Annotated in this window: 108 protein-coding genes and 2 pseudogenes (1 of these 110 only partly in view); 38 read left to right on the forward strand and 72 right to left on the reverse strand. The window is 65.7% G+C overall.

Features of this window, described 5'->3' with window-relative positions:
• The 39 genes and pseudogenes from LKE50_07875 to LKE50_08065 all read right to left on the reverse strand — a co-directional run.
• On the reverse strand, window positions 1-467 hold the 5' portion of the coding sequence (locus LKE50_07875) for a phosphate ABC transporter substrate-binding protein (protein MCH3968508.1). Its footprint begins 427 nt before the window's first position; only the first 467 of its 894 coding nucleotides appear in the window; its start codon is at window positions 465-467; its stop codon lies beyond the left edge, outside the window.
• Window positions 431-1,231 (reverse strand): polyphenol oxidase family protein, encoded by an 801-nt coding sequence (locus LKE50_07880; protein MCH3968509.1) that lies wholly within the window; start codon window positions 1,229-1,231, stop codon window positions 431-433. The genes LKE50_07875 and LKE50_07880 overlap by 37 nt, the downstream gene beginning before the upstream one ends.
• A pseudogene (ftsZ, locus tag LKE50_07885) lies at window positions 1,231-2,398 on the reverse strand (cell division protein FtsZ). Before ftsZ ends, LKE50_07880 begins: the two are co-directional and overlap by 1 nt.
• 318 nt (window positions 2,399-2,716) lie before the next feature.
• The gene (locus LKE50_07890) at window positions 2,717-3,664 is read right to left on the reverse strand and encodes an FtsQ-type POTRA domain-containing protein (protein ID MCH3968510.1); all 948 of its coding nucleotides are present in this window, start codon (window positions 3,662-3,664) and stop codon (window positions 2,717-2,719) included.
• Between the two features lie 121 nt (window positions 3,665-3,785).
• Entirely contained in the window at window positions 3,786-4,697 is a 912-nt protein-coding gene (murB, locus tag LKE50_07895; protein MCH3968511.1) for a UDP-N-acetylmuramate dehydrogenase, read from the reverse strand.
• Window positions 4,698-4,703: 6 nt separating this feature from the next.
• Window positions 4,704-6,137, reverse strand: coding sequence for a UDP-N-acetylmuramate--L-alanine ligase (gene murC, locus LKE50_07900; GenBank protein ID MCH3968512.1), 1,434 nt, complete (start codon window positions 6,135-6,137; stop codon window positions 4,704-4,706).
• Between the two features lie 47 nt (window positions 6,138-6,184).
• Window positions 6,185-7,336 carry a UDP-N-acetylglucosamine--N-acetylmuramyl-(pentapeptide) pyrophosphoryl-undecaprenol N-acetylglucosamine transferase gene (locus LKE50_07905; protein ID MCH3968513.1) on the reverse strand — a complete coding sequence of 384 codons (1,152 nt, stop codon included), beginning with the start codon at window positions 7,334-7,336 and terminating at the stop codon, window positions 6,185-6,187.
• Window position 7,337: 1 nt separating this feature from the next.
• Window positions 7,338-9,047 carry an FtsW/RodA/SpoVE family cell cycle protein gene (locus LKE50_07910; GenBank protein ID MCH3968514.1) on the reverse strand — a complete coding sequence of 570 codons (1,710 nt, stop codon included), beginning with the start codon at window positions 9,045-9,047 and terminating at the stop codon, window positions 7,338-7,340.
• Window positions 9,044-10,474, reverse strand: a complete 1,431-nt coding sequence (gene murD, locus LKE50_07915) for a UDP-N-acetylmuramoyl-L-alanine--D-glutamate ligase (GenBank protein ID MCH3968515.1) — start codon at window positions 10,472-10,474, stop codon at window positions 9,044-9,046. The genes LKE50_07910 and murD overlap by 4 nt, the downstream gene beginning before the upstream one ends.
• Window positions 10,475-10,488: 14 nt before the next feature.
• Window positions 10,489-11,520 carry a phospho-N-acetylmuramoyl-pentapeptide-transferase gene (mraY, locus tag LKE50_07920; protein MCH3968516.1) on the reverse strand — a complete coding sequence of 344 codons (1,032 nt, stop codon included), beginning with the start codon at window positions 11,518-11,520 and terminating at the stop codon, window positions 10,489-10,491.
• Between the two features lie 117 nt (window positions 11,521-11,637).
• The gene (locus tag LKE50_07925; GenBank protein MCH3968517.1) at window positions 11,638-13,413 is read right to left on the reverse strand and encodes a penicillin-binding protein 2; all 1,776 of its coding nucleotides are present in this window, start codon (window positions 13,411-13,413) and stop codon (window positions 11,638-11,640) included.
• Between the two features lie 11 nt (window positions 13,414-13,424).
• A complete protein-coding gene (locus tag LKE50_07930; protein MCH3968518.1) occupies window positions 13,425-13,919 on the reverse strand; it encodes a cell division protein FtsL in 495 nt (164 codons plus the stop codon).
• 164 nt (window positions 13,920-14,083) lie between these two features.
• Window positions 14,084-15,022 carry a 16S rRNA (cytosine(1402)-N(4))-methyltransferase RsmH gene (gene rsmH / locus LKE50_07935; protein ID MCH3968519.1) on the reverse strand — a complete coding sequence of 313 codons (939 nt, stop codon included), beginning with the start codon at window positions 15,020-15,022 and terminating at the stop codon, window positions 14,084-14,086.
• A 39-nt stretch (window positions 15,023-15,061) separates the two neighbouring features.
• Window positions 15,062-15,496 (reverse strand): MraZ family transcriptional regulator, encoded by a 435-nt coding sequence (locus LKE50_07940; protein MCH3968520.1) that lies wholly within the window; start codon window positions 15,494-15,496, stop codon window positions 15,062-15,064.
• Window positions 15,497-15,871: 375 nt separating this feature from the next.
• A complete protein-coding gene (locus LKE50_07945) occupies window positions 15,872-16,861 on the reverse strand; it encodes a tyrosine recombinase XerD (protein ID MCH3968521.1) in 990 nt (329 codons plus the stop codon).
• Between the two features lie 10 nt (window positions 16,862-16,871).
• The gene (locus LKE50_07950) at window positions 16,872-18,533 is read right to left on the reverse strand and encodes a CTP synthase (protein ID MCH3968522.1); all 1,662 of its coding nucleotides are present in this window, start codon (window positions 18,531-18,533) and stop codon (window positions 16,872-16,874) included.
• Window positions 18,534-18,877: 344 nt separating this feature from the next.
• Window positions 18,878-20,503 (reverse strand): DNA repair protein RecN, encoded by a 1,626-nt coding sequence (gene recN, locus LKE50_07955; protein MCH3968523.1) that lies wholly within the window; start codon window positions 20,501-20,503, stop codon window positions 18,878-18,880.
• Window positions 20,500-21,351 (reverse strand): NAD(+)/NADH kinase, encoded by an 852-nt coding sequence (locus LKE50_07960; GenBank protein ID MCH3968524.1) that lies wholly within the window; start codon window positions 21,349-21,351, stop codon window positions 20,500-20,502. The genes recN and LKE50_07960 overlap by 4 nt, the downstream gene beginning before the upstream one ends.
• A gap of 222 nt (window positions 21,352-21,573) precedes the next feature.
• Complete coding sequence (locus LKE50_07965) at window positions 21,574-22,323, reverse strand: TlyA family RNA methyltransferase (protein ID MCH3968525.1); 750 nt, start codon at window positions 22,321-22,323, stop codon at window positions 21,574-21,576.
• A complete protein-coding gene (locus LKE50_07970; GenBank protein ID MCH3968526.1) occupies window positions 22,324-22,680 on the reverse strand; it encodes an exodeoxyribonuclease VII small subunit in 357 nt (118 codons plus the stop codon).
• Window position 22,681: 1 nt separating this feature from the next.
• On the reverse strand, window positions 22,682-23,284 hold the full coding sequence (gene nusB / locus LKE50_07975; protein MCH3968527.1) for a transcription antitermination factor NusB: 603 nt from the start codon (window positions 23,282-23,284) through the stop codon (window positions 22,682-22,684).
• A gap of 5 nt (window positions 23,285-23,289) precedes the next feature.
• The gene (locus tag LKE50_07980) at window positions 23,290-23,649 is read right to left on the reverse strand and encodes an Asp23/Gls24 family envelope stress response protein (GenBank protein MCH3968528.1); all 360 of its coding nucleotides are present in this window, start codon (window positions 23,647-23,649) and stop codon (window positions 23,290-23,292) included.
• A 189-nt stretch (window positions 23,650-23,838) separates the two neighbouring features.
• Complete coding sequence (gene efp / locus LKE50_07985; GenBank protein ID MCH3968529.1) at window positions 23,839-24,402, reverse strand: elongation factor P; 564 nt, start codon at window positions 24,400-24,402, stop codon at window positions 23,839-23,841.
• A 134-nt stretch (window positions 24,403-24,536) separates the two neighbouring features.
• Window positions 24,537-24,980, reverse strand: a complete 444-nt coding sequence (locus LKE50_07990; GenBank protein ID MCH3968530.1) for a DUF956 family protein — start codon at window positions 24,978-24,980, stop codon at window positions 24,537-24,539.
• A gap of 107 nt (window positions 24,981-25,087) precedes the next feature.
• Window positions 25,088-26,092, reverse strand: coding sequence for a PTS system mannose/fructose/sorbose family transporter subunit IID (locus LKE50_07995; GenBank protein MCH3968531.1), 1,005 nt, complete (start codon window positions 26,090-26,092; stop codon window positions 25,088-25,090).
• A gap of 17 nt (window positions 26,093-26,109) precedes the next feature.
• Window positions 26,110-26,913: a PTS mannose/fructose/sorbose transporter subunit IIC gene (locus tag LKE50_08000; GenBank protein MCH3968532.1), complete on the reverse strand. Its 804-nt coding sequence runs from the start codon at window positions 26,911-26,913 to the stop codon at window positions 26,110-26,112.
• Window positions 26,914-26,929: 16 nt separating this feature from the next.
• Complete coding sequence (locus tag LKE50_08005; GenBank protein MCH3968533.1) at window positions 26,930-27,895, reverse strand: PTS sugar transporter subunit IIB; 966 nt, start codon at window positions 27,893-27,895, stop codon at window positions 26,930-26,932.
• 388 nt (window positions 27,896-28,283) lie between these two features.
• Complete coding sequence (locus tag LKE50_08010) at window positions 28,284-29,411, reverse strand: Xaa-Pro peptidase family protein (protein MCH3968534.1); 1,128 nt, start codon at window positions 29,409-29,411, stop codon at window positions 28,284-28,286.
• A gap of 67 nt (window positions 29,412-29,478) precedes the next feature.
• The gene (locus tag LKE50_08015; protein MCH3968535.1) at window positions 29,479-30,621 is read right to left on the reverse strand and encodes a 3-dehydroquinate synthase; all 1,143 of its coding nucleotides are present in this window, start codon (window positions 30,619-30,621) and stop codon (window positions 29,479-29,481) included.
• Entirely contained in the window at window positions 30,618-31,166 is a 549-nt protein-coding gene (locus LKE50_08020; protein ID MCH3968536.1) for a shikimate kinase, read from the reverse strand. Before LKE50_08020 ends, LKE50_08015 begins: the two co-directional genes overlap by 4 nt.
• 60 nt (window positions 31,167-31,226) lie before the next feature.
• Window positions 31,227-31,733, reverse strand: coding sequence for a YqeG family HAD IIIA-type phosphatase (locus tag LKE50_08025; protein ID MCH3968537.1), 507 nt, complete (start codon window positions 31,731-31,733; stop codon window positions 31,227-31,229).
• Window positions 31,730-33,157 (reverse strand): endolytic transglycosylase MltG, encoded by a 1,428-nt coding sequence (gene mltG / locus LKE50_08030; protein MCH3968538.1) that lies wholly within the window; start codon window positions 33,155-33,157, stop codon window positions 31,730-31,732. The genes LKE50_08025 and mltG overlap by 4 nt, the downstream gene beginning before the upstream one ends.
• 13 nt (window positions 33,158-33,170) lie before the next feature.
• Window positions 33,171-33,581: a Holliday junction resolvase RuvX gene (gene ruvX / locus LKE50_08035; protein ID MCH3968539.1), complete on the reverse strand. Its 411-nt coding sequence runs from the start codon at window positions 33,579-33,581 to the stop codon at window positions 33,171-33,173.
• Complete coding sequence (gene alaS, locus LKE50_08040) at window positions 33,578-36,256, reverse strand: alanine--tRNA ligase (GenBank protein ID MCH3968540.1); 2,679 nt, start codon at window positions 36,254-36,256, stop codon at window positions 33,578-33,580. The genes ruvX and alaS overlap by 4 nt, the downstream gene beginning before the upstream one ends.
• A 113-nt stretch (window positions 36,257-36,369) precedes the next feature.
• A complete protein-coding gene (locus LKE50_08045) occupies window positions 36,370-37,896 on the reverse strand; it encodes an AI-2E family transporter (protein MCH3968541.1) in 1,527 nt (508 codons plus the stop codon).
• Window positions 37,897-38,048: 152 nt separating this feature from the next.
• Window positions 38,049-38,837 carry a SigB/SigF/SigG family RNA polymerase sigma factor gene (locus LKE50_08050; GenBank protein ID MCH3968542.1) on the reverse strand — a complete coding sequence of 263 codons (789 nt, stop codon included), beginning with the start codon at window positions 38,835-38,837 and terminating at the stop codon, window positions 38,049-38,051.
• The gene (locus tag LKE50_08055; GenBank protein MCH3968543.1) at window positions 38,830-39,216 is read right to left on the reverse strand and encodes an ATP-binding protein; all 387 of its coding nucleotides are present in this window, start codon (window positions 39,214-39,216) and stop codon (window positions 38,830-38,832) included. Before LKE50_08055 ends, LKE50_08050 begins: the two co-directional genes overlap by 8 nt.
• Before the next feature lie 15 nt (window positions 39,217-39,231).
• Window positions 39,232-39,831, reverse strand: coding sequence for a hypothetical protein (locus LKE50_08060; protein ID MCH3968544.1), 600 nt, complete (start codon window positions 39,829-39,831; stop codon window positions 39,232-39,234).
• Between the two features lie 65 nt (window positions 39,832-39,896).
• Window positions 39,897-41,253, reverse strand: a pseudogene (locus LKE50_08065) (replication-associated recombination protein A).
• 261 nt (window positions 41,254-41,514) lie between these two features.
• Between LKE50_08065 and LKE50_08070 the strand changes: the two are divergent.
• A complete protein-coding gene (locus tag LKE50_08070) occupies window positions 41,515-42,579 on the forward strand; it encodes a DUF2804 domain-containing protein (protein MCH3968545.1) in 1,065 nt (354 codons plus the stop codon).
• A 102-nt stretch (window positions 42,580-42,681) separates the two neighbouring features.
• Here LKE50_08070 and LKE50_08075 read toward each other — a convergent pair whose 3' ends face one another.
• The 3 genes from LKE50_08075 to LKE50_08085 form a co-directional block, all read right to left on the reverse strand.
• A complete protein-coding gene (locus LKE50_08075; GenBank protein MCH3968546.1) occupies window positions 42,682-44,448 on the reverse strand; it encodes an OPT/YSL family transporter in 1,767 nt (588 codons plus the stop codon).
• Window positions 44,449-44,701: 253 nt separating this feature from the next.
• On the reverse strand, window positions 44,702-45,946 hold the full coding sequence (locus LKE50_08080; GenBank protein MCH3968547.1) for an HD domain-containing protein: 1,245 nt from the start codon (window positions 45,944-45,946) through the stop codon (window positions 44,702-44,704).
• Window positions 45,947-46,039: 93 nt separating this feature from the next.
• Window positions 46,040-47,497: a hypothetical protein gene (locus tag LKE50_08085; GenBank protein ID MCH3968548.1), complete on the reverse strand. Its 1,458-nt coding sequence runs from the start codon at window positions 47,495-47,497 to the stop codon at window positions 46,040-46,042.
• A 288-nt stretch (window positions 47,498-47,785) separates the two neighbouring features.
• Here LKE50_08085 and LKE50_08090 point away from each other — a divergent pair, with 288 nt between their 5' ends.
• Window positions 47,786-48,397, forward strand: a complete 612-nt coding sequence (locus tag LKE50_08090; protein MCH3968549.1) for a TetR/AcrR family transcriptional regulator — start codon at window positions 47,786-47,788, stop codon at window positions 48,395-48,397.
• A 132-nt stretch (window positions 48,398-48,529) separates the two neighbouring features.
• Window positions 48,530-50,374, forward strand: a complete 1,845-nt coding sequence (locus LKE50_08095) for an oleate hydratase (GenBank protein MCH3968550.1) — start codon at window positions 48,530-48,532, stop codon at window positions 50,372-50,374.
• Window positions 50,375-50,521: 147 nt separating this feature from the next.
• Here LKE50_08095 and LKE50_08100 read toward each other — a convergent pair whose 3' ends face one another.
• A complete protein-coding gene (locus tag LKE50_08100; GenBank protein MCH3968551.1) occupies window positions 50,522-51,280 on the reverse strand; it encodes a GNAT family N-acetyltransferase in 759 nt (252 codons plus the stop codon).
• 91 nt (window positions 51,281-51,371) lie between these two features.
• A complete protein-coding gene (locus tag LKE50_08105; protein MCH3968552.1) occupies window positions 51,372-52,829 on the reverse strand; it encodes an SGNH/GDSL hydrolase family protein in 1,458 nt (485 codons plus the stop codon).
• Window positions 52,830-53,005: 176 nt separating this feature from the next.
• On the opposite strand from LKE50_08105, the gene LKE50_08110 reads away from it, so the two are divergent.
• Complete coding sequence (locus tag LKE50_08110; protein MCH3968553.1) at window positions 53,006-54,388, forward strand: MATE family efflux transporter; 1,383 nt, start codon at window positions 53,006-53,008, stop codon at window positions 54,386-54,388.
• 150 nt (window positions 54,389-54,538) lie between these two features.
• Window positions 54,539-55,732, forward strand: a complete 1,194-nt coding sequence (locus LKE50_08115; GenBank protein ID MCH3968554.1) for an ATP-binding protein — start codon at window positions 54,539-54,541, stop codon at window positions 55,730-55,732.
• Here the strand turns inward: LKE50_08115 and LKE50_08120 are convergent.
• The 5 genes from LKE50_08120 to LKE50_08140 all read right to left on the reverse strand — a co-directional run bounded on the left by LKE50_08120 (window position 55,729) and on the right by LKE50_08140 (window position 60,314).
• Window positions 55,729-56,310: a uracil-DNA glycosylase family protein gene (locus tag LKE50_08120; protein MCH3968555.1), complete on the reverse strand. Its 582-nt coding sequence runs from the start codon at window positions 56,308-56,310 to the stop codon at window positions 55,729-55,731. The genes LKE50_08115 and LKE50_08120 overlap by 4 nt on opposite strands.
• A 4-nt stretch (window positions 56,311-56,314) precedes the next feature.
• Window positions 56,315-57,490, reverse strand: coding sequence for a glycerate kinase (locus tag LKE50_08125; protein ID MCH3968556.1), 1,176 nt, complete (start codon window positions 57,488-57,490; stop codon window positions 56,315-56,317).
• A gap of 30 nt (window positions 57,491-57,520) precedes the next feature.
• On the reverse strand, window positions 57,521-58,336 hold the full coding sequence (locus LKE50_08130; GenBank protein ID MCH3968557.1) for a serine/threonine protein phosphatase: 816 nt from the start codon (window positions 58,334-58,336) through the stop codon (window positions 57,521-57,523).
• 381 nt (window positions 58,337-58,717) lie between these two features.
• On the reverse strand, window positions 58,718-59,647 hold the full coding sequence (locus tag LKE50_08135) for an aldo/keto reductase (GenBank protein MCH3968558.1): 930 nt from the start codon (window positions 59,645-59,647) through the stop codon (window positions 58,718-58,720).
• Window positions 59,648-59,795: 148 nt separating this feature from the next.
• Window positions 59,796-60,314, reverse strand: coding sequence for a very short patch repair endonuclease (locus tag LKE50_08140; protein ID MCH3968559.1), 519 nt, complete (start codon window positions 60,312-60,314; stop codon window positions 59,796-59,798).
• 225 nt (window positions 60,315-60,539) lie between these two features.
• On the opposite strand from LKE50_08140, the gene LKE50_08145 reads away from it, so the two are divergent.
• Both LKE50_08145 and LKE50_08150 read left to right on the forward strand, forming a co-directional pair.
• A complete protein-coding gene (locus LKE50_08145; GenBank protein MCH3968560.1) occupies window positions 60,540-61,607 on the forward strand; it encodes a GGDEF domain-containing protein in 1,068 nt (355 codons plus the stop codon).
• Between the two features lie 17 nt (window positions 61,608-61,624).
• Window positions 61,625-62,170 (forward strand): hypothetical protein, encoded by a 546-nt coding sequence (locus tag LKE50_08150; GenBank protein ID MCH3968561.1) that lies wholly within the window; start codon window positions 61,625-61,627, stop codon window positions 62,168-62,170.
• Window positions 62,171-62,274: 104 nt separating this feature from the next.
• Here LKE50_08150 and LKE50_08155 read toward each other — a convergent pair whose 3' ends face one another.
• The 3 genes from LKE50_08155 to LKE50_08165 all read right to left on the reverse strand — a co-directional run bounded on the left by LKE50_08155 (window position 62,275) and on the right by LKE50_08165 (window position 66,844).
• Window positions 62,275-64,095, reverse strand: coding sequence for a DUF262 domain-containing HNH endonuclease family protein (locus LKE50_08155; GenBank protein MCH3968562.1), 1,821 nt, complete (start codon window positions 64,093-64,095; stop codon window positions 62,275-62,277).
• A gap of 48 nt (window positions 64,096-64,143) precedes the next feature.
• Window positions 64,144-65,415 (reverse strand): DNA (cytosine-5-)-methyltransferase, encoded by a 1,272-nt coding sequence (gene dcm, locus LKE50_08160; GenBank protein MCH3968563.1) that lies wholly within the window; start codon window positions 65,413-65,415, stop codon window positions 64,144-64,146.
• Between the two features lie 73 nt (window positions 65,416-65,488).
• Window positions 65,489-66,844 (reverse strand): hypothetical protein, encoded by a 1,356-nt coding sequence (locus LKE50_08165; GenBank protein MCH3968564.1) that lies wholly within the window; start codon window positions 66,842-66,844, stop codon window positions 65,489-65,491.
• A gap of 81 nt (window positions 66,845-66,925) precedes the next feature.
• Between LKE50_08165 and LKE50_08170 the strand changes: the two genes are divergently transcribed.
• Both LKE50_08170 and LKE50_08175 read left to right on the forward strand, forming a co-directional pair.
• A complete protein-coding gene (locus LKE50_08170; GenBank protein ID MCH3968565.1) occupies window positions 66,926-67,354 on the forward strand; it encodes a (deoxy)nucleoside triphosphate pyrophosphohydrolase in 429 nt (142 codons plus the stop codon).
• 135 nt (window positions 67,355-67,489) lie between these two features.
• On the forward strand, window positions 67,490-68,683 hold the full coding sequence (locus tag LKE50_08175) for an iron-containing alcohol dehydrogenase family protein (GenBank protein ID MCH3968566.1): 1,194 nt from the start codon (window positions 67,490-67,492) through the stop codon (window positions 68,681-68,683).
• Window positions 68,684-69,018: 335 nt separating this feature from the next.
• Here the strand turns inward: LKE50_08175 and LKE50_08180 are convergent, their stop codons facing one another.
• The 3 genes from LKE50_08180 to LKE50_08190 all read right to left on the reverse strand — a co-directional run bounded on the left by LKE50_08180 (window position 69,019) and on the right by LKE50_08190 (window position 71,186).
• Window positions 69,019-69,429: a nucleoid-associated protein gene (locus tag LKE50_08180; protein MCH3968567.1), complete on the reverse strand. Its 411-nt coding sequence runs from the start codon at window positions 69,427-69,429 to the stop codon at window positions 69,019-69,021.
• A complete protein-coding gene (locus tag LKE50_08185; GenBank protein ID MCH3968568.1) occupies window positions 69,404-70,138 on the reverse strand; it encodes a nucleoid-associated protein in 735 nt (244 codons plus the stop codon). The genes LKE50_08180 and LKE50_08185 overlap by 26 nt, the downstream gene beginning before the upstream one ends.
• Window positions 70,139-70,244: 106 nt before the next feature.
• Window positions 70,245-71,186, reverse strand: a complete 942-nt coding sequence (locus LKE50_08190; GenBank protein ID MCH3968569.1) for a glycyl-radical enzyme activating protein — start codon at window positions 71,184-71,186, stop codon at window positions 70,245-70,247.
• Between the two features lie 218 nt (window positions 71,187-71,404).
• On the opposite strand from LKE50_08190, the gene LKE50_08195 reads away from it, so the two are divergent.
• The 7 genes from LKE50_08195 (at window position 71,405) to LKE50_08225 (ending at window position 78,466) form a co-directional block, all read left to right on the forward strand.
• Window positions 71,405-71,848 (forward strand): NAD-binding protein, encoded by a 444-nt coding sequence (locus LKE50_08195; GenBank protein ID MCH3968570.1) that lies wholly within the window; start codon window positions 71,405-71,407, stop codon window positions 71,846-71,848.
• Entirely contained in the window at window positions 71,845-72,282 is a 438-nt protein-coding gene (locus LKE50_08200) for an NAD-binding protein (protein ID MCH3968571.1), read from the forward strand. Before LKE50_08195 ends, LKE50_08200 begins: the two co-directional genes overlap by 4 nt.
• A 55-nt stretch (window positions 72,283-72,337) precedes the next feature.
• Window positions 72,338-73,882, forward strand: a complete 1,545-nt coding sequence (locus LKE50_08205) for a TrkH family potassium uptake protein (protein MCH3968572.1) — start codon at window positions 72,338-72,340, stop codon at window positions 73,880-73,882.
• Window positions 73,883-74,016: 134 nt separating this feature from the next.
• Window positions 74,017-75,621, forward strand: coding sequence for an FAD-binding oxidoreductase (locus LKE50_08210; protein MCH3968573.1), 1,605 nt, complete (start codon window positions 74,017-74,019; stop codon window positions 75,619-75,621).
• A complete protein-coding gene (locus LKE50_08215; protein ID MCH3968574.1) occupies window positions 75,622-76,419 on the forward strand; it encodes an electron transfer flavoprotein subunit beta/FixA family protein in 798 nt (265 codons plus the stop codon).
• Complete coding sequence (locus LKE50_08220; GenBank protein MCH3968575.1) at window positions 76,416-77,594, forward strand: electron transfer flavoprotein subunit alpha; 1,179 nt, start codon at window positions 76,416-76,418, stop codon at window positions 77,592-77,594. Before LKE50_08215 ends, LKE50_08220 begins: the two co-directional genes overlap by 4 nt.
• A gap of 59 nt (window positions 77,595-77,653) precedes the next feature.
• Window positions 77,654-78,466, forward strand: coding sequence for a type II secretion system GspH family protein (locus tag LKE50_08225; protein ID MCH3968576.1), 813 nt, complete (start codon window positions 77,654-77,656; stop codon window positions 78,464-78,466).
• Here LKE50_08225 and LKE50_08230 read toward each other — a convergent pair.
• A complete protein-coding gene (locus tag LKE50_08230) occupies window positions 78,459-79,307 on the reverse strand; it encodes a hypothetical protein (protein ID MCH3968577.1) in 849 nt (282 codons plus the stop codon). The two genes, LKE50_08225 and LKE50_08230, sit on opposite strands and share 8 nt — an antisense overlap.
• Before the next feature lie 197 nt (window positions 79,308-79,504).
• On the opposite strand from LKE50_08230, the gene LKE50_08235 reads away from it, so the two are divergent.
• A complete protein-coding gene (locus LKE50_08235; GenBank protein MCH3968578.1) occupies window positions 79,505-80,881 on the forward strand; it encodes a sensor domain-containing diguanylate cyclase in 1,377 nt (458 codons plus the stop codon).
• A gap of 29 nt (window positions 80,882-80,910) precedes the next feature.
• A complete protein-coding gene (locus LKE50_08240) occupies window positions 80,911-81,801 on the forward strand; it encodes a GGDEF domain-containing protein (protein MCH3968579.1) in 891 nt (296 codons plus the stop codon).
• Between the two features lie 3 nt (window positions 81,802-81,804).
• Here LKE50_08240 and LKE50_08245 read toward each other — a convergent pair whose 3' ends face one another.
• Window positions 81,805-83,061 (reverse strand): HD domain-containing protein, encoded by a 1,257-nt coding sequence (locus LKE50_08245; GenBank protein MCH3968580.1) that lies wholly within the window; start codon window positions 83,059-83,061, stop codon window positions 81,805-81,807.
• A gap of 189 nt (window positions 83,062-83,250) precedes the next feature.
• Here LKE50_08245 and LKE50_08250 point away from each other — a divergent pair, with 189 nt between their 5' ends.
• Window positions 83,251-86,016, forward strand: coding sequence for an ATP-binding protein (locus LKE50_08250; GenBank protein ID MCH3968581.1), 2,766 nt, complete (start codon window positions 83,251-83,253; stop codon window positions 86,014-86,016).
• Here LKE50_08250 and LKE50_08255 read toward each other — a convergent pair.
• On the reverse strand, window positions 86,013-87,227 hold the full coding sequence (locus tag LKE50_08255) for a multidrug effflux MFS transporter (protein MCH3968582.1): 1,215 nt from the start codon (window positions 87,225-87,227) through the stop codon (window positions 86,013-86,015). The genes LKE50_08250 and LKE50_08255 overlap by 4 nt on opposite strands.
• A gap of 88 nt (window positions 87,228-87,315) precedes the next feature.
• On the opposite strand from LKE50_08255, the gene LKE50_08260 reads away from it, so the two are divergent.
• From LKE50_08260 to LKE50_08275, 4 genes are all read left to right on the forward strand, one after another.
• Window positions 87,316-88,179 carry a helix-turn-helix domain-containing protein gene (locus LKE50_08260; protein MCH3968583.1) on the forward strand — a complete coding sequence of 288 codons (864 nt, stop codon included), beginning with the start codon at window positions 87,316-87,318 and terminating at the stop codon, window positions 88,177-88,179.
• Window positions 88,180-88,358: 179 nt separating this feature from the next.
• Window positions 88,359-88,721, forward strand: coding sequence for a metalloregulator ArsR/SmtB family transcription factor (locus LKE50_08265; GenBank protein MCH3968584.1), 363 nt, complete (start codon window positions 88,359-88,361; stop codon window positions 88,719-88,721).
• Window positions 88,714-89,520 (forward strand): N-acyl homoserine lactonase family protein, encoded by an 807-nt coding sequence (locus tag LKE50_08270; GenBank protein ID MCH3968585.1) that lies wholly within the window; start codon window positions 88,714-88,716, stop codon window positions 89,518-89,520. The genes LKE50_08265 and LKE50_08270 overlap by 8 nt, the downstream gene beginning before the upstream one ends.
• Before the next feature lie 49 nt (window positions 89,521-89,569).
• Window positions 89,570-90,229 carry a nitroreductase gene (locus LKE50_08275; GenBank protein MCH3968586.1) on the forward strand — a complete coding sequence of 220 codons (660 nt, stop codon included), beginning with the start codon at window positions 89,570-89,572 and terminating at the stop codon, window positions 90,227-90,229.
• A 186-nt stretch (window positions 90,230-90,415) separates the two neighbouring features.
• On the opposite strand, the gene deoC is transcribed toward LKE50_08275, so the two are convergent.
• Complete coding sequence (gene deoC, locus LKE50_08280) at window positions 90,416-91,147, reverse strand: deoxyribose-phosphate aldolase (GenBank protein ID MCH3968587.1); 732 nt, start codon at window positions 91,145-91,147, stop codon at window positions 90,416-90,418.
• Between the two features lie 221 nt (window positions 91,148-91,368).
• Here deoC and LKE50_08285 point away from each other — a divergent pair, with 221 nt between their 5' ends.
• Window positions 91,369-92,151, forward strand: a complete 783-nt coding sequence (locus LKE50_08285) for a GntR family transcriptional regulator (GenBank protein MCH3968588.1) — start codon at window positions 91,369-91,371, stop codon at window positions 92,149-92,151.
• A gap of 57 nt (window positions 92,152-92,208) precedes the next feature.
• Here LKE50_08285 and LKE50_08290 read toward each other — a convergent pair whose 3' ends face one another.
• Complete coding sequence (locus tag LKE50_08290) at window positions 92,209-92,970, reverse strand: DeoR/GlpR family DNA-binding transcription regulator (protein MCH3968589.1); 762 nt, start codon at window positions 92,968-92,970, stop codon at window positions 92,209-92,211.
• Window positions 92,971-93,145: 175 nt separating this feature from the next.
• Between LKE50_08290 and LKE50_08295 the strand changes: the two genes are divergently transcribed.
• From LKE50_08295 to LKE50_08315, 5 genes are all read left to right on the forward strand, one after another.
• Window positions 93,146-94,099: a class I mannose-6-phosphate isomerase gene (locus tag LKE50_08295; protein ID MCH3968590.1), complete on the forward strand. Its 954-nt coding sequence runs from the start codon at window positions 93,146-93,148 to the stop codon at window positions 94,097-94,099.
• Between the two features lie 35 nt (window positions 94,100-94,134).
• A complete protein-coding gene (locus tag LKE50_08300; protein MCH3968591.1) occupies window positions 94,135-94,749 on the forward strand; it encodes an orotidine 5'-phosphate decarboxylase in 615 nt (204 codons plus the stop codon).
• Window positions 94,750-95,313, forward strand: coding sequence for an SIS domain-containing protein (locus LKE50_08305; GenBank protein MCH3968592.1), 564 nt, complete (start codon window positions 94,750-94,752; stop codon window positions 95,311-95,313). It abuts the gene before it with no gap.
• Window positions 95,314-95,385: 72 nt separating this feature from the next.
• A complete protein-coding gene (locus LKE50_08310; GenBank protein MCH3968593.1) occupies window positions 95,386-95,571 on the forward strand; it encodes a hypothetical protein in 186 nt (61 codons plus the stop codon).
• Between the two features lie 79 nt (window positions 95,572-95,650).
• Complete coding sequence (locus LKE50_08315) at window positions 95,651-96,325, forward strand: class I mannose-6-phosphate isomerase (GenBank protein ID MCH3968594.1); 675 nt, start codon at window positions 95,651-95,653, stop codon at window positions 96,323-96,325.
• Between the two features lie 172 nt (window positions 96,326-96,497).
• Here the strand turns inward: LKE50_08315 and LKE50_08320 are convergent, their stop codons facing one another.
• Entirely contained in the window at window positions 96,498-97,064 is a 567-nt protein-coding gene (locus tag LKE50_08320; protein ID MCH3968595.1) for a TetR/AcrR family transcriptional regulator, read from the reverse strand.
• A 100-nt stretch (window positions 97,065-97,164) separates the two neighbouring features.
• Here LKE50_08320 and LKE50_08325 point away from each other — a divergent pair, with 100 nt between their 5' ends.
• The 5 genes from LKE50_08325 to LKE50_08345 all read left to right on the forward strand — a co-directional run bounded on the left by LKE50_08325 (window position 97,165) and on the right by LKE50_08345 (window position 101,436).
• A complete protein-coding gene (locus LKE50_08325) occupies window positions 97,165-98,190 on the forward strand; it encodes a zinc-binding dehydrogenase (protein MCH3968596.1) in 1,026 nt (341 codons plus the stop codon).
• Window positions 98,187-98,684, forward strand: a complete 498-nt coding sequence (locus tag LKE50_08330; protein ID MCH3968597.1) for a hypothetical protein — start codon at window positions 98,187-98,189, stop codon at window positions 98,682-98,684. Before LKE50_08325 ends, LKE50_08330 begins: the two co-directional genes overlap by 4 nt.
• A gap of 62 nt (window positions 98,685-98,746) precedes the next feature.
• Window positions 98,747-99,118 (forward strand): hypothetical protein, encoded by a 372-nt coding sequence (locus LKE50_08335; protein MCH3968598.1) that lies wholly within the window; start codon window positions 98,747-98,749, stop codon window positions 99,116-99,118.
• 92 nt (window positions 99,119-99,210) lie between these two features.
• The gene (locus LKE50_08340; protein ID MCH3968599.1) at window positions 99,211-100,332 is read left to right on the forward strand and encodes a class A beta-lactamase-related serine hydrolase; all 1,122 of its coding nucleotides are present in this window, start codon (window positions 99,211-99,213) and stop codon (window positions 100,330-100,332) included.
• An 84-nt stretch (window positions 100,333-100,416) separates the two neighbouring features.
• Window positions 100,417-101,436 (forward strand): LacI family transcriptional regulator, encoded by a 1,020-nt coding sequence (locus LKE50_08345; GenBank protein ID MCH3968600.1) that lies wholly within the window; start codon window positions 100,417-100,419, stop codon window positions 101,434-101,436.
• Window positions 101,437-101,456: 20 nt separating this feature from the next.
• Here the strand turns inward: LKE50_08345 and LKE50_08350 are convergent, their stop codons facing one another.
• The 9 genes from LKE50_08350 to LKE50_08390 all read right to left on the reverse strand — a co-directional run bounded on the left by LKE50_08350 (window position 101,457) and on the right by LKE50_08390 (window position 109,338).
• Complete coding sequence (locus LKE50_08350) at window positions 101,457-101,774, reverse strand: PTS lactose/cellobiose transporter subunit IIA (GenBank protein MCH3968601.1); 318 nt, start codon at window positions 101,772-101,774, stop codon at window positions 101,457-101,459.
• 85 nt (window positions 101,775-101,859) lie between these two features.
• Complete coding sequence (locus LKE50_08355; GenBank protein MCH3968602.1) at window positions 101,860-102,357, reverse strand: DUF3284 domain-containing protein; 498 nt, start codon at window positions 102,355-102,357, stop codon at window positions 101,860-101,862.
• Window positions 102,354-102,533: a hypothetical protein gene (locus LKE50_08360; GenBank protein MCH3968603.1), complete on the reverse strand. Its 180-nt coding sequence runs from the start codon at window positions 102,531-102,533 to the stop codon at window positions 102,354-102,356. The genes LKE50_08355 and LKE50_08360 overlap by 4 nt, the downstream gene beginning before the upstream one ends.
• Before the next feature lie 99 nt (window positions 102,534-102,632).
• Window positions 102,633-104,123, reverse strand: coding sequence for a PTS transporter subunit EIIC (locus LKE50_08365; protein ID MCH3968604.1), 1,491 nt, complete (start codon window positions 104,121-104,123; stop codon window positions 102,633-102,635).
• A gap of 46 nt (window positions 104,124-104,169) precedes the next feature.
• Window positions 104,170-104,475: a PTS sugar transporter subunit IIB gene (locus LKE50_08370; protein MCH3968605.1), complete on the reverse strand. Its 306-nt coding sequence runs from the start codon at window positions 104,473-104,475 to the stop codon at window positions 104,170-104,172.
• An 81-nt stretch (window positions 104,476-104,556) separates the two neighbouring features.
• Window positions 104,557-105,921: a 6-phospho-beta-glucosidase gene (locus tag LKE50_08375; GenBank protein MCH3968606.1), complete on the reverse strand. Its 1,365-nt coding sequence runs from the start codon at window positions 105,919-105,921 to the stop codon at window positions 104,557-104,559.
• Window positions 105,922-106,042: 121 nt separating this feature from the next.
• Window positions 106,043-106,339: a DUF871 domain-containing protein gene (locus LKE50_08380; GenBank protein MCH3968607.1), complete on the reverse strand. Its 297-nt coding sequence runs from the start codon at window positions 106,337-106,339 to the stop codon at window positions 106,043-106,045.
• On the reverse strand, window positions 106,227-107,129 hold the full coding sequence (locus tag LKE50_08385) for a MupG family TIM beta-alpha barrel fold protein (protein ID MCH3968608.1): 903 nt from the start codon (window positions 107,127-107,129) through the stop codon (window positions 106,227-106,229). The genes LKE50_08380 and LKE50_08385 overlap by 113 nt, the downstream gene beginning before the upstream one ends.
• A gap of 364 nt (window positions 107,130-107,493) precedes the next feature.
• Window positions 107,494-109,338 carry a choice-of-anchor A family protein gene (locus tag LKE50_08390; protein MCH3968609.1) on the reverse strand — a complete coding sequence of 615 codons (1,845 nt, stop codon included), beginning with the start codon at window positions 109,336-109,338 and terminating at the stop codon, window positions 107,494-107,496.
• A gap of 811 nt (window positions 109,339-110,149) precedes the next feature.
• Here LKE50_08390 and LKE50_08395 point away from each other — a divergent pair.
• A complete protein-coding gene (locus LKE50_08395; GenBank protein ID MCH3968610.1) occupies window positions 110,150-110,800 on the forward strand; it encodes a putative ABC transporter permease in 651 nt (216 codons plus the stop codon).
• 79 nt (window positions 110,801-110,879) lie between these two features.
• Here the strand turns inward: LKE50_08395 and LKE50_08400 are convergent, their stop codons facing one another.
• Window positions 110,880-111,506, reverse strand: a complete 627-nt coding sequence (locus LKE50_08400; protein MCH3968611.1) for an alpha/beta hydrolase — start codon at window positions 111,504-111,506, stop codon at window positions 110,880-110,882.
• 715 nt (window positions 111,507-112,221) lie between these two features.
• Here LKE50_08400 and LKE50_08405 point away from each other — a divergent pair.
• Window positions 112,222-112,743 carry a GNAT family N-acetyltransferase gene (locus LKE50_08405; GenBank protein MCH3968612.1) on the forward strand — a complete coding sequence of 174 codons (522 nt, stop codon included), beginning with the start codon at window positions 112,222-112,224 and terminating at the stop codon, window positions 112,741-112,743.
• 90 nt (window positions 112,744-112,833) lie between these two features.
• On the opposite strand, the gene LKE50_08410 is transcribed toward LKE50_08405, so the two are convergent.
• Window positions 112,834-113,382, reverse strand: a complete 549-nt coding sequence (locus LKE50_08410) for a methylated-DNA--[protein]-cysteine S-methyltransferase (GenBank protein ID MCH3968613.1) — start codon at window positions 113,380-113,382, stop codon at window positions 112,834-112,836.
• A gap of 203 nt (window positions 113,383-113,585) precedes the next feature.
• Here LKE50_08410 and mscL point away from each other — a divergent pair, with 203 nt between their 5' ends.
• Window positions 113,586-114,077 carry a large conductance mechanosensitive channel protein MscL gene (gene mscL, locus LKE50_08415; GenBank protein ID MCH3968614.1) on the forward strand — a complete coding sequence of 164 codons (492 nt, stop codon included), beginning with the start codon at window positions 113,586-113,588 and terminating at the stop codon, window positions 114,075-114,077.
• Window positions 114,078-114,195: 118 nt separating this feature from the next.
• Window positions 114,196-115,326, forward strand: a complete 1,131-nt coding sequence (locus LKE50_08420; protein ID MCH3968615.1) for a diguanylate cyclase — start codon at window positions 114,196-114,198, stop codon at window positions 115,324-115,326.
• The last annotated feature ends 17 nt before the right edge of the window (window positions 115,327-115,343 follow it).

Consider the following 115,343-nt stretch of genomic DNA (forward strand, 5'->3'; position numbering starts at 1 on the left):
ACCTGGATGGCCAGGTCCTCCCCGCCGACTTCCTTCCAGTTGGTGATCTGCCCCGAGTAGATGGCACGGAGCTGGTCCATGGTGAGACCCGCAACGCCATTGGACTCGTTCACGATGACGGCGATGCCGTCATGGGCGATGACCGTCGAGACGAGGTCATGCGAGCGCTCGTCGTCGGTGAGGTCACGGCTCGAGCTGGCGATGTCGGCCGTGCCGTTGATGACCGCCTCGATGCCGGCGGAGGACCCGAGCCCACTCACCAGCACATGGCAGCCGGTCTTGGTCTCGAACGACTCGGCCGCCTGCTCGGCGATGGGAAGGACCGTGGTGGATCCGGCGACGGTGAGTTGACCGGAGGTATCGCCCGAGCTCGAACCCGACGAGCATCCCGCGAGGGGCAGCAAGGCGAGGACGGCGAGAAGGACGAGCGCTACGGCAGATATGCTATGGCGCCGTGACGACCGCATGTCCCTCCCTCAGCCCGGTACGAATAGAAGCGGTCCGTGTTGGAGGCCGTCGACAGCTCCGGGTCCACGATCGACCCGGCAGGGACCCCCTCGTCCTCCAAGGTGCGGCGGATGGCATACGACAGGTCGAGCATCCGCGAGCGCCGGACAACCATGTTACCAAACTCGCTGGAGAACGTGGCCGCAAGCTCCGGCGAGACCTCATAGTCGCCGACCGTGATGTGAGGCCCAACGTAGGCGGTCACGTCCCGGGCAGCGCACCCCGCAGCGGAGGCGAGCGCGGCGGTCGCCTTGCCGCAGATGCGTGCGAGCGTGCCCCGCCAGCCCGAATGGACGACGGCGAAAGCGGACGGTGCCACGAGGACCACGGGCACGCAGTCAGCGAACTGCAGCATGACCGGGACATGCGGGACGGTGCACACGATGGCATCGGCACCGGCCGAGGCGGCGGAACACGCCTGGGCGACCTGCTCTGGTGCCTGGTCGTCCACCGTCACGATGACGTCCCCGTGCACCTGGTGCGGCATCACGAGAGCGTCCGCGTCGTCCCGGGCGCCGATCGCACCAAGCACACGCCTGCGGTTCTCGCTGACACATGGGAGGTCGTCCCCGCAGGAGGCACCTATGTTGAGACTCGCAAAGGGACCCTGCGAGACGCCACCGGTACGCTCGGTGAAGCCGAACGTGACCCCGCCAGGACGACCCGTGTCGCCCAGCAGGGTCACGCCTGAAGAGACATACCGGACAAGGGCCGGCCGCGCCATTAGATGCGGCTGTTCTTGAGGAAGTCGGGGATATCGAAGTCCTTGGAGGCCGAACGGGGTGCCGGCGCGGGAGCGGTGGCCTGCGACGGGGCCTGCTGACGGGCGGGAAGCTGCGAGCGCGACGGTGCCTGCGGGCGCTCGGCAGCCACGTGAGCATGGGGTGCTGACGCTGCAGGGGCGCCGAACGAAGGGAGCGGCGTCTGCACGTTCGCGTCGTCGAAGCCCGTGGCGATGACCGTCACGCGGACCTGGTCGCCCAGCGACTCGTCGACGACGGTGCCGAAGATGATGTTGGCCTCAGGGTCGACGTTGGATGCCACGAGGTCTGCGGCATCGTTGATCTCCTGGATGCCGAGGTCCTTGTTGCCGGCGATGGAGAGGAGCACACGCGTGGCACCATCGATGGAGCTCTCGAGCAGACGGCTCGAGATGGCCTCCTGCGCGGCATCTGCCGCACGGTTGTCCCCAGATGCGACGCCAATGCCCATCATGGCCGTACCTGCGCCCTTCATGATGGTGCACACGTCCGCGAAGTCGAGGTTGATGAGACCTGGGACGGTGATGAGGTCGGTGATGCCCTGGGTGCCCTGGCACAGCACGTCGTCGGCCATGCGGAAGGCCTCGAGCATCGTCGTCTTCTTCTCGGACAGGTCGAGCAGGCGGTCGTTAGGGATGACGATGAGCGTGTCGACGTTGTCGGAGAGGTTCTGGACGCCCTCTGCGGCGCTCGTGGAGCGCTTGCGGCCCTCGAAGGTGAAAGGGCTTCGTGACGACGGCGACCGTCAGGGCCTTGATGTCGTTCTTGGCGATGTCGGCCACGATGGGGGCAGCGCCCGTACCGGTGCCACCGCCCTCGCCTGCGGTGATGAAGACCATGTCGGCACCAGCGATGGCAGCCTTGATCTCGTCGCGGCTCTCCTCCGCGGCCTCGGCACCGACCTCAGGGTTGGCACCCGCGCCGAGCCCCTTGGTGATGTCGGTTCCGATATGAACCTTGATGTCTGCGTCAGAGATGGCAAGAGCCTGCGCGTCGGTGTTGATGGCCACGAACTCGACACCACGGATGCCCTCCTCGATCATGCGGTTGACGGCATTGGTACCGCCACCGCCCACACCGATGACCTTGATGACGGCGAGGTAGTTGCTCGGGATGTCGATGTCCTTCATGGTTCCTCCTAGCGTGCGGCTCCACGCGTGGGCGTGGACGTTTAGGGCCCTCGGGGGGCGTTTGTGATGCACGTGCGTCTGCTGCGATCTTATGTTGCGATACTTGAAAACCCTAACCCTCAGGTAAACCCTAATGTCTGAGGCAAAGCGCGTAATAATTGCACAAACACGGACCCTTCGTCAATAGCTATGTAGACTCCGTGGATTCTGCTGGTAATTTGACGTATGACCCACATCACAAAAGGCTCGACCTCAACACGATACTAAAGGTTTTCACCCATATGAAATGACCCTCAAGTTCGCTTCCGGAAGCCTCAGTCAGTCAGTGCCGTCGGCATCCGTCGTGGTGGCTGCCACGGCCGCACTCGTGGTGGCCGCCGTCGTGGAGGGGTCCGTAGTTGCGGCCTCACCCGTCGTGGCAGACGACACGACTCCCGAACCCTGCTGGACCGAGTCGCTCGAGACCTTGCGATAGCTCGGCTGCGAAGGCACGCGGACGTTGATGTAGGTGACCTGCCCGTCATAGTCAGAGAGGATCTTGGAAGCGACGGACTCCTTGGTCGAGATGTTCGTCGGGGCGCCAAGCGATATCTCGACACCCGAGTCGAGGATGCAAGAAATCGCCTGGGTGCTCGCCGCCGAATAGGAACAGACCTGGCTCGAGAACGATGAGGAGAAGGTCTTCTGGTACGAGAGGACGGCCTCTATCTCATCGTCGGTGGCCTGCGACCCTGCGGCGGGGGCCACGCTCGCCGGCACATCCTTGATGAGCAGGCAGCCCAGCTCCATCGCCTTGGCGAGCGCCACATCGGTACTGGATGACGAGTCGGTCGAGCTGATGCTGAGGGGCTCGATCCAGGTGCCGTCATCGGAGAGGTACCATGCGACGTCCCCCGAGGCCATGACGACGATGGCCTCGACGTCATGCTCGTTGACCTCGAGCTTTAAGGAATCGGGAAACTCCCTGGTCACGCTCACCGACTTGACCCAGGGATTCTTCTTTACGTTGGACTCTATGGCATCGGTGTCCACCCCGAGCAGGGTGGTCCCCTCGCCGACGTTGGCCAGCTTGGCGATCGCCTCGGCACTCAGGTGCTCCGTGGAGTCCGTGTCGATATGGCTGATCGTGAATGCCGGGGTGAGCGAGAGGACGAACACGACGACGAGGGCAACGAGTGCTGCGGCACCGACGGCCCCCAACACGACCAGCGTGCGTCGTGGGGCCGTGCGCGCGCCCGGACGGGAGCTCTCGCCGAGCTGGGGCACACCGTCACCAGCAGACTTGGGACGCCAGGTCCCGGCCTGATGGCTCGACTGCCTTGTCTGAGACGACCTGCCATCCGTCCGGGTACGTCCCCGCGAGGATGAGGGCTCCCGAGACGTGGGTCTACGAGAGTCCGAGGGTCTTGACCTCTGGTTGGAGGTCGACATCATATGCGTCCCTTACCTTGTCGTGCATGGCCTTCATGAGCGAACGGACATCGTCTGCGGTCGCTCCACCATTGTTGACGATGAAGTTGGGGTACGCAGGGGAGACCTGTGCCGCCCCCACAGAATACCCCGCAACACCACATTCCTCGAGCATCTTCGAAGCCGAGCCATCCCCCGGGTCACGGAAGGTCTCGCCCGCACAGGGCCTGCCCATGGGCTGGGTACGGCCCCTCCTGTGGAGCATGCGGTTGGCCTCGGCGGCTATTCCCTCCTTGTCCCCATGGCGGAGGGACAAGGTGACCTCGAGCAGGACCTCGCTCGAGGGGAGCGAGGTCTGACGATAGCCCCATTCGATGTCGCTCCCCTTGTATCGGTGCATGCCCTCCCCCGGTCTCAGCACGACCGCATCATGCACCAGCGCTCCGATCCAATGGTGCCGCGTGCCCGCATCGGTGCTGACGGCCCCGCCAAGCGTGCCGGGTATGCCTGCCAGGATCTCGAGCCCGGAGAGCTCGTGCGACAACGAGAAGGTCAGGGTCTTCGAGACCATCGCGGCGGTACCGACCGTCAGGAAGACGTCATCCGAGACGCCCATGCGCCTGAACTCCCTGCCAAGCACGATGACGCACCCAGGGTAGCCACGATCCGAGGCGAGGATGTCGGTCCCCTTGCCGAGGACGACCCAGTCGACGTCCTCGCTCGCGAGCACGTCCACACAACGGGAGAGCGCCCCATACGTATGACACACGCAGGTGAGGGCGGCCGGACCACCTATACGCAGCGATGTGCGCCTCGAGAGGGCCTCGTCGAGCGAGAGGTCGGCATCGATGGTCCCCGACAGCGCGAGGTATGCGTTATAGACGCTCAAGGACGCCTACTCCGCGCTGTCCGAGCCAGCGGCCTCGTCTGCCTCGTGCCTGGCCTCGATGAAATCGGGGCCCATGACCGTCACGTCACCAGCGCCCATGGTGACGAGAAGGTCACCGGGACGGAGGTCTGAGACGAGCCTCTGGATGAGCTTATGCCTGTTGGGGGCATAGCTCACCTGCGGCCCCTGGTCAGAGGTCTCCACCTCGTTCGCGACCGTCTTGCCCGAGATGCCGGGGATGGGCATCTCCCCCGCCGAGAACACGTCCATGACATAGAGCACGTCAGCGTCATCGAAGGCATGCGCGAAGAGCGGTGCCAGCGACTGCGTGCGGCTGTAGCGATGCGGCTGGAAGACCACGACGATACGATCGAACTCGAGCGAGTGTGCCGCCGCCAAGGTGGCGGCCACCTCGGTGGGATGATGTCCATAGTCATCCACGACCGTGATGCCGTCTATGTCGCCCACGTGCGTGAAGCGGCGGCGGACACCGGAGAACGACGAGAGGGCCGTGGCTGCCTTGGACGTGTCGAGGCCGAGGACGTCGGCCACGGCAAGCGCCGCCGTGGCATTGAGCATGTTGTGGATGCCAGGGTTCGCATGGATCGTGACCTGCTCCTCGACGCCGCTCGGCAGGCGCACGGCGAGATGGCTCTCGAGGGCGTGATGGGTGTCCGCAGGCCTGCAGACGTAGTCGCAGCCCTCGTCGATCCCATATGTCACGACATGACGGCCACAGGAGCGGGCAAGCTCTGCCACGTGCGGGTTCTGGGCACATACGACGACCGTGCCATCCTCCCCGACCGATGCCATGAACTCGCAGAAGGTCTTCTCGAGGTTCTCGAGCGTACCGTAGTGGTCTAGATGGTCGGCCTCGATGTTGGTCACGACGACGATGTCGGGGTCGAGGAACAGGAAGGACCCGTCGGACTCGTCGGCCTCGGCCACGAACAGGTCACCCGAGCCGTTCCTGCCATTGGTGCCATAGCCCTCCACGATGCCACCGATGAGGAACGACGGGTCGAGCCCCAACGAGTCGAGCATCGTGGCGACCATGGACGAGGTCGTCGTCTTGCCATGCGTGCCGGCGACCGCCACCGTGGTGCGCCCGACCGAGAGCGCCGAGAGCATCTTGGCCCGAGGCCAGACGTCGATGCCCAGATCACGAGCGCGGATCAGCTCGGGGTTGGTGTCGGGGATGGCCGTGGACGTCACCACCACGTCAGGCGAGACCTCATCGATCGTGGAAGGCTCCTGGCCCACGTGCACCTCGATGCCGGCGTCCTCGAGCTCCCTGACATAGCGGGAGGTCTTGAGGTCGCTCCCGGTCACCGTGCAGCCGCGCTCATGGAGCACGAGCGCGATCCCGCTCATCCCGGCTCCCCCGATGCCGATGAAGTGGGCACGCGAGAAGGGCAGGTCGTTCGTACGGTCAGGCATAGGAAGGCTCCTCAAGGTATGCGTGTCATGCACGCTCATGGTCGGTACTACTTTACCTCAGGTCCGTGGCACGCGCGTGCGCGCGCGACCGCCTCCGTCTGGTCTGCAAGGGACGAGGCGGCCTTGTCCTGGGCGAGGCCATGGGCATCGAGGCGCATGCGGGCGCGACGGTCCGGGTCGTCCAGGAGGGAGAGGAGCTGCTCCGAGAAGGCCTTGGAATCGAGGTCCTTGTCGGGCACGAGCTCGGCGGCACCGGCGTCGACGAGCAGATGCGCGTTCGTCGTCTGGTGGTCGGCGGTTGCGGCAGGATAGGGTACGAGGACGCTCGGCACGGTGGAGGCCGCGATCTCGGCGACCGAGCTCGCACCGGCGCGCGAGAGGACGAGGTCGGCAGCTGCCAGCATGTCCCCCATGTCATCGATGTAAGGCATGACATGGTAGCGGGATGTCTCGTCATCATTCAGGTCGAGGTCGGCGACCACGGAGTCGTACTCCCCCTTGCCCGTGGAATGGACCACGACGACACCGGGGCGGCTCAGCAGCTCATGGCTCAGGGAGCATACCGCCTGGTTGAGATGGCGGGCACCGAGGCTGCCGCCGAACACCAGCAGCACCGTGGCATCGTCAGAGACCCCGAGGGCCTCGCGCCCGCGCCCACGGCTCCCCTCGATGACGCTGCGCCGGACTGGGTTGCCCGTGACGACGACCTCGGCCTCGGGTCGCTTGACCTGGTCGAACACGGCAGCGGCGGCAGGGAACGCCACGCAGACACGGTCGACCTCTCGGCCGAGCGTCTTGTTGGCGAGACCCGGGACGGAGTTCTGCTCGTGGATGAGGGTCGGCACCCCCTTGGCATGGCACCACCGGAGCAGGGGAAGCTCGACATAGGCACCGAAGCCGATGGCGACGTCGGGCATGGGACCGCCGGAGAACCTCCTGCCCAGCTCGCCCTCGGCAGAGCGCATGCGCACGAGCGCCGAGACGAGCGTCCAGGGGCGCGACCGGTCGAATCCCGAGACGTCGAGCGCCACGAAGTCGAAGCCGGCCTGGGGCACGAGCGTCGCCTCGAGCCGGTCGGGCTCGCCATAGAAGGTGACATGATGCCCGCGGGCGGAGAGCTCGTCGGCAAGGGCGAGGGCGGGATTGATGTGACCCGCCGTCCCTCCGGCCGCTATGGCGACGTCAAGTGCCTCTGGCATGTCAGTCTCTCCAATCCTTGCGCGTGCGACCGTCCTGGCCGCGGTCGCGCTTCCTTGGCGTGGAGGCCGGCCGCAGACGGTCTGCGGCAGAGTCCCCGAGGTTGATCCGCTCCCGGCTTCCCGAGGGGCCCGAACGCTCCGGTGGGCCCTGGACGCCGGAGGAGGGACGAGGCGAGGCGGGGCGCCTCGTGGCCGGTTCCCGTGAGGCACCGCCCTCCACGAGCGTGAGACGTGCATGGGACGTCGTGCTCGGCCGCGGCGGCATCGGACGGGCCGCGTGCCCCAGAGGCGAGGGCGCCGATGGCTCAGGGGTCCTCATGGCCTCGGAGCGGGTCATGACGGGGCCGACGTTGCCTGAGGATGGTTCCTCTCGCCATGGGCGGACATCACGGGAGCCACGGGCACGCTCACCAGTACGCCCGTCATCGGCCACGCCGAGGGACCCCCGCCTCCTGTCGTGGACGGTCTCGGGCAGGGAGCTGCCCTTCGAGACCGACACCATGAGTCCCACAAGCATGACGCAGGCCATGAGCGACGAGCCGCCATACGAGAGGAACGGCAGGGTCTTGCCAGAGAGGGGGAACATCCCGAGGACGCCCAGGATGTTGAGGAGCGCCTGGATGGCGATGAGCGAGGTGCAGCCGGCAGCGATGAGCCGCCCCGTGAGGTCAGGGGCACGGCGGCAGATGCTGACACCCGCCCAGATGAAGACGATGAACCCCGCGATGACGCCCAAGGTCCCCACCAGGCCGCACTCCTCGCCGATGATGGCGAAGATGAAGTCATTGTGCGCCTCGGGCAGATAGGAGTACTTCTGCCTGCTCATGCCGATGCCGACCCCCAAAAGCCCACCGCTCCCGAACGCATAGAAGCCTTGGAGCAGCTGGTACCCATCGCCATATGGGTCCGCCCAGGGGTCGAACATGGTGAGGAAGCGGGCGCGGGAGTAGTCGTCCTTGAGCGAGTAGGCAAGGAAGCCGACGGCAGCGATGGCGATGACCGCGAGCAGGATGCGCGGTGGAAAGCCCGAGAGGTACAGCATCACGAAGATGGTGAGCGCGACCACCATGGTCGTGCCCTTGTCAGGTTGGGCGAGGATGAGCACGAGAGGTGCCCCGACACCGACGGCGAGCAGACCCAGGAACCTCTTGAAGCTGATGTCACGCCTCTCGAAGAAGCGAGAGCATATGTTCGCGGCCGTGAGGACCACGGTGAACTTGGCAAGCTCCGAGGGCTGGATGCTCACGGGGCCGATGTCGATCCAACGCGTGGCACCATGCGAGGCCATGCCCATGGCCGCCGTGGCAAGCAGCATGAGCGTCGTCGCGACCCAGATGGGCACGAGCCAGCCCCCTGCGAGCTTGTGATAGTCGATGCACGCCACCAGCACGCCCAGGGCCAGCGCCGCCGCAAGGGACACGAGCTGGCGCTTCACATAGTAGGCAGCGTCCCCGGTCGCGTTGAGCGCCGTCACGGACGAGGCCGAGTAAATCATGAGCAGGCCGAACGCGATCAGCGCGAAGGTGACCGTGAGGAGGATGAGGCGTGGCGCCATGAACCTCGCAGGAACGCCGAGCAGGCGCCGGTCGAGCCAGCCCTGGCCTGCCTCGTGCGAGGTCCCCTGCCGTGCACGGCCACCCGGCTCGGAGGCCCGGGTGGCCCGGGTGGCCCGAGGCCCCCTCGGCATGGTCCCCGAGGCGGAATACGTCATCGGACGTCGTCCTTGCGGGAAGCGATCCTCGCGGCGCAAAGCTCCTTGAAGGCGCGGCCGCGCTCCTCGAACCCGGAGAACTCGTCGAACGACGAGCACGCCGGGGACAGCAGGACCACGTCGCCCGGACGAGCGAGCACGAGGCCTTCGTCGAGCGCCTCGGCCAGATGGGCGGCACGGACGACCTCGCAGGGACTCGCGACCTCGCGAGCAGCCGCAGCGAGCGCCGCGGCGAAGCGGTCGGCGGCCTCGCCGAAGCACACGACGCACCGTGCCGAGGCCACGACGCTCCTCGAGAAGCCCGCAAGGTCCGTCCCCTTGTCATGGCCCCCCACGAGAAGGACGACGCGACCCGGTTCGAAGGCCGTGAGGGCCTTCTCGACCGCGTCGGTGTTGGTGGCCTTCGAGTCGTTCACGAGACGCACTCCGTCGAGCTCGCCGACCGGCTCGATGCGATGCTCGAGCGGTTCGAAGGCGGCAAGTCCCACCGACACGTCGGCATCGCTGACGCCGACCTCGATGACGCTTGCGGCGGCCGCAAGGGCGTTCTCGAGGTTGTGGGTGCCCTTGACCCTGAGGTCGGCCTGGGGCAGCAGCACGTGCTCGTCCCCGTCAAGGCGGACGCAGAGGCGTCCGTCACGAAGGTAGGCGGCGCAGGGCTGCGACGGCACGCCCTCGCACGAGAGATGGCAGACGCGAAGGCCCCGGGCCTCGAGACGGCGCGCAAGGTCACGGCAGTGCGCGTCGTCGTCAGACAGGACCGCGAGGTCACCCGACGTGAGGTTGGCGAAGAGCCGGTCCTTTGCGGCGGCATAGGCCTCGAGGGTGCCATGCCAGGCAACGTGGTCGGGCGTGACGTTGAGGAGCACCGCCACGCGGGGATGGAGCAGCCGCGTCGTGGCAAGCTGGAAGCTCGAGAGCTCAGCCGAGAACCACCCGTCCTCCGGGCGTCCAGCCACCTTCGAGATGCAGTTCACGCCTATGTTCCCTACCGCCTCGGCGTAGCGGCCGCCTGCTCGCAGGAGGTCCCGCACGAGGGTGGTCGTGGTGGTCTTCCCGTTGGTGCCCGTGATGCCGATCCAGTCGTGGGGGCTCTCGCGCCAGGCGAGCTCCGGCTCGCCGATGACCTCGGTGGCGTGGGCGACCGCCGAGGCGAAGAAGGCCGAGCCCACGGGGATGCCGGGACTCGCGACCGCCAGGTCGTAACGACCAGCGACCTCGTCGGATCCGAGATGGACATCACAGCCCGCGCTGGCGAGGCCACGGCTGACCTCACCTTCCTTGGAATCCTTCCCACCCCACACCGTGACCGACGAGACGCGCCCGGCGCTCACCAATGGCAGCAGGTAGCGGGCCACCGCCTCGCCCGTCTTGCCGAGGCCGAGCACGAGGACGTCACCAAGGCGCGTCGATGGGTGTTCTGACATGTGAGACCGGCCCCCTAGCCGAGTTGGAAGTAGAGCGCGAAACCGAGCGCTGCGAAGGCAGCGGAGACGATCCAGAAGCGGATGACGACCTTCGTCTCGCTCCAGCCCTTCTTCTCGAAGTGGTGGTGGAGCGGTGCCATGAGGAACACCCGCTTGCCGGTGAGCTTGAAGCTCACGACCTGGATGATGACCGAGAGCGCCTCCACGATGAAGAGGCCACCCATGATGAGGGAGGTCACCTCGTTGTTCGTGAGTATGCAGAGCCCCGCGAAGGCGGCACCCAAGGCCAGCGACCCGGTGTCGCCCATGAAGATGGAGGCAGGATAGGTGTTGTACCAGAGGAAGCCGATGCAGGCGCCCGCGATCGCCGCCGCGAAGACCGAGAGCCCCAGCGAGCCGAAGATGTAGGACGCAAGCGTGAGGAAGAGCATGACCACGAGCACGGTGCCTGCGGCCAGGCCATCAAGCCCGTCGGTGAGGTTGACCGCGTTCGACATGCCGGCCAACAGCAGGAAGACGAAGAGGGCATAGAGCCAGGGAATCGAGACGCTCGTGCCGGCGACGTCAATGACCGTGGTGGGCCAGTCGAGCGAGATCGTGAAGCCGCCGGGGAAGACGAGCGCGGTGTCGGCGCCGCCCCAGTTGACCGCCGCGATGCAGAAGACGAACGAGATGATGCCGAGCCCGATCATCTTCTGGCTTGCGGTGAGCCCCAGGGAACGGCCATGGCTCACGCTCTCGATGTCGTCGAGCAGGCCGAGCAGGGCACAGGCAAAGGTGACCACGATCACGCAGACGAGGTCGGGGCGCCACACGCCGAACAGGATGCACGAGAGGAGCACGCCGGCCAGGAGGATGACGCCGCCCATGGTGGGCGTCCCCTGCTTGACGAGGTGCGTCTGGGGACCGTCGGCACGGACCTGCTGCCCGATGCCATCCTTACGGAGGAACCGGGTGAAGGGCGGCATGGCCACGATGACGAACAGCGCCGCCGTGAGCAGGGCCAGAAGGACGGTGTAGCTCGGGTATACGGGATCGCCTAGCATCGCTGCCCGGCCCCCTTCCCCGCAGAGGTACCCATCTGGGACGGGCGTAGGCCCTTCTCGAGGACGATGCCTGTCATTTCCGTCTCGATCATGCACGTCCTCCTGCGTTGGTTCCCATCATTGCGTGCTCAGGCTCAGGTCTTGCGAGGCCTCACTCATGATAGCCGAGAAGGTCGGCGCTGCCGACTCGCTTGCAAGGTAGGGGGTGTCATTGAGGCCGACATAGATGAGCACGGAGGCGTCATCGGCAGGCGCGAAGCCCACGAACGAGGCGAGGAAGCTCCCCGACTTGTAGCCACCGTTCTCGTCGGCCTGCTCGCCCGTACCCGTCTTGCCAGCGATCTCGAGACCATTGACCTGCGCATTGGTGCCTGTGCCTTCCGAGACGACCGTCTTCATCATGTCGACGACCTGGCTTGCGGTCGAGGCGGAGCAGGCCTGCGAGCCACTGGGCCACTCGACGCGCTCCTCCCCCTTGGCAAGCAGGAAGTGGGGCGTAGTGAGCACGCCCTTGTTGGCAAGGGCGCCTATGGCACGCACGATCTGGTCCATGGGGATCGCGAGGCCCTGGCCGAACGACATGGACCCGAGCGTGGCACCCGTATAGTCGGAGCGCTGCGTGACGATGCCCGAGACCTCCCCGGGATAGTCGATGCCGGTGGCCTGACCGATGCCGAACGCCGAGATGCCCTGCGAGAAGACGTCGGCCCCGATGGAGGTGCCCACGATGACGGCGCCCGTGTTGGAGGACCGGCGCATGATCTCGCGACAGCTCATGCTCATGGTGTAGTCACGGCCGTCATCGTCGGTGACGTTGTCGGTGCCGACCTGGACGCTCGACGGGACGCTGAAGGTCGTGTCGGCGCTTATGAGGCCGTTCTCGATGCCGATGGCCATCGTGAGGCACTTGAACATCGAGCCAGGCTCATACGAGTCGGACACAGGCTTGAGCTGGAGCTGCTCGTCCGTGACGCTCGAGGTGTCCGAGGGGTCGAGCAGAGGCGTCGAGCAGCAGGCGAGGACCTCCCCCGTCGAAGGGTCGGTCGCCATGACGGTCCCCGAGGAGGCCGAGTAGGTCTTGACAGCCTTCTCGATCTCGTCCTCGGCGGTCTGCTGGATGTTCACGTCGATGGAGATGACGATGTCCGTGCCGTTCTTGGCTGCGGTGACCTCGGAGTTCCCGCCTGCGATGGGTGTGCCGTCCGCACCGGTCTCGAGCACCATCTCGCCATCCGTCCCCGAGAGGACATCGTCGTACTCGAGCTCGAGGCCCGTCAGGCCATGACCGTCCGAGCCCACGAGCCCGAGCACCTGACCGGCGCACTTGCCATACGGATAGATGCGCTTGGTGTCCGCGAGCTCATAGACGCCATTGATGCCGGCATCCGAGAGGTCGCTCGTGAGCTGCGTGGCCACCGAGGTGTCGACCTTCTTCTTGAGGTAGACGAAGGTGGTGTCCTTCGAGAGGAGCTTCTCGTAGTCGGAGGCGTCGCCCCCGAGGTCGGCCGCGAGCAGCTGGGCCGTGACCGAGACGTCGGTGACCTCATGCGGGTTGCAGTAGATGGTCTCGCAGTCGACGCTCGTCGCGAGGACGTTGCCGTTGCGGTCGTAGATGGTGCCTCGCTTGGACGAGAGGGTGATGGTGTTTGTGGAGTTGCTCTTTGCGGCGGCCGCGAGCTCGGGGGCCTGGACCACCTGGAGCCATATGAGGCGCACGACCGCGACCGCGAAGACCGCACAGAAGATGATGAGGACCGTACGGGGGCCGTTGCTCGGGGCGGCACCCGACCCATCACGAGATGCACCCCGTCGCGTGGTGCGAGGTGCCTCGTCATAGGAGGAGCCGCGACCCGTTGTATGCGATCGCCGCGATTGTCTGCCTTGTGTGCTCACGTCTGTACAGTCTACGACTCGTCAGACGAGGAATCGGCGACGGCGGAGGCCTGCGCCACATCCCCATCGCTTGCGCTGGCCGTCGCCTGCGACGTGTCACCGAGGGAGATCTCGTCCGTCGAGGCGGCAAGCGTCATCCCGTAGTTCTGCGTGGCGATCCGCACGATGCGCGAGCTCGCGGACAGGACCGAACGGTTGATCTTGAGCTCGCTCTCGGTCGCCTGGCTGGTCTCGATCGTCGACTGGAGGGCACGGTTGTCCTGGAGGACCGAGACGGTCGCCGACGAGAGGGCGACCCGGCATACCCCGAGACATACGACGAGGCTCACGAGGGCGACGGCGAGCTTGATGCGGCTCATGAAGCGAGGTGAGACCCCCTGGCGCACCCGGGCGTCGAGACCGGCACCTTCGACGACCTCGAAGGAAGGACGACGCTCAGGCTGTGCCTCAGGCGCCCTCCTCTCGAGCGCGTCAAGGTCCACGGCCGCTGATCCCCAGTACTCCATAAGGCTCCCCCAAGGTATGTGGTGCGGCCGAAGCCACACCGTGCTGCGTGTGTTCTGCGATGGTGCTGCGTTTGATCTGCGTCTCTGGTGCGTGGGTGCATTGGTGCTGCTGCGTTTGAGGTGCTCTATGTACACGCCCCTCTCGGGACGGAGGTACCAGGTTCCTAGGATGCCTGCGTGACGTCAAGCTTGACCGCCACGCGCATCTTCGCGCTCCTCGCCCGTGGGTTCCGGGCGAGTTCCTCCTCGCCAGCCACGAGCGGCTTGCGAGTCCTGACCTCGACTATCGGCACATGCCCACATACGCACACCGGAAGGTCCGGTGGACAGATGCAACCTTGGCTCATCTCCGAGAAGATGTGCTTCGTGATGCGGTCCTCGAGCGACTGGTAGCTGATGACGCAGATGCGTCCACCGGTGTTGGTCCACCGGACGGCTGCCTCGAGTCCCCTCTCGAGGACGTCGAGCTCGTGGTTGACCTCGATGCGCAGGGCCTGGAAGGTCTTGCGTGCGGGGTGTCCCCCATGGCGCCTGGCGGCGGCCGGGATGCCCGCCTTCACGGCGTCCACGAGCTGGAAGGTCGTCTCGATGGGCGCCTTCTCGCGCCTGCGGCAGATCTCTGCGGCGATGCGCGAGGCGTACTTCTCGTCGCCGTAGAGACGAAGGATCCGGGTGAGGTCGGCTGCGGTGTAGTTCTGTATGACCTCTGCTGCGGTTAGGGTGTTTGTCCCCGGATCCATTCTCATGTCGAGGGGAGCGTCCTCGTGGTACGAGAATCCCCTCATCGGTATGTCAAGCTGTGGTGACGAGACGCCGAGGTCGAACAGGAAGCAGTCCACGCCAGGGACCTCCGCCCCGACGAGAAGGTCGTCGAGGTCTCCGAAGTTCCCCTTGAGGAAGCGATGGCGTCCGTCGGGTACCTCGCGCTCGAAGCGCTCGGTCGCGGCGGCGAGGGCCATGTCGTCCTGGTCGATGCCCAACGAGAGGCCGTCAGGTGCGACCCTCTTCGCGAGCTCGACCGTGTGGCCGGCCCCTCCGAGCGTGCAGTCGCAGACGACGTCTCCGGGCCTGGGGTCCAGCTCTCGCAGGACCTCATCCAGCATCACGGGTACGTGCCGATATTCGTCTGTCAAACGATTCACCTACTCGTCCTCGAACATGAGTGAGTCGAGCTCCTCGGAGAAGTCCTTCTCGACGCTCTCCCACCGTGCGGAGTCCCAGACCTCGAAGTGGTCATCGTTGCCGACGACCATGACGGAGCGCTCGAGCCCGAGGCGCTCGCGCACCTCAGGCCTCACCTTGCCGACACAGACACGGCCGGCCGAGTCGATCTCGACCGTGACTGTGCTGCTCGTGAGAGCACGACGCAGCTTCACGTCGTCCTTCTTGCGCGGGTTGAAGCCATTGGGAAAGAAGCTGCTCACCCAGGCCTTGTGGGCATCTGGGGTGAATCCGTAGAGCGCATCGTTCACGGGGACGAGGCAGACCTGCTCGCCCATCTCACGGCGATAGTCGGCAGGAAGGGTGAGACGGCCCTTGGCGTCGAGGTTGAATTGCTTCGCGCCGGTGAGGTACATCTCAGCTCCCTTCGTCATCTGTCGAGGGCCTGCTCCCCTCGATGCGTGAACATACTATAGGCCAAAATCGACACCATTCAACACTTCGCCCCACTTTTTCCCACCTGGAGATAAAAACCCGCCACTCGGCACCCTACCAGGGAAAAGAGCGCCCCCATATCTAGCGGGAACGGGTGTTCGATACACAACGACGGACGACCCCGCCACTATTGGGAGGGCATGATCCGGACGCCGCCGAGAGGGGCGGCATGGCTCGAGGCGTCGATCGCCACGCGCGGTCGCCGGTCGCTCTCGACAGGCAACGTCGGAGGCCATCCGTGTTGCCTGCCCAAGGTGACCCCGGGACGGGGGCGGCACACGAGGCCGGCAGCGGGGCTACGAGCGATGGGCGCGGGGATGCGCCCCGAGGTAGGCCATGCGCACATGTGTCCGGTCGACGTGGGTATAGAGCTGGGTCGTCGAGATGTCAGCGTGTCCCAGCAGCTCCTGCACGATGCGCAGGTCGGCGCCGCCCTCGAGCATGTGGGTGGCGAACGAGTGGCGCAGGGTGTGGGGATGGAGTCCCTCGATGCCAACCATGCGGCCCGCGCGCTCGCAGACCTTGAAGACGGTCTGCCTCGAGAGGCGCCCGCCACGCTGGTTCAGGAACACGGCCCCGGTCGGCGTGGACGGACGCACGAGCTGGGGACGGGCCTCATCCAGATACCTGGCGAGCACCGAGGCCGCAGACCCCATGATGGGCACGACACGCTCCTTGGAACCCTTCCCCACCACGCGAAGCAGGCCCTCGCATGAGCGAGGGCGACCCGAGACGTACGTCGGGAACTCGGCGTCCTCGGAATGGACCGTGCCGGCAGGGTCGACGGCCGGTTCCTCGTCGGGGACGATGTCACCCACATCGAGGCCGCAGAGCTCGGATACGCGCAGACCGCAGCCGTAGAGGGCCTCGAGCATGCAATGGTCGCGCAGGCCAGCCGCAGTATCAGGCCAGGATTGGTCGAGGAGCGCCCCCACCTGCTCGATCGAGAGGACGTCAGGCAGGCGCTCGGCCCGCTTGGGGATGAGGATGTTCGCCGAGGGGTGAGCGACACAGATCTGCTCGACCACCATGAAGCGATGGAAGCCCTTGATGGCCGAGACGGCCCGGCGCACGGAAGCGGGCGCCAGGCCGATCTCGACCAATGCGGATATATGGGACTCGATGTCCGAGCGCTCGACGGCCTCGGGGTCCGTGATGCCACGGTGCGCGAGCCATCCCACATAGCGCTCGAGGTCGCGTCCATAGGCCTCGACCGTGTTGGGGGAACTCCCCCGTTCCACGGCCAGGTAGGCCAGGTACTCCTCGAGTGCGTGGGAGAGGTCCACGGGGATGCGCCTACTCGGCCGCAGGCGCGCCCTGCTCCACGGCGTGACGGTCGCAACCCTCATGGTTGGCGATCGACGCACGCATGAACTCACGGAAGAGGGGCTGGGGCTTGGTGGGACGGCTCTTGAACTCGGGGTGGAACTGGCTGGCCACGAACCACGGATGGACGTCCTCGGGCAGCTCGATCATCTCGACGAGACGCTCGTCGGGGCTGATGCCCGAGAAGATGAGGCCGGCCTCGGCCAGACGGTCGCGATAGGCGTTGTTGACCTCGAAGCGATGACGATGGCGCTCATAGACGAGCTCCTCGCCATAGGCCTCGGCGGCAAGCGTGTCAGGCTTGACCTTGCAGGGATAGGCACCCAGTCGCATGGTGCCGCCCTTCTCGGTGACGTCCTCCTGGTCGGGCATGAGGTCGATCACGGGATAGGCGCACTCGGGGGCGAACTCGGTCGAGTTGGCACCAGGCATGCCGGCGACGTTGCGGGCGAACTCGCTCGTCGCGACCTGGAGGCCGAGGCAGATGCCGAGGTACGGGACCTTCTCGGTGCGGGCGCGATGCGCCGCGAGGATCTTGCCCTCGACGCCGCGCACGCCGAATCCTCCAGGGACGAGGATGCCGTCCGCGTTGCCGAGGACCTCCTCGACGTCGTCCTCGGTGAGGTTCTCGCCGTCGATGAGGTTGATCTTGACGTGGCGGCCGAAGAAGATGGCCGAGTGGTGCAGGGCCTCGATGATCGAGAGGTAGGCGTCGGGGAGCTGCGTGTACTTGCCGACCACGGCGATGGTGACCTCGTCGGACTTGGCATTGGCCGTGTGCATGGCATCGGTGAAGGCCGTCCAGCTGCTCATGTCGCTGGTGCGGGGGTCGAGCTCGAGGCGCTCGCAGACCTTCTCGTCGAAGCCCTGCTCGGCCAGGTGCTCGGGGACGTCATAGATGGAGGGGCAGTCGGAGTTCTCGAAGACGCAATCGGGGTCGACATCGCAGAACATGGCGATCTTGGCACGGATGGACTCGTCGACCTCATGGTCGCTGCGGCAGACGATGAAGGCGGGCTGGATGCCCATGGAACGCAGCTCCTTGACGGAGTGCTGCGTCGGCTTGGTCTTGACCTCGTGGGCGGCGGCGATGTAGGGGACCAGGGAGACGTGGATCACGCAGGCGTTCTTGGGGCCCTTCTCCTTGCAGAACTGGCGCATGGCCTCGACGAAGGGCTGGCCCTCGATGTCACCGATGGTGCCGCCGAGCTCGGTGATGACGACGTCGGCCTGGGTCTGCTCCTCGATGCGGCGGAAGCGGTCCTTGATGGCATTGGTGACGTGCGGGATGACCTGCACGGTACCGCCGAGGAAGTCCCCGGCACGCTCGCGCGCGATGAGCGACTGGTAGATGGAGCCCGTGGTGAAGTTCGAGTTGCGGGTGAGGTTCTCATCGATGAAGCGCTCGTAGTGACCGAGGTCGAGGTCGGTCTCCTTGCCGTCCTCGGTCACGAAGACCTCACCGTGCTGGAACGGGCTCATCGTGCCAGGGTCGACGTTGAGGTACGGGTCTGCCTTCTGCATCATGACCTTGTAGCCACGGGACTTGAGCAGCCGTCCGAGGCTGGCCGCGGTGATGCCCTTGCCAAGGGATGAGACGACGCCGCCGGTTACGAAGATGTGCTTGGTCATGTGTTGAAACCTTCCCGTGGGATGCGTGTGGTTGCTTTCCTACGGGTCTACATTCTACCGCACGAAGCGCCGCGCCACGGTTACTTCTCAGAGTCTGTCGAGAAGAACCTCGCGCCTGCACGACGAGGCGGCAACGTGAGCAGGAGCGGCCTGCGGTCACCATGGGCAGGCAACGTAGGTCTGGCCGCACGTTGCTTGCCCAAAGTGACCCCGGGCGTGACGCGGCAGGGGCTTCTCGGTCACTCTCGCCAAGCAATGCAGGATTGACCGCACGTTGCATGGCGAAAGCAACTCTAGAAGGACGGCAGACCTGAGAGCTTGCCACTCGCAAGCGACAGCACGCCTCAGGAGGCCGATGCCTCGAGCATCTCAGCCGCATGCGCGAGCGCCGCCTCGGAGGCATCGCCTGAGAGCATGCGCGCCACCTCCGCGACCCGCTCGTCCCCGGTGACCTCCGAGATGGTGGTCTCGGGGACGTCACCGGCAGACTTCGCCACCACGTAATGGCGGTCGGCCCGAACGGCGACCTGTGCCAGATGGGTCACCACGATGACCTGGTGGGTCCGGGCAAGGTCTGCCAGGACGTCGGCCAAGGCAACGGCCGTGGCCCCGCCCACACCAGCGTCGACCTCGTCGAAGACGAGCGTCTCGGCCGCATCGGCCTCGCCCGCCACGACCTTGCATGCCAGCATCACGCGGCTCACCTCGCCTCCCGAGGCGATCTTCTTGAGTGGGCGCGGCGTGAGACCGGAACCCGGCTGGTAGAGAAGCTCCACATGGGAGGGACCGGCAGGCCCCCACTGCGAGCGCGGCAGCCGTTCGACGGAGACCTCGAGTGCGGCGGTTCCCATCTCGAGACGGGCCATCTGCACACCGACCGCCTCGGCAAGGCGCGGCGCGGCCTCGTGCCGACAGGCATCGACGGCCTCCGCCGCATGCGCGAGCTCGGCCTCGCTGCGCTCGACCGCCTTGGCCGCTGCACGCTCGCGCTCACCGGAGTCCCCTGCCGCGTCGATGAGGTCGGCCGCAGCCGCTCGCCGTGCGAACACATCGTCCATGCTGGGGCCATAGGTCCTCATGAGCCCCTGGAGACGGGCCTGGCGCGTCTGCATGGCCTCGAGCTCGGCCGGATCCAGCTCGATGGCATCGCGATAGGAACGCAGCCCCTCGGCCACGTCCTGCGCGTCGATGAGGGCGCTCTCGAGGGCATCGGCACGCTCGGCAAGCGTGTGGTCATAGGGGGCCGCGGCGCGCAGGGCCGAGACGGCCGACGAGAGCCGGTCGGCAGCCCCTTCGTCGCCCGAGACGGCCTCGTGGGCAGTCTCGGCCGCACGGATGAGGGCCTCGGAGTGCTCGGCCACCGGAAGGGTCTCCTCGAGGTGCTCGAGCTCCCCTTCCTGGGGTGCGACCTCATCGATGCGCGAGAGGACGAAGCTCGCCTCATCGAGCCGGTCGGCCGAGGCGGCACCCGCCTCACGGACGCGCGCGAGCTCGGCCGCGGCAGCGATGGCGGCAGCGAGGGCCTCACGGTAGCGGGTCAGGGCCTCCGCGTCCCTCTCGCCCGCGAAGGCATCAAGGAGGGACGCGTGTGTGGATGAGGAGAGGAGCCGCTGGTGCTCGTGCTGCCCGCAGAGGTCGATACTCGTGCCGACCTGCTCGGCGAGCTCGCGCACGGAGGCCATGTGGCCATCGAGCTCCACACGCCCGCGGCCGCTCGCCTCGACGCTGCGACGCACCACATGGCCGTCGGGGTCGTCCCTCGTGAAGACGCGGCCCTCGACCACCAGGGCGGAGGCGCCCTCACGGACGGCGCCGGCATCGGCACGCTCGCCAGCGAGGAGCTTGCAGGCCTGGAGCAGCGCGGTCTTTCCCGCGCCGGTCTCGCCGGTGAGCACCGTGAGGCCGTCGGCAGGCTCTATGGTCGCGTCGCGGATGAGGGCGACATCAGTGACATGCAGCTCGTCGATCATCGACGGACGCTCCCGTAGAAGACGCGCGAGACGGACGAGTAGAAGCTCTGGGGGCCCGCATCCAGCAGGATCACGTCGCCAGGGCCACGGCGCACCGCACAATGCCGCGCCACACAGTCAGCACCGAAGATCTGACCGTCGACGAAGACCGAGCGCTCCACCGGCCGCTCGGGCGAGAGGTCGAGCTCGACCACGTCGGACGGGCTCGTGAGGAAGGCACGGGCAAGGATGGTGTGGGGCGCGATCGGCACGCAGACCATCCCGTCGAACTCGGGGGTCACGATGGGGCCGCCGCTCGAGAGGGCATAGCCGGTCGACCCCGTTGCCGTGGAGACCACGAAGCCGTCCCCCCTGAGCTTGTCGATGTGGTTGCCCGAGACGGACACCTCGAACTCCACCATGTCACCGAGGGCGCCACGCGTGAGGGCCAGCTCGTTCAGGGCGAAGCGACGCTCGTGGAAGGGCGTGCCGTCCATGCGGTCGAAGTCGACGTCGACCTCGAGCGTGGCCCGGCGGGAGGCGTGCATCTCGCCCGCGAGGGCGGAGGCCACCGTGGCCACGATGTCATCGGAGCCGGCACCCGTGAGGAAGCCGAGGTGCCCGAAGGAGAGGCCGAGGATCGGGATCTCGCGGTAGCCCACGATCTGGGCCGCCCGCAGGAGCGTGCCGTCGCCGCCGAACGAGATGACGAGCGCGGCGCCGGAGGGGTCGCAGACCCGGTCGGGCTCGCGCTTCTTGTCGTGCGCCCACATGACGTCGACGCCCTCGCGGCTCAGCCAGCCCTCGATGGTCGACGCGGCCTCGACCGCGTCAGGGCGGGAGTAGTTGGGGACGAGCAGGACCTCCATGGATGACTCCCCCTCGACTCGAACACCTGTGTCCAAGGAAGAAGTGTAACACCCGACATGGGCCACGCCCGGACCATGTCAGCGGACGGCAACCAGCCTGCACGGCAGGCCGACGACGACGCGGGCACACGCGCTGCGACGCATGTGGGGGCTATCGGGAAAACCCGACCTCCCACTGCCTTCGGAAGACGCTCCAGGTACCGGCGGGGGGAGCCTGAGGCACTAACGCCCGGCGGGCATGCGTCGGCCGAGCAACAGGTACTCATGGTTGCCCTTGTGCCCGGTGATGGGGCTCTCGACTGGTTCGGGACAGGCGAGCCCCGCCGCCTCGAAGGCCTCCACAACCCGCCTGACGCAGGCGAGACGGACCTTCTCGTCACGGACCACACCGCCCTCCCCCACCTCTCCGCGCGCCGCCTCGAACTGCGGCTTCACGAGGGTGAGGAAGGACCCGTCCGGCCCCAGCAGGGCGAGGACCGCAGGGAGCACGGTCGTGACCGAGGTGAAGGAGACGTCGCAGACGGCGAGGTCCACCGAGCCGTCACGGCCGGTGCCGGGCAGGTCGCAGATGTTGGTGCGCTCGAGGAGGGTCACCCGCGAGTCGTTCCTGAGCGACCAGTCGAACTGGGCGTAGCCCACGTCGACGGACACGACGCTCGACGCGCCATGCTTGAGAAGGCAGTCGGTGAAGCCGCCCGTGGAGCAGCCCACGTCGAGGCAGGCAAGCCCGCGCGGGTCGATCCCGAAGGCCGTGAGGCCGCGTTCGAGCTTGAGGCCGCCACGGCTCACATAGGGGATGGAACCACGCACATGGAGCTCGATCCCTGGGACCACCTGCTCACCCGGGGCATCAAGCCTGCGATCGCTGGTCGAGACGTCACCAGCCAGGACGGAACGGAGCGCGTCCGCCGACGTGGAGAAGAACCCCTGCTCCACGAGCTCGGCATCGAGACGCCTGCGGGGATGGGACATCTAGCCCTCTGTGGGGGTCTTGCCAGACGCGTCGTCAGGCGCGGCCTCAGGGGTAGCCTCCGCATCGGGAGCGGCAGGCTCCGAGGCAGTCACCGGACCTTCGGCATCGTCGGCGCCGGCATCCGAATCCGGGGTCTCCCCCTTCGCATCGCTCATGCGCGCGAGCTCCTCAGGCGAGAAGTCGACCTTGTCGACGAGGTCGACGGCACGCGAGCCGAGCTTGATGGCCTCATCGAACAGGTCAAGCGAGCGCTCGAGCGAGGTGTCCTTGTCGCGGACGGTCGTCACGATCTGGTCGAGACGACCCGTGACCTCCTCGAAGCTCTGGTAGGCGGTGACCTTCTGCTCGCCCGACATACTACTCACCCTCCGGGGTTGGTGCGGACTCAGGCTCAGGCTCGACCGTCTCGGTGGAATCGGTCCCGGCATCGGGGGACTCGACGGGCCTGGAGGGCTCAGGGTCTCCGGCCTCCTGATCGTGCGGCGCATCCACGACAGCGGAGGTCTGCCCCTGTTGCTCGCGGGCGACGGCGATGACGTCGATGCCCGCATCCATGTCACGAGAGATGCGACCGAGGATGCCGTTCACGAAGCGCGAGGACTCGTCGGTGCCATAGGCCCGGGCGAGACGCACGTACTCGTTGCAGGTGACGGCCACGGCGACGTCGTCCATGGCGACGAGCTCGTAGGTGGCAAGCCGCAGGAGGTTCCGGTCGACCGCAGGCATGCGCGAGAGCGACCAGTTCTTCGAGACCGACTCGATGACGGGGTCAAGGGCATCGAGCATGCCGGAGCACCCGCGCGCGAGCTCCTCGCCGAAGGGGTCGAGCGGCCCCTCGGAGAGGGCATAGTCACCCGACAGGATGTCATCGACCGTGCGCCCACTCGCCTCAGCCTGGAACAGGAGCTGCAGGGCCTGGCTTCGGGCGAGCGTACGCCCGGCGATATGCTCTTTCGACACGGTTGCTACTCCTTGGGGAACACGATGGAGTCGATGGTCACGTCGACGGACGAGACCTCGACGCCGATCTGCTCGTGGACAGCCGCGGCGACGGCCGTGCGCACGTCCTCTGCGAGCTTCATGAACGGGTAACCGAAGAAGACGGCCACGCGCACCGTCACATGGAGCTTGTCATCGATGACCTCGGAGTCGACCGAGGCAGGGCTCGTCTGCGGCTTCGTCGTGAAGATCGAGATGAGGCCCGACGCGAGGCTCTGCCCGTCGACCGAGGCCACGCCCTCGACCCGCTGCGCGGCCTGGCTCACGATGGCCGCGACGACATCCTTAGAGATGGCAATGCCGGCAATATGAAGCTCGTTGTCCATGGGACGGTCCTTTCGAGGTCCGACCGGCATCCCGGGATGCCGGCACGGGGAGGAAAAACTTCATTGAGGCCAGTATAGACGTTGGCGCTCACAAACTCCGGATGCACGCACCGGCATCCAAGGCCTCACATGGATGGTCGCGCCACACCCGAGGATGCGGCGCGACCATGAGGCATCTGGGAGGCGCGTCTAGACGCGGCCCACGAACTTGCCGTCACGCGTGTCGATCTTGATGACGTCGCCCTCGTTGAGGTACATGGGCACCTGGACGGTGGCACCGGTCTCGATGGTGGCAGGCTTGGTACCGCCCTGGACGGTGTCGCCCTTGAAGCCCGGGTCGGTCTTGGTGACCTCGACCTCGATGAACATGGGCGGGTTGATGCCGAGGAGCTCGGTATCCGCATAGAGGAGCGTACAGGTGTCGTTCTCCTTGAGCCACTGCGAGTTGTCGCCGATGAAGTCGACGGGCACGGGGATCTGCTCGTAGGTGTCATTGTCCATGAAGTAGTAGCTGGCACCGTCGTTGTAGAGGTACTGCATCTCCTTGGTGATGAGCTGGACGCTCTCGAACTTGGAGCCTGCGTTGCAGGTCTGGTCGATGACGCGACCGCTCTTGAGGTCACGGATCTTGTAGCGCACGAACGCGCCACCCTTGCCGGGCTTCACATGCTGAAACTCGACGATGGTGTAGTACTTGTCCTTGATCTGGAGACCCATGCCGTTCTTGAAGTCTGCGGTGCTGATGCTTGCCACGTGAAGCTCCGTCCTGTTACGTAGATAAGGGTACGGACGTGGACACGCCCGTACCCTCGTTGGTCATGCATTGAGTCAGTATAGCCGAGATGGCAGCTCCTGGAAACGACGGGCACGGTCGCGACACAACCACGCTAGCGAGCGTGCTTCGGGCCCCCGTCGTCTGACGAGGCGCCCGCGACCGAGGCCTCGTCCTTCTCGGCAGCCTTGCCCTTCTTGTGGAAGAGCTTGGGGAGGTTGTGGTCGACGCCCTGCATCTTGTCCCGACCGATATGGTCACGGATGGAACGGAGCAAGGCGGGGCCGTCGGTCACCGTGAACGAGAGGGGCACCGACGTGTCGGTATGGACCTCGATGCCGCGGACGTGCTTGCCATAGACGTCCGCACGGACGAGGTTGATGTTGCTCCATGGCATCTGGATGTAGCCGGCACCGCTCTCGGTACGGAACTCGAGGCCTTTCTCGCCCGAGATGAGGGTGCCCGGCTTGGCCGTGATGGCGCTCGCGAAGGAGTTGGCCTTGACGACGATGTCGATCGTCTCGTTGAGGAAGTCCGGGGGTGGTTCGTGGTTGAACATGGATGAGCTCCTTGTCTGTCAGACGCGAAGAACGAGACGGGGACGCGAACCAAGTCGCGTCCCCGTCTGTTGTACCCCAGAATCAGGTGCGGTCCGAGACCGGAATCCTAGAACAGACCCGCGAGGGCGCCAAGGATGCCGACGGCGAAGAGGCCGAAGATGATGGTGATGGGGTTGACCTTCTTGCGGAGCAGCCAGATGCAGAGAAGGGTGAGCACGAGGGGCATGAGGCCAGGAAGGAGCTGGTCGAACATGCTCTGGAGGGTGACGGTGTTGAAGAAGTGCGAGACGCCGTCGACCATCTGGATGCTGTAACCCTTGCCAGCGATCGTGGTGTAGGCCGAGAGCCCGGACTGGAGCGTGTCAGCGGAGACGTTGCCGCCGTTGAGGAGCTCGACGAGCTGGTCAACCGCAGGCCACTTGTCCGAGACGGCACCCATGTCGGCGCTGGAGAAGACGATCTTCGAGAGGTCGATGCTCGTCCAGCGAGGAATCAGGACGCCCATGATGAACATACCAAGGATGGAAGCACCCGTGGTGATCTTCTGCATGAGGCCACCGGAGAGGTCCTTGGTGATGTTGGAGCCCTGCTGATAGCCCAGCTCCTGCGTGTACCACAGGAAGGCCATACGGATGACGTTCCAGATCACGAAGAACAGGATGGGGCCGAGGTAGTTGCCGGCCAGTGCGAGCGATGCCGCGAAGGCACCGAGCACAGGACGGAGCGTGCCCCAGAAGACGGGGTCGCCGACGCCGGCGAGCGGGCCCATCATGCCGATCTTGACGCCCTGGATGGCCGCGTCGTCGATGTCGGCGCCGTTGGCCTTCTCCTCCTCGAGCGCGAGCTCCACGCCGAAGACGGGGGCGGCGACGTACGGGTGCGTGTTGAAGAACTCGAGGTGACGCTTGAGGAATGCCTTCTGGTCCTCAGGGTCGCTGTAGAGCTTCTTCATGGCCGGGATCATCGCGTAGCACCAGCCGAGGTTCTGCATACGCTCGTAGTTCCAGTTGCCCTGGAGGAACTGGGTCCTCCACCAGACGTGGATGCGGTCCTGCTTGGTGAGGTGTAGCTTCCCGTCGTCAGGAATAACTTCAGTGTCAGTCTTTGCCATGTGTATCACTCCCCTGCTTACTCGTAGTCGTTAAGGATGTCGTCCAGCGGATCGCCTGCGGAGCCAGACGATATGGCCCCTGCTCCGCCACCATTGAACTCAGGTGCGAGCTGGAGATAGACGAGGGCGATGCCCACGCCGATCATGCCCATGGCGATGAGGTTCAGCTCGGAGACGGCAGCCAGTGCGAAGCCGATGACGAAGAACGGCCAGAGCTTCGGGGTCGCCATCATGTTGATGACCATGGCGTAGCCGACGACGACGATGAATCCGCCAGCAGCCGACAGGCCACCCGTGAGCCAGCTAGGAATGGCTGCGAGGGCGCCGGAGACGGCCTCGGTGGGGACGGCCAGGACGAGCGCGGCCGGGATGGCGCAGCGCAGGCCCTGGAGGCAGATGGACGCGACGTGGTACATCTCGACGCCACGGACGTTGCCTGCGGAGGCAGCGGCGTCAGCGCCGTGGACGAGGCCCACGGTCAGCGTACGGACGAAGATGGTGAGCGCGAGGCCTGCGACGGCGAGGGCCATGGCCGAAGCCGTGCCGGTGCCGAGGTCGACGCCCTTGCAGCAGACCAGGATGGCGGATGCGGTGGAGCACAGTGCCGCATCGGGGGCCATTGCTGCGCCGATGTTCATCCAGCCGAGGGCGACGAGCTGGAGCGTGCCACCCAGGGCGAGACCGAGGGCAGGCTGACCGGCGACGAGGCCGATGAGCGTGCACGCGATGATCGGCTGGTGGAACTGGAACTCATCGAGGACCGACTCCATGCCGGCCAGGAACGCGATCAGGATAATCAGGACGATCTGTAGAACGTTCATATCTCTCCTCCTTCAGTTACTTGTCCATACCAGCCTTGGCGATAAGACCCCACAGATCCTCCGACTTGTCGGAGGGGACCTTCTGGATCGTGAACGTGGTGCCCGTGTCACGAAGCTTCTTGAAGGCGTCGATGTCGGTCTGGTTGGCAGAGACGGCACCGTTCAACATGGTCTTGCCCTCGGAGTGCGCCATCGAGCCGATGTTGATCTGCGGGAAGGCGACACCGAGCTCCTGTGCACGCACGACGTCCTCGGGGTTCTCGAAGAGGAGCATCGCGGAGCAGTTGCCGAAGCGAGGGTCCTTGTAGATGTCCGCAAGCTTGGCGACGGGAATCACGTTGGCCTTGACTCCTGGAGGGGCGGCCTGGGTGATCAGGGTCTTGCGCAGGTCGTCGTGGGCGACGTTGTCGGAGACGACGATGATGCGGTTGATCTTGAGCTGCTTCGCCCACGTCGTGGCCACCTGGCCATGGAGCAGACGGGAGTCGATGCGCGTGTGGACGATGTTGATCTTGCCGTCGCCCACGACCGTCCCCTCGGGGATGGCTGCCGCAGCAGCCGACGCACCGCCCTTCCTCTTGGGGGCAAGGGACTCGGGCTGGACCCGGACTCCCTTGCGACCCTCGACGAAGATGTGGGTGGCGATCTCGGCTGCAGTGTTCATCGAGAGACGGGCCGTATAGGCCTCGATGAGCATCGGCAGGTTCATGCCAGTCACGACTGCCCACTTCTCGTGGGAGCTGAGCTGGGCACTCACCTGGTTGAACGGGGTGCCTCCCCACAGGTCAACGAGGAACAGCACCTCATCCTGGTCATCGAACGTTGCAATTGCATCAAGCAGCTTCTTCTTGAAGTCATCGGGACCCATGCTGGGCTGCAGGGTGACCGACGCGACGTTCTCCTGATCTCCGAAGACCATCGAACCGCTCATCTTGATGCCGTCTGCAAAGTCACCATGACTTGCTAGGACAATGCCTACCATCACATAACCTCCTTGTTTTTCTCCTCGAAATTCACGGACCGAACACATTCGTCAGTTTAGACACTCATTCAAACAAACCACCCAGAAATCTCCCAAATTTCCGCGAGCGTTTTGCGAACGATTCTCGCTTGCAATTCCTGGATGCATAGTGCCTATTCTTAAATGTATATTCTTAGCACGAAAGTGCATTAACCGCAGAATGGTTTATCGTTTTAGCGTCATTCTTATCAGACACTTCAATGTTTGGTTGTATCGTCATATCGATACCAGTTGCATACTGACTGCCCGTGCCATGGGCCAGCCTGAGGGCTTTCTCTAAACCGTTTACCGATACGTTTTGACCGTTAGTGACGCCCATTGAAGGCAGACGGCACATACACGGCCGACGTTACTTGGCCACGACCGTCAGGGCATGAGGGGAGGCCGTGAACGGCTCGAAGCCGTCAGACGTCACGACGCCGAAGTCCTCGAGGCGCACCCCGAAGCGTCCTGGCAGGTAGATACCGGGCTCGACCGTCACCACAGCACCCTCGGGAATCACCTTGTCATAGGTCCGTCCGAGGTTGGGGCGCTCATGGATCTCGAGTCCCACGCCATGGCCCAGGCCATGCTTGTAGTAGTCGCCATAGCCCGCCTCCGCGATGAGACGGCAGGAGAGCTCCTGGATCTCGCTCCCTATCACGCCGGCATGGATGGCCGCGGCACAGGTCTCGTGCACCTGCCTGACGACGTCGTAGACGTGGGTCTCCTCCTCCGAGGGCGCACCCACGCACACGGTACGCGTCATGTCCGAGTGGTAGTCGTGGTAGCAGGCCCCGTAGTCCATCACGATCATGTCCCCTCGCTCGACCTTGCGGTCGGACGGCTGCGCATGGGGGTTCGCGCCGTTGGGTCCGGAGGCGATGATGGATGAGAAGGACAGCGCAGCAGCGCCGTTTGCCAGCATGTAATGCTCAAGCTCGGCCCTGATCTGCTGCTCGGTGAGACCCGGCTCTATATATGTGCAGATGTGCGTGAAGGCGGCGTCGGTGATGGCTTGGGCACGGCGCATGAGGTCGAGCTCGTCAGGCTCCTTGACGGCACGGAGGTCCAGGAGCTCGTCGTGGGTCCGAGGCATGAGGCAGGCACAGCCGGCATCCTCGAGGGCTCGCACGACCTCCTCGTAGAAGGCGAGCGTGAGCGACCCCTCGATCGCAAGCGTGCGGACCCTCTGGGCTGACACGACGCCCGCCAGCCACTGTGCATGGCCGACCTGCTCCATGTCGACGTTCCAGGCGGTGCCGGTGCCGAGGCGATCGAGGAGCGTGCCGTAGTAGCGCGAGTCGGTATGGAGCCAGAGCCCCTCCCGCGTGATGAGGGCCGTGTGCGCCGTCTCGGCGTCGAACGTCGCGTCAGCTCCGGTGAGCCAGCGAAGGTCCGGGTTGTTGCGGATGACGAGGGCATCATAGCCTCGCTCTGCCATGAGCGAGCGGACGTGGGCGATGCGTGCGTCGCACGCCTCGGTGGTCTGAGCCATATGGATGGATCCTCCAAAGCACGATGTGGACATATCTCCGCCCGCGGGGCGGATGGTGACGATGGCCCTAGGACGGGTCGGCTTCAGGATGGGGTGCCACCTTACGGGCGCGTGAGGAGCACCAAGCCGAAAGATGGCGGCCGAGCAGGCCCTCGTCGGGATCCAGGAGCCTCACCCTCCCGGTAGCCTGAGGGCAGGCGAGCAGGAACCGGTTGGACCTCCTCAGGACCGAGGACCTGAGCGTCGACAGGAGCAGGTCGGGGTCCACCTGGCAGACGACCTCGGGCACCCCAAGGGATGCGAGCAGGTCGTCCTGATCGGACACGAGCTCCACCGGGGCGATTCCCTGGCCACAGGAGATGCGGGCCGAGAACCTCATACCCTCCCCGAGAAGCCTCGACCAGGGCACACCCGCAAGCTGTGGGAGGTCGTGCAGGGCGCACGCGAGCTCCGTCCCATACGAGATCCCCTGCCGGACCGCGACGGAGGTCGAGTTGAGCATGAAGGCACGCGACCGCTCGCAGAGGGTGACCTGCTTGCGCAGGGCGTTGACGTCGCCCGAGACTATGTCGGTGGCCGCAAGGCCGAGCAGGGAGAACGAGCTCTCGGAGTCGCACATGGCCGCCGCCGCGAAGGTGGCCCGCGCCAATGCCGGGGCCTCGCCCTCCACGAGCTCCATGCGGTCGAGGTCGCAGATCACGAGGCGCGGATGGCGGGAGGCCCCCACCATCTTGTGGCCACCGCCGACGGAGAGGTCCCCCGGCGTGGTCGCGCACAGCGAGGCACATCCGAGGTCAGAGGCGACCTCCACGAGCGTGGTACCCCCGCACCAGACATCGGCCACGAGGGAGCAGGCCGGGAACAGGTCCATGCCGCCCACGGCGACAAGGGCGTCATCAGCGGTGATGCCGATGCGGTCCAGCTCGGAGCAGAGGTCGGGCAGGCATGACACGTCGGACGACACCCTTGAGGGAGGCACCTTGACCGGCTCGACCCTGAACCCCGCATCGGTGAGCGACCTCCGGACGTCCTCGACGAGGGCCGCATCGACATCAGGCGAGCTGGCGAGTGCTGCGATGCGTGGACGGCCGACGATGCCACGGAGCTCGCGGCCCACGAGGTCGAGGGCCCCAGGGCCCACCCTGAGGTTGCAGGACCCGTCGGGCAGGCTCAGCGACTGCCGCATCACGTCGATGGATTGGTTGCTCATAGCAGGCCCTTCTCCCAGAGCAGGGACGCGGTGGCGTCGGCGACCTCCGAGAACGTGCGTCCCGTGATGCTGACCGTGAGGTCACAGCACCCGACATAGAGAGGCTGACGCCGCGAGAAGACGAGCGCCGCATGGGAGCGGTCCCCAAGGTCCGGGCGCTTCTCGGGATGACGGATCTGCCTGAGCGAGTCATCCAGGTCGCCCTTGAGATAGACGATGGTGCCCATCCGGTGCATGAGCACCGCGTTCTCTGGGCGCTCGACGATGCCGCCGCCGCAGCTCACAAGCAGGGAGGACTCGGACTCGAGGCGCCTCAGGGCCTGCGTCTCGGCGTCGCGGAAGGCCGGCTCGCCCTGCTCGGCGAAGATGCGGGCGACCGTCGAGTGCAGGTCCCTCTCGACGAGGGTGTCGGTGTCCACGTAGGGACGATGAAAGAGGCGACCGAGGTTGCGCGCGAGCGTCGACTTCCCGGCGCCCAAGAAGCCGATGAAGAAGACGTGGTCGCATCCCTCGTGACTCACATAGCCCTGTGTGCCGTCCTGCACCTTCCGACCTCCCCTGCCCTGGTGTCTGCCTTCGAAGAGTATAGAGCAGGAGCGCACGCGTCACTCCCCCTCGAAGCGCACCCCCGAGAGCGCGAGACGCTCGCCTACGCGAAAGGCCTGCGTGTACCACAGGTCACAGGTCGACTGGGGCCGTACGAGGATCGTGGCAAGGCCGGCGAGGTTGCCGGCGAGCACGTCGGTGAACACCTGGTCGCCGATCAGGACGGCCTGCTCGGCAGGGACGCCCACCTTGGCGAGCGCCACCCACACGGCGAAGGGAGCCGGCTTCATCGCGTGGTCGACGACCTGGCACCCGAGGTCGCACGCGTCCGCGGCGACCGCCTCGCCATGGAAGTTGTTCGAGAGCAGGCAGCAGGCCATGCCCAGCCCTCGGGCATGCGCGAGCCAGGCACGGACCTCAGGGGGTGCGACGTGCGTGTCGCGCGGGATGCAGGTGTTGTCCCGGTCGAGCAGGAGGGCACGCACGCCCTTGGCGGCAAGCGCGTCGAGGTCGATGAGGTCGACCGAGGACACGTAGCGCGATGCCTCGACGAGGGAGCGCGTCACGACTGGGCCTGGGCGGTCTGGGCAGCCGCGATGGCGGCCTGATGCTCCTCGTAGGTCTCGGAGAACGTGTGGTTGGAGTAGGTCCCGTTCTCGATAATGAGGAAGTAGAGGTAGTTGGTGCTCGACGGGTTGAGGGCCGCGTTGATGGAGGCCACCGAGGGCGTGCAGATGGGAGTCGGGGGCAAGCCCTTGTTGAGGTAGGTGTTGTAGGGACTCGCCGTCTTGAGGTCGTCGGCCGTCACGTCGCCGCCGGTCACATAGCCCATGGTGGCGTCGCTCTGGAGGGCCATCCCCTGCTTGAGGCGGTTGTAGAAGACAGACGAGACGAGCGGTCGGTCGTCATCGGTCACGGCCTCCTTCTCGATGATCGAGGCGAGCGTCACGACGTCGTAGTCACTCATCGTGACACCATAGGTGCTCTTGATGGCGGCCTCGCCACTGGCGAAGTCGATGCCGGAGGTCTCGGTGGAGTACTGGTCGAGCATGGCCCTGATGACCGAGTCGGCGGTGATCTCCTTGCCGGCGAACTCATAGGTCTTGGGACAGAGGTACCCCTCGAGGGAGTCGTTCTGCGCATCCGCGAGGAAGGGATAGTCGGCCTGGTAGTTGGAGGCCTTCGCCTGCGCCGTGAAGTCATCGGCCGAGATGCCGAGGGTGCTCTCGACCAGGGCTGCCGTCTTGGTGACGGTGTAGCCCTCGGGGAGGGTGAGCTTGGTCGAGCTCGACGCGGGGCCGGCAACGAGCTGCTGGACGACCTCGGAGACGGTGGCGCCGGTCATCAAGGAGTACGTTCCGGGTTGGAGGCTCTGGTCGGCCTTCTGGTTGGAGACCTCCTTCATGAACTCGTCGGTGGTCGAGATCACGCCGGCGTCCTTGAGGATCTTGGCGACGGAGGATGCCCCCGAGCCGTCAGGGATGGCCACCTGGACCATCTGGCCCGCGGCCACCGTCGAGGCGGTCTCGGTCGTGGAGGACGAGGTCAGCCGTGGCATGACCACGAGGACGAGCACGAGGATGACGACGGCCGCCACGGCACCGCCCACGATGAAGGGAAGCTTGCTCGCGTGCGAGTCGGCACCTCGGGCATAGCGCTCACGCTGTGCCCGCGTACGGGGAGTGGCAGCCTGCGTGGTACGGGCCGTCCGCGCGGAGACGCCCGTCGAACCAAGGGCGTTGTGCTGGGAGGCGCGGCGGGTGGGCTGCGACGGACGCATGCGCGTGGCGGATGGGGTTCCCTGTGCGGATGGACGGCCCGCAGGTCGGGCCGCGCCGGCACGCCCCGCCTGGGACCTCGAGGGCCTAGGTACGGCGGAGGCACCCTGGGGGGCACCATGACGCGAGGCCCCCGAGACACGCTCGTGGGAACCAGTCGAGGTGGTGCCACCGAAGTGGGAACCAGCCTGCCGCTTGCTGTTCTGATCCATGAGAACCCTTCGTCTATCGCTGTGCGTCGAGCCAGACCTGGAGGAAGAGCGAGGCCGCGACCATATCCACCTTGCCACGCATCTCGCGCTCGCTCAGACCTTCCTCACGAAGTATGCGCTTGGCCTCAGCTGAAGATAACCTCTCGTCGACAAACTCCAGGGGAAGAGCGCATGCACGAGCCACGGCCTTGGCCTGGCCCATGATGAGCTCGGCCTGGGGCCCCTGGTCGCCTGCCATGGTGAGAGGGCGGCCGGCGACGAGGACGTCAGGCTCATAGTCCTGGATGATCCGTCTGAAGGAGCTTGCGCATGACAGGACCTCGGCCGCCGGGAGGACCTTCACGGGACTCGCGACCCTTCCGGAGACGTCGCTTGCGGCGATGCCGATCCTCGTCTGTCCGATGTCGAGCGCGAGCGCCCTCACAGCTCAGTGACGCTGCCCGAGGCGACCGAGGCGCGGGCAGCGGCGAGCACGTCGTCGATGCCCGAGGGGTCCTTGCCGCCGGCCTGTGCCATGTTGGGCCTTCCGCCACCACGCCCGCCGACCTTCTCGGCCAGCTGACGCACGAGGTCGCCCGCGCCGAAGCCATGCGCGACCGCGTCGTCGGTACCCGCAGCGAGCAGGGCCACCTTGCCGTCAGGCGTCGTGGTGGCGAGCACGCAGGCGCAGGCCTTCCCACCGTTGCGGTCGCGGATGGTGTCCCAGACGTCACGAAGCTGCTTGGCCTCCATGCCATCGAGGCGTGCGATGACGCAGCGATAGCCATCGACGTCGATGGCAGCGGCCATGGCATCGGCGACCTTGTTGGCACCAGAGCCCGTGAGGGCGTCTCGGAGGCGATGCTCGCCTTCCTTGAGCTGGCCTTGCAGTGACGTGATGCGCGCAGGCACCTCATCGGCACGGCACTTGAGCTCTGCGGCGGCCTCGTCGAGGGCAGCGAGACGACGTCCGACGAAGTCGAGGGCACCCTGGGAGGTCACGGCCTCGATGCGTCGGGCGTTGGAGCCGACGCTCGACTCGGAGACGATCTTGAACAGGCCGAGCTGCGCGGTGTTGGTGGCATGCATGCCACCGCAGAGCTCGCGCGAGAAGGGCAGCTCCTCCGCGCCGACGGAGACCACGCGCACGACGTCGCCGTACTTCTCGCCGAACAGCGCCACGGCGCCCGAGGCCTTGGCCTCGTCGATCGGCATCTCGCGGGTGACCACCGGCTTGGCGGCGATGATCTGCTCGTTCACGATGCGCTCGACGGATGCGAGCTCGTCGGCCGTGACCGCCTCGAAGTGCGTGAAGTCGAAGCGCAGGCCGTGCTCGTCCACATGCGACCCCGCCTGGTTCACGTGGTCGCCCAGCACGCGCTTCAGGGCCGCGTCGAGCAGGTGGGTGGCCGTGTGGTTGCGACGGATGAGGGCACGTCGGGCCACGTCGACCGAGCCGGAGGCGATGTCGCCCACCGAGAGGGTACCTCCCGTGACATGGCACACGTGGCTCACGAGGCCACCGGCACGGGTCTGCGTGTCATGCACGGCGACGCCGAACCCGATGCCCTCGAGCTCGCCGGAGTCACCGACCTCCCCGCCCATCTCGGCGTAGAAGGGAGTCCTCGAGAGGACGACCTCGACGTCGTCGCCCTTCACGACCTGTTGGACGCTTGCGCCGTCCTTGACGAGGGCCAGGACCTCGCAGCCCCCGATGCGGTCGTAGTCGTAGCCGATGTAGGTGGTGGGGGCGATGGTGTCTGAGAGCGAGACCCATACGTCCGAGAAGGTCCCCCAGACCTCGTCGGTCACCTGCGCGCGGGCACGAGAGCGCTGCTGCTCCATGAGCCGGCCGAAGCCATCCATGTCGACGGCGTGCCCGGCACGCTCGCAGATCTCACGCGTGAGGTCAACGGGGAAGCCATAGGTGTCGTGGAGGGCGAAGGCGATGTCGCCAGGCAGCACCGCTCCGGCCTCGAGCGATGCCATGGCATCGTCAAGGTAGGTGCGGCCCGTCTCGAGCGTGGTCGAGAAGCGCTCCTCCTCGGCCGCGATGATGCCGTCGATCAGAGCCTTGTTGGCCGTGATCTCGGGGTAGACCCCGCCCAGGAGGCGCTCGACCTCATGGGCGTAGGTGGCCAGGAAGGCCTCGTGGACCCCGAGGATGCGTCCATGGTAGATGGCCCTGCGGAGGAGGCGGCGGAGCACGTAGCCACGCCCCTCGTTCGAGGGCAGGATGCCGTCGGCGATCATGAAGGTCACGGCACGGGAGTGGTCGGCCATGATGCGCAGGCTCGTGTCGGTGGCATCGGAGGTGCCATACGTCGTATGGGTGAGGCGCTCCCCCACGCCGATGAGGCTCTGGAGGATGTCGCCGTCATAGTTGGTCGACTTGTGCTGCATGATGGCACTGATGCGCTCGAGGCCCATGCCCGTGTCGACGTTGCTGTGCGGCAGGTCGCAGAGGGTCCCGTCCTCCTGACGGTCGAACTGCGTGAAGACCAGGTTCCAGAACTCGAGGAAGCGGTCGCACTCGCAGCCCGGGGCGCAGTCCGGGCTCCCGCAGCCGACGTCGGCGCCCTGGTCGAAGTAGATCTCGGAGCAGGGGCCGCAGGGACCGGTGGGGCCGGCGGCCCAGAAGTTGTCCTCCTCGCCCAGGCGGGAGATGTGGTCCTCGTCGACGCCGAGCGAGCGCCAGATGTCGTGGCAGTCATCGTCATCGGTGAAGATGGTGAAGTAGAGGCGGTCCTTGGGAAGGCCGAGGTTCCTCGTGATGAAGTCGTAGGCCCACTCGCAGGCCTGACGCTTGGAGTAGCCTCCGAACGAGAAGTTGCCGAGCATCTCGAAGAACGAGAGGTGCCTGCCGTCGAGGCCGATGGCATCGATGTCATTGGTGCGCAGGCACTTCTGGCACGAGCAGGCACCGATCTGGTCCATGGTCTTCGTGCCGAGGAAGTACTGCTTGAACTGGTTCATGCCGGCGTTGGCCAGGAGCAGCGACGGGTCGTCAGGCACGAGCGAGGAGGACGGGAAGAGCTTGCAGCCCTTGTCCTCGAAGAACGAGAGGAAAGAGTCGCGAATCTGGGCAGTGGTCATGGTGGGGTAGTCGGTCTCGCTCATGGTTCTCCTTGCTGGGTTTGATGGTCATAGCATCGTGCGCATGCGGTCGTTCGCATCAGGCGCGTGGGAAGGGACGTGACCCGGCCCGCGCCTGGCGAGGCAGTGTGATGGCGTCAGGTCTGGTCGTGCCCCTCGTCGGAGGGGGCGGTCTTGCCATCGGCATCCGTGGCAGGCCCCGTCGCGGGCCCCGGCTTGACGTCCTTATGGGCATCCGCAGGCTTGGGGATGTCAGATGGAGGCGGGGTCGCCGCGCCCACCGAGGCCGCCATGGTGTCACCACGCCTGGTCCTGGCCGTGCGCTCCTCGTCAGCCGCATGCTCCTCCACACGGTCGTGCAGGAGCTCGGCAAGCGTGGGCTTCACACCCTTAGGCCGCTCGGTACGCGCGATCGTGGGACGCTCGGTCTGCTGCGCCAGGCGCGAGGACTCGAAGAAGTGCGGGTCGTCCAAGGCGTCGAGCGTGGGCGACGGCGCACCGTCAGGATGGTGGTAGGGCGTGGACTTGAAGAGGGCGCCGTCGTAGCTCACGAGCTGACGACCCGTGCTGCGCTCGAAGTAGTACACGAACACGCCCTTGATGGCAGCCGAGAGGGGTACCGCCACGGCCATGCCCAGGGCCCCTCCCAGGCTCGCGCCGATGGTGATCGCCACGAGCGTCATGACGGGATGGACCTTCACGGCCGACTGCATGACCAGCGGCGAGATGACGTTGTCGGTCACGTTCTGGGCCACGACGGCGACGACGAGCGTCCAGAAGGCGAGCGCCGGGTTGACGAACAGGGCGATGACCACCGCAAGCGCCGCGGAGACCCACGGACCGATGACGGGGATGAAGTGCATGATCCCCGTGAGGACGCCCATGAGGCCGGCATAGGGATGGCCGATGAGGGCGAACCCGACGAAGGAAAGCAGCCCGTTGATGAGCGACGTGATGAGGATGGAGCGCATGTAGCCGCCCATGGACCTGCTCATGACCGCGAAGAGCAAGGTGAGGTCGTGCTCCTTGTCGGGGCCGGCTATGACGGCGAACTCACGGATGATCGTGGGATAGTCCTTGGCGAGCCAGTAGGCCACCACGAGGCCGAGGAAGCCCATGACGAGGGTGTTCACGGCGTTCATCACGTTGGGGATGAGACCGCTCGTGATCTGCGAGGCGAAGTCCTGCGCCACCTTGGTGGTGGCCGAGGAGAGCGTCGAGACTACGTCGGCCACGTTGGACTGGAGCCCCGCGGTAGAGGCGTCACCATAGTTCGCCCAGAGGTCCGACAGGGCCTGCTGGATCTGCGTGAAGTACCCGGGTATGTGCTCGATGAGGTTGAGGAGCTGCTCGGTGAAGGCGGGCACGAGCACCACGAGCACGCCGACGGCGATGCCCACCACGACGAGAAGGGCTATGAGGGCCCCACCTGCCCGACCGACGTGATGGTCTTCCAGCCAGTTGGTGATGGGACTGCACATGAAGCCCACGATGATGCCCACCAGCAGGCATTCCACCGCAGCCCCCACCATCCCCAGCGCCCCGAGGACGAGGACGAACACGAGGACACCACCGATGAAGGACCAGATACGGACCGCCGTCGCCTTCGAGTCGCGATAGCGGCGCTCCTCCCCCACGCAGGTGTCAGACTCTTTCTGGATCATCAGACCTCCAGCCGTTGGCCGCCTGGCCCACGGCATCACCGACATGCGATTAGCCCTGTGATTGTACCAGCTTGGGCAGGAGAGGCACGCCGGCGGGCCCGATGGCGGCATGTCACCTCGTCGACCGCGGAACGACGGCCCGAGATGCATGCCTAGTCGATGATCCCCTCGGGGTCGATCTTCTCCTGGACCTTCTTGAGGGTACGCCGCAGCAGGCGGGAGACCTGCACCTGCGAGATCCCCAGACGGCTCGCGATCTCGACCTGGGTGAGGCCCTCGGCGAAGCGCATGCGGATGACCTCCTGCTCGCGCGGGGAGAACTCCTTCACGGCCTGCTCGATGATCATGCGGTCGTCGGAGGTGGCGAGCGCCTCGTCCTCGGTGGCATAGCGGTCGATGACCGAGGAGGCCTCGTCGTCTCCCGAGCCGCCGCCCTCGAGGGGTACCGACGTATAGGCGCTCGACGACTCCATGGCCTCGAGCACGTCGTCGACCGAGACGTCGAGAGCCTCGGCGATCTCCTCGACGGAGGGGCTGCGCTGCAGCTCCTTGGTGAGCGAGTCGGTGGTCTGGTTGACCTTGGCCGAGAGCTCCTGGAGGCGCCGCGGCACACGCACCGACCAGCCCTTGTCGCGGAAGTGGCGCTTGATCTCACCGAGGATGGTGGGCGTGGCATAGGTGGTGAACTCGAGCCCGCGAGAGGGGTCGAAGCGGTCGATGGCCTTGATGAGGCCGATCGTGCCGACCTGTATGAGGTCGTCGAGCGACTCCCCGCGGTTCTTGAACTTGCTGGCGAGGAAGCGCACGAGGTTGAGGTGGCTCACGATGAGCTCCTCGCGGGCGTCCTCGTCGCCCTCCTCCTTGTACCGGCGGAACTGCTCGCGGGTACGCTCCTTGTCCCAGGCCAGCTTTCCCTTCTTCTGGGAGGTACGACTAGGCATCAGCGGCAACCCCCGCGCTCTTGACGAGGGCGAGCTGTGAGCCGTCATCGGTGAGATGGAAGTCGTCGCAGACGGCCGAGAGGATGAGCGTCGCGTACTCGAAGGCGTCGACGTCCTCGTCGGCGGCAGCCTCCGCCGAGCGGGCGCCCAGCGAGAAGTCCATGCCCATCATGCCCTCACCCACCGTGAACTCGACGTCGCAGGAGGGGGGCTCGGTCGCACAGGCGTAGACGAAGCCCTCCTCCGCGGCCATGCGCACGTCCTCGACGTCATCGACGGTCATCCCCGCCACGACGGCGAGGTTCGAGGCCATCATGCGGACCGAGCGTGCATAGGCGGGCTCGGCGGGGACGCTGAGCCGGACAGTCTGGGATTGCATTCGATGTGCTCCTTGCTAGTGCTTGTCTTGGGCAGATGCGTCGTCGGTCGAGGGGTCGGTGGCGGGGACGGCCTGGCCCTGCTCGTCGGAAGCAGGCGCCTTGGGGGCACCTGCCGGATAGGTGAAGTAGCCCTCGTCTCCCTCGACCTGGCTGGCCGGCAGGGACTCGTCGACGGGCTCCTCGGCACCCTCGAGCTTGGCCTGCTGCTTGGGCTCCTGACCCGAGAGCTTGGAGACCACGCCGTTCGCGGCGGTGGCCACGTGCCCGGCGACGTTGCTCACGGCATCGGCCACGTTGGCGCCCGTGCCGGTGACCGTCGAGACGTCGGCCAGGATCTCGTCGACCTGCATGAGGTCGAGCGAGGCGGCATCGATCGTGGTCTGGGCCTTCTTGAGCAGGGGCTCGAGCTCCTTGGACGCGGGGCCGAGCTCGTCCATGACGCCGTCGAGCTTGGTGATGGAGGGCTGGAGGTTGTCCATGGCCTCGGTGGCCTGCTTGGAGAGGTCGTCGACGGCCTTCCTGGTCTTACGCAGGGTGAGTGCGATCTCAACGACTGCCCAGACGCCCGCGATGACGAGCACGATGAGTGCGATGTCGAGCGGTCCCAGTTCCATGGTGTCTCCTTATGGTGTCCCGCAGCCCACGCCGAGGCGGGAGCGCATACCTTGTCTGCGTCATTCTACCCGTTCGCAGGAGAACCATCCTGCTCGGATGTGGGAGCCGGCGTGCCATCGGCACCCATGGCCTCGGCACGGTCACGCGCCGTGGCCTCGACGCGCCAGGCCTCCCAGCCTCGAGGCCCAGGCTGGTAGAACGCACCCCGCTCGAGGCCGTCGGGAAGGTACTGCTGCGGCACCCAGCCAGACGGGTAGTTGTGCGGGTAGAGGTACGGACCATAGTCGTCGGAGCCGGGACGGTGACGGTCACGCAGGTGGTTGGGTACCTCGCGGCGCGGACCGCTCCGCACCTCGGCGAGCGCGGCGTCGATACCGGACTCCGCGGCGTTCGACTTGGGCGCGAGCGCCAGGTAGACCACGGCCTGGGCCAGGTTGATGCGGCACTCGGGATAGCCGATGACCTCGGTCGCCTTGAAGGCGGCCTCTGCCACGAGGAGGGCCTGGGGGTCGGCGTTGCCGATGTCCTCCGAGGCACAGATGAAGATGCGCCTCGCGATGAACTTGGGATCCTCGCCGGCGTCGATCATGCGCGCCAACCAATAGAGGGCGGCATCCGGGTCGCTGCCCCGCATGGACTTGATGAAGGCCGAGATGATGTCGTAGTGCATGTCGCCGGACTTGTCGTACGCCAGCCCGTGGCGGGGGTTCGCCTCGGTGACGAGTGCGGACGTGATGTGCCTGTCGTCCGCGAGCTGGCTCGCGAGCTCGAGGGTGGTGAGGGCCGCACGGCCGTCGCCACCGGCCAGGGTGACGATCTCTGACAGGGCGTCGTCGTCCAGGGTGTAGGTGCCAGCCAGCCCGTGCTCGCTCGTGAGCGCGTTGGTCACGAGGGTGGCGAGGTCGTCATCGCCCAGGGCCGTGAGCTCGACCACGCGGGAGCGCGAGAGCAGGGCGGAGTTGACCTCGAAGTAGGGGTTCTCGGTGGTGGCACCCACCAGGACCACGATACGGTCCTCTACGGCATGGAGGCAGCGCGTCCTGCTGGCTGCGGTTGAAGCGGTGGATCTCGTCGACGAACAGGATGGTGCGCCGCCCTCCCACGAGGAGGCGCTGCTCGGCAGCATCGACCTCGCGGCGGAGGTCCTTGACGGTGCCGGTGACGGCCGAGACCTCCACGAACTCGGCATGGGTGGTGTTGGCGATGATGCGCGCCAGGGTGGTCTTGCCGGTGCCGGCCGGCCCGTAGAGGATGACCGACGAGAGCACGTCGTGCTCGATGGCGTTGCGCAGCCACGAGCCCTCGCCCACCGCCGCCTCCTGCCCCACGAAGCCCTCGAGGGTCTGGGGACGCATGCGCACCGCGAGCGGGGCGTTGGCGTTGCGCTTGTAGCGCTCGATGTCAGAGAAGAGTGTGTCCATGTGCCCGATTGTAACGCGAGGCGCGATGCCACGGACGGCGCAGCGGCCGCAGTCGGATCCGTCGTGCGACGCGTGCGCCGCGCCGCGTTGCCAGCGCCTATCGGCCCGAGGCGGCAGGCACGGGTCTGGGTCCCGGCTGCCCTCCCCTGCCGTCCGACCACGATTCCCTGCTCCCCACCGAGAAGAACGTCCCGCACGGGCCTCTTGGGGGAATGAGCATGGCAGGCACCCACGCCAGGGCGCCACGACCGAGGAGGTCCCATGGTTACCGACGCGCCACATGGCTCGAAGCAGCATCTCCTGAGGAAGTCAGGTCCCCTGCTCGACTCGCTGGGCCACCTCCGCGAGGCAGGCTATGCCCTGCGACCGCCCTTCACCTACAGCCACGCCCGCATCACCGCCGCACCATGGCGCATCAAGGACTGGGACTACTACCTCGTGAACGACGATGACTATGCCGTCGCCCTGACCTTCTCGGACATGGGCTACGTGGGACTCGTCTCGGCCTCGGTCATCGACTTCGCCGCCGGCACCTCTCGTACGACGAGCGACATGGTGCCCCTGCCCATGGGGCGCATGGGCGTACCCGCGAGCTCGGACGAGGGCGACATCGAATGGTCCAGCAGGCGCAGCCGCGTGAGCTGGCGGCACACCCCGGCAGGACGGCGCCTCTCGTTCTTCATGGCGGACTTCGACGATGGCGAGGACCTCGAGGTAGAGGTGCTTCTCGACCAGGAGCCTCGCGACTCCATGGTGATCTGCACCCCCTGGGATGACGACGCGGCCGCCTTCTATTACAACCGCAAGGTCATCGGCATGCGGGCGCGCGGCGGCTTCAGGCGCGGGGCCCTCTTCCACGAGTTCGCGGACCCCGGCTCGTTCGGGCTGCTCGACTGGGGCCGTGGGGTGTGGACCTATGACAACACCTGGTACTGGGCTGCCGCACAGGGTCTGCAGGCCGGTCACGTGGTGGGCCTCAACCTCGGCTACGGGTTCGGTGACACCTCGGCGGCCAGCGAGAACATGGCCTTCGTCGATGGCATCGCCCACAAGCTGGGCCGGGTCGACCTCGGCATCCCCCGTCAGGCGGACGGGACCTATGACTACCTCGCCCCCTGGCACATGACCGACGACGAGGGACGGCTCGACCTGACCTTCTCGCCGGCCATAGACCGGACCGACCTCATCGACGTGGCCAACGCCATCGTGAGCGACCAGCACCAGGTCTTTGGCACGCTCGACGGCCAGGTGGTGCTTGACGACGGGAGCACGCTCGACATCGTGGGCCTCCGTGGCTCGGCCGAGCACATCCACAACAAGTACTAGCGGACGCACGCAGCACTCAGCACGCAGCACGGTGGAATCGTAAAGAGGGGCCCCGCCGAGAAGCACATCCCGGCGGGGCCCCTTGGTCGACCAGACGAAGCCCTACCCCGCCAGGAGGCCAGCCAGTGCCACGAAGGCGGAGATCACGCCGACGAGGCTCTCGCCGCCGAGGAGGCCGGCGGCGATGGCCTGCCCCTTGGACTCGTCCGCGGTGGTCTTCTCGGCATCCTTGCCCTTGTGCATGCGGTCGAAGACGAAGCGCACGAGCGCGCCCACCGCGGCACCCGCGGAGAGATAGAACGGGAGGTAGACCCCGAGGCCGAGCGTCATGACGGGAAGGCCCACGGCGGCCATCACGCAGCCGGCCACGATGCCGACCACGAAGGCCGGCACGTTGGGGATGCCGCCCGCCATGGAGGCGACGACACTTGCCTGGGCGGCGACGAAGGTCTTGTCGGCACCGAAGGCGTCAGGCCCATAGACCATGCCCATCGCATAGAGCAGGAGCGCAGCCACGACGGCACCCACGAGGCCGCCCACGACCATGCCCGAGAACTGCTCGGCGGGAGGCGTGGCGAGCTCGTCGCCGGCCTTGAGGTCGTTCATGACGTCGCCGCAGATGCCGCAGGCCACAGCCACGACGGCACTGGCCAGGAACAGGCTCTCTATCGAGAGGTCATGGAAGAGCACCTGGAGCAGGAGAAGCACCAGCACGCCGAAGATCTCCATGGGGTTCACGCCCGTGGTGCCCGTGAGCCAGCCGGAGAGGTACACGCAGAACCAGGCACCGACGACCATGACGATGCTGGGAAGGAGCCCCAGGCCGAGCGCGAAGGCGGCAACGCAGGCCACGATGGCGACCACGATGGCCACGACGGAGCGCGGCGTCACGAGACGGCGGGCACGCTCGGCAGCCGTGAGCTCGCCCTCGCCCACGCCGCCGACGACGGTGGTCGCGGCATCGCCGAGTGCGGCGCCCGCGGACTCCGCGCGACGGGCGGAGATGGCCCGACGGGCGGCGGGGATGACGTTGCGCAGGATGACGCCACCGCCCACGCCGAGCATGAGGCCGAGGCCGAGGCTGGTGCGGATGTCGCCGGCACTCGCGACGTCACAGATGCCGAGGGCAGGGAACGCCACGCCCACGCCGAAGTTGCCGATGAGGGCACCCAGGAACCACACGCCCGCGGGGACCACGCCCACGATGAAGCCCATGGCCATCATCATCGGCGAGTTGTAGATGCCCAGCGACACACCCGGCAGCGCAGTGCTCGCGAACAGGCGCGAGGGAAGCAGGCCCAGGTTGTCGCGCAGGAACGCATAGAGCGCCGAGACGCCCATGCCTCCGAACAGGGCACGACCGTTGGTGCTCTTGGCGTCGGCCGTCGCCTTCAGGGTCTCGGCCGCGCTGGCGCCGATGGGATAGGCGAGCTTGCGCTGACGGATGAAGTAGGGCTGCAGGCACGCGCAGGCGACGAGGCCCAGGGCCGTGCCGGAGAGCGTCGCCACCAGCAGCTCGGGAAGGCTGACCTGCGCGCCCGTGCCCAGGATCCAGAGGCCCGGGATGGTGAAGGCCAGGCCGCCGGCCACCATGGAGCCCGCGCTCATGGCCGCATGGCACACGTTGGCCTCGTGCAGGTCGCTCGAGCCGAAGAGCCTGAGGGCCAGGACGGAGACGAGCGCAGCGAAGACGATGGGCCAGGGAAGCGCGCCCATCTTGAGTGCGATGTAGAGGGAGCTGGCCGTGAGGACGGCCGAGCCTATGGCCCCGATGATGAGGGCACGCGGGGTCGCCGCGCGGCGGGGCCTCTCGCCTGCGCCCTCGCCTGGGATGGACTGGGAGGTGGCAGGGCTCTTCTGTGACGGCATGGGTTCCTCTCGGAAGGCGAGGCGTCAAGTCTCGCGTAGGCGGCACAAACGCGTGCAGTCTAGCACGAACTGGCAGATATTTCAGGGTGGATATACACCTGTCTATCCAATGCAGGCGGCAAGGCGTCACGAGGCGGGCCTGACGCAGGGGGCTCACGGGTCGAATCCGACATGCAACGTCACCCGCATGGCACATCGTCCGACGTCCTCGACCCGAAGCCGCCGAACGCTCACCCGCTCGCAGGTCGCGTCCCTACTGCACGAAGTAGCCGCTCCTCGGGAAGCTGCCAGCCACGTCCGGGAAGGCATCCTCGGCATAGGCCACGAAGTAGTCGTCCGTCATCGACGAGATGAAGTCGACCGCCGCGAGGTCATGGTCGGACTGCCAGTCGTAGGTCTGCCCGTAATGCGAGAGGTACGCGTCGAGCCGCGCGATGTGGTGCCGGAAGACCGGCGCCGACTCGTCGCCCGCCTCGAGGTCGGCGAGCACACGCTCGTACATGCGTGCGAACAGGTCCCGGAGCTCGCCGGAGCAGGCGTCGTTGACCTCGCTCGCGTTGTAGATCCTCTCGTAGTTCTCGCGCTTGGCACGTCGAAGCTCGCCAAAGCCCTCCTCGCTCATCTGGATGCGGCCCGTCCCCAGGCTGTGCTCCACGATGTCGCAGACGAAGGCCGAGAGCGCCCAGGCGTTGTAGCCACCGCCGAGGCCGTCGGCGAAGTCGTCCTCGCCCACCAGCCCGGCATGGATCGCGTCCTGACGGTCCTTGCCCACATAGGCGATGATGTCGGCGAGACGGACGACGCACCCCTCGAGGGTCATGGGCCGGAGGTGCGAGATGGCCTCGGCGCCGGTGGCCCAGCAACGCTCCACGACCGCGTCGAAGCCGTCGGCGCCGTCGAAGCCCGCAAGGTCGGAGGTGGAAAGGACCTGCTGCTCGAACTCCCCGTTATGGCAGATGGCGCCATCGAGGGTCTGGAGCGTGAGGTTGCGACCGTACAGCACGTCGAGCACACGGACGCTCTGCACGTTATGGAAGAACCAGCGGCCGGTGCGCCCATGGTAGGCGTCGTTCAGGAAGTGCTCGCCGGCGTGGCCGAAGGGCGTGTGGCCGATGTCATGGGCGAGCGCGATGGAATCGATGAGGTCGAGGTTGAGGCCGAGGGCCCGACCGATGTCCCGCGCCACGCGGCTCACGAGCTGCACGTGCAGGCCACGGCGGGTGATGTCGTCGTTCACACGGAACGAGAAGACCTGGGTCTTGCCGGAGAGCCGGTTGTACGCAGGGGTGTGCATGATCTTCTCGGCATCACGGACGAAGGGTGGGCGCAGAGGCGAGTCCTCGTCACGCCGCGCATCGTCGCGACGGATGGCCGCGGTGTCGGGTGTGGCGGCCGTGCTCAGGAGGTCCCGCGCACGCGTGCGGGAGACCTGGGATGCGACGGACGGCGAGAGCTCGAGCGCGAGGCCCGGGGCCTTTCTGTTGATGCAGCGTGACATGGGGGAATCCTTTCGACTCCCTCCACTGTAGCCCAAGCGCAGGACCTGTGAGGGGAACCCTCACAGAAGTGCCGCGCCGCTCCCCGTCGGGCCCTACTCGGCGCCGACCACGAGGCAACCGACGTTGAAGCGGCTCGTGAACTCGCCGATGGTGTTGGTGTAGCCGCAACGTGTGAAGACGCCCGCGAACCTGCCGCCGAACAGGTAGAGGCCCTCCATGTTGTTGGCGGGGGCGAAGTTGGTGGGGTCGGCCCAGTCGGGCACGCCGCCACCTGCGATCGTGGGCGTGGCGTACTGGTGCGCATAGGCCTGGACGACGCCACCGTCGGCGGCCGTGGCAGCGAGCACGCGAGACCACTCGTCGGCATCGACATCGAGCCCGGCCACCACGCCGGAGCCGTTGTAGCCACCGGCAGGCTTTGCGATCCAACGGTCCTTCTCGGCGTAGGGGGCAAGGTCCGCTCCAGGGGCAAGGCTCACCGTGTATGGCACGTGGGCATGGACGAACTCGAGCTCGTCGCCAGAGAGGATGTCTGCGGCGAGGTCCGACCAGAGCACCGAGAAGACCGTCTTGGTCGCCACGGGCCAGGTGCGGAAGCCGCCGACCACGCAGACGAGGCCCGCCTCCTGCGCCTCGACGAGCGCCTCGGCGCCGTCGCAGGGCTTCTCGGCGACCTCGCTCGGGACGGCCCTGCGCCACACGAGGTCGATGGGGCCCTCGTCGTCACGGAGCACGCGGCAGGTCCTCGGACCGTTGGCCCCGGGACGCTGGAACTCCACCATGCGCAGGTCATGGATGTCAGTGAAGCGGGCTGAGACGCCACGGTCGCGGAACTGGTCCACGAAGTCGGCGACCTCGTCTGCCGAGACGGACTCCGCGTAGTCGACGATGGCGAGCGACGGATGGTCGGGCTTCCTGCCGGTGCAGGAGATGTTGGCCCAGGTGGCATAGACGTCGAGGAGCTCGTCGACACAGGCGCCGGTGACGTCGAACAGCGAGACGGGCAGGTCTGGGTGACGGGACTCGAACTCGCGGTAGGTCTGGGAGAGCTGGACGGCATGGCTGACCTCGTCAGAGACCGTCATGCCAGCCGAACCGTCGGTGTTGAGCTCGCAGAACTGGTAGTCCCCCGTGTCCTCGTCGAAGAAGACGTCCACGCGGGCCAGGGGGATGAGGCGGTCGTAGCCCGTGGGGACGAGGGCATAGCGCTCGAGGGGGTCCGGGAGCGCGAAGGTCGCGCGGAGGGTGGCTCCTTCCGGGGTGTCCTCGAGGTAGCGGGCCGTGACCTTGTCCATGATGCGGCCCATGGTCTCGGCAGCGTCACGCAGGATCGAGACGGCGGCCTGGTCGAAGATCTTGGGGCTCATGGCCCAGGCGACGGCCTCGCCGTGGGAGCGCGCATGCGTGCTGGCCAGATAGGTCGAACCAGACTCACGGCCGTGGACGTCACCGCCGAGCTCACGGGCGATGGAGCAGAACTCATCCTCGAGCGCACGGCCGGAAAGCACAGGCCGATCCGAGGCGGATACGGCTACCTGGGCATCTGACATGGACGTACTCCTTAGGACAAGGACCGGTGGGGTGAGCCAGATATATCCAATTGCACAACGAGACATAGTATCAGGCGGGAGCGATTCCGCATAGGGTGCTCGCGAAGCCTGCATAACCTGGATACCCCCATGACATCAGGCATTCACAGACCGCCACCAGGTCTGGCAGGAGGCGCATCGAGGATCGATGCGGTGACGCCGCGCGCGAGGAGGGATGATGCGATGTTGGGAACAATTCATACGTACGCAGACATGACATCGGGACGCACGGAGGCGAGGGAGGCAACCATGGAGAAGAGCCGTATGCGCAGTGGGCGCTCGCCCGACACGGAAGGTGCGGACGAGGCATGCCCCACCAAGCTGCTCATCGCTCGGGAGTTGAAGGACCTTCTCGCCCACCGCTCGCTCGACGACATCACGGTGAGCGAGCTCTCGGCCGCCTGCTCCATCACACGCCAGACCTTCTACTACCACTTCGACGACATGCTCGACCTGGTGTGCTGGATCTACTCGAGCGAGGCCGACGCCGCCCTGGGGTCCGAGCGGACCCACGACACCTGGCAGCAGGGGCTCCTTGCCATCCTCGAGTACCTGCGGCGCAACCGCGCCTTCGTCCAGGCGACCTTCCATGCCGTCGACCCGGCGTTCACGCAGCGCTACCTCCGTGAGCAGACCAACCTGCTGCTGGCGGGAGTGGTCAGGGAGGAGGCGGCAGGTCTGCCCCTGTCTGCCGCCGACGCAGCCTTCATCGCGAGCTTCTACTCGTACGGCTTCATCGGATGCGTGGTCGAGTGGATCGAGGGTGGCATGCGCGAGGAGCCCGAGCACCTGGTCCAGCGCGTGGCCCAGGTGACCCAGGGCACCATCGACGGGGCCGTCCGCCGCCTGGCCGCGCGGTAGGCGGCGGACGTACGGGCCGGACGTTCCCCTCGTCTGCCTCCACCTCTTTTACACCTTCGCGTCATTGACAGGCTTGAAGTGTCCAGAATGGGGCATCAACCTCGGAAGAGACAATCCGTCAAGGAGGATGCCATGTATTACAGCTCTGGCAACTACGAGGCCTTCGCACGTCCGCGCAAGCCCGAGGGCGTCGACGGCAAGCATGCCTACATCGTCGGCACCGGCCTTGCCGCCCTCTCGGCCGCGGCATACCTGGTGCGCGACGCCCAGATGCCTGGCGACCACGTCCACATGCTCGAGGCCCGCCCGCTGGCTGGTGGCGCCTGCGACGGCTGGCACTACGACGACCGCGGCTTCACCATGCGTGGCGGCCGCGAGATGGACAACCACTTCGAGTGCATGTGGGACCTCTTCAAGACGGTCCCGTCGCTCGAGCACGAGGGTCAGACCGTCCTCGACGAGTACTACTGGCTCAACAAGGACGACCCCAACTACTCCCTCTGCCGCGCCACCGAGCACGAGGGTGCCGACGCGCACACCGACAAGAGGTTCGGCCTGTCCGAGAAGGGCGCCAAGGAGATCGCACAGCTCTTCCTCACGCCCAACGAGCAGCTCTATGACAAGCGGATCGACCAGATCTTCGACGACGAGGTCTTCGACAGCAACTTCTGGCTCTACTGGCGTACGATGTTCGCCTTCGAGAACTGGCACTCCGCCCTCGAGATGAAGCTCTACATCCAGCGCTACGTCCACCACATCGGGGGCCTTCCCGACTTCACGGCCCTACGCTTCACCAAGTACAACCAGTATGAGTCGATGGTCCTGCCGCTCATCAAGTACCTCGAGGGCTTCGGCGTCGACATCCGCTACGGCGTGCGCGTGACCAACGTGGACTTCGACATCGTGCCGGCCACCGAGCACGCCCCGGCCAAGAAGGTCGCGCGCCGCATCACCGCACTCGAGGTACCCGAGGGCTGCGAGATGGACGACTCGGGTCGTCCCGCCGACCCGTCTGCCGCCACGACGACCCACATCGACCTCACCGAGGACGACCTCGTCTTCATCACCAACGGCGGCTGCGTCGAGAACTCCACCTTCGGCGGCCAGCACACGGCGGCCCCGATGAGGCCCGAGCTCCAGGAGGGCGGCGGCTGGGACCTCTGGAAGAGGATCGCCGCACAGGACCCCTCGTTCGGTCACCCCGAGAAGTTCTGCTCGGCCCCCGAGCGGTCCAACTGGATGAGTGCCACCGTGGAGACCTTGGACGAGGAGATCCTCCCCTACATCCAGCGGATCTGCCACCGCGACCCGCTGTCGGGGCGCGTGGTGACGGGCGGCATCGTGACCGCCCGCGACTCGAGCTGGCTCCTCTCGTGGACCATCAACCGCCAGCCGCAGTTCGCCGACCAGCCCAAGGACCACTGCCTCGTATGGGTCTACAGCCTGTTCACGGACAAGCCGGGTGACTTCGTGAAGAAGCCCATGCGCGATTGCACCGGCGCCGAGGTCTGCGAGGAGTGGCTCTACCACATCGGCGTGCCCGAGGACAGGATCGTGGAGCTGGCCGAGAGGCATGCCAACACGACGACCTGCATGATGCCCTACATCACCGCGTTCTTCATGCCGCGCGCCGCCGGCGACCGCCCCGACGTGGTGCCCGAGGGCGCCGTGAACTTCGCCTTCCTGGGCCAGTTCGCCGAGACCCCGCGCGACACGATCTTCACCACCGAGTACTCCATCCGCACCGGCATGGAGGCGGTCTACACCCTGCTCGACGTCGACCGTGGCGTGCCCGAGGTGTGGGGCAGCGTCTATGACGTCCGCTGCCTGCTCGACGCCACCACCAAGCTGCAGGACGGCAAGAAGCTCGGCGACCTCAAGCTCAACATGGTGGAGCGTACGGTGCTCGACGGCGTGGTCAAGAAGGTCGACGGCACCGACATCGGCAAGCTCCTGCGAGAGTACGGCCTGATCTAGGCGGCGCGACCCACCCGTCCTTCTCGGCAGTCACGTTGACGTAGCGCATCCGGCACCTTCTGACCCCCAGAAAGGTGCCGGATGCGCTATCTCGATGCAGGGGCGGGTGCAGGGGCGGAAGCGGATGCAGGAGCGGGACGGCAGGCGTCAGTTGATCGAGAGGAAGCACTGCTCGTCGGCAGGGGTGAGCGAGAGGCCCAGCTTGTGCTGCAGGTTGATCGAGGCGACGTTGTCCGCGAAGATCTGGGCCCACGGGGTCCACCCATGGGAGAGGTGCTCGTCGATCTTGGCCGACTCCAGCGCGGTGGCGTAGCCCTGATGGCGGTGTCCCTCGAAGACCTCGAGCATCCCCATGGACCCCTCGGCGTGGCTCCCGATGTAGCCCACGAGCTCGCCGTCCTCGAACCCGCCCGTGATCGTGCCCGCAGCGCAGCGACGCCGGATCTCCTCTATGGGGAAGAACTCCGGATGGGTGTAGTGGTCGCGGACCGTCTCGGCCCACTCCACGCCCAGCGTGCGTATCTCGAGGGCGGACGAGACCGGCAGGGGCGTCCCGGCCGTGTACGCGGCCACCGAGAAGAACTCGATACGGCCCTCGGGAAGTCCCCAGACCTTGCAGACCTCCTGCCCCAGGCCGGGACCCGCCAGCATCACGAACTCCCAAGCGGGATGTTCCTCGAGCACACGCCTGACCTCGGATGACGAGTCGGCCCAGATCTGGATGTCCCCGTTGTCGAGCGCGAGGCACACGCTGGCAGGCGTCGCCGCAAGCACATGGCCGATCCCACGCCGCAGCACCTCGGCCATGGGAAGGCACCAGCGAGGGCCCGCCTCGAGGGTCGCGAGGCCCTGCCTGTCGAGCTCGGACCGGTCGGCCGCGACAGGGCCGTGCGTGACATCTGACATGAGGTTCCTCCAAGGACGGCGCAGTGGTCTGCGCACTGATGAGCTGCTGGTAGACCCTACTACAAGTGGGGCTCGCACAACAGGGGCCGCATCACACCAGCCGGAGCTGCTCGCCGGGCTGGCCGGTCATGGCGTCGGGCCCGCCGGGCTCATGACGGCCGCCCGCAGGCCGAGGCGAGCGACCCCTCTGGGCGGTCGCGGCCCCCGACGCACCTGGGACGTCATCTTGGCGAGAAGCACGGGCCGTGGCGGCACATGGGGTCACGTCGGCCTTTCCGCTCATGCCCGTCCCATGCCCCTTCCCACGCCTGCCGGCCACGGCCGCACCCGCGTCACGAACGCGCGCCCTGTGCCCCAGCGCGGCAAGCACGCGGTCGGCGACCTGCTCGGCACCGCGCGCGTCGGGATGGTCGAAGCCGTCTGCCAGAAGGAGCCGGTTCGCGTCCATGACGCCGCGCCCGTCCAGCAGGTACAGGTTGGCGTGGCGCGCGACCTCGTGCGTGATGATGCCGGGGACGTCCTCCCAGCAGCTGCCGGGGTGGCTCGGCCAGGCACGCTCGGCATGCCAGAGCGGCGTGACCACCAGGCAGGGCACCTCGGGCCAGGCCCGGGCCACATGGCGCAGATAGGCCGCGACGTCACCGACGACCAGGCTGGCACCGCAGCGCTCGAAGCGGTAGTTGGCGCCCAGGGCCACGACGACATACGAGGGGGTGCCCACCGAGGCGAGCCCGGCCAGGGAGGTCTCCTGGAAGACCTGGCCGCCGATCCCCTGGTTCACGAGGTCACAACCGAGCCCGCTCGCCACGAGCGCAGGCCATGACCGCGCCGGGTCATCGGTCACGAACCCCTGCGCGATGGAGTCGCCCAGCACGAGCAGCGAGCCCGCCAGGCCCTGCGCGGACGCCACGGGCCTGATGAAGCTCCCGTTGCAGGCCACGTCGCGCACCTCGCACCCGCGCAGCGCGGGGAGCCAGACACGGACGGAACGGCCGGGCACGAGGCCAGGCAGCGCCGAGCCGTGCCGTGGCGTTGCCGCAGGTGTAGGCATGCCGTCGCCCTCGCCGGCGCAGGCGAGCTCGAAGCGCACGAGCCCCTCTCCCTGGGAGGGCATGCGGCAGGCGAGGTGCGTGCCGTCGACGTCGCAGCTCAGCCCATCATGCGGGACGGCGACGTCGCGCTCGGCCGCACGGGCCCGCTCGACCGAGGCCACATGGGTGCCGTCGACCATCGCATCGACGAAGGCGAGCTGGGCCGTGGTGCCCTGCGGCTCGGGGTCGACCCGGACCTCGAGGGCGACCTGCGTGGCATCGGTCTCGAACGAGAGGGTCACACCCGAGGTGCACTGCGCCATCTGCGAGAAGAGTCCCGGATGCCAGGCCATGCAGCTCGAGAGCGCACGCCTCTGGCTGGGAAGGAGCCGCCACGGGCGCATCCAACCGTCCGCCAGCTCGTCCACGACCAGGGCACCATGGAGGAGGTCGCGCGACGAGCTCCGGACAGGCATGCCGTCCGGGACCTTGTGCGCGTCGCTGTTGTCGAGTGCCATCGCTCCCCGTCCGTCGAGAGGTGCGCGCGGCGCACCGGGTTCCCCTCCATTCTTGCACGACCCCGCTCCCCGCGCCCCCATCGCGCCGTGCCATTCTCGTGCCGAAGCGCGGCCTTCGTGACACCTGTCGGCGGCACGTGTCACGATGGGGTCCCAAGACGACCAGAGAGGACCACGTGCCACACCGCATCGCCCCGGCCACGGCAGACGAGAAGTACCAGCAGATGACTTGCGCCCCCGTGGCACCCCTCATCGTGAGCCTGGCCATTCCGACCATCGTCTCGAACCTGGTCTCCACCATCTACAACCTCGCCGACGCCTTCTTCATCGGCCAGATCTCGACCTCGGCCTCCGGGGCCATCGGCGTGGCCTATGCCACCATGACGGCCATCCAGGCCGTGGGGTTCTTCTTCGGCCAGGGCGCGGGCAACGCCATCTCGCGCGAGCTCGGCCGCCAGGAGGTCGCCAAGACCGGACAGATCGCCTCGGTGGCCGTGGCGAGCTCGTTCCTGGGCGGCATCGTGATCGCCGTGCTGGGGCTTCTCCTGCTCGAGCCGATCTGCACCGTCTGCGGGGCCACCGAGACCATCATGCCCTACGCCACGACCTACATCGGCATCATCCTGATCGGCGCCCCCTGGATGTGCACGAGCCTCGTCCTCAACAACCTGCTGCGCTTCGAGGGCAGCGCGACCTTCGCCATGGTCGGGCTCGTCTCGGGGGCCGTCCTCAACTTCGCCCTCGCGCCGGCCCTCATCTTCTGGGCGGGCCTGGGCATCGCCGGGGCGGGACTTGCCACCATCATCTGCCAGCTGGTCTCGTTCGTGATCCTGGCCGCAGGCCTCAGCCGGGGCGGAGCCATACGCCTGTCGTTCCATGACGCGCGCCCCTCCGTCGGCCTCTACCGCACCATCGCGAGCTCGGGCATCCCGAGCCTCGCCCGTCAGGTGGTCCTGGGCGTCGCCACCATCTGCATGAACACCGCCGCACGTCCCTTCGGCGACGCCGCCATCGCGGCCATCGCCGTGGTGAACCGCGTCACGGGCATCGGCAACTGCGTGCAGATCGGCATCGGCCAGGGGTTCCAGCCCGTCTGCGGCTACAACTACGGGGCACGTCTCTACAAGCGGGTCCGTGCCGGGTACTTCTTCTCGGTGAAGGCATCGCTCGTGATACTCGCGGCATTCTGCGCGGTCGTCTTCGTGGTGGCACCGCAGATCGTGGGCATCCTGCGCAACGACCCCGAGGTGATTGCCATCGGCACGGCCACCCTGCGCTTCCAGTGCGTGAGCCTGCCGCTCACGGGGCTCGCCATGATCACCAACTTCATGCTCCAGACCACGGGCAAGACCTGGCGTGCGAGCTTCCTGGGCATGGCACGCCTCGGCATCATCCTGGCGCCGACGGTCATGGTCATGTCTGCCTTGCTGGGCCTCCTGGGCGTCGAGCTCGCCCAGTCCGTCTCCGACCTGATCACGTTGGGGATCTCGATCCCCATGGCCGCCTCGCTGCTGCGCGAGCTGGCTCGTCGCGAGACACAGGCCAAGGCCGAGTCGTAGCCCCCTCCCCGATGCCGTCTAGCACGCCCGACGCCGCCCAGGCGTAACAAAACCGTTACGACATTCACAATATTCGGCCCTGCCGGCAATGCTAGAGTTTTCTATGAACAAGTTCATACAACCTTGTCGCATGAGAGGACGTGGGATCTCGTGCACGTCGCTCGGCATCATTACCTCGATGAGCTCCTGCGCGTGCGAGACCTCGACCTCGTCAAGGTGCTCGTCGGCATGCGTGGTTGCGGCAAGACCACCCTCCTCCGTGACGTCATCGCGAGCCTCAAGGCTGACGGCGTCTCCTCAGACAACATCATCTACCTCGACTTCGAGGCACCTGGCCAGGACTGGCTCAGGGCCCCGCAAGCCTTGGTGCGCCACATCGCCAAGACCATGCCGCCAGAGGGCCGCGCCTACGTCTTCCTCGACGAGATCCAGCACATGCCCGACGTGCGCCTGGCCGTCCAGTACCTGCGCTCATCGCCGCGATGCGACGTGTTCGTGGCGTCCTCCTCCATGGAGCTCTTCCGTGGCGGCTCGTCCGTACGCGCAGACCCGGGAAGCGAGATCATCGAGGTCATGCCCCTCTCGTTCGCGGCCTATGCCGAGGCGGCTGGCACCCCCTCCACCCAGGCCGAGAAGAACGACGCGCTGCTGCGCTACCTGCGCTACGGGGGCTACCCCGGCCTCGCCGTCCTCTCGGACGAGGAAGTCATGCTCGCTGAGCTGAGGAAGGCCTACGAGAAGGTCCTCCTGCTCGACGTCGTCGGCGACGACCCCCTCATTGGAGGCATGGTCAGCGTCCTCATGGAGGAGGTGGACCGCCCCATGTCGCTCAACCGCACCCGTCACCTGCTGCAGGGCCGTGGCCTCGCGGCCCCGGCAGAGCGGGTCTCGTCCATGGCCGCCGACCTCTGCGGCGCCTTCGCCTTCCATTACATCCGCCGCTATGACATGGTCCGCCGACAGTACCTCCCCACCCACGAGCGCTTCTATGTGGGTGCCCCCGGCATGCGCACGGCATGGCTGGGATTCCGCCCCGATGACATCGACCGCCTGATAGACAACGCGGTCTGTCTCGAGCTCCTCCGCCGGAACCGGTGGGTGAGCCGTGGACGCCGCTACGACAGCGAGGTCAGCTTCGTGACGAAGGACCCCGAGGGCACCCCCGTCTGCTGCCAGGTCTCGGTGGGGGTCCCCGACCGCAAGGTCCTCTCGCCGCTCCTGGCCATGGACAGCAAGACCACGCGCCGCACGGTCATCACCTTCGATGCCCCGCACGACATCGACCTGGGACGAGGCATCGAGCAGGTCGACGTGGTCGATTGGCTGCTCCAGGAGCGTGCCTAGGCATCGGCTGCGTCGCGCACCGGCCCGTAGGCACACACCAGGTCGCAGAGCCGCATCCGCGCGTTTGCCGGGCTCGTGGAGGGAAGTCCCACGCAGGGCATGCCAAGCCCGGGCTCCACCAGCCGACGGTACAGCCGCGTGGCGGTCGCCCCCGTGCAGAAGACGCTCGTGATGGGTGCGCGTGCGAGAAGCCCTGCCAGGTCGTTGGGGACGGCATCGGCGATCGAGGCGTCGGACGCCCCGGTGATGGTGCAGCTCCGGAGCACGTCCCAGAGCGCCACGTGATGGGCCAGGCACAGGTCCCTGCGCTCGCCGTTGACCTCGCCCACCAGGTTGGGATCCATCGCGGCGCGGGAGAGTGCGACCCCATGGGCCCGGGCCACGTCCTCGCCAGGCACGGGTTCGCCCCAGAGCCCGGCGAGCACGGGCCAGAAGCGGTTCTGCGGGTTTCCGTAGTAGAACCCGACCTCGCGCGAGCGGGGGCTCGGCATGGTGCCCAGCACGAGCACGCGGCAGCGCGCGTCCATGACAGGCGCGATGGTATGGGTCACCCGTCGGGGGTCCACAGAATCGGGCATGGGCCTAGAAGTCGCCCTCGATGGCGGCTGCCATGCGCCCGGCGTTGTAGCCCAGCATGAAGACCTGGAAGAACGAGCGCACGGTCTGACGGTACGCCGTGGCCGCGCCCTCCTTCATCTCGGTCTCGGTCTGCGGGGAGGGCGAGCAGGACACGACCACCTGGAGATGGAGCGCATCGAGCACGTCGAGCGATACGTCATCGGCGGCACCCACGACGGCCACGCACGAGACGCCGTGCTCGAAGGCACGCCTGGCCACGCTCGAGACCACCTTGCCCTCGGCCGTCTGCGCGTCGAGGTGACCCTCGCCGGTGACCACGAGGTCGACGTCGCGCAGGAGCTTGTCGAAGCCGAGAAGGTCGAGCACGTAGTCACCGCCCCGCTCATAGACGGCGTCAAGCAGCACCTGGCAGGCCACGCCCATGCCGCCGGCGGCACCGCCCCCGGGAAGGTGCGTGATGTCGCGGCCAGCCACCTGCGAGAGCACCTGGGCATACGAGCGCATGCCCGCCTCGAGCTCCTCGACGGCCTTCTCGTCGGCTCCCTTCTGGGGACCGAAGATGGTGGTGGCACCCTTGGGTCCGATGAGCGGGCTTGCCACGTCGCAAAGCACATGGAAGGTCGCGGCCTTCGCCTTGGGATCGAGGCCGGAGGCATCGATGGAGTGCACGCGCACGAGGTCAGCCCCGCAGCCTTCGAGCTCGACGTCATTCTCGTCCAGGAACCGCACGCCCAGCGCGCGCATCGCGCCCATGCCCCCGTCGTTGGTCGCCGTGCCGCCCACGCAGATGAGCACGTCGTCCGCTCCGGCCTCGAGCGCCGCGCGGATGAGCTCGCCCGTGCCATAGCTGGTGGCGGCGTATGGGTCGAGCTCCGAGCGCTTGAGCAGCGAGAGCCCCGAGGCAGCGGCCATCTCGATCACGGCCCGACCGTCTGCCAGGCGGGCGTACGAGGTCTTGAGGGGACGCCCGAGGGGGTCATGGACGTCGACGCCCATGAAGTCGCCGCCGACGCCGTCGACCAGCGCTGCCGCCGTTCCCTCGCCGCCGTCACCCACGGCGAGGGCCGTGCAGGTCGAGCGCGGGGAGACCTCGGCGAGCTCCTCCGTGAGGATCCGGGCCGTCTCCTGGGACGAGAGGGTCCCCTTGAACGAATCAGACGCGAACAACAGCTTTGTCATCAGACGCCCTTCCTCGCAGTTGACCTAGTACTATTCCCCCTCGGCTATCGGCGCGTAGGTGATCTTGCGCGTCTCGAGGCAGATGATGCCGATCTGGCCGAGGCCGGCTCCTGCCGCCGCCGCACAGTCCGTGGCGATGCGGTCGGGCTCATATCCCGTGTCGTCGCAGGCACCGACGTTGAGCATGAGGGCATGGCCCTCGTCATCCACATAGGGCTTCTCCACGCGATCGGCCAGGGGCACCACGTAGGGGGTGGGCGTATGGCCGGCCACCACCACGGGGCCGCTTCCGTTGGCATTGACCATGCCAGTGGGACGGCCCCAGAACTCCTCGCGGATCCAGAGGAGGTCCTCGGGGTCCTGCTTGCCCATCATGTCCTCGAGCGCGTGGGGGTCCCAGGCCGCGTTGCCGCCATCGGCGGCCAGGCGCGGGCGCGGGGCTCGGATGCCAGCGTGGCAGAGGACATAGTCCCTCTCGCCGGCGGTGACGACCTCATAGAGGGGAAGGCCGCGGACCCAGCCGACGATGGACTCGAAGGTCTCGGGCGGGAGCGACTCGAGGCCCTCGGCGGTGGTCGCGGCCCCGTTCATGGACCAGTTGAGCCAGGCGACCTCGTCCTTGGAGTCGGCGAGGGCGGTGAGCATGAGGTCCTCGTGGTTGCCCTTGAGGACATGGCAGTTGGGAAGCGAGCGGATGAGGCGGATGACGCCCAGGGGGTCAGGGCCACGGTCCACCATGTCACCCAGGACGTAGAGCTCGTCCGTCTGAGCCATCGAGACCTTCGAGAGGGCCGCGTCGAGCGCGGCGACATGGCCGTGGACGTCCGAGAGCACGTAGGTTGACACGGCCACCTCCCCTGTCTGGTCGGTCGGCAGGACCGCCCGACGAGTACGTTCGTTGGTCACACGATACCGCATGGATGTGGCAACGACGTCGACAAGGTCAGGCGGTCGAGAGGGACGCGAGGGCCCCGCGGGTCACCCCGGGCAGGCAACCTCAGCGCACCTCGCCGGTCACCCCGGGCAGGCAATGGTAGCAAGAACCCACGTTGCATGGCGAGAGTGACCCTGGGCCCCAGCAGCGCGGCCCTCGCGGGTCACCTAGGGCAGGCAACACAGGCGCCGGCCCACGTTGCCTGCGCATCTCGACCGAGAAGGACCGCAGGGCAGCCAGCGCCTGCGGTCCTTCTCGTCAAGCCAGTCGCGGTACAAGCAGCGGGCCCGCCCCTACGGCAGCGGATGCCCTGCCGCACGGTAGAGCGCGTACCAGTCCTCGCGCGTGAGCCTCTCGGCCACGTCCACGCCGGCCACGACCTCGGCCAAGCGGTCGCGCTTGGTGGTGCCGCTGATGAGCTGCATGTGCGCGGGATGCCTCAGCACCCAGGCGGCGGCCAGGGTGGTCGGCGTGCAGCCATACTTCTCGCCCAGGGTCACCAGCTGCTCGTTCAGGGGCCCGAACTCCTCGGTGTCGCCCACGAAGGGCCCACGCCAGCTGGGGCGCTGGAAGGGGGACCACGCCTGGATGGTCACGTCGTTGATGCGGCACCAGTCGAGCGTGGACTCGTCGCGGTCCGTCGCGCCCGGCCCCTCGGTGTTGACCTCGATGCCGTTGGCGACCATCTCGGCCACCGCGAGCGAGAACTGCATCTGGTCGGCCAGCAACGGCTGCTTCACGCAGGTGCGGAGCAGCTCGATCTGCGACGGCTTGTGGTTGGAGACGCCGAAGTGGCGCACCTTGCCGGCTGCCTCGAGCTCGTCGAAGGCGGCCGCGACCTCCTCGGGCTCCACCAGGGCGTCGGACCTGTGGATGAGGAGCATGTCGAGGTAGTCGGTACGCAGCCGCTTGAGGCTGTTGTCGACCGAGCTCACGATCCAGTCATGGCTCATGTCATAGAAGCCGGGGCGGATGCAGCACTTGGACTGTATGAAGAGGTCCTCGCGATGGATGGACGAGTCCGCGCCGAGCACGCGGCCGAACTTGCGCTCGCACTCCCCCTTGCCGTAGATGTCGGCGTGGTCGAAGAACGTGCAACCGTACTCCAGCGCCTGATGGATGAGGAGGTCGAGCTCCTCGTTGGTGGCCTCCTCGAGGTTCATGCAGCCGATGACGACCGCCGGGACCTCGATGCCGGAGCTTCCGAGCAGAACCTGTCTCATTGCGACTCCCTCCCTGTGGGTGCGCGGCCACGCATGCGGCACACGCGTTGTCGCATATCTCATGCCCGAGCCGTCGCCACCTATGCTGCGGCGTCGGCAAGCAGAGAATCTACATGGCCGGCGGTCGCGGGCGAGAAGGACCGCGCCGCTACCCGCGACGCCGTCGTGCACGCCGCCGCAGCCGCCAGCGACGCCAGGCGGGCATGGAGCCGACCTCGACCACATGCCCTGGGAGCGGGTGGTTCCTCTCGCCAGGGTTGCCTGCCGAGACGACCACGTCGACCACCTGCCGCATGGTGGCGTCGACGTGGGCAGGCTTGAGCATGCACTCCCACACCACCACGACCGTCCAGCCGCCGAGGACGAGCGCCTCCTGGTCACGGTGGTCACGCGCCTGGTTGCGCGCGAACTTGGCCTCCCAGAACTCCGTGTTGGTCTTGGGGAGCGGCAGGTCACAGTGAGGGCAGCGATGCCAGAAGCAGCCGTTGACGAAGATGGCCACATGCCGGCCGGGATAGCACACGTCGGGGCGCCCGGCGGCCTTCCCCCAGTGGAGCCGGTAGCCGCCGAGGCCTGCCGCACGCAGACGTCTGCGCACCAGGAGCTCGGGCTTGGTGTCTGTGCCCTTGTTCGCCTGCATCACATGGCGCGTGGCCTCGCTGGTCATCGAATCCGCGCTCCCCCATCCCGGGGCACCGCCAAGGCGGGCGGAGCCCAAAAGCGTGCAATACCGATAGTCGACTATCAGGGTTGCACGGTTCTCGCATGCCGACAACCGCCTCGCGCGACTCGCCGACCCGTCCCGCGCCTGGTGTTTCCAGGCGTCCGCCCGTGGGTATGTTGCAATCAACAGTCATACGGCACGGCCGACGTCCCAGACGCGAGGTGAGCGATGAGCATTCAAGAGATCCTGACCAGCAACTTCGTCACCTTGTCGCTCATCGTGGGTCTCGGCGCCATCACCATCTCGAACCGGACGTTCGACAAGAGCACCACCAGGCACTTCATCTGGTTCATCGTCATCGTCCTGGTGCTGGACGTGTCCGACATGGCCGACTGCGCCCTCTCCTACCTCCCCGCCCCCACGGGATGGCGCTACCTCACCTCCGCCATCGGCTACACGCTGCGCCCGGCCAGCGTGGCCATCGTCATCAGCATCTTCCTGCGCAGGAGGCGCCTCGGGCTCGCACTCTGGATCCCGGTCATCATGGTCGGCATCATAGCCTTCTCCAGCTACTCCACGCACCTCATGTACTGGTTCGACGACCACAACGCCTTCGAGCAAGGCTACCTGTGGGCCCTGCCCTACGTCGTGAGTTCCGCATATATGGCCCTGCTCATATACCTGAGCGTGAGGCTCCACTCAGCGGTCGGCTCCGCCGAGGTCTTCATCGTGGTCTACGTCACCTTCATCTGCTTCCTGGCGACCATCCTCGAGCGGCAGACCAGTGCGCGCTTCCTCCTGGACGGCGCGATCATCGTCTCGTGCGCCCTGTACTACCTCTTCCTCTATGTGCAGATCTACCAGCGCGACATCCTGACGGGCCTGCCCAACCGCCGGAGCTTCTACATCGACGCGGGTAAGACCGCAGGCGAGCGCAAGGTCATCATCTCGTCTGACCTGAACGGCCTCAAGCTCATCAACGACACGAAGGGCCACCAGGCCGGTGACGAGGCGCTCAAGGCCCTCGCCCGGTCGATCACGTCCCAACAGGGCAAGGCCTACACCACCTACCGCACCGGCGGCGACGAGTTCATGACCATAGGTAGGGGCAAGACCGTCGAGGAGGCTGACGCCCTCGTCGACCAGATTCGCGCGACACTCACGGACGAGGGCATCATGGCCTCGTTCGGGTGTGCCCCCTACTCCCCCGGCGACTCGCTGGATGACGTCTGCAACGAGGCCGACGGCCATATGTACGAGGACAAGCGCCATTACCGCGGCACGACGCGTGGCTAGGACGCGGAGCGCGAGCTATGCCAGCTCTCTCGACCGGCACGCTCGAGCTTCTCGCGCTAGGTGGGCCCGGCCTCGTGCTGGTGCTCATCGCCCTAGCCATCTTCGGGCGGGAGCGCTCCCGCCGTCGTCGCTGCACGGCGACCGCCGAGGGGTCACTCTGCAAATACGACTTCCTCCACGAACCGCCGGCGCCCGTCTTCGAGTACGAGGTGGCCGGTGCGAGCTACACCAGGCTGCGGCCCTGGAGGTCGTCAGTCATCAAGGAATGGACGACCCACGGCGACGGCCCCTATGACCTCGACTTCGAGATATGGGCAGATGACAACGACTGCTGCCACCTGGACCATGGTCCCAGCTACGTCATGACCAACGAGAACGTGTCAAAGGCGCTCTGGGCCCTCGGCACGAGGATGGGCGTCCATTACGACCCGGCCGACCCATCGGTCTCATACGTGGAGACGAAGTCGACGAAGCCCTCCGTCAATGGCCTCATCGTCCTCTATATGGGGCTGGGCCTTGTGGCGCTCGGCGTGGTGCTCTTCTTTGTCTTCGGCGGTGCATAAGGACCAGGCGAGAAGAACGCGAGGCTTTGACCTCACCGACCACAAGCTCCTCGTCGGAACTAACTAGCTATGCCTTAAGGCCATACCGTGCCATTCACATGCCCCTACCATATTTCAGCAGCCAGCGTCGCCATTACGTCAGCTCTATCTTTAACCTGATCATGCTGAAATTGGTTGGGGTAGCGACCCAATAGATGGTCCATCATTACAAAGGTCTTTACCGGACTCCCTATTTCACTGTTATTTGACCCATGCTCATACACGTGCTTCTTCTCTGCATATGTATGATTCTTGGCAGCCGAATTATCATCGTCATATAGCAGTGCAAGATTGCCAATCGACCGTATCACCACATCGTTGTACTGATTCAACAGCTCTTCTGGTATGGCATCATATGAGCTCCCGTACCAATCCTGCAACGCATCAAGATCCTGCGGAATAATGTGCTCAACAGTCAAGCGATGCAATCCCCCAGCGTCTTTTTGGACCACATCCCTTCGGCCGTCTCTCTCTCGAAGATGGTTTTCAATCATTCGGAGATAGTACTCAGCCACCCTCGGCTTAGCAGGAGCAAGCTCCGCAAACGCTGCCTTGAACTGAGTATCGTCAGCCATTTCATGCGTCTTTTGTGACACCAAATCAGATACAACCTTCAGAGACTCATACTCCTTAATTCTCTTTATGCAATCAGCAAAAATAGTATCGAGCCTATTAGTCGATTTCTCACAAACTTGCATACGCACGAGCAGCTTTGTAAGTTCTTCTGCGAATTCAACAAGTTCCCGATCGAACCCCTTTCCTCTGTACTCGAAAAGGGCAGCAAACAGAGGAACGTACACTTGGTCTTGGTTAATTGCCGCAAGATCAGGAAGCAGCCGCTTATCCAAATCGCCTACACCGGTCTTATAATTCTTGAGGCAAGCAAAGACCTCCGCGGCTTCCTTTTGTTGATGATAAAAGAAGTTAAAATCGCTCTTCGCAGTCTCATGAAACAGATTCTTATATACGTCTGGAAGCTTGCGTTTTGGAACGCGGCTTCCGTTCTTGTAGTACAGGTAGCACGAATAAAATTGGACAAGGTTATCCGACCCAACTTCATTCGAAACGCTATTCCACTTATTCAGGGCATCGCTTCCGGTTCTACACCAGCTGAGAAAGATATTCTTTATCCTATCCGCCGCAGTAAGATCGAGCCCCTTTCCGTTGAGAGAATCAAACACCTGAAATGCGCTCATCGCATCTTCGCACTCAATAACAACAAGCTTCAGCTGCTTCGTGATTACGGTCAAGAGAAGGCGGTAGAACGAATAGACGCTTCGGTCCGCACCTAGATTTAGCCAATCATTTTTCAGGATTTCTATTTCCTTCGTAAAGAGTTCGTACGCCTTTTTTAGGCGCCTAGCTCCCGCATAGGCACCTGATCCAATATCAGATCCCGCAATACCGAGATAGTTCATATACCTTCGACCGGTATCGCCGTTTAGAATCAAACGAGGAGCAGGCATTGACGCATCATCAGATAAATCGGTTCCCTGTAGACAGCTTGTGACAACACCCAGCAGTCCGCGCAGGTTCTTCTGGTCGTCTTCACTTGCGACGTCCCGACTGACAGAATCCGCGATAGCCTTCATCAAGAGAGACAACGATGTAAGTCGTTGCTGCCCATCTACGACGAGCCTAACGTCAGAGCTATCAATCCCATAGTCAGTTAACTTAATACAAGCAGCCGTATATGAGTCTCGATCAAAAGTAGTCGTGACAATAGCACCAAGAAAGTGCACTTCACCACTATCCGAATAGACCAAATCTTTTATATCGTCGAAAAGCGCTCCTGTTTCAGCATTAGTCCACGAATAGTCTCGCTGATAATCTGGAATGGCCAGATAGTGTTCCGTGAAAACACCAATGACTCTCTTGAACTCCATTACTCGCTCCTTCTGCTGCTCGGCAGAGCATTCAACGCAACACGGCCTTTACTCTAATTCCCTGATTGCTTTAGCAATAACATGTGGCATACCCACCACGAGGGCATTCCCCATGCAGAAGGCGCGATTGCCATCAGACATCCCGGTGTCCGTCCAACCCTTCGGAAACCCCTGCAGTTGGTCGAGCTCATCAGGGATAAGCCTCCTGTAGCGGCCATCAACCTCGACCACATGCTTAAACCGAGAGGGGCTCGTTCCTCCCTCGCCCGTCAGGATGGTCCTCGAGGGATTCGTAAGGAGATCAGGCCAAGCCATAGACCCTTCTGAGTAGTAATACTCGAAACCTGTCCGCTTGTTCTTGCGCTTCTCCCTCTTGCCGCCCTTGAGGTATTCCCATCGGGGAAGCTGCTCCTCAGGGACATAGAAAGACTCGGGCACCTCGTCCTCGGAGACCAGCACGTCCCCAAGTGTATGAAGCTTGCCCTTATATGCCTCTTCAATCTTGCAAGTGACGACCGTATTCCCGACCATGACGCCAGCCTCGGCAAAGGGAGTCAACTTGTGTCCCTTGTTGAAGTCCTCGCTGGCCGCATAGGGATCAGCGGGTATCGTCACCTTGACGTGCGGGGAGACCTCGCGCATCGGAAGCGCCCGAGCCATCACGCCAGTCTCAAGCCTGGTCTCCAGGTCCCAATTCCCATTGCGCTCGGCGAAGATATAGACACGCTTCCTACGCTGGGACGAACCGTATTCTGCGCTATTGATCACACGCCACTCGACGCAATAACCTAACGAAGCAAGGCAGCTCAGAATGATTGCAAAGTCACGCCCACGCTGAGCGACGGGACTCTTCAGCAGTCGATCGACATTCTCGAAGAGACAGTACCTCGCATTGCCCTCACTCTTGGCCAATTGAATCTGCAGGAACCGATAGATGTCCCACCACAGGACACCCTTCTTGCCCTCGATACCCTTTGCCTGGTCAAGCGAGCGTGCCACCGAATAGTCCTGGCAGGGGAAGCCACCGACGACCATATCGACGTCGGGAATCTCCCTCGTCCCCGCCTCATACTCATCGAGTACCTTATTGATGTCCTCGTTGACGACAGACCCATCACCGAAGCGGGACTCATAGCACTCAGCCGCAAACTGCCGGCCCTTGGTTCCAGGTGGCTCCCACTGATTCGCCCAGACGGTCTTGTACGGGCCGGCCTTCGGCAGCTTCCACTCGGGATGCTCCTTGCTGTGGTAGCCCTCAAGGCCAAGCCTGAACCCGCCGACCCCCGCAAAGAGCTCGGCTACCTTTATCTCATCGGACACGTTTCTCCAATCGCTGCTGTGTCCACGAACATGTGAGATCAATAGTAGCCGATCAACGGGACAGGATCAAGCGCTAGCCTGGAAGGCTTGCCGCCCTTGCAATCTCCCCAGCAAGATAGTCCTGGTTCAACCAGAAGCACTTCTTACTCACAGGATTGCCGTGCGGCTGAGGGCTCGTGTCGGCAGCGTTCCTCCCGTGGGGCCTCACGTGACAACAACGGTTCTCGGATGACTTCACGGATACCTCGGCATGACCCTCTCGCACGTTCTCGCGCATCTGGTCATAGCACCGCTTCGCCTCATCAAGGTCCACATCGGGCATTTGCCACAAGGTGACATCATGCAAGCGATAAACGCCTGATCCTTTAGATGTCTCTATGTAAACGACAAATAGAAAGGGATTCTGAAGGCGCCTGTTGAACTCTGAGTCTTTAAAGGGAATCTCTTCTATCTCAGAGTAATCGAGCGTCGAATAGAGCGGGACACTCTCCGTTGGTCGTCCGTTCGCATGAAGCCTCATCGTTCTTGGCTTGATGCCAGCCTTCTCGAACTCCTCGACCTTCGCATCCTGCGAGACTCCCAGGATGTGCTTCGTGATAAGTGCGCACGCGTTCTTGGGTTTGCGTCCACCGGCATGACCAATCCCATACTTGGTGCAGAGCTCGTCCTCGGTCATGCCGATGTAGGGCAGGAACCTCTCTTGGACAAGAGAGAGTAGGTCGAGGCTCTTCTCGTTCTGGCTTCGCTCGATGCGCTCCCTCTTCTCGAGAAGCCCGTTCTCCATCGCTGTCATGTACGAGGCCTTGAGGGCCCACGCACGCGGTTTTGCAAGCACATCGGAGTAAGGTTGGCTCCTACGCACCGAAGAGTCCGCAGCCTTTGTACAAGCCTCGAGATAGAGGGTGTCAGAACCAGAAATATCCTCGGCATGCCCTGCACGGACCTTCGCGACCACCGTCTCCCAGTCAGCCTTTACCTGTGGGATGTCTTCCTCTGGAATCTTCCAGACCTCAGCGAGAACGACTTGGTAATCGACAGGATTGGCGTCCTTCTCCCAAAGGTATGAGACGAGAAGAATCGAGGCTGCCTTGTTCATGAAGTGGCTTGTCTCGAACGTCTCGTTCACGACGTCGTCGTAGTTCACCATGGTAATGACGAGGCGTTCCTTGGCAATGAGCTCATTCTTGGCATTGTGCTTCAGTGGCGTCGACTTGAGCTCGAGTCCGACCTTGTAGAAGTCCGGCCGGCCATCGCTGTTAATCCTATAGCCGAAGTAGTATTCCTCGAGCGCATTGCCGAAGGAGCCCCTCCTTCGCTTGGGGTCAGCCAGGCCATTCGAGGACGTCATCTCGCGGAGGCTGTGCCCCACGAGCTTCTGAGCATACTCGACAATCGAGGTGATGCTCGTGTCGTCGTACTTCTCGTCCATCCCGACCCCTCCGCTCGCGCCGTGTTTCCGTCTATAGTAGCTACGAACACGCACGTCTCGCCTATCTTTCGAGGAGTGGCAATGGCAACCGATCTTCCCGTCACGCACGTCGCCGCCGCGATCATCGCCCACGAGGGGCGCGTCCTCGCCTGCCAGCGCTCCTATGGCGACATGAAGGACGGCTGGGAGTTCCCCGGCGGCAAGGTCGAGGCCGGCGAGACGTCCGCCGACGCCTGCCGCCGCGAGATCCGCGAGGAGCTGGGCTGCGAGCTCTCGGGCTGCTGGCTGTTCACCACCGTCGAGTACGACTATCCCGACTTCCACCTCTCCATGGACTGCTTCTGCTGCGGCCTTCCCGAGGACACGGAGCCCCACATGCTCGAGCACGAGAACATGCGCTGGCTCACGCTGGGCGAGCTCACCGACGTCGACTGGCTCCCCGCAGACCACGACCTCATGAGCCAGGTCGGCATGTTCTGGGACTCGCTCTTCTCGGAGATGCACCTGTAGGCCTTCGCCGAAGCGCCCCATGCCGCATCGTGCCGGGACCGATACGTGAGCGGTGGGACCCTCCCCCGACATGACGGCTATCCTTGTCCCCACGTGCGCCATTGGGCGACGTGCGCAAGACGAGGGGAAGCACGTATGACATCGAACAGCACCTATACCATGAACCTTCCCAGCTACACCGTGGGTGCGGATGCCTATTCGTCCGTCGCGCGGGTCACGCAGCGCTTCGGGACGAGCGCGGCACTCATCGGCGGGCACCACGCCATGGCAGCCGCCGAGGGACGCCTCCGCGAGGCGATCAAGGGCACGCCGCTGACGCTCACCTGCTCAGAGAACTACGGCGAGCAGGCCACGCACGCACACGCCGCGCACCTTGCCGCTCTCGACCAGGTCAAGGCAGCCGACATGATCTTCGGCATGGGAGGGGGCCGCGCCATCGACACCTGCAAGGAGGTCGCCGCCATCCTCGACAAGCCGCTCTTCTCGTTCCCCACGGTCGCCTCGAACTGCGCCCCCGTCACCGCCATCGCCGTCTTCTACAAGGACGACGGCTCCCCCGACAAGTACTTCATCCCGCCCATGCCACCGGTGCACTCCTTCATCGACACGGACGTCATCTCGCAGAGCCCTGACGACTACTTCTGGGCGGGAATCGGTGACGCGTTCTCGAAGGAGCCCGAGGTGGAGCTCTCGAGCCGGGACCTCACGCTTCCCAACACGCCCCTCATGGGCAGGGCCCTCTCGCACGCCTGCGGCCGCCCCCTGTTCGACCATTCCGTCGAGGCCCTCGCCGACAAGCGCGCCGGCAGGAACTCCTACGAGCTCTCGCAGGTGGTCCTCGACATCATCGTGAGCACGGGCCTCGTCTCCAACATGACGACCAACATGGACGGCCCCGACCCGTACTACTTCAACTCCACCACGGCCCATGCGTTCTACAACGCCTACAGCGGCATGGGGGACAGGGCCGCCAGGCACCTCCACGGCGAGGTGGTCTCGTTCGGTGTCATGGTGCTCCGTGCCTTCGACGCCCGCCCGGACGAGCTTCGCGCCCAGGCCGAGAAGAACCACGAGCTGGGGCTCCCCGTCACCCTTTCCGCCCTCGACTGCTCCGAGGCCGACCTCGACGGCATCGTCGAGCGCGCGCAGACGACCAACGAGTGGGGCCGCGCCCCGTACGGCTACACCCCGGAGAGGTTCCGCCAGGCCATCCTGGATGCCGATGCCTTCGGCCGCGCCCTCGAGTCAGGCGACGACGACGCACAGGCGGCCGCGCTCGAGGCCGTGACGGCGCACAAGGCCACGGAGAAGGCCCCGCGCAAGCTGTAGCGCAGCCCGGCCTCCCGATTCATCAGGCGTGCCCGAGGTGGGCTGCTCCCCCTCGGGTACGCCTGCACTCGTATGTCTGTCGCCTCGTCGGCACCCCCGCCGCACACGTTCGTTCGATTCCGCGCCGCAAAGCCAAGAAACCGGCGCGGAATCGAACGAACGTGCAGAGGCAAGACTCGAGCATGATTTCATAGGCGCAGGTATACGGCTTGTTCTTCTCGAGAAGGGCGATTCCATAGCCGAAAGGTCGGCGCGGAATCGCACTCATGTGCACGGGCCCCGTCTCCCCGACTGGCACGAGACGAGAAGGCCGCGGTCACATGCCCTGCAGCGCCCTAGCGGTTCTCGATCTTGCCGATACCCTTGAGCTCGATGGAGACCGTCCCGTCGGGCTGGCTCACGAACTCGATGTACTCGGGGCTCGCGGCATACTCGCTCGGGAAGATGACCTCGATGCCGGTGTCGGTGCGGATGCGGTGGCTCTTGGCGATGCGCCGGGCCACGGCAGGCCTCACCGGCACCTCATGGGGCAGGTCCTCCGAGGCCACGGCACGCTCGTAGTGCTCGGCGAGCTCAGGGGCGTCCTCGAAGACCTCGCGGCCCACGTCCTCGGGCTTGAACGACTCGTCCGCCTCGACGTGCCTGGTCACGTAGGCCTTGGCGCGGGAGACTGCCGCCGCGCTCGAGGCCACGGTCACCGGTGCCTCGTCGGCCACCTGCTCAACGATCTTCTCGACCGTGTCCATGACCTCCTTGGTGCTGGCCGCGCTCGAGCACTGGAGAAGCCCGTCCGGCACGACGAAGGCCTTCTGGGCCTGCGATGGTGCGCTCGACGTCATGGAACTCGATGGAGAGGTCGGCGGCATCGATCAGCGCATAGGTGTCGACCTTCTGGGTCGGACTGGGCAGGATCGAGTCCTGGCGCACGATCTCGCAGACGGGACCCGCCTCGCCGCCGCGCATGTCGTCGCTGAAGAGCTGGCGGCGCGGGAGCAGGACGATCCCGATGCGCCGGCGCGGCTTGGCCGTGTAGGCGGCGTCGAGGTCGACGGCCGCGGGAGCCGCCGGGGCATCCTCAGCGAACGGGACCTCGGAGGCATCGGCGGCAGCGGCCTTGGGCTTGCTGGGCACGTCGGTGAAGTCGGCCACGAGCAGGTCGAGCGGGGTGTCGTCGTCGCCCTTGCGCAGCTCGTCGTAGAACCAGCTCGCCACCTGCACGGAGAGGTCGCCGAAGTCGCGCTGCCCCAGGAGGTAGGCCTTGACCTCACCGGCGAAGGCGCTCGCGTCCGTGAACTCGCCATGACGGTTCTCGGAGCTGGCGCAGAGCTTGCGAAGGTGGCGCTGCACGTAGGAGCGGCACGCGCGCTCGTCGAGGTCGAGCTCGGACTGCGACAGGTAGCACTCGCCGCTCTCGAGGTCGAGGACGTGCAGGATGGCATGGTTGATCTTGAGCATGGACACCGTCTTTGTTCGCGTCGGTCGGATAGCCCACACAGGATAGCGCACGGCCGGGACGGACGGGTCGCCACGTCGGCCAGAGAGGGCCGCGGCCCCGAGGCGCTCAGTTGCTGACGCTCGCGTCGACCCCCAGCGACTCGGCATGGCGCTTGAGGCTGGTGAGGACCGATGACGACATGGCGGCATGCGGTATGGCCGGGATGCTGCTCGCAGGCCTGGAGCAGTTGACGTCAAGCAGGCCGGGCGCCAGCAGCTCGAGGTGCCGCACGCCCTCACCGACGAGCCAGTCGACGGTCACGCGCAGCTCGGAGGGGTCGTCGTTGAAGCCGTCTATGACGGGGATCCGCACCATGGCCTTCTGCGGGCACCGCACGAGCAGCCATTGCAGGTTGGCACGGACGATCCTGAGGTCGACGCCGGCCACCTGGGCAAGCCGGTTGCCGCCGATCGACATGAAGTTATAGAAGAAGGTCGAGACGAACGGCTCGACCTGGCGCACCGTGGCAGGATACACGTTGCCGCAGGTCTCGACGGCCACGTCCAGGCCGGCCTCGGTCAGGGCCTTGGCTAGGGGCAGGCACCATTCGGCATGCATGAGGGGCTCGCCGCCCGAGAGCGTGATCCCCTCCCAGTCGCTTCCGTACCTGTCGCGGTCGGCACAGGCCCGCTCGACGACCTGGGACACGGTGAGGCGCGTCTCGGGGATCGACAGGGCCCCGCTGGTGCAGGCATCCACGCAGGCATGGCAGTCGTGGCTCACGGTGGCCCTCGCGCAGTTCTCAGGCTCGAAGGTGAAGCTCCCGTTCGCCATGTGCACGGCCCCCGTGGGACAGGCGAGGGCGCAGCGCCCGCACGAGGTGCACCGCCCGGCATCGAGGAGCACGACCGGCTCGGACGTGCTGGCCTCGGGACGATCGCACCACGGGCAGCGGAGGGGACATCCCTTGAGGCGGATGACCGTGCGCACCGAGGCGCCGCCGTGCGCGGTCAGGTATTCCATGCCCGCCAGGCTGATGATGCCATCGTCGAGAGCGCTGTCGGTCATGTGGCACCTCCTCGACCTGTGATGACGACGTCTGCATGCAGCGGGTCGGCCACATGTGCTAGGTCGCATCATAGCAGGTAGGCAAGCATAAGCCCACCCCGACGCCAAAAGGGGCGTCAAACACGCCCGCTCGTACGACCGACCCTTGCCAGCCTCGCGCGCTCGGCTATGGTAGGGGCATGGCATCGAGCCTGCAGCCAGCCGTCGGGAGGAGCCCCATGGGTCTCAAGTTGCCTCGCCAGTCGCGCGCCATCGTGGTGGGATGCGGCATGTTGGGCGCCTCGCTCGCAGGCGGACTCTCCTCCTGGGGCTATGACGTCTGCGTCATCGACCAGGATGCCCGCTCGTTCCATCGCCTCTCGGACAGCTTCCAGGGTTTCACCGACATCGGCGACGGCACCAGCGCCGATGTCCTCGAGCGCAACGGCATCGAGGGTGCGGCCATGGTCCTGGCGCTCTCGTCGCGCGACGACACCAACATCCTCACGGCCGAGCTCGCGAGCCGCATCTATGGCGTCCCCGAGGTCTTCGCCCGCCTGTTCGACGAGCACAAGGAGGTCGTCCTCGACGGCTTCGGCGTGAAGGTCCTCTGCCCGCGACGTCTGTGCGAGGATCGGTTCGCCGAGCTGTCGGGCATCCCCATCAGGGAGGTGCTGCAATGAGGTTCGTCGTCACGGGTCACAACGACCAGGCCTACTACCTCATCGGGGCCCTCGTCGACGCCGGCCACGACGTCACCGCCATCTGCGCGGACCACCGGCGCGCCGAGCGCTTCTCGGAGGACTACCCCATCGAGGTCATCCAGGGCAACCCCACCAAGGACTACGTCCTCGACGACGTGGACTTCGACGACGTCGAGGCCGTCATCGCCGCCATGGACGACGATGCCGACGGGCTCGTGGTCTGTCAGAGCGCGTCGCGCCTGCACCACGTCGAGAAGACCGTCTGCATCGTGGAGAACCCCCGGAACGTGCTGCTCTTCAAGCGCCTCGGCGTGCACGAGGTCGTCAGCGGCACCTATTGGCTCGCCCGCGCCATCGAGCGTGGCATGCAGGCCTCCGAGGTCCCAGGGATGATCGGTGTCGATGGAGACTGACCGGCTATCAGGTGGGTCATGGCCCGCGGCACGGGGCGGCGTCGAGGGGTCCCTCATGGACGCCTTCGACCCCACGCCGGGACCTTCCTCCTCGCCCAAGGGGGACGACCCCTCCGGCCCCAGGCCCGTGGTGGGGCACGACCTCACCATGGGCTACCTCGGCGTCATGTCCATCCTGGTGGGCATCATCATCCTGCTGCCCCTGCTCCTGCTGCCGTTCTATCCCGAGGAGCTCTCGGTCGCCCGTTGCTTCCTGCTGCCTGGCCTCGGGGCCATCGGCGTCGGTGCCCTTCTCGCCCGGCGCATCAAGGGGCGTCCGCACGGTCGCATGTACAAGGGGCAGGACGCGACCGTCATCGTGCTGACCTGGCTCGTGGCCATGAACGTGGGCGCGCTGCCCTTCGTGCTCACGGGGGACTACGACTTCTCGCAGGCCGTCTTCGAGACGATGAGCGGGCTGTCGACCACCACGCTCACCGTGACCGACGTGGCGGCGGCCCCACACCTCATCCTCATGTACCGGAGCGTCCTGCTCTTCTTCGGCGGCATAGGGCTCGTCCTCGTGGTGGTGTCCGCCGTCTCGGACACCCACGGCATGCGGATCTATGGCGAGGAGGGCCACACCGACCGGCTCCTCCCCAACCTCGCGCGCTCGGCCCGGCTCATCATGGGCATCTACTGCCTCTACATCGGCGTGGGCACCATCGCCCTCACGTGTGCCGGCATGTCGGTCTTCGACGCGCTGAACCATGCCATGGGTGCCGTCGCCACAGGCGGGTTCTCGACCAAGGCCGACAACGTCGCCGCCTATGACAGCCCGCTCATCGAGGTCATCCTCATGGTCCTCATGATGCTCGGCGCGACCAACTTCATGCTCCATATGCGCCTGCTCAAGCGCCGCTTCGGGACCTTCTTCCGCGACATCGAGACGCGCACCTTCCTGGTCGCCACAGCCGTGGCCGTGGCGCTGGTCACGGCGATCCTGTATGCCACCGGCACCTGCCCCACGCTCGCGAGCGCCCTCAGGGTCGGTGCCTTCCAGGCGGTCTCGGCCGTCACGACCACCGGCTTCCAGACCGTGCCCTCGCTTGCCGGCTGGCCCTCGGCCGCCATGCTCGTCCTCGTGGTGGTGATGGTCGCCGGCGCCGAGACCAACTCCACGGGCGGCGGCATCAAGCAGTGGCGCGCGGCCCTGCTCGTGCGCATGCTCGTGTGGGACATCCGTGACCACGTCACGCACCGTCGCTGCGTGCACTCCAACATGGTCGAGCGCTACGACCGTCGTGTGCCCATAGGTGCCGAGGAGCGCCAGGAGGTCCTCGTCTTCGTCCTGCTCTATGTGGTCGTGCTCCTGGCAGGGACCTTCGTCTACACCTGCTTCGGCTACTCGTTGGAGGACTCCCTGTTCCAGTTCGCCTCGGCACTGGGCACGGTGGGCCTCTCGATAGGCATCCCGCTCGAGACCGCGAGCCCATGGCTGCTCTGGGCCACGACCATAGGCATGTTCCTCGGACGTCTCGAGATCTACCCCGTGCTCGTGGTTGCCACCCACGTGGCCCAGCGCGGCAACAAGATGCTCCGCCACCACGCGAGGCACTAGGGGCGCGAGGCCAGCGGCCGCTCCCCCTTGGTTTCGTCCTTGCAAACAGAACGCGACTGTCACGGCCTCGTGACGCATCTGATGGCAGAGTGTTACCCAGACGAAACGAACGACGCAGGCGATAGGAGCAGCCCATGGTGGAGATTCGGCCCTTCTCGTCGGACTTCGAGGAGTACGTGCGCGACGAGTCACGCTCGAGCGGCAAGGCGACGAGCATCTCGTTCCCCACGGATGCCGACGAGGTCCGCGAGGTCGTGAGGCAGATGACGGCCTCGGGAACGCCCATCACGGTCCAGGGTGACCGCACCGGCCTGGCAGCCGGCGCGGTGCCTCTGGGCGGCCATGTGATGAGCCTCACCAAGATGGACCGCTTCCTCGGCCTCCGCAAGGACGAGGACGGCACCTATCACCTCACCGTCGAGCCAGGCGTGGTCCTCTCGGCGCTGCGCAAGCACCTGGCCGACAAGACCATCCCCACCACTGGCTGGGACGAGGCCTCGCTTGCGGCCCTCGACGAGCTCTATCAGGGCCCCGAGCAGTTCTTCCCCACCGACCCCACCGAGACCTCCGCCTGCCTGGGCGGCATGGTGGCATGCAACGCCAGCGGCGCCCGGTCGTATCGCTACGGCCCGGTCCGCCCGCACGTGAGCGGCCTCACCGTGGTGCTCGCGAGCGGCGAGACCGTCGAGGTCGCACGGGGCGGCGCGTGTGCCCATGGCCGCACGCTCGAGCTCGACACGCGCGAGGGGACCCACCTCACGCTCGACCTCCCCACCTACCAGATGCCGCATGCCAAGAACGCCTCGGGCTACTACGCGGCCGACGACATGGACGCCATCGACCTGTTCATCGGCTCCGACGGCACCTTGGGCACCATCGTGGCGATCGAGCTCTCGCTCATGGAGAAACCCGCCGTGGTCTGGGGCGTGAGCTGCTTCCTCGAGCACGAGGAGCAGGCCCTCGACCTCGTGGACGTGGCACGGCCCGGGCTGGGCCACGCCGCGGCCCTCGAGTACCTCGACGCCGGTGCCCTCTCGATCCTTCGCGAGCAGCGCGCCTCGAGCGCGGCCTTCGCGACCCTCCCCGAGATGCCGGCCAACGCCGCCGTCTGCGTCTACGTCGAGCTCGACTGCGCCGACGAGGACGAGGCGTACGACCAGCTCTGGAAGCTCGGCGAGCTCATCGGGAAGGTGGGCGGCAGCGAGGACGACACCTGGGTCGCCCGCACGGAGACCGACCGCGAGGCCCAGCTCTTCTTCCGGCACGCCGTCCCCGAGAGCGTGAACATGCTCATCGACGAGCGCCGTCGCACCGACCCGACCATCACCAAGCTGGGAAGCGACATGTCGGTGCCCGACGAGCGTCTGCACGACGTCGTGGCGATGTACCGCTCCACGCTCGCCGAGGCCGGCCTCGAGTCCGCCGCCTGGGGCCATATCGGCAACAATCACCTGCACGTGAACGTGCTTCCCCGCGACGCCGCAGACTTCCGGCGTGGCCACGACCTCTTCGAGCGCTGGGCCTCCGAGGTCACCGCCATGGGCGGGGCCGTCTCGGCCGAGCATGGCGTGGGCAAGATCAAGCGCGACTTCCTCCTGGCCATGTACGGCGAGAGGCACATACGAGAGATGGCGACGCTCAAGCTCGAGCTCGACCCGGCGGGGCTCCTCGGACGCGGGAACCTCTTCCCGCCCGAGCTGCTCCCGGCAGTCGCCCCATCAACGAGCGAGGAGGACTAGATGCATATCGTCGTCTGCGCCAAGGCCGTGCCCTCGAGCACCGAGGTGCGCATGGACCCCGTGACCAACACCATCGTGCGCGACGGGCGCCAGTCGGTCCTGAACCCGTTCGACGCCGCCGGCCTCGAGCTGGCACTCCATCTCAAGGACCGCTTCGGCGCCCACGTGACGGTGCTCTCCATGGGCATCCCCGACACCTGCCGGATCCTGCGCGACTGCTGCGCGAGGGGGGCCGACGATGCCCTGCTCCTCTCGGACCGGGCCTTCGCCGGGGCCGACACGCTCGCCACCTCGTACGCCCTCTCGTGCGCCCTCGGGCGCGTGGACGACCTCGACCTCGTCATCTGCGGCAAGATGGCCGTCGACGGGGACACCGCCCAGATCGGCCCCGAGCTCGCGGGGGCGCTCGACCTGCCTTGCGTGACCGACGTGCGCGCGTGGACGGATGACGGCGACGCAGACCCCGCCCATGGCCGCATCGTGGTGCGCCACGGCACGGACGCCGGCGAGGAGGTCGTCTCGTGCGACCTGCCGGCCGTCATCACGGTCTCGAAGGACCTCGCCCCCCTGCGGATGCCGAGCATCGCCGGCATCCGCAGGGCCGAGGGCTGCCCGGTCGACGTGGCAGGTGCCGCGGACATGCAGGCTGACCCCGCGCGCATCGGGCTCGACGGCTCGCCCACCCAGGTGGTGCGCTCCTTCGTGCCCGAACGGACCCAGAAGGCCACCGTGGTCGAGGGGACGCCTGCCGAGCAGGCACGCGCCCTGGCCGACCTGTTTGAGGGGAGCGTCCGATGAGCGGACTCGTCGTCGACCAAGAGAAGTGCGTGGGCTGTGGGCTGTGCGTCCGGACCTGCACCTCGGGAGGAATCGAGGTCACCGACCGGCTCGCCCGCGTGACGGACGGCTGCGTCTCGTGCGGCATGTGCGTCGACGGCTGCCCCACCGGCGCCCTCTCGATCCAGAAGGAGGCCGCAGGCACCGACCTCGCCAGCTACACGGACGTCTGGGTCTTCGCCCAGCAGGAGGCCGGCACCATCGTGCCGGTGGCCTTCGAGCTGCTCGCCAAGGGCCGCGAGGTCGCCGAGGCCCGCGGCTGCCGCCTGGTGGCCGTGCTCGGCGAGGGCACGGACGCGCCCGACGACAACGACGCGCTGCTGGTCGCGGCCGGTGCCGACCTCGTCATCCGCTGCAGGGACGCACGCCTGGCAGACAATGACGCCGAGGTCTATGCGCGTTGGATCGAGGACCTCGTTAAGGAGCGCCGCCCCGAGGTCATCCTCTATGGGGCCACGCCGTTCGGCCGCGAGCTCGCCCCCAACGTGGCGGTGCGCCTGCGGACCGGCCTCACGGCCGACTGCACCGTGCTCGACGTCGACCGCGAGCGGGGACTCCTCCAGCAGACCCGCCCCGCCTTCGGCGGCAACCTCATGGCCACCATCGTCTGCCCGGACCACCGTCCCCAGATGTCCACGGTGCGCCCCGGGGTCTTCTCGGCCGCCGACCCCGACCCCACGCACGAGGGCACCACGGTCGACGTAGCCCTCGACGCGGACGTCACCTCTCGCATACGCGTGCTCGAGCGCATCCCGGCCGGCAGCGACGCCTCCATCACCGATGCCGACACCCTCGTGGTGGTCGGTCGCGGCATCGGGTCCAAGAAGGCGCTCCCCCTCATGCGCGAGCTCGCCGACCTGCTGGGCGGCAAGCTCGGCTGCACGCGGCCCCTCGTGGAGGCCGGGTGGCTTGACGCATCCTGCCAGGTGGGCCAGACGGGTGTCTCGGTGGCCCCGAAGCTCCTCGTGAGCGTGGGCGTGTCGGGCGCCATCCAGCACCTGGCCGGCATCGGCGGGGCCGAGCGCATCGTCGCCATCAACACGGACCCCTCCGCCGCCATCTTCGGCATGGCCCAGTACGCCGTCGTGGGCGACGCGAACCAGGTGGTAGGCGAGCTGGTGAAGCGCCTCAGGTAAGGCAGGCGCATGGGCTGGGTACGATATCCTCGACATCAGCGAGAGGAACAGGTGGCCCGATGGCGTCCTCTGCCCAGCACATGACCTCCCTTGCACGGACGTCCGACCCGTCGGACGCCCGCTCTCGCATGCGGCGGGGGTTCACCCTGGCCGAGGTCCTCATCGTCGTCGCCATCATCAGCGTCCTCGTGGCCATAGCGCTGCCCACCTTCTCGACGCAGATCCAGGCCTCTCGCACCACCACCGACGACGACTACTGCAAGAGCGCCCAGGCCCTGTGCAAGGTGGGATGCGAGACGCTCTACGACGGCGACTACTCGCAGAAGACGGCCGCCGACTGGGTGGCCTATGCCGTCGCCCGCGGCATCCCCGAGACCGGCACGGCAGACTCCTCCACCAAGCTCACCGCGACGGTAGGTGCGGACTCGGTCACCTTCACCTACGGTGCCGGCAGCTCGAACCCCTTCGACCCCGACGCCGACGTGCCCACGCTCGGGTCTGACATCGCGAAGGCCCTCAGCACCCTCATCGGGACGGGAGCCGAGCTCAAGAGCCCCTCAAGCGACACGGATCCCAGCACTGGCACCGTCTACCCCTATGTCGACATGGACTTCAACTACAACTACATGCAGATCGCGGGACAGAACGTCAAGAGCTACCTCAAGTCCGTCGGCCTCACCGACACCCAGATCGCAGAGGCCAAGGCCGGCAAGCTCACCGTCGTGTTCACCGGGAGCACGTCCAAGCTCACCGGCGTGAGCGGCTACTTCTATTCCAACGACGATGGGACCGTCACCGTGGTGAGCGCGAGCGGCAGCAGCCAGACGGTCCCAGGCGGTAACAAGACCAGGTACTACGCCTCGCTCATGTAGCAGCAGGCCCCCGCACGCTCGCATAGGCCGCGTCGGCACGCCGCACCGCATCAGGCCGTGCCTCCAGCAGACGCCCGAAGGCCTCCCCCACCTCGGCAGGCACGTCCACGTGAGCCAGGTAGCCCTTCCCGTTGGGGCCATAGCCTCCGGCATCGTCCGTGAGGCGTGGCACCTCTCCCATGAGGAGCTCCAGGTAGCGATCGACGTCCCACATGCCGAGCGGTGGGTCAGCGACGGCAAGGCCACCCTCCCCCACCACCACGCTGACCTCGTAGGTGGCAAAGCTCACCGGCGTCACGTCAGGGGCGAACCTGCGTAGGGTCGCATCCATGCGCCTCTGCATCGTGGCGTCCTGCGCCATGATGATGCTGCTGCAGGGCACGTCCCTCTCGCGAAGCAGGTCGAGGAGGCAGGTGACGTTGTTGCCGCAGTTGGTCGAGGAGCGCTCGAGCAGGTCGGGCTCGAGGCCATGGCGCGCCTCAAGATAGGCGGCGAAGACGTCGGCCTCGGGCGCGTCGTCGGCAAAGGTGACGTCGGGCGCGAGCTCGCGCACCCGGGAACGGAAGGTCTGGGTGGTGTGGCCGGCGCCCCCCGCGATGACATAGGTCCGTGCCACGTCGTCACGCATGGCCTGGGCCAGCACATCGCCCCCGGCAAGGATGCTCCCGCCGAAGAGGACCATCACGTCCGCCTGCCCGTGACCGAGGAGGCGGTCGAGGGCAGTCCGCGTGAGCTCGGGGACGTCACGCATCCCGAGGAAGCGTGCGAGCACGTTCATGTCATGTGCGGCAGAGGCGCGCCTCGAGGGCGTCATGGCCTCGCGCAAGGCCGAGGATGGCATCAAGCCCCTTTCTCCGTAAGCGACGTCCCCATCATACGCGACCCCCGCACGGCCGCCCGACACTACCGTTTACCTGCCATCATGATGCCATCACCCGGCAGCTCGGCCGTAGCGTCCCGCACGCGTCGTATAGTCGCATAAAGAGGGTGGCGCATTCGTGTCTCGTACCCGCAGGACCCAGCCCGAGGGGAGGCAGCATGCTCAAGAAGGTCTTCACGGCCATCCACAGGCATGTCTCCTTCGCCGCCATGGCCATCGTGATCTGCGCAGGCGCGCTCGGGCTCGTCACCTACTACTACACCTCCTATGCCAGCGCCCACAAGATGAGCCAGATCATCCTCAACAACGAGGCCCAGAGCCTCCAGCGCAGCACCGCACGCACCCTCGACCAGGTCTACTGGCTCGAGGGGCTCGTGATAGGCGCAGACGGCGACGACGTCGACCTCGAGGCGTCAGCCGCCCAGCTCCTCCACGGGACCCAGGTGGAGTACGTGCTCCTTGCCCCAGGAGGCATCGTGTCCGACGTCTACCCCTCCGACACCTACCAGAACCTCCTCGGCCTCAACCTCTACGCGAAGGACCAGGACACCTCTGACGCCCAGAACACGCGTGATGCCATCACCACCGGACCCTACGGGCTCTCGAACGGCGACAAGGTCATCTCGAGCACGCTATCGGTGTGGATTCCCAACAGCAGCGGCGTGAGCAAGCTCTGGGGGCTCGTCTCGGTCACCATCAACTACCCCAAGACCATCGAGGCCGCGCTCTCGTCCACCATCGGCGAGGAGGGCTACGCCTACGAGATCTACCCGGCGAAGACCTCCTCCGACGACGTCGACATCACCGTGTCCAACGGCTACGAGGACGGCAACGACGAGGAGACGACCCAGTTCTTCCTGAACCATGCCGAGTTCGTCCTCAAGGCCTATCCCAAGTCGGGATGGGTCAACCTCGACGTCATCGAGTACGCCGCCATCGCCGTCCTGATCGCCTCGGTCGTGGTCGGCCTCATCGCCCGGCACGTCCAGAACCACCTCGCGACGCTCCGCAAGGACGCGCAGTTCGACGAGCTGACGGGGTTGCTCAACCGACGTGCCGCGATGGAGGACGTCGAGTCGATGCTCAAGAGCAACTCGTTCGAGACGGGCGCGTTCATGATGCTCGACCTCGACCACTTCAAGGACATCAACGACACCCTGGGCCACCAGGCGGGCGACACGGCCCTGAAGCACGCCGCCATCGTGCTCAAGACCTGCTGCCGAAGCTCGGACATCACGGGACGCATCGGTGGTGACGAGTTCATCGCGTTCCTCTCGTGCGCCGACACCACCACCTTCGTCGAGGACCGCGCGCGGACGATCTGCGACACGATGCGCATCATGATGCCCGCCAAGGACGGGACCTCCGTGCCGCTCTCGTGCTCCATCGGCATCGCACGGATCCCCGAGGATGGCACCACGCTCACCGAGCTCTACGAGCATGCCGATGCGGCACTCTATGCATGCAAGAAGGCCGGACGCGACTCGTTCTCCTTCTACGACGAGGACGTGGCGGACGACCGGGAATCACGCTAGACAGGGTCATCGCAAGGAGGGGGTCACCTATGGATGCCGTAGGATCTCTCGCGTACTTCAAGGAGCTGCTCGACGAGCAGCACATCACCTATGACTACGCGCGCCTCGTCGACCCGGTCACGCTGACCGTGCTCGAGCACGACGAGACCGGCATCGACTACCCCAAGGGAGACAAGCTGGCGCGGTACTGGTCCGAGGACACCGTGAGCGACACGTCGATGGCGCTCTATGCCTGGCGCAAGGGGAACACGATCTCACGCGTGGACGAGATCGCGGACGGCAAGCGCATCGTCGTCATCGCGCTCCCCACGAGCGTGAGGGGACATGCCTATGTGGTGGAGCTCATCCGCAAGCTCGAGGGGCTGGCCTTCGGCAAGGGGATCCCGTTCCTCGAGGGCAAGGTCCTCATCGAGCAGCTCTCGCAGCTCGAGCACGCTGCCGTCCTCGACGACCTCACCGGGCTGTTCAACCGCGCCTACCTCTATCGCACCTTCCGTCAGGAGGTCGCATCGGCACGCGAGAAGGATAGGCCCCTCTCGGTGGTGTTCATAGACATCGACCACTTCAAGCAGGTCAATGACACCTACGGCCACCTGACAGGCGACAAGGTCATCGCCACGACGGCGCATCGCATCCAGGACGAGGTCAGGGTCGGGTCGGACTGGGTCGCACGCTATGGCGGCGACGAGTTCTTCATATGCCTGAGGGGTGCCGACGGAGCGGCCGCCAAGGCCTGCGCCAAGCGGATCTGCGATGCCTTCAGGGACAACCCCATCCAGGTGGGCGAGCGCGCGCTCGACGTGACGGTCTCTTGCGGCGTGGCCACCCTCACCGACGACGACATGACCGGCGACGCACTCATCGAGTTCGCGGACGAGCGCATGTACCAGCAGAAGGAGGCAGGGCGCACCAGCGCGTGAGGCTCAGATGAGGTCGCGGGACCCCACGAGCGTGCGGGCCGCGCCGAAGCGGTCGTCGATGTCCTCGACGATCCTGCCGTCGATCTTGCCCTGGTCGACCATGCCCCTCATGATCTCGAGGGTCCTCGCATGCGTGAGGCCTGGCTTGTAGGGGCGCTCCTCGGTGAGGGCCTGGTAGATGTCGATGCAGGCCATGAGGCGCTCGAGGCCGTTGAGCTCGTAGCCGTGCTTGCCGAAGGGATAGCCCGAGCCGTCGAGCTTCTCGTGGTGGAAGGACGCCCAGCGGGAGAGGTCCTCGAAGCCACGTACCTGCGAGAGGATCTGCCACGAGTACCAGGCATGGTTCTGGATGTAGACGTACTCCTCGCTGGTGAGCTTGGCGGGCTTCTCGAGCACGTCGCGGTCGATGACGAGCTTGCCGATGTCATGGAGGGCGCCCGCCAGGTAGTACTCCGACTCGATGCGGGCACCCAGGCGATAATAGTGGGCCATGTCCCGGGCCTTCTCGGCGATGCCCATGCTATGGCTCGAGGTGAAGCGCGACTTGTAGTCGGTGATGCGTGCGAAGATGACGGCCAGCCCCGTGAGCTCCTTGCCCGTGTACTCGCGCATGACATCGGGAATCGACGAGCGGAGCAGGTCGGGGATCCTGTCGTTGCGCAGGGTCGAGAGCGAGAGGTAGTCCATCCTCGCCGTGAAGGCATCCACGACCTTGGGCGTGAAGAACCTCCCCCGCTGCTGCGAGAGCATCTGGGTGAGCCTCTCGTACTTCTTGGGGGTCATGGACGAGAGGTCGCAGGTGACGTCCAGGACGTCCGTCAGATGGATGATCTGGGCATAGAGCGGGGTCTGCTCGGCCGGGACCTTGAAGGGACCCGTGCCGTCGGCGTTCTCGTGGTGATAGAGGATGACGTCCTCGATCCGCGAGTAGAACGGCATCTCGGACACGTTCCGCTCGCCGAAGCTGCAGTGGGGCCGGAGGTCGATGACGGCCGTGCCCGAAGGACCCCGCGAGCCGAGGATGTCGTTGCCAGCCTGGTACTCCGAGGTGATGTACTCGGTGAGGGCGTTGTCATGCAGGGCGGCCGCACACGCGAGGTCGACGAGCTGGATGCCGTCAAGCCCAAGGCCCCGCCCCACCTGGACGGACAGGTAGGCGACGCGACGCGAATGGTAGGGCGTGGCACCCACCAGCTCGCCCTCGACCGCATCGAGGGCATATGAGAGCGCAAAGAGCAGGTCCGGCATGCTGATCTTCATGGACGCCCTCCCCTTCTGAAACGGCAGTTATATGGTACCCACTAATTCCCTCATCGCCTGTGGCGACTCGTGGGGCGACGTTTGCCGAACGCTTGCCACCTCCCCCCCAGCCGCTCGTGGTGCAAAAGGCATTCTGGGGATACGATGGGTGCGAGCTTCCGCGTCTGCCACCGAGGGAGGTCGACACGCATGAGGACGCCTAGGACCCTTGCCATGGTCGTGCTTGCCTTCCTTGCGGCCTGCCTCTCGCTCGTCTGCGGTCCCGCGACATGCGCGCAGGCGGCCGAGGCCACGTCATCCACGGACATGCCTCGCGTGCTCTACCTCAGCTCCTATGCCTATGAGTGGGAGAGCGTCCCTACGAAGCTCGATGCCGCACGAGAGACGCTGGGCGACGACGCCCTCATCAACTACGTGTTCATGGACACCAAGCGCCGCACCTACGACGAGGCCGTCGGCGAGACCTACGCCAACGTCAAGGACCGCGAGGACGAGGCCGGGCCCTATGACTACGTGATGGCCGCGGACGACGATGCCCTCACGTTCGTCCTCCAGTACCGCGACGAGCTGTTTGCCGACGTGCCGGTGGTCTTCGAGGGGATCAACGACATGCATCTGGCAAACGAGGCCGCCACGGACCCGCTCATCACCGGCATCCGCGAGACCTTCCCCCTGGTCGACACCATCAAGCTTGCCACGAGCCTCTACCCTGACGCGACCCACGTGCTCGGCATCACGGACGAGTCCGTCTCGGGCATCGGCTCGACCGAGCAGTTCGATGCCGCCTCGAACTCCTTCCCGGGGCTCACCTTCGAGACCCTCGACTGCTCGACGATGACCCAGGACCAGATCGCCGCCGAGCTCGAGAGCCGGGGCAAGGAGACAATACCGGTCCTGCTCATGATGACGACCGACGCCGACGGTAACCACTTCACCAGCACGGAGGCCGTGAGGTTCCTCTCGTCACACGTGAGCGTCCCCATCTTCAAGGGCGACGAGCTCGGCATCGGCGAGGGGATACTCGGCGGCATGGTCGTCTCGTACTCGACCATGTCGACCCAGGCCTCGCAGATCGTGCTCGACCTCATCAACGGCACCGACATCAGCACCATCCCCGTACGCGACGCGACCGTGTCGTGCATCCTCGACAAGGACGTCATGGACGCCTATGGCATCTCGAAGACCCAGGTCGAGGCTGTCGAGGGGACCTCGGTCACCTACGTCAACGACGAACCGAGCATCCTCGACCGCTACGGCACCGTCCTCATACCCATGGGCATCGTCATCCTCGTCCTGGCGGCGAGTCTCGTCATCGCCCACCTGTCGGCGCTGAGGCGCAAGCACTACATGGCCGAGATCGACGAGCGCGACCTCATGCTCAACAGCCTCCTCGACAACCTGCCGGGAGGGGTGGTCGTCTACCGCAGCGACGCTCACGGCATCACGCCCACCTACTACAGCGAGGGCATGGTCAAGCTGACCGGCCTCACGAAGGAGAGCTACGCAGAGACGATCGCCGAGGAGGGGGAAGGTACCTCCGACACGAGCAAGGACCTCGCATTCCTCACCGAGAGGCTCCGGGATTCCGCGATGAGGGACGAGTCGCTGAACCTCAGGTGGCGCCTCCGCAGGAAGGACGGCATCACCGTCTGGTCGCTCCTCTCGGCCGTCTTCATGCGCATGGAAGGCGACGCCACCGTCTACTACGCCGTCTTCGTCGACATCTCCGCCTCCGTGCTCGCCCACGACCGGGAGCTCGAGGCCCAGAGGTCCGACGCCGCGAACGAGGCCAAGACGCAGTTCCTCTCGACTGTGAGCCACGACATGCGCACACCGCTCAACGGCATGCTAGGCCTCTGCGAGCTCATGCTCGAGCGGGATGTGGACGAGGCCACCCGCCAGGACCTCGTGCAGCTCGACAGCGCCGGGCACTACCTGCTCGACCTCATCAACGACACCCTCGACATGAGCAAGATCGAGAGCGGTCGGCTCGAGCTGCATCCCAACGTGTGCAGCGGGAAGGAGGTGCTCGAGGGCGCCCTCAAGCTCCTCGCCCCCAGCATCACCAAGAAGGCGCTCCGCGTCGCCGTGCACACCGAGGGCGTCCCGTGGGACACGCTCTATGTCGACTCCAGCCGCATCCAGCAGCTCATCGTCAACATCGTCGGCAACGCGATCAAGTTCACGCCCGCGGGAGGGTCGATCGACCTCACGGTCGATCACCTCAGCTCCGCCGATGGCGTCCTCCATGACCGATTCACCGTGACCGACACCGGCATCGGCATGAGCGAGGAGTTCCTCCCCCACCTGTTCGACCCGTTCGCCCAGGAGAGCCAGGGCGGCAACACCTCCAACAACGGCACGGGCCTGGGGATGCCGATCTCAAAGCAGATCGTGACCCTCATGGGCGGTACGATATCGGCCACGAGCAGGCTGGGACACGGCACATGCGTGACCGCGACCCTCGACCTCCCCCTGGCGACACCCGAGCAGATCGCCGCCAAGGAGAAGGAGCGAGGCGGCACGGACGGCACAGGTCCCAGCCTCGCCGGGAGGCGGATCCTCGTGGTGGAGGACAATGCGCTGAACGCCAAGATCGCCAAGAAGCTGCTCGAGAACCAGGGCGCCGCCGTCGAGCTGGCCGCAAACGGCCAGCTCGGCCTCGATGCGTTCACAACCTCCGAGCCAGGCCACTTTGACGCCATCCTCATGGACTACCGCATGCCCATCATGGACGGGCTCGAGGCGACGAGGCGCATCCGCTCGTCGGACCACGCACAGGCGGCCACCATCCCCATCGTGGCGATGACGGCAGACGCCTTCGGCCAGGAGGACGACGTGACCAAGGAGGCAGGCTTCGACGCCTTCCTCACCAAGCCCATCGACATCCGCGAGCTCGTCTCCACGATCAACGAGCTCGTCGAAGGCACCGGGAGCCGCCCGCGGCAGCCCTAGAGGCCCTTCACCTTGATGCCGGACCTCAGCAGCCAGACCCAGCCCGCCAGGGCCGCTCCCATGGACACGACGATGATGATGCCCAGGCCCGTGATGTAGTCCGGCCAGGGCAGCTGCGAGAGCAGCATGCCGACGCATCCCACGGCGGTGCATACGAAGTTGATGGTCGACGATGCCGTCCCTGCACCATCGTCTGCCTGCGAGAGCAGGATGTTGACCGAGAGGGGCCTCACGGCCGCCTCGCATACGGCAAAGACGAGGAACGGGATGCAGAAGGCAAGCGGCGCGATGTGGCCGAAGGCCAGCATGGCAACCCCCGCCACCACGGACGCCCCCATCAGGCCGCCCAGGAACTGCCGCGGTCGCATCACCCGAGACGCGACCTCCCAGCTGAACGGTCCCAGCGCCGTGAAGAGCGCCACGACCGAGAAGTACAGGCTGTAGCCCATCTCGGAAAGGCCGAAGTAGGTGATGTAGATGTAGCTCGCGACCGAGATGTAGGCCATGAACCCCACGTTGTAGAGGCTCATGACGAGCAGGAAGGAGGTGAACCCCCTGTCCGAGAGGGTCTGCCTGAACAAGGCGACCGTGCCAGCACCAGACCCGGTCGCTCGCGACCCCTCAGGCAGCGTCTCATCGAAGAGCAGCGAGAAGACGCAGCAGGCCGCCCCTATGCAGGTGAGGGCCCAGAAGGTCATGTGCCAGCTGAAGGCCGAGACGATGAAGGCACCCAGGATGGGGGCCACCACCGGCCCCACGATGAACATGAGCTGGATGAACGAGAGCGCGAGCTGGCGCCTCTGGGGGACGATGGCATCCTTGGCGATGCTGTTGGTCATGGAGTCGGCGGCCCCCGCCCCCAGAGCCTGGATGATGCGCGCCAGGATGAGGACCTCGATGGTGGGCGACAGCGCACAGAGCGCGGCACCGAGCGTGTAGGCGATGAGGCCGCCCACGAGCACCGGCTTGCGCCCACGCCGGTCGGAGAGCGGCCCGAAGACGAGGAGCCCGATCGCGAAGAAGAGGTAATAGCCGACCAGGGTGAGGTTGACCATCCCCTCCGTGGTATCGAGGTGCTCGGCCATGTGCGGGATCGCCGGCGTGTACATGTCGAGCGAGAGCGGCATCACGAGCGAGGTGCAGACCAGCAGGGCCAAGAGCCCCCTGTGTCCAAGCCTGTGCTGTGGCTCGAGCAGCCATGTGTCCTGCATGATGCGATTCCCTCCGGTCGTCGGTACGGTCAGCGGCCATAAGGCTAGACTATCCCCTAAGGGGAGAGTCAACGAGAGCGAGGGGACGATGAGCGAAGTCACTGGGACCAGCAGGGGCGAGGGCCTCCTCTCGATCGGTGAGGTCTCTCGCATGAAGGGCGTCGGCGTGAAGGCGCTCCGCCACTACGAGCGCATCGGCATCCTCACACCGGCCTACGTGAACCCTGCGACCGGGTACCGCTACTACTCTATGGGGCAGATGCCCACGGTCGACGTCATCGTCGTATGCGTCGACCTCGGGATTCCCCTGGCGCGGGTCAGGGAGTGCCAGCGCTCCGACGGCTCCCTCGACGCCGAGAGGCTCTTCTCGAGCAGCCTGGCACCCGCACGGGAACGCATACGCAAGGCGCAGCTCGCCCTGGAATCGCTCGAGGCATGCGAGGCCCATGTGGAGCACGAGGCCCACGCACGGGATGCGACCGCCCCCTACCGCCAGGAGATCGAGGGCACTTGGCTGATCGCGACGGCTTGGAGCTGTGACGAGTTCGACGCCCGCCGCTATGCCGCAGCCGTGACCCTGCTCACGCAGTTCGCACGTGACCACGGGCTCGCGCCGTTGGCGCGGCAGGGAATCGTGTCCAACGCGACCATGACGGCCGGTACGGCTCGAATGGGAACGGGTTGGTCGGTGGTCCTCGAGGCGACAGGGCTCCCGGGCGAGAGGCACCAGTCGCTCCTGGGTCGCAGGGGTCAGGAGGTGCTGCTGCTCCGCCTTCCTGCCAGGACCTACGAGGCTCGTCGCGTGAGGGCTGCCACCTTGGGGAGGTGCTTCTCGGCCGCGCTGGCGCAGGTTCAGGACCGGGTCGACGAGCCGACGCTCGTGCTCGAGTCATGGGGGTTCGGCAACGGCACGCAGGAGAGCTGCTGCGAGGTGCTGACGGAGGCGCGGTGATGCTGCGGCCGGGAAGCCTGCGGCGCATGGCCCAGCAGACGGCGGCGCTGTACCAGGCCGTCGTGGATGCCATGCCACGCGCATGCCTCCCTTTCCGTCTCGCCTTTCTTTCCCGATGTTCCTCTCGCCCATCCTTGGTGGTTTAATGGTTCAAACGGTTGGACCATAAGGAGATGGACATGCCCGACATGAAGCAGATGGTCGACACGATCGCCGACGAGTTCCAGCGCTGCCAGCCGGTCCTCACGGCCCTGGGAGACGAGAACCGCCAGCACCTCATCCTCGAGATGATGCGCATGGGGAGCTGCCACGGCGTACGTGTGGGGCAGATCACCGAGAGGACCAACCTCTCGCGCCCGGCCGTGTCGCACCACCTCAAGATCCTGCGCGAGGCGGGCCTCATCAAGATGCGGCGCGAGGGCACCAAGAACTTCTACTACTTCGACACCGACCCTGCGGCCATGAAGGACCTCCAGGACATGCTGACCCACACACGCCAGGTCATGGCCCTCCTCCCCGGGAGGGGCGAGACCGATGACTAGGCTCCACGTCTTCCATACCGGCAGCGTCATCGTCGATCGCGCCATCCCCTACCACGAGGACAGGCCGCTGGCCGCCCTAGGTGTGGGAAGGTCCGTCGACAAGAAGCTCACCCTGCCCGTCTCGTGCTACCTCATCGAGCACCCGCGGGGTAACATCCTCATCGACACCGGATGGAACACCCGCTATGCCTACGAGCGCCCGAAGCGGTTCGGGGGTGCCCTCGACCGCATCAGCGCCCCACTCGTCCTCGAGGGGGAGGGCATCGACTCCAAGCTCGCGGCCTGCGGCCTCTCCCCCACCGACATCGACTGCGTCTACCTCAGCCACCTCGACTTCGACCACACGAGCGGCATCGCCCTCGTGCGTGGCGCCCGACGCTTCATGACCGCCCGTGCCGAGGTCGCGGACGCCCGCCGTGCGCCACTTCGCTATGTGCGCTCGACCTGGGCGGACGTCGACATCGAGCCCTTCGACTACCAGGAGGGCGGCATCGGGCCCGTCGGCAGGAGCCTCGACGTCTTCGGCGACGGCAGCGTGGTCCTGGTGAGCACGCCCGGCCACACCCATGGTCATGCCTCCGTGCGGGTGGGCACGCCCGAGCGCTACGTCCTCCTGGCAGGGGACGCCGTCTACACGCAGCGGTCGGTACGCGAGCACATCATGCCCGGGTTCACCGTGGACGAGGCGGCTGCCAAGGCCTCGGTGGAGTGGGTCTGCGCGTGTGCGGCAGACCCTGCCTGCCTGACCGTGATCCCCAACCATGACCCGGACACCGAGGAGCAGGTCATCGACCTCTAGGTTCTTCTTGCACCGACATCTTGCAACCACAGACACGAAGGGGCACGCCATGGATCAGATCGAGCTCATGAGGAGCAGGCACGCCGTACGTCACTACCTCGACCACCCCATCGAGGCCGAGAAGCGCGTCGCATTGCAGGGATGTGTGGACGCCTGCAACCAGGAGGGCAGCCTTCACCTGCAGCTGGCCTTCGACGAACCGGAGGCCTTCACCTCCGGCATGGCCCACTACGGCAGCTTCGCCGGCGTGACCGACTATCTCGCGCTCATCGGCAGGAAGTCCACGGACCTGGAGGAGCGTGTGGGATTCCACGGCGAGAGGGTCGTACTTCTCGCCCAGGAGCTGGGCCTCAACACCTGCTGGGTCGTGCTCACCTATGGCAAGCGATCCGTCAAGGCCGACATCGAGGCCGGAGAGCAGCTGGTGGGCGTGATCGCGATGGGTTACGGCGAGACGCAGGGCATCGCGCACAAGAGCAAGCCCGCCGAGAGGCTCTACGAGATGCCAGCCGATGCCCCCGACTGGTACCGCCGGGGCATCGAGGGCGCCACCCTGGCCCCCACCGCCATGAACCAGCAGAGGTTCCACATCACGCTCGACGGTGACGTCGCCCGCGTGGCCCGCGGGATGGGTCCCAACACGAAGACGGACCTCGGCATCGTGCGTCACGACTTCGAGGCCGCGAGCGGCCACGGGCTCGAGGCGTAGGGAGCCCTCGCAGGACGCCCGACGAGCAAGCAGACCAAAGAAGAGGAGAGGCACCCAGATAATCGGGTGCCTCTCCTCTTGAGTCGAAAGGCCATCATCCAAACCATGTGTCAGGACCGACATGCCTCACGGGACCAGGCGGCGCCCCACACCCCGCCACCTGCCACACGGATGGTGCTAGACCCCTCAGTCAAGATCCCTAGCCTGCGCCGCCGTACAACCAAGCACCGTCGGGGTGGAACGGTAGCCCACGCCCATGCGGTCGATGCCCATGTCGATGAGCTCGAAGAAGTGCTCCTGGGTTCGGATGGCACCCGAGCCCTTGACGCGGATCTTGCCCGCGCCAGCCTCAATCATGGCCGCGACGACCTCGTTGGTGGCACCATGCTGCTCCCCGCCGGTGAAGAAGCCCGTGGAGCTCTTGACGAAGTCTGCGCCGGCCTCAACGGCACAGCGGGTCCCGGCCTTGACCTGTTCGATGGTGAGCGAGTCGGTCTCGATGATCACCTTCACGTTCGAGCCGTACGCATGACAGACGTCGACGACCGCCTTTATGTCAGAGGTCACGAAGCCATAGTCGCCGGAGCGCAGACGGCCGTAGTTGGAGACGATGTCCAAATCCTCGATCTTGTAGTTCTTGCAGTACTCCTCGGCCTGAAGCACCTTGGAGGCCGTGGTGGACAGGCCGAACGGGAAGTCGCAGACCACACAGATGCCCGTCTTGGTGCCCTCGACCATGGGAGCCACGATGTCGAGCGAGGCAGGATTGATGCAGATGGTCTTGCACCCGAAGTCGATGCCCTCCTGGGCGTACTTCCTGATCTGGTCGACGGTGAACTCGGGCTTCAGCACCGACTGGTCGACGTAGCTCGCGAGCTCGCGCTCGCTCATCTGCACTGCCTTCTTGGATGGCTTCATGCCGCGTCCTTTCTCCTGGCCCCTTCCGGGGCATTGCCGATGACCTTGGTACCGGGTGATTCAGCCCTTTAGTATCGTTCCTTAGATACCTTGGCCATCTGCAGGATATCAGGCGCGGAGGAAGAGCCACTCCGGTCGAGAGAGAATCTCTGTTTGTATGGTACATAGGATATCTAGCAAGGTAGAATAGTCGTGACACCAGCAACCACGGAGAGGAATTCATGGACGCACTATCGGCGATCACCGCAGACCCACTCGACCATGCCTCGGCCACACCGCTCTACCTGCAGCTCGAACAACGCATCCTCCAGGTCATCGCCACGGGCGGCCTCGACGAGACCACACCGCTGCCCACCGACCAGGAACTATGCCAGAACCTCGGCCTCTCTCGCACAACCGTGAGAAGGTGCTACCAGGACCTGGTGGACACCGGCAGCGTCGTGAGACGTAGGCACGAGGGGACCTTCGTCTGCCCTACCTCCACGCGACAGAACCTCGGGATGCTGCTCAACTTCTCGGCTGAGATGGCTCGCGAGGGCAAGGAGGCCACATCGGAGGTCCTGGGGCTCCGCAGGCGCGCCTCGGATAGGGGGATCTCGAAGCGGCTCCAGGTCCCGGATGGCACCGAGGTCTGGGAGATTCGTCGCCTGAGGCTCGGCGACGGCGTCCCCATGCGCGTGGAGACCGCCTTCGTACCATGCTCCCTCTGCCCGACCTTGTCCGAGAGGGACCTCACGCACTCGCTCTATGCACGCATCTCGGAGGAGTCCGGTGCCTTGCCGGCGCGCGCCGAGGAGGCCTACGAGGCCATCTGCCTCGACGCCAGAGAGGCCAAGGCCCTGGGGGCCACCACGGGCTCGCCCGCCTTCCAGGTCCTCAGGACCTCCTATGACACGCTGCTCCGTCCCTTCGAGACCTCCGTGCTCATCGAACCGGCCGACAGGAATCACCTACTCGTGAGCCTTGATGCAGATGGTCTCACATTGAGGAAATACTACGGCTGAAGTCGCAGCCCTTGGCCTCGGGCATCCCGCGGCCCATATGCCGGGAACCAGCTGCGATTACCCTGCCGCAGATATGACCTCGGCAAAGGCCTCCCCAGCCCAGGCATCCTCCGGCGGGAGCCTCTCCGTGATCAGATAGGTGAACTCCTCGCAGGGCGCCACCAGATACGACCCCCTCCGGGAAAACTTTGACGAATCAGCGAGGAGCACGCGACGGCTGGCGTGCGCCATGGCCTCACGGGTCACCGCCAGCATCTCCGGCGAGGTCATCGTGGGACCGCGACGCCCGTCGAACCCGTCGCAGCCCGCGAAGACGATATCCGCGCAGACCTCCCGCGCCAGCTCGAGCGCACGTCCGCCAGTCGCGGCCCCCGCGCGGCCCACCACCTCACCGCCCGCGAGCACGACTGCGCAGTCCCCCTGCGTGGCAGCGAGCCCCGCGACACGGATGCTGTTCGTGGCTACGGTGATGTCCCGTCGCAAGGGGAGTAGGCGTGCCAAGGCGAGCACCGTGCTGCCACAGTCCATCCAGACGACGTCGCCGTCACCTACAAGTTTGATGGCCTCGCGCGCGATGGCAAGCTTCTCGTGGGCATGGGAGGCCGTCTTCACCCCCACCTCCACCTCGGCTCCGAAGAGCACCTTCGCTCCCCCATGCGTCCGCATCACAAGACCAAGCGCCTCGAGATGTGCCAGGTCCTGGCGCACCGTCTGGGGCGTCACTCCGAAGGAACCGGCAAGGGTCGCCACGTCGACCGTGCCATCCTGGAGCACGCGCTGATAGATGCAGTCCCTCCGCGCGTCAGCCGTCCGAGACATCGTCTCCATCCCCTCTCGACAAACGAAAAACGTGACGTTTCGTTTCTCAAAGTTTATACAAGAACGAAAGTTAATCTCACACGATTTCGTTCTACCGAACGATTATTCTTTTCGTTTCTTCTGCGCGGTCGTAGATTGGAGCCAGCAAAGGACCTCCGTCAGAAAGGATCACACCATGGAGACCATCTACAAGATCAGCCCCTACTACGAGCCGCGGATGTGGGGAGGCGGCACGCGTCTGCGCGACGAGTTCGGCTATGTGACCGACGTGGCCCCCCTGGGCGAGGTCTACAACGTCGTTGCCCTCCCGGGACATGCCGACTGCGGCGTGCCGGAGCTGGGATGCACCCTCTCGGAGCTCTACTCGGCTCGCCCGGAACTCTTCGACTGCGAGACGCAGGAGCTCCCCGTCCGCGTGAACATCCTCGACCCTATCGCCGACCTCTCGATCCAGATTCATCCTGGTGACGATTTCGCCAAGGGATACAACGGTGGCCGCGGCAAGCCAGAGGCCTGGGTCATCCTCGACGCGCCCAAGGGCTCCCGTATCGAGTTCGGGCATCATGCAACGACCTTGGACCAGTTCAAGGACTGGACCGAGGCCCACCAGTGGGACGAGCTCCTTCGCTACCTCCCCGCCAAGAAGGATGCCTTCATCGACATCCCCACGGGGACCCTCCATGCCATCGGTGACGGCGTGCTCACCTACAACATCTCCCGCAACGCCGACTGCACGTTGCGCCTCTATGACTACGACCGCATCGAGCCTGCTACGGGTACCACTCGAGAGATCCAGCCCGAGGAGGTCTACGAGAACGTCAACATGCCCGACAAGCTCATCGACTTCGAGACCTATCCGGCGCGCGAGGAGCTGGGCGTGGACGTGACGCGCTACACCGACCAACCCGGCCTCTACACGCTCATGCGCCTGCAGGTGAGCAAGGCTGGCCGCTTCCTCCACGACCGGTTCGCGTTCTACACGTGCGTCAACGGCTCCGGCACCGTGAACGGCGTCCCCGTGACGAAGGGCGAGACGATCCTCGTGCCGGCTGGTACGGGCTGGCTTGACCTCAAGGGCACGATGGACCTCTTCCTCGCCTCCTATCGCAACGACAACGTGGCGCGCTAGCGCCCAAGAAGAAGGGACCGATCATGAAGCTCCAGATGGCAGTAGACAACGCAGACCTGAACCTCGCCCTTGAGTACGCACGGTGCACCCATGATGTCCTCGACATCTTCGAATGCGGTACGCCGCTGCTCATGCGGGAGGGCGTGCACGTGGTCCGTGCGATCAAGGAGGCCTATCCCGACCTCACCGTCCTTGCCGACTCCAAGATCATGGACGGAGGTGCCGTCGAGACGACTGACATCTGTGAGGCCGGTGCCGACATCGTGACCGTGCTCGCCCTTGCTGATGACGCAACCGTGCAGGAGGTCATCGACACCTGTCACCAGTATGGAAGCCTTGCCATGGCCGACCTCATCTGCGTGACCGACATCCCCGCGCGCGCCCGTGAGCTCGTCACCATGGGCATCGACCTCATCGCCGTGCACACCGGGGTGGACCAGCAGGCGCAGGGTCGCACGCCCCTCGGCGACCTCAAGGAGCTCGTGGGCGCGGTCGATCCTGCCATGGCTGCCGTGGCAGGTGGCATCAACGCCACGACCGTCGCTGACTATGTCGCACTGAATCCCGGGGTCGTCATAGCGGGCGGCGCACTCTATGGTGCCCCTGACCTTCGAAGGGCTGTCATCCAGATGAAGGGGGCGCTGGTCTAGATGCAGATCAAGCAGATTGCGGCCGATGCGGCCGCAGAGCTCACCGACTGCCTGAGCCGTCTTGATGAGGCCGAGCTCGAGGCCCTGGAGGCCAAGGTTAAGTCTGCTCATAGGGTATTCGTGGCCGGTACAGGTCGGTCGCTCCTCATGATTCGTGGGTTTGCCATGCGCCTCATGCACGCAGGACTCGACGTGTCTGTGGTGGGCGAGACGACCACGCCCGCCATCGAGCCGGATGACCTTCTCGTCATAGCCTCGGGCAGCGGGTCTACCTCGACCCTTGTGGCGATTGCCCGCAGGTGCAAGGATGCGGGGGCACCGCTTGCCCTCATCACCACCAGGCCTGACTCCCCGATTGGCAACCTGGCTGACGGCATCGTCACGATTCCCGCCGTCTCGGGCAAGGTCGAAGGCGCCGCATCGATCTCGGTCCAACCTGGTTCCAACACCTTTGAGCAGGCTGTGCTTCTCGTCGGCGATGCCGTGGCAGCAGACATCATCGCGGCAGGTGGCCTGGCAGAAGGTAACGAGGAGCTCATGCGACGGCATGCCAACCTGGAGTAGGGGCGCATGAGAAACAAGAGGCATCGCTTGGTACGAGGGCCTTCGTCCAACTCTCGCAAAAGGAGAAGAACGATGAATCAGGTCTATCACATTCGTCCTGTGTTCACCGAGGCTATCTGGGGCGGCCAGCAGCTCATCGAGAAGTACGGTTACAAGACGGACCTCAACAACATCGGCGAGAGCTACAGCGTCATCGCCATGAAGGACCATCTGGACTGCGAAGTCGCCGAGACGGGCGAGAAGCTTTCTGACTTCTAGGACGAGCACGACGACCTGTTCCAGAGCGGCACTCCCATCATGCCCGTGAGGGCGGCTATGGAGCTGCACGAATGCTCGCATGTCCGTGCAGCTCCATCCCAGCGACAAGTATGCCCTGGCTCACGACGGTCGTCTCGGAAAGCCGGATGGCGTCTATATCGTAGAAGGCAAGGGCACGGTCGAGTTCGGGCACTATGCCAAGACGCGCGCCGAGTTCAAGGACATGGCCGAGGAAGGCGCATGGAACAGCCTGCTCAGATACATCAACGTGAAGGCTGGCGACTTTCTGAACATGCCGTTCAACACCCTGCATGCGCTGGGAGCAGGCATCATCTACCTCGAGTTCTCCCAGAACGCAGACCTGACCTACCGGCTCTATGACTACAACCGCACGCACCTGGATCCCAAGACCGGCAAGCCTCGCGAGATGCATCGCGAGAAGGTCATCGAGTGTGTGAACATCCCTGACGCAAAGACCAAGGTCGAGAGCCTCAAGACCGTCACGAATGACGGCTGCACGATCACCTCTCTCCACAACGAACCTGGTGTCTATACCTGCGGGAAGATCGAGGTCGCCGATAAGGGCGAGTATGAGCGTGACCAGTTCTACTTCCTGACCTGTATCGACGGGGCTGGCACGGTCAATGGAATCTCAATCAAGGGTGGCGAGACGTTGCTCGTGCCATGCGGTTTTGGCAAGGTCTCGCTCGAGGGCGACTTCGACCTCACGTATCTCACCTACCTGAGACCATAAGAGAACGAGCGGCGATTAGTCCCACCGCATCAAAGGGTCGACGGACGGGCTGCTCTTGAGCGGCATCGGCCACAGACTTTCCGCCTGGGCACCCTGACTCGGACCTTCCCCCGTCCGTGCCAGGGTGCCCTCGTCATGTCTCGTTCCCCGCCAACAGGTCATGTGCGGCACATCACCCCGCCGTCCCCCGCCAGGCACCCGGCACGCACGCGGCAAGGGCATCTGCCACGGCCGACTTGTCGTCCACGCAGCCCCGCTCGACCCAGCGGCGGAGCACCATCGTGAACCCGGCCTGGAAGAATACCAGGTAGTAGGTCATGAGCCCCTCGTCGGTGACGCCCGCTGCCTCGCAGCGCGGCCTCACCACCTGGTCCATGATCTGGTCGAGGCCCTGCCTGAGCGGGAAGTCATGACGTAGTGGCAGCGTCACCCGATAGAAGTAGGCGTGGTCGGCCACGTGCTCCAGGAAGGGCACGAACGACTCCGCCGAGAGCGCCTCCACGCCCGTGGCCGGATAGCGCCCGAGAAGCTCGCCGTGCAGATAGTCCTCCATCTTTCCCAGCATGTCGGGGATGTCCTGGAAGTGTGCATAGAAGGTCGAACGGTTGACCTCCGCCGCCTCGCAGACGGCCCGGACCGTGAGACGCCTGGTCGGCGCATCACGCATGAGTGCGAGCGCACGTCCCTCGATGCGGGTCTCGGTCTGCCGATAGCGCGCGTTGTTCTTCCTGTTGGCCATCGCTCCCCCATTAACACGACACTTATCGTTATATTGCTGATCGTAGCGCTTCGCCGCCTCGCCCAGACTTGAGTCATACAAGCCGGCGAGAGGAGAGCGCATGCGCGGAGCGATCTATCGAGGCAAGGAATCCGTCGAGGTACGGGACCTGTTGGACCCCGTCTGTGACGACCAGGGCGTCGTGGTGGCCAACGTGCTCGCAAGCGTCTGCGGGACCGACGCCGCCGTCTTCGCGCAGGGCCCCGGCACGGGCCACAAGGTCGACGTGGATGGCGAGTTCGGGCACGAGGTCGTCTCGCGCGTCATCGAGGTCGGGAACGACGTCCGCGACCTTGCCGTAGGCGACCGGGTCTATCCCTATCCCCTCCTCGCCAAGGACGACCCACGTCGCGCTGGCACGATGGGTGCCTTCTCGCAGGAGATGCTCGTCCCGCGCGCGCTTCTCGGCCGCTCCCTCTATAAGGTGCCGGACTCGATCGACGACCGCACCGCCTGCCTCATCGAACCGTTCACGGTAGGTTGCCGAGCAGCGCGGAGGGGGCGGCCCATGCCGGGCGAGAAGGCCGTCGTGTACGGCGCCGGCACCATCGGCATCGCCGTCGCCATCGCGCTCGTACACTTCGGCGTGGATGACGTGCTCGTGTGCGACCGCTCCGACCTTCGTCTCTCGAAGACCGCTGACCTCGGGTTTTCCGTCTGCGACGTCGACAGGGAGGACCCGTACGCGGCCGCCTCGGAGATCTTCGGCACGGCGCCCGGACTCGCGGGCGCATCCGCGGACGTCGACCTCGTCATCGACGCGGCCGGGAGCCCGACCGTCCTCGACGCCTTCATGGGCCAGGCCAAGATCGGGTCGCGCTTCGTCAGCGTGGCCGTGAGCAAGGGGCTGCGCCAGGTGGACCTGCTCGGCCTCACCTACGCGCAGAAGAGCATCATCGGATCGGGTGGCTACATGCCCGAGGACGTGGCCGACGTCATGGCCATCATGACAAGCGGCCAGTGGGACATCGCCTCGATCATCACGCACGAGTATCCCCTCGAGAGGATCGACGAGGCCCTGCGCCTCGCAGGCGATCCCTCGCGGGCCCTCAACGTGACCATCACGCTTGGGGACGTGCCCCGATGAGGGCCTTCGTGAGGAACGGGCTCGACGCCCTCGCCAGGGCGAGCCGGGCCATATCCTCCCAGCGCACCGAGGCGAGCAGCCGCTCGCTCCACCTTGCCAGCCTGTCGACCACAGGAAATGCCGCCATCGGCATCGTGAAGGTCCTTCTCGGGCTGCTCGCACTCTCGGCCTTCGCCTGCGTGAACGGTCTCTACACCATCGCTGCGGTCACGTTCTTCGAGATCGGCAGCAACATCTACGGGTTGGCTGCCACCAAGGGTGGCGATGACCTGCCGCTCCATGTGATACGAGCCATAGGCCTCGCGACATCGCTGGTCTCGCTCGTGCTCACGCAGACGGCGCTGCTCTCCATCGGCGGGACCGGGAGCCATGACCTCTCGTCGAGCGGTCTGCTCGGTCTGCTCGTCGGTTCCGCGGCAGCAGCCATCGCCATCTTCGAGATCGTGAAGTGCCGGCAGACGGCACATGACCTCGGCACGCACGTGCTCGGATAGGCTCCATGCGGACGGCATCGCCGACCGTCGACAGATCAGACGACAAGACAAGGGAGAGAACAATGACAAGGACCAACTATGTGACGCTCGTGCTGGGGACCATCGGAGGGGTGCTGTTCGCGCTCGGAATGTGCATGTGCATGATCGAGGAGTGGGGCACGTTCGCCCAAGGTGTGACCCTGGGCATCGCGGGGGCCGTGGTCCTCGTCGCGATGTGGCTCGTACGGCGCCACATGCAGGGCATGGCCTTCTCCGCGCCCGACACCCGCACCGTGCTCGCCGTGGCAGTTGGCGTCATCGGAGCGGCGCTGTTCGGCGTGGGTGTGTGTCTCTGCACCGCCTTCGGCAGGATCGGACTTGGCGTGGTGGTTGGCCTTGTCGGTATGGTGGTCCTTCTCGCCCTGGTACCGCTCACGAAGGGGCTCAAGGCATAGGGCCCCTACTCGGCAGGCCGCGGCGACACGTCACCCGCAAGGCCCCTATACTGGGCTGCGACGGGAATCCGCACCGACCGAGGGAGCATGCCATGCATCGCACAACAGCAGGGAAGCTTGTGGCCGTCCTTATCGGCTGCGCCTTCGCGACGGCCCTCACGGGCTGCGCCTTCAAGACCGATGGCACCACCGCGGCCACCACCTCGGCAGCCACCACCGACCAGGCCGAGGAGGCCATCTCGCCCGAGACCGAGCCGGCATCTGTGGATGCGACGACGGCCACGACGGATGCCACGACCGACCAGGCGACCACGGCAGCCACCACCTCCGATGCCGGCACCTATACCGTCACTGGCGACTCCTCCCTGGTCCCCGCCGACCTCACGCGCATCCTCGCCTCGAGCACCTCGACCGAGGTCTCCGTGGCCTACATCGAGCTCGACCGTGACACCGTCTCCTCGACCGCAGCGGCGTCCGCAGGGACGTCAGCGGCCACGACGTCCGACACGACCCAGACAAGCGCTCGCTATTCCGTGAACGGCGACAAGAGGCTCGTCTCGGCCAGCATGATCAAGCTCGTGATCCTCGAGACGGTCTTCCAGCAGGCAGACGCCGGCACGATCAGCCTCGACGACGAGATCACCATCCACGCCGCAGACATCGTGGGCGGCTCCGGCATCATCCAGAACATGGGCGGCGACGTCACACTCACGGTGGAGGAGCTCTGCAACTTCATGATCTCGTCCAGCGACAACGACGCCGCCAACGCCCTCATCGACCTGGTGGGCATGGACTCCGTGAACTCCGAGGCCTCGCGCCTGGGCCTCGCCTCGACCTCGCTCCAGCGCAAGATGATGGACACCGCGGCCGTGGAGCAGGGACGCCAGAACTACACCTCGGCCAATGACATCGCGACCCTGCTCGAGTCCATCGCCAAGGGCACCTTCGTGAACGAGGCGTACAGCAAGAAGGCCGAGCAGTACCTGCTACTGCAGCAGGACACCACCGGCCTGCGCGCCGGCATCCCCAACAACGTCACCGTGGCCTCCAAGACCGGCGACCTCGACCGCGTCTACAACGCCGGCGGCATCGTCTATACGTCGAAGCCCTACATCGTGGTCGCGATGGTGAACGACATGGCGGTCGACCAGGCGCGGAGCCTCGTGTCCAACATCGCCACGGCGACCTACGCGTCCCACGAGGCGCACTCGTAGGGCAGCCCCGCCAGGTTGCGCCACCACCGCCGAACCCTCATACTTGCAGGTAATCGTAGGTGCTGTTCAAGACGGGAGACTGACGTGGCAAACATCCAAGACGTTGCGAAGCTCGCCGGCGTCTCGGCAGGAACCGTCTCGCGCTACCTCAATGGCTACAAGCTCAAGGCCGAGAACAACGAGCGCGTCGAGGGCGCCATCCGCGAGCTCGACTACCATCCCAACAACCTCGCGCGCGGCCTCAGGTCGAACCGTACCAACTCCATCGGCCTGCTCATCAGGAACATGCGCAACCACCTTGCCGCCTCGATCGTGGCCCAGGTAGAGATCCAGATGGAGCTCCACGACTACAGCATCATCCTGTCAGGCTTCCTGAACGACCCGCGCGTGTTCGAGCGTAGGCTCGAGCTCATGCTCTCGCACAAGGTCGACGGAATCATCCTGTTCGAGGGCCAGTCCACCTGGCCGGGGTCACGGCTGCTCGAGGACGTGGGCATCCCCGTCATCTCGATCAACTCGCCCTATGAGCTCCCGAGCGTCAACTCGATCCTCGTGAGCGACCGCGAGAGCTCCGCCGAGGTCGTCACCCGCATGATCGAGTGTGGACACGACCAGGTCGGCATCATCGCCGCGCCTCAGGACGAGTACGTCGCCTGCGAGCGGCTCGGTGGCGTCTATGACGCCTTCGCGCGCGCCGGGCTTCCCAAGGACCACGCGCACGTGCGCTTCGGGGACTTCTCACCCGAGAGCGGCTACAAGGCCATGCGTGGCTTCCTCGAGGAGGACCACCTCGACGCCGTCTTCGCATGCAACTACAAGATGGGCCAGGGGGCCCTGCAGGCGTCAGCCGAGCTTGGCCGACGCATAGGCGAGGACCTCTCGTACGTCACCTTTGACTACTTCGACACGAGCGACGTCTTCTACCCGGCGCTGACCACCGTCTGCCCACCCGTCGAGGAGATGGGCGACGTGGCATCGCACCAGCTGCTCGAGCACATCGGTGACGGGACCCTCGCGACCGGCGAGACCGTCACCATCCCGCACAAGATCACCTGGCGCCATTCCATCGTGGGAGACGGGCTGGACCAGCAGACGGTCCGCTAGCCCAGCCACGACCCACGTCCCTAGGCCGCGTGCTCTGCGAGCGCGATGAACTTCTCGGCTAGGATCTGGAACGTCTCGGCACTCATGAGCTGGTCCTCGGCATGGATCAAGAGCAGCCCTGCCGGCACATGGTCGCCAGAGGCCTCCTGCTGGATGAGCTCCGCATGCTTCGCATGCCCCGCCGAGAAGAACCCGGCGCCCTCGGTGACCTTTGCCTTGGCAGCCTCCACGTCGCCCTCGGCGGCGAGGTCGATGGCCTCGATGAAGCTGCTGCGGGCAGCGCCCACGCTCGATATGATCTCGAAGCAGACGAGGTCCGTGCCCTCGATGTCGTCCATGTTGTCTCCTTCACATGCGTCGCACGCCCTCAGGCGTGCGACGCGTTCTCTACGTTCATGGTCGTGGGGCCGGCCGAAGACCGTGCTAGTCCTCGGCAGCGGCCAGGGCGTCCATGCCATGCGAGGCGACCTCGCCGGCACACGCCTCGATCCCGTGGAGCACGCGCCTCATGCGCTTCTTGGCGCTGTGCCGCCAGGCGAGACCGACGAGCTTGTAGTTGAGGTCGTTGCACGTGGTCGAGCCCACGAAGCCCTCCTCGTAGGCGACCTCGATGCCGCCGCCGTCCGCAGGAGTGACCTCGTAGGCGACCGTGTTGGTGCCCTGCCCGGACACGATGCGTGCGGCATAGGCCGCAGGCGGCTCGAAACGCGTCACCTCGACGGAGGTGCGCTGGTCGTGGCCGAGCTTGTCGCGCAGCGACGTCTGGTAGGAGAAGCCGGTCCGCACGTCCGACGAGGTCGCCGGGATGCCGGCCGAATGGGCCGCATAGGCCACCGACCGCGCCACTGCCGAGAAGAACTGCTCGGCGCTCACATCGAGGTGCTCGATGACGACGATGCCCTTGTGCCCATGGCCGCTCATCGACAACGCCCCTCTCGGGCAAGTGAGACTCCGCAGGCGACGACGATGACGAGGCCACCTATGATCATGGGGTAGTTCGCCCCTGCCCACGGCACGTCGATGGTGCCCGACAGGACCACGAACAGGAACCCCACGCCCATGAGGAACGTCTTCCAAGGGCTTCTCGTTGAGAGCATGTGACCCTTCCCTTCTTCTCCCCGCGCTGGCGTACGGCAGGCCTGCAGGACCAAGCCTGCCGTACGCCTTGCGGACGGACTACCGGTCGGTGCTTCGGACTACTCCTCGGCAGGCACTGCGGCCTCGAGGTTCGCGTTGCCGGCAGCGGCAGCGGCCTTCTCGGCCTCCTCGGCCTTGAGGGCCTCCTCGGCCGCCTGCTGGCGGTTGGCCAGCATGACGAAGGGCGTCCAGATGACGAATGCGATGCCCAGGTTCAGGAACGCGACCAGGGCGGCGGCGATGCTACCACCCGTGGCGAAGAACGCGTACAGGCCGACGGGCATGATCCAGGGGACCTGGATGAAGACCGGCGGGATGATCCCGGCGTAGGTGAACGCCATGGCGACGCATGCCGTCAGAGGGGCGACGACGACCCAGGGGATCAGGTAGAGCGGGTTCAGCACGATGGGCATGCCGAAGATGACCGGCTCGTTGATGTTGAAGATGCCCATGGGAGCTGCGATCTTGGCGATGGCCCTGGAGTCCTCACGCTTCGAGAAGAGGAAGACCGCGATGAGCATGGCCAGGGTGATGCCGGAGCCACCCATCATGGTGTAGGCGTCGAAGGAGCCGCGCGTCCACATGTAGGGCATCTGGGCGACGTCGTGCGTGGCGTTCCACACGTCGAGGTTGGCAAGGAGCGCCGGCGTGTAGACGCCCTCGATGATTGGCGAGAGGACGTTGGAGCCGTGGATGCCGAAGAACCAGAGCAGCTGCATGAGGAACTCGACGAGCACGACGCTGAAGACGCTCTGCGACAGGCCCAGGAGCGGCTGCTGGATCCACTCGGTGATGAGGTCGTTGGGATAGGCCCCGAAGAAGACGACGCAGAGCTGCGTGATGACGCCGGCCACATAGATGGCGATGATGCCGGGGATCATGGCCGTGAAGGCGTTGTTGACCGCGGGCGGGACCGAGTCAGGCAGCTTGATGGTGATCTTGGCCTGCATGAGCTTGACGTAGATCATGGTGCAGCCCAGGCCGAAGATGAGGGCCGTGAACAGACCCGTCGCGCTGGTGAGCACGGTCGAGATCGTACCTGGGGCGATCACGTTCTGGAGCGTGACCACGCCATCGACTGACACGGCATCGAGGCCGGCGGCCTGGAGGGTGCCCAGAGCGCTCTCGCTCACGTTCTCAAGCGCGTAGTCGAACGTGGTCGAGAAGTTCATCGTCGCAACCACGGACGCGAACGAGATGACACCTCCCGCGATGGGGTTCACGTCATAGGACTTCGACAGGTGATACCCCAGGGCGAACGCGAAGCATACCGCGAACACCGAGATCGAGCCGTTGTAGACGTTCGCGTTGACGTTGATGAACTGGGCCATCGACTCGACGAACGCATTGCCCTCTCCCCACCAGATGTTCGGCAGGTCGCGCACGAAGACGTTGAGCAGCACCGCGATCGAGCCGACCATCGTGACTGGCATGATCGAGATGAAGCCATCGCGGATGGCGACGAGGTGGCGCTGGCTGCCCACCTTGGTCGCGATCGGCATGAACTTGGTCTCCATCCAGTTCATGAATCCTTGCATGTGTGACGACATGAACACTCCCTTCAAACTCCCCCTGAATTACCGAACAGATACGCGCCTAGTTCTTGCCGAGCAGCGTGAGCGCCTGGTCAAGGACCTTGGAGCCGTCCATCATCCCGTAGGTGGCCATGTCGATGACCTGAACGGGCTTGTTGGGATCGAGTGCCTGCATCTTGGTGAGCAGGAAGCGGACCTGGGGACCGATGAGCATGCAGTCGGCCTTCTCGAGCTCGGGAGCCGCATTGGCCTCGGCGACGGCCCAGATCTCGGCATCGACCCCGCGCTTCTCCGCCTCCTTCTGCATCCTCGTGACCAGGAGACTCGTAGACATCCCGGCTGAGCACACGAGCAGTATCCGTACCATGTGAAACAACTCCCTTCGTCTGGTGCCACCTGTGTGGCACATGGTCAAACGCGAGGCCCGAGGCATCGGGCCCTTCGAGCCCTACTCGGCAAGTCGTGCCGCGGCCTCAGCCGCAGCCTCCTTGCCCACGAACTGCGGAAGATAGGCCGCATGTGCCTTGATGAGCTCGTCCACGACCTGGTTGGCCAGGGCGTCCGAGGGGCACAGCGGGTTCATGTCGAGCGCGGCCACGGCCAGGTCGCGGTCACCCGTGACGGCGGCCTTGACGACCATGCGCTCGAAGCCCTTCATCATCTGGACCGAGCCGGCGATCTGTGGCTTGAGCTGACCCGTCGAGAGGGGCTCGGCTCCCCCGGCCGTGATGCGGCTCGCGACCTCGACGGCAGAGTCGTCGGGAAGTCCCTCGATGGTGCCGGCGTTGCGGACGTTCACGTACTGGATGTCGCCCGTGTCGTTGTGGATGGAGTTGATGAGGCTGCAGGCTGCGTCGCTGTAACGGGCCCCGCCGCGCTTCTCGAGCTGCTTGGGCTTGACGTCGAGGTCCTTGTTCTCATAGAGCTTGAAGAGGTCCTTCTCGAGCCCGGCGACGACCTCGCCGCGGACGCGGCCCTCCTTGAACTCCTCGAGCTCCTCGGCGAGCTGCTCCTTCGTGAAGAAGTAGTAGTTGTGATACGGGCAGGGAATCGCATGGATGCCACGGATGAAGGCCGGCGAGAAGGGCAGCGACACGAAGTTCTTCATGGAGAGGGCCTCGTCGGCGGAGATGTTCGCGTAGCGCTCCACGGCCTCGTCGATCACCGAGACGCCGTCGACGCGCACGTCGGTGGCATAGACGAAGTGATTCACTCCCTGGAGCTCGAGCGTGAGGTGGCTCTCGTCCACGCCCATGACCTTGGCCATGCCCGCGACCATGTTGATGGGCACGTTGCACAGGCCGATGGCCCTCGTGAAGTCGGTGTAGTCGAGGACGGCCTCCTCGATCATGCCCGAGGGGTTGGTGAAGTTGATCATCCAGGCCTCGGGGCAGAGCTCCTGGACCTCACGCACGAAGCCGAGGATCACCGGTATCGTCCTGAAGGCCTTGAACATGCCACCCGCGCCGTTGGTCTCCTGGCCGATCATGCCGTGCGAGAGCGGGATGCGCTCGTCGAGGATGCGGGCTGGGAGGCGCCCCACGCGGATCTGGCTGGTCACGAAGTCGGCACCGTCGAGGGCGGCGCGGCGGTCCTCGGTGAGGACGACCTTCATGGGAAGGCCGGCATGCTCGACCATGCGCTGGGCAAGGGCACCCACGCTGGCGAGCTTCTCGCGACCCTCGGGGATGTCCACGAGCCAGAGCTCGCGTACCGGCAGTGAGTCATAGCGCTTGATGAAGCCCTCCACGAGCTCGGGGGTATAGCTCGATCCCCCGCCGATGGTCGCGATCTTGAGTGCGTCCTGTGACATGTCGCTGCTTCCTCTCCTCTGGGGGCCGGCCCTTGTGCCCGCCCATGGTATTGAATCGATTCATTCACGTTCGAAGTAACGGGCCGGTGGGCGCGCTCCCCCAGTCCGGCCCTGGGATGCGTCAGACGAAGAACCCGAAGTGCTTCCACGAGTCCAGGAGGTCCAGGAGGATGCACTCCTGCGGGGCCAGGTGGGCCACGACGTTCTTGCTGCCGTCGTTGGGCATCGGGCTCAGCGCAAGCTGGAGCTCCCCCTTGTAGCGCGTCGAGCGCTCGTTCACGACGATGACGCTGCCCGGATGGATGTCATGCGTGTTGTGGGGCGCGATGTCGGCGTCGGCGTAGGCGATGCGGCACTGCGTGCTCCTGGCCGCGTAGTCCGAGAAGTCGCCGCGGACCATGTGAGGATAGTCGAGCATGATGGCCCTCTCGACCTCGGTCGGGTCGTCCTCGAGCTCCACGTGGAACATGATCCGTGAGGGGTCGACCGAGCCGAGGCCCTCGAGGTCCTTTCTCGCTCGGGAAGCAGTTCGCCACCATCACGTCGTCGATGAGGCCGAGGGCGAAGAGGTGACGCGCCTGGAGGCTCATCGGCATCCCGCGGTGGCACTCGAGCGTGCAGAGGCCGTTGCGCACGGGCCAGGGGCCGAAGGCCGTCCGGTCCGGTGCCGAGATGAAGGCGGCGAGCTCGAGGCCATAGCGCTTGACCTCACGCGACGACTCCATGAACCGCTCGAGGCCCAGGCCGCTGAACCGCTGGGGATAGTAGTTGTGGCAGGCCATGAGCCGGTCGGTGTTGGGGTCGTGGCGCATGACCGCATCAAGGGTGCCGTCACAGGTGCTCGCGTTGAGCTCGATCGAGAGACCCTGGGGGTTCCTGGTCATCTCGGCCACGGCCGCGGCGTCGAACGCCTCGTCGAGCCTGATGGCGTCGGCATGGACCTCCGAGAAGAACGACAGGTCCGAGTAGTCGATGCCAAGCTTCTCGAAGGTCGAGGGCGCGACGTCGAGGCAGACCTCCATGCCGTTCTCGTGCGCGAGGTCATCGAGGGCGGTGAACTCGCTCATGACGCGCTCCTTGGGGGCGTTGGCCGAGAGCAGGCAGCTGAAGACGCGCGTGAACCCGTGCTGGGCGGCGGCCTCGATATAGGCCGCGTCCTTCTCGGGCGTGGAGTTCTCAGGATAGATCGAGATGCCGAGCTTGTGCATGAACCTCTCCTTTTGGGTCGGGTCGGTGGTGATGCGAGGCGTCTGGCCTTGGGTCTGTCTCTGGCTCCTGCGTGAGGGCAGGCGGGCGATCCTGCAAGGTCTGCACTTCTAAACTGAATCGTTTCAAGTGAATAGTACTCTGCAGACCTGCACCGCACAACTCGTCATTCTTTGAGATGGCATCACTCTTACAGCATTTACCAGGACTTTTACTTATCCAACGCAGTTTGCTCATGTCAGATGCATCCACGAACGGTGCATCGGTGTAACTTGAACGGTAATTGAACTTATGCGGGCGATTCAAAAGCAGGACGCGCCCACAAGCTCTCGCCTGCGGGCGCGTCATGTGCGTGCGACCTCTCCCCTACCTTTCGCTGTTCGACCTGCGAGTGACCAGGCGAGCAAGGGTGACCAGGGCGATGCCGACGATTGCGAGGAGGGACGCTGCCGCCGGGCCTTGGTCCCCTGTCTTAGGCAGGGCCGTCGTGGGGGTCGCAGGGGTCTTGGGAGATTCGGCTGCAGGGGTGGCCGTGGTCTCGGGAGCGGCGACCTCAGAGGTCTCGGGCGTATCTGCCACAGTGGTCACGGGAGTCTCGACCGCAGGGGTGGTCGAGGTCTCGGGCGTCGTGGCCTCAGGCGTCACGGGAGTCGTCGGAGCCTCGGGCGTGGTGACCTCAGGAGTCTCAGGGGTGGTCGGAGTCTCGGGCGTATCAGGGGTGGTAGGGGTCTCCCCGTCCCCGCCCTCAGGTGACGTCGGGGTCTCGGGAGTGTTCGGGGTATCCGGCGTAGTCGGGGTGTCAGGGGTCTCGGGAGTGTTCGGGGTATCCGGCGTGGTCGGGGTCTCGGGCGTGGCCGGGGTATCAGGAGTCTCGGGCGTGGTCGGGGTCTCGGGCGTGGCCGGGGTATCAGGAGTCTCGGGCGTGGTCGGGGTATCCGGCGTGGTCGGGGTATCCGGCGTGGTCGGCATCTCAGGCGTGGTCGGGGTATCAGGCGTCTCGGGTGTGGTGACCTCAGGAGTCTCGGGAGTGGTCGGCGTCGTCGGAGTCTCAGGCGTGGTCGGCGTCGTCGGGGTGTCAGGAGTCGTCGGAGTCTCAGGCGTGGTCGGGGTGGTCGGGGTGTCAGGAGTCGTCGGAGTCTCAGGAGTGGTCGGGGTGTCAGGAGTCTCGGGCGTGGTGACCTCAGGAGTCTCGGGAGTGGTCGGCGTCGTCGGAGTCTCAGGCGTGGTCGGCGTGGTCGGGGTCTCAGGGGTCGTCGGAGTCTCGGGCACAACGAGCTTCTTGCCCTTATAGGCCCACATATGTCCCTCGCCCCTTGACTCGACGGACTTGGCGACGACGCATCCGTTGTAGTCTCCGCAGACGATGCTCACGTGGGCATTCGGGGCAACGACATGGCCCGTGAACGAGTTGGAGGATGACGTGACCTCGGTCGCGTTCGGCAGCGCGAAGACGATGCCAGCCCCCGCACTCGACAGCTCCACGCCCGAGGGTGCCGTACCGTTCAGTGTGACGGCCGGGATGATGAACGAGGCGTTGCTGGAGTACAGGATCGCATCGTCGGCAGAGTCGCCCTGGACGTCCATGCTGGAGAAGGTGATTCCAGAGACGTCAAAAGAGTAGCCACTCTGGACCACGAGGCTGCCGTTCGAGTAGGTGTAGTGGTCCTTGGCAAGGGTGGCGTCGGCAGATGCTTCGACCTTGATGATGTCGGCAGCCTGCCCGAGGGCCGCGGCCTGCGCCGTGAGGCTTGCCGTCTGCGAGTGGTCGATGAAGCTGTCGGTGTATTGCACCGCGTACGCATCGCTCCTCACCGCTCCGGTCGAATCGATGATCCAGAAGCTCTTCGAGCTGTTGGCCGTCCCCGCATAGAAGGAGAGCTCGTCATTGTACATGTTGACGTTGCCGCCACCGATGTTGGCGACACCGCCGATGTAGGATGCGACGCCATGGGGCGCACCAGCGATGTTCCCATAGCTCAAGCCGCCGAGGTAGCCCTTGAAGTCGTCACCGACGATGACAGGGCCCACGACGTGCTGTCCCTCGTAGTTGCCGTCCGTAAAGACGTTGTATCGATTCAATATATAGCCAAGGCTATAGGTACCGTTATAGGTCGCGGTGATGTTCCCGTTCGCGTCCCTACCGTAGTAGGCCTCATACGTATCGGTGGTCTGCAAGCCGTCCGTGCTGGCCGCATATGCCTTGGGGGTCATGGCGCACACGAGCGCCAGCACGAACGCCAGGACATAACACCAAGCTCGCGATACATGTAGGTTCTTCTCCGTGGCCCTAGCGTCTTTGCTCATGTCCGTCGCTTTCTGTCGTGGTGTGCTCCGCTGGGAAGATACTATACGTGGCGGAATCGCTCCCATATCGTTCCGTAGGCAATATTTGAATCGGTTCAAGTATTCTTCATAATTACTTTCAGGGAACACCTGCGGGTTACCATCGCCAGGCAACGTACCTGCCGCCGCGCATTGCCTGCCCTGGGTGACCCTGGCAGGGCCCCGCCCCGCCAACGCGGGTTACCATCGCCAGGCAACACACCCGCAGCCTCGCGTTGCCTGCCCTGGGTGACCCTGGCAGGGCCCCGCCCCGCCAACGCGGGTCACCATCGCCAGGCAACACACCCGCAGCCTCGCGTTGCCTGCCCTGGGTGACCCTGGCATGGCCCCACCCTGGCAACGCGGGTCACCATCGCCAGGCAACACATCCGCAGCCGCGCATTGCCTGCCCTGGGTGACCCTGGCAGGGCCCCGCCCTGGCAACGCGGGTCACCATCGCCAGGCAACACATCCGCAGCCTCGCATTGCCTGCCCTGGGTGACCCTGGCAGGGCCCCGCCCCGCCAACGCGGGTTACCATCGCCAGGCAACACACCCGCAGCCTCGCGTTGCCTGCCCGAAGCGACCCGCTCCGGCCTACACCACCTGTGGCTTTACACCAGCGCGCCCTGCATCCAGATTTCGCACATATGCGATGGGTAGGTATCAAGATATCAACGTGACCATGAAGGGGTGTTGCTGTGCGTACTCTTGCGCATTCGTTTGACGTGGAGGCATTCGTAGCGAGACAGAAGAAGGGCTACTTTGCGCCGTTCACCTGGGCGTTCTGGCGAAGCCTCCTGGTGAGCTTCTGCGTCTTCTGCATCGTGGGGCATCTGCTCGAGTTCCCCTACTGCTGGTTCATGACCTCCATCGGCGTGTCCACGAGCGGCTACGCCCTCTGGACCGACCCGTGGTTCCATCCCTACTGGGTGTACGGCATCGGAGCCGTGGTCATGACGCTCGCGCTCGAGCCCTTCAAGGACATGCTGTTCCGCCATCGCAAGACCACCTGGGGCGCGCTCCTCGAGACCTTCGTCATCATGACCCTGCTGGCCATGGTCATGGAGCTCGTCATCGGCCTCATCGTGAACCAGCCCGATGCGGCCGGCGTCTACCCCTACTGGGACAACTCCCACCTGCCGCTCAACATCATGGGCCAGGCATGGCTCGTGAACGACGTCGTGATCGGCATGGTCGCGATGCTCTACCTGTGGGTGTTCTATCCGCTCATCTGCGAGGCCCTGGCGCACCTCAAGCCCCTTCGCAGCAACGTCGCCTTCGCGAGCGTCATCATGGGCTTCACCGCGCTCTGCGTGACGTCCTATACCCTGCTTGCCCTGGCAGCCTAGCTGGCCACGCTGCCCCAGAGGTTCGGACGCACCCCCGCCGCAGCCATCTGCATCGGGGGTGCGTCGTTCTTCTCGACGATCACTGATGCGCCGAGAACCACGACAGGGTGATGCCCATGTAGCCCTGCGCGCCGATGTTGGTGCCACCCATGTCGAAGAGGTGGTTGGCATAGGCCACCTTCACGAGCTTGTTGTCCACGCCAGCCTCGGCGAGCCTTTCCTGCAGGGTGTAGCTCTGCGTGGGCGAGACGGCCGTGTCGTGGTCGCCCACCATGATGCAGGTCGCGGGCGAGTCGGAGCCCACGTAGTTGATCGGCGAGAGGGATGCGTACAGCTCGGGGTCCTCGTCTGGCGTGGTGCCCATGTAGTCGCCCACCATCTGGTGAGCGGCGTCGGTGAAGAGCGGATAGTCGTTGGTGTAGCAGGCCGCCATGTCCGTCACCGGGTACAGGACGCTCACGGCGTCGACCTTGGGCAACGTGGTGCCACCCGCCTCCCGGTAGGTGCCGTCGCAGATCTTGTAGGCGAGGTCGAGGCCGAGGTTGCCGCCAGCGGAGTCACCGATGACATAGAAGCGGTCCGTGCTGCCGCCGTACGCGGCGACGTTGTCCTGGATCCAGGCGACGGCATAGGTGAGCTGCTGCTCGACCGTCGCGGCACCATGGAACTCGGAGGACGACAGGTCGTACTCCGCAGAGACCGCCACATAGCCAGTCCTCGGCGAACTGCTCGAGGTACGCCTCGCCCTCCTTGCGCGACCCACCGCTCCAGCCGCCACCATGGACGTAGAGCACCACCGGCTTGTCCGTGGCCCCATCGTCCACGCGGTAGACGTCCAGGAGGGAGTCATCGCTGATCGTGTCCTCGTAGCGCTCGGTGTCCATGGTCACATCAGAACGGTCGGCCTTGCCCTCATAACTCGCGAGCAGGCTGGCATCGCCGCCGGAGTCATTGATCGAGAAGAGCTCCGTCGCGGCGAAGTAGACGCCGCACGCGAGCGTCACCAAGGAGACGACCCACAGCGCACCGAAGAGACGGCCGCCATGGAAGTGCGCCACGAGCACGCAGACCAGCGTCACGACCGCCACGAGGGGTACCCAGGCCTGCATGTTCCCGACCGTGAGCAGGTTGGCGAACGTCCCGATGCAGGGAAGCCCCTGCCACAGCGTGCCAAGGGCGAGCAGCGCGTCAACCACCACGAGGGTCACGGCCACGACGCTCAGGGCCACATAGGCCATCTTCTTCGCCACGTTATTCTCCCCTGCTCGGATTCGCGTACCAGTTGGATGTACCCGAAGGGGAGCCTGGGCACGCACAGAGATGCCGCCGAGCGCCCGATCGTCGCATCCCATGGTAGCGACCCGGGAGGCGGGGTACCTTCCAAGCAACGGAAGCGAGAGGAACGGTCCCAAGGGAGGCATATGGACTTCGTCAAGGCGACATCGGCAGACCTCACAAGCGTGAGGGTGCTCTATCGGGACGTCATCGACCAGACGCCCCAGCTGGACCAGCATGCGCGGTGGAAGCACGGCCTCTACCCGACTGACGCGCTGTTTGCCAGCTTCATCGAGGACGGGTCCATGTACCTGCTGGCAGACGGAGGCACGGTCGTGGCCGCGATGGCGATGAGCATGGGGCAGGAGGAGGACTACCACGAGGTGCCTTGGCAGGTCGACGCCGCAGACGACGAGGTCGCCGTCATACACCTCCTTGCCGTGAGGCCGAGCCGGCAGGGCCAGGGCCTCGCGAGCCGTATGATCGACGAGGCCGTCCGCCTCGCGCAGGATGAGGGCAAGCGGGCCGTGCGCCTGGACGCCCTGGCCACCAACACGCCCGCGCAGCGGCTGTATGCCTCGAAAGGCTTCCAGCCCAGGGGGAGACAGAACCTCTACGCCGAGAACACCGGCTGGACGGACTTCCTCTTCTTCGAGCGCGCGACCTGACGACAGGGGCCGCACCCACGGGGCGACGTATCGCCCGTCCGACGCTCGCGCGCCTCGACGCACCGACCGACCCGACCCGACCACGAGAGCCTACCTGCACACGCCCTCCAGGACGAGAAGGGCCTCCTTGCGCCCGAGGCCCGCGGCATATCCCACGAGGCTGCCGTCCGACCCGACCACCCTATGGCATGGCACGAAGACGAGCAGCGGGTTCCTCCCGACCGCGGCCCCGACGGCCCGCGCCGACGCACGCCGGCCGCGCGCCACGCCCAGACGGTCGGCAATGGCCCCATAGGTGGTCGTCCGGCCTCGGGGGATGCCGACGAGCTCGCACCAGACCGCCTGTTGGAAGGTGGTCCCATAAGGCGCGACCGGCGGCAGGGGACCAGGGTCGACACCTGCGAAATAACGCCCCAGCCACGCAACGGCCCCATCGAGGACGGGGACCTCGCCGCCCACCGCCTCACGGCAGGCCCCGACGTTCGCCCGGTCATGCGCCTGCCCGTCGAACCAGGACCCGACGAGCGCGCCGCCCCGCTCGGCAAGCGTCATGGGTCCCAAGGGAGACTCGTGGCCGATGAGCGACGTGACCTCCCCGATGCTCGACCCAACCTCGTTCCTCTCGGCTGCCTTGGCCATGCATGCCCCTCCCTGCGCCGTCCTTCGCCGTCCGTTGGCATCCATGAAACCACATCCACCGACGAATGGCGCACGTGACCGAAAGGAGGGAGCAGCAGGCCCATGACCACCATACCCGGCGATATCATCTGACGCATCAGGTTCCTACGACATCGTCCCAGGGCGCATTCGCACAAGCTGCAAGGTCAACGTGAGGAGTCAGCATGCCGGACAAGAAGAAGGGCCTCTTCAAGGAGTTCCGAGAGTTCCTGGACCAGGGCAACGTCATGGGGATGGCCGTCGGCATCATCATCGGCGGCGCGTTCACCGCACTCGTGACGGCGCTCATCACCGACGTCATCAACCCCATCATCACCATGGCGACCGGCGGCACCGGCTCGGCGTCAGGCCTCGCGATAGCCATCCCCGGCTCCGACCAGGTGATCGACTTCGGCGCGTTCATCTCGGCCATCATCAACTTCGTCCTCATCGCGTTCGTCGTCTTCATGCTCGTGCGCTCCTACAACAAGGCCAAGGCGGCAGCCGAGAAGGTCAGGAGCGGCTGGGGCGAGGAGCCGGCCGATGCCCCTGCGGCACGCACGTGCCCCTACTGCGGCGAGGAGATCGTCGACGACGCCGTGCGCTGCCCCCACTGCACGTCGGTCCTGCCGAACGCCAGCGCGACTGACATCTCGGCCATGGGCGGCACGAGGTAGCGGCAGCCGACAAGACCGCCGCACAACCATCCCCCAGCCACACTGGCCGAAACCTCGGATTAGCTGACCTGAGGCTCGGTATGCTCTTGTTAGCACATGACCGCAGAGGAGGTGCGCCATGTCGGTCACGGTACTCTATGCGGAAGTCTGCATCATCTGCATACTCTTCCTGCTGCTCATCGCCCTGAAGGCAAGGCGCTCTGCGTTCCCGCAGTCCCAGCGGCAGAGCTACCTCGCCGTCTGCTTCACGAACATGCTGCTCTTTGTCGTGGATGCCTGCTGGATCTTCGTGGACAGCGATGCCGCGCTCTCCTCCCCTGCCCTGAACTGGCTGTTGAACGGCTTATATTACATCCTCGGATGTCTCGTCAGCTACTTCTGGTTCTGCTACTCGGAGTCAGTCCAGCAGTCGAGGTTCGCACGCGACAGGCGCTGGCACCTCGTCGCATTCGCGCCCGCACTGATACTGATCGCGCTCACGTTCCTCACGTACTGGACCCATTGGCTCTTCTATGTCGATGCGGCCAACCAGTACCACCGCGGCCCTGCCTACCTCCTCCAGGTGGTCGTGACGTACGGGTATGTCATCCTCACGGCGACCAAGGCGTACGTCCTCTCGAACAGGACGAACGACTATGCCAGGAGGATGGAGCTGAGGACCCTGTCGACCTTCGTAGTCCCCAGCGTCATCACCGGGGTCTTCCAGGTGCTCTTCCCGCGCTATCCCATCCTGTGCGTAGGCAACACGTTCGGCCTCCTTTACGTCTACCTGACCCTGCAGGCACAGCTCGTCTCCATCGACGCCCTCACCAGGCTCAACAACCGAAACCAACTGTTCCAGTACCTGTCGGTCAGACTCAGGCGCGACCAGGGCGACAAGCCGCTCTACCTGCTCATGATCGACGTGAACAAGTTCAAGGCGATCAACGACACCTACGGCCACATCGAAGGGGACAAGGCGCTCAGGCTGGTCGCCGATGCGCTCAGGAAGGCGTGCAGCCGCCGGGGCTTCTTCATCGCGCGTTACGGCGGGGACGAGTTCACCGTCATATGCGAGCTCGACAAGGACCAGTCCATCCTGGACGTCCACAAGAGAATCGATGCCGCCCTGGCCGAGGTCGAGACGCCCTACCCCCTCACCGTCAGCATCGGGTCCGCACGGTACACGAGCGACGTCACGTCGCGGCAGGACCTCATCGCGCGGGCCGACGAGGAGCTCTACAAGGCCAAGGCCGCGCTCGCACGTTAACGGCTGTCGGGAAGACC

The sequence above is a fragment of the Atopobiaceae bacterium genome, assembly GCA_022483015.1.
Lineage (GTDB): Bacteria > Actinomycetota > Coriobacteriia > Coriobacteriales > Atopobiaceae > JALCUE01.

Coding starts and splice junctions, on each gene's coding strand:
- LKE50_07880 (MCH3968509.1), bottom strand. CDS start 1,231: ATGGCGCGGCCGGCCCTTGTCCGGTATGTCTCTTCAGGCGTGACCCTG.
- murC (MCH3968512.1), bottom strand. CDS start 6,137: ATGCCTGACCGTACGAACGACCTGCCCTTCTCGCGTGCCCACTTCATC.
- LKE50_07905 (MCH3968513.1), bottom strand. CDS start 7,336: ATGCCAGAGGCACTTGACGTCGCCATAGCGGCCGGAGGGACGGCGGGT.
- LKE50_07910 (MCH3968514.1), bottom strand. CDS start 9,047: ATGACGTATTCCGCCTCGGGGACCATGCCGAGGGGGCCTCGGGCCACC.
- murD (MCH3968515.1), bottom strand. CDS start 10,474: ATGTCAGAACACCCATCGACGCGCCTTGGTGACGTCCTCGTGCTCGGC.
- mraY (MCH3968516.1), bottom strand. CDS start 11,520: ATGCTAGGCGATCCCGTATACCCGAGCTACACCGTCCTTCTGGCCCTG.
- LKE50_07930 (MCH3968518.1), bottom strand. CDS start 13,919: ATGGAGTACTGGGGATCAGCGGCCGTGGACCTTGACGCGCTCGAGAGG.
- rsmH (MCH3968519.1), bottom strand. CDS start 15,022: ATGCTGGATGAGGTCCTGCGAGAGCTGGACCCCAGGCCCGGAGACGTC.
- LKE50_07940 (MCH3968520.1), bottom strand. CDS start 15,496: ATGTACCTCACCGGCGCGAAGCAATTCAACCTCGACGCCAAGGGCCGT.
- LKE50_07950 (MCH3968522.1), bottom strand. CDS start 18,533: ATGACCAAGCACATCTTCGTAACCGGCGGCGTCGTCTCATCCCTTGGC.
- recN (MCH3968523.1), bottom strand. CDS start 20,503: ATGATCGACGAGCTGCATGTCACTGATGTCGCCCTCATCCGCGACGCG.
- LKE50_07960 (MCH3968524.1), bottom strand. CDS start 21,351: ATGGAGGTCCTGCTCGTCCCCAACTACTCCCGCCCTGACGCGGTCGAG.
- LKE50_07965 (MCH3968525.1), bottom strand. CDS start 22,323: ATGTCCCATCCCCGCAGGCGTCTCGATGCCGAGCTCGTGGAGCAGGGG.
- LKE50_07970 (MCH3968526.1), bottom strand. CDS start 22,680: ATGTCGGGCGAGCAGAAGGTCACCGCCTACCAGAGCTTCGAGGAGGTC.
- LKE50_07980 (MCH3968528.1), bottom strand. CDS start 23,649: ATGGACAACGAGCTTCATATTGCCGGCATTGCCATCTCTAAGGATGTC.
- LKE50_07990 (MCH3968530.1), bottom strand. CDS start 24,980: ATGTTCAACCACGAACCACCCCCGGACTTCCTCAACGAGACGATCGAC.
- LKE50_07995 (MCH3968531.1), bottom strand. CDS start 26,092: ATGGCAAAGACTGACACTGAAGTTATTCCTGACGACGGGAAGCTACAC.
- LKE50_08000 (MCH3968532.1), bottom strand. CDS start 26,913: ATGAACGTTCTACAGATCGTCCTGATTATCCTGATCGCGTTCCTGGCC.
- LKE50_08005 (MCH3968533.1), bottom strand. CDS start 27,895: ATGGTAGGCATTGTCCTAGCAAGTCATGGTGACTTTGCAGACGGCATC.
- LKE50_08010 (MCH3968534.1), bottom strand. CDS start 29,411: ATGGCTCAGACCACCGAGGCGTGCGACGCACGCATCGCCCACGTCCGC.
- LKE50_08015 (MCH3968535.1), bottom strand. CDS start 30,621: ATGAGCAACCAATCCATCGACGTGATGCGGCAGTCGCTGAGCCTGCCC.
- mltG (MCH3968538.1), bottom strand. CDS start 33,157: ATGGATCAGAACAGCAAGCGGCAGGCTGGTTCCCACTTCGGTGGCACC.
- alaS (MCH3968540.1), bottom strand. CDS start 36,256: ATGAGCGAGACCGACTACCCCACCATGACCACTGCCCAGATTCGCGAC.
- LKE50_08045 (MCH3968541.1), bottom strand. CDS start 37,896: ATGATCCAGAAAGAGTCTGACACCTGCGTGGGGGAGGAGCGCCGCTAT.
- LKE50_08050 (MCH3968542.1), bottom strand. CDS start 38,837: ATGCCTAGTCGTACCTCCCAGAAGAAGGGAAAGCTGGCCTGGGACAAG.
- LKE50_08055 (MCH3968543.1), bottom strand. CDS start 39,216: ATGCAATCCCAGACTGTCCGGCTCAGCGTCCCCGCCGAGCCCGCCTAT.
- LKE50_08060 (MCH3968544.1), bottom strand. CDS start 39,831: ATGGAACTGGGACCGCTCGACATCGCACTCATCGTGCTCGTCATCGCG.
- LKE50_08070 (MCH3968545.1), top strand. CDS start 41,515: ATGGTTACCGACGCGCCACATGGCTCGAAGCAGCATCTCCTGAGGAAG.
- LKE50_08075 (MCH3968546.1), bottom strand. CDS start 44,448: ATGCCGTCACAGAAGAGCCCTGCCACCTCCCAGTCCATCCCAGGCGAG.
- LKE50_08080 (MCH3968547.1), bottom strand. CDS start 45,946: ATGTCACGCTGCATCAACAGAAAGGCCCCGGGCCTCGCGCTCGAGCTC.
- LKE50_08085 (MCH3968548.1), bottom strand. CDS start 47,497: ATGTCAGATGCCCAGGTAGCCGTATCCGCCTCGGATCGGCCTGTGCTT.
- LKE50_08090 (MCH3968549.1), top strand. CDS start 47,786: ATGGAGAAGAGCCGTATGCGCAGTGGGCGCTCGCCCGACACGGAAGGT.
- LKE50_08095 (MCH3968550.1), top strand. CDS start 48,530: ATGTATTACAGCTCTGGCAACTACGAGGCCTTCGCACGTCCGCGCAAG.
- LKE50_08100 (MCH3968551.1), bottom strand. CDS start 51,280: ATGTCAGATGTCACGCACGGCCCTGTCGCGGCCGACCGGTCCGAGCTC.
- LKE50_08105 (MCH3968552.1), bottom strand. CDS start 52,829: ATGGCACTCGACAACAGCGACGCGCACAAGGTCCCGGACGGCATGCCT.
- LKE50_08120 (MCH3968555.1), bottom strand. CDS start 56,310: ATGCCCGATTCTGTGGACCCCCGACGGGTGACCCATACCATCGCGCCT.
- LKE50_08125 (MCH3968556.1), bottom strand. CDS start 57,490: ATGACAAAGCTGTTGTTCGCGTCTGATTCGTTCAAGGGGACCCTCTCG.
- LKE50_08135 (MCH3968558.1), bottom strand. CDS start 59,647: ATGAGACAGGTTCTGCTCGGAAGCTCCGGCATCGAGGTCCCGGCGGTC.
- LKE50_08140 (MCH3968559.1), bottom strand. CDS start 60,314: ATGACCAGCGAGGCCACGCGCCATGTGATGCAGGCGAACAAGGGCACA.
- LKE50_08145 (MCH3968560.1), top strand. CDS start 60,540: ATGAGCATTCAAGAGATCCTGACCAGCAACTTCGTCACCTTGTCGCTC.
- LKE50_08150 (MCH3968561.1), top strand. CDS start 61,625: ATGCCAGCTCTCTCGACCGGCACGCTCGAGCTTCTCGCGCTAGGTGGG.
- LKE50_08155 (MCH3968562.1), bottom strand. CDS start 64,095: ATGGAGTTCAAGAGAGTCATTGGTGTTTTCACGGAACACTATCTGGCC.
- LKE50_08165 (MCH3968564.1), bottom strand. CDS start 66,844: ATGGACGAGAAGTACGACGACACGAGCATCACCTCGATTGTCGAGTAT.
- LKE50_08170 (MCH3968565.1), top strand. CDS start 66,926: ATGGCAACCGATCTTCCCGTCACGCACGTCGCCGCCGCGATCATCGCC.
- LKE50_08175 (MCH3968566.1), top strand. CDS start 67,490: ATGACATCGAACAGCACCTATACCATGAACCTTCCCAGCTACACCGTG.
- LKE50_08180 (MCH3968567.1), bottom strand. CDS start 69,429: ATGGACACGGTCGAGAAGATCGTTGAGCAGGTGGCCGACGAGGCACCG.
- LKE50_08185 (MCH3968568.1), bottom strand. CDS start 70,138: ATGCTCAAGATCAACCATGCCATCCTGCACGTCCTCGACCTCGAGAGC.
- LKE50_08190 (MCH3968569.1), bottom strand. CDS start 71,186: ATGACCGACAGCGCTCTCGACGATGGCATCATCAGCCTGGCGGGCATG.
- LKE50_08195 (MCH3968570.1), top strand. CDS start 71,405: ATGGGTCTCAAGTTGCCTCGCCAGTCGCGCGCCATCGTGGTGGGATGC.
- LKE50_08200 (MCH3968571.1), top strand. CDS start 71,845: ATGAGGTTCGTCGTCACGGGTCACAACGACCAGGCCTACTACCTCATC.
- LKE50_08205 (MCH3968572.1), top strand. CDS start 72,338: ATGGACGCCTTCGACCCCACGCCGGGACCTTCCTCCTCGCCCAAGGGG.
- LKE50_08210 (MCH3968573.1), top strand. CDS start 74,017: ATGGTGGAGATTCGGCCCTTCTCGTCGGACTTCGAGGAGTACGTGCGC.
- LKE50_08215 (MCH3968574.1), top strand. CDS start 75,622: ATGCATATCGTCGTCTGCGCCAAGGCCGTGCCCTCGAGCACCGAGGTG.
- LKE50_08220 (MCH3968575.1), top strand. CDS start 76,416: ATGAGCGGACTCGTCGTCGACCAAGAGAAGTGCGTGGGCTGTGGGCTG.
- LKE50_08225 (MCH3968576.1), top strand. CDS start 77,654: ATGGCGTCCTCTGCCCAGCACATGACCTCCCTTGCACGGACGTCCGAC.
- LKE50_08230 (MCH3968577.1), bottom strand. CDS start 79,307: ATGCCATCCTCGGCCTTGCGCGAGGCCATGACGCCCTCGAGGCGCGCC.
- LKE50_08235 (MCH3968578.1), top strand. CDS start 79,505: ATGCTCAAGAAGGTCTTCACGGCCATCCACAGGCATGTCTCCTTCGCC.
- LKE50_08240 (MCH3968579.1), top strand. CDS start 80,911: ATGGATGCCGTAGGATCTCTCGCGTACTTCAAGGAGCTGCTCGACGAG.
- LKE50_08245 (MCH3968580.1), bottom strand. CDS start 83,061: ATGAAGATCAGCATGCCGGACCTGCTCTTTGCGCTCTCATATGCCCTC.
- LKE50_08250 (MCH3968581.1), top strand. CDS start 83,251: ATGAGGACGCCTAGGACCCTTGCCATGGTCGTGCTTGCCTTCCTTGCG.
- LKE50_08255 (MCH3968582.1), bottom strand. CDS start 87,227: ATGCAGGACACATGGCTGCTCGAGCCACAGCACAGGCTTGGACACAGG.
- LKE50_08260 (MCH3968583.1), top strand. CDS start 87,316: ATGAGCGAAGTCACTGGGACCAGCAGGGGCGAGGGCCTCCTCTCGATC.
- LKE50_08265 (MCH3968584.1), top strand. CDS start 88,359: ATGCCCGACATGAAGCAGATGGTCGACACGATCGCCGACGAGTTCCAG.
- LKE50_08270 (MCH3968585.1), top strand. CDS start 88,714: ATGACTAGGCTCCACGTCTTCCATACCGGCAGCGTCATCGTCGATCGC.
- LKE50_08275 (MCH3968586.1), top strand. CDS start 89,570: ATGGATCAGATCGAGCTCATGAGGAGCAGGCACGCCGTACGTCACTAC.
- deoC (MCH3968587.1), bottom strand. CDS start 91,147: ATGAAGCCATCCAAGAAGGCAGTGCAGATGAGCGAGCGCGAGCTCGCG.
- LKE50_08285 (MCH3968588.1), top strand. CDS start 91,369: ATGGACGCACTATCGGCGATCACCGCAGACCCACTCGACCATGCCTCG.
- LKE50_08290 (MCH3968589.1), bottom strand. CDS start 92,970: ATGTCTCGGACGGCTGACGCGCGGAGGGACTGCATCTATCAGCGCGTG.
- LKE50_08295 (MCH3968590.1), top strand. CDS start 93,146: ATGGAGACCATCTACAAGATCAGCCCCTACTACGAGCCGCGGATGTGG.
- LKE50_08300 (MCH3968591.1), top strand. CDS start 94,135: ATGGCAGTAGACAACGCAGACCTGAACCTCGCCCTTGAGTACGCACGG.
- LKE50_08305 (MCH3968592.1), top strand. CDS start 94,750: ATGCAGATCAAGCAGATTGCGGCCGATGCGGCCGCAGAGCTCACCGAC.
- LKE50_08310 (MCH3968593.1), top strand. CDS start 95,386: ATGAATCAGGTCTATCACATTCGTCCTGTGTTCACCGAGGCTATCTGG.
- LKE50_08315 (MCH3968594.1), top strand. CDS start 95,651: ATGTCCGTGCAGCTCCATCCCAGCGACAAGTATGCCCTGGCTCACGAC.
- LKE50_08320 (MCH3968595.1), bottom strand. CDS start 97,064: ATGGCCAACAGGAAGAACAACGCGCGCTATCGGCAGACCGAGACCCGC.
- LKE50_08325 (MCH3968596.1), top strand. CDS start 97,165: ATGCGCGGAGCGATCTATCGAGGCAAGGAATCCGTCGAGGTACGGGAC.
- LKE50_08330 (MCH3968597.1), top strand. CDS start 98,187: ATGAGGGCCTTCGTGAGGAACGGGCTCGACGCCCTCGCCAGGGCGAGC.
- LKE50_08335 (MCH3968598.1), top strand. CDS start 98,747: ATGACAAGGACCAACTATGTGACGCTCGTGCTGGGGACCATCGGAGGG.
- LKE50_08340 (MCH3968599.1), top strand. CDS start 99,211: ATGCATCGCACAACAGCAGGGAAGCTTGTGGCCGTCCTTATCGGCTGC.
- LKE50_08350 (MCH3968601.1), bottom strand. CDS start 101,774: ATGGACGACATCGAGGGCACGGACCTCGTCTGCTTCGAGATCATATCG.
- LKE50_08355 (MCH3968602.1), bottom strand. CDS start 102,357: ATGAGCGGCCATGGGCACAAGGGCATCGTCGTCATCGAGCACCTCGAT.
- LKE50_08360 (MCH3968603.1), bottom strand. CDS start 102,533: ATGCTCTCAACGAGAAGCCCTTGGAAGACGTTCCTCATGGGCGTGGGG.
- LKE50_08365 (MCH3968604.1), bottom strand. CDS start 104,123: ATGTCGTCACACATGCAAGGATTCATGAACTGGATGGAGACCAAGTTC.
- LKE50_08370 (MCH3968605.1), bottom strand. CDS start 104,475: ATGGTACGGATACTGCTCGTGTGCTCAGCCGGGATGTCTACGAGTCTC.
- LKE50_08375 (MCH3968606.1), bottom strand. CDS start 105,921: ATGTCACAGGACGCACTCAAGATCGCGACCATCGGCGGGGGATCGAGC.
- LKE50_08380 (MCH3968607.1), bottom strand. CDS start 106,339: ATGCTCGACTATCCTCACATGGTCCGCGGCGACTTCTCGGACTACGCG.
- LKE50_08385 (MCH3968608.1), bottom strand. CDS start 107,129: ATGCACAAGCTCGGCATCTCGATCTATCCTGAGAACTCCACGCCCGAG.
- LKE50_08390 (MCH3968609.1), bottom strand. CDS start 109,338: ATGACCCCCAAGGCATATGCGGCCAGCACGGACGGCTTGCAGACCACC.
- LKE50_08405 (MCH3968612.1), top strand. CDS start 112,222: ATGGACTTCGTCAAGGCGACATCGGCAGACCTCACAAGCGTGAGGGTG.
- LKE50_08410 (MCH3968613.1), bottom strand. CDS start 113,382: ATGGCCAAGGCAGCCGAGAGGAACGAGGTTGGGTCGAGCATCGGGGAG.
- mscL (MCH3968614.1), top strand. CDS start 113,586: ATGCCGGACAAGAAGAAGGGCCTCTTCAAGGAGTTCCGAGAGTTCCTG.
- LKE50_08420 (MCH3968615.1), top strand. CDS start 114,196: ATGTCGGTCACGGTACTCTATGCGGAAGTCTGCATCATCTGCATACTC.